At 55.4% G+C, this 114,394-nt stretch carries 110 protein-coding genes and 1 pseudogene (1 of these 111 cut by a window edge); 56 read left to right on the top strand and 55 right to left on the bottom strand.

Features of this window, described 5'->3' with window-relative positions:
- From alsC to JOE09_RS08320, 7 genes are all read left to right on the top strand, one after another.
- Positions 1-640: the 3' portion of a D-allose ABC transporter permease gene (alsC, locus tag JOE09_RS08350; protein WP_205065438.1), read on the top strand. It extends 341 nt beyond the left edge of the window; the window shows 640 of its 981 coding nt (coding positions 342-981); its start codon lies beyond the left edge, outside the window; its stop codon occupies positions 638-640.
- Positions 641-650: 10 nt separating this feature from the next.
- Positions 651-1,346: a D-allulose 6-phosphate 3-epimerase gene (gene alsE / locus JOE09_RS08345; protein WP_205065437.1), complete on the top strand. Its 696-nt coding sequence runs from the start codon at positions 651-653 to the stop codon at positions 1,344-1,346.
- Positions 1,330-2,265 carry an allose kinase gene (gene alsK / locus JOE09_RS08340; RefSeq protein WP_205065436.1) on the top strand — a complete coding sequence of 312 codons (936 nt, stop codon included), beginning with the start codon at positions 1,330-1,332 and terminating at the stop codon, positions 2,263-2,265. Before alsE ends, alsK begins: the two co-directional genes overlap by 17 nt.
- Positions 2,266-2,423: 158 nt before the next feature.
- A complete protein-coding gene (locus JOE09_RS08335) occupies positions 2,424-3,257 on the top strand; it encodes an MBL fold metallo-hydrolase (protein WP_205065435.1) in 834 nt (277 codons plus the stop codon).
- Complete coding sequence (locus JOE09_RS08330; RefSeq protein ID WP_205065434.1) at positions 3,258-4,493, top strand: MFS transporter; 1,236 nt, start codon at positions 3,258-3,260, stop codon at positions 4,491-4,493.
- Positions 4,494-5,434: 941 nt separating this feature from the next.
- Positions 5,435-6,832 carry a sugar porter family MFS transporter gene (locus JOE09_RS08325; protein WP_205065433.1) on the top strand — a complete coding sequence of 466 codons (1,398 nt, stop codon included), beginning with the start codon at positions 5,435-5,437 and terminating at the stop codon, positions 6,830-6,832.
- A gap of 39 nt (positions 6,833-6,871) precedes the next feature.
- Complete coding sequence (locus tag JOE09_RS08320) at positions 6,872-7,303, top strand: PTS mannitol transporter subunit IIA (RefSeq protein ID WP_205065432.1); 432 nt, start codon at positions 6,872-6,874, stop codon at positions 7,301-7,303.
- 46 nt (positions 7,304-7,349) lie between these two features.
- On the opposite strand, the gene JOE09_RS08315 is transcribed toward JOE09_RS08320, so the two are convergent.
- Positions 7,350-7,508 (bottom strand): hypothetical protein, encoded by a 159-nt coding sequence (locus tag JOE09_RS08315; RefSeq protein ID WP_172606527.1) that lies wholly within the window; start codon positions 7,506-7,508, stop codon positions 7,350-7,352.
- A gap of 531 nt (positions 7,509-8,039) precedes the next feature.
- Between JOE09_RS08315 and JOE09_RS08310 the strand changes: the two genes are divergently transcribed.
- A complete protein-coding gene (locus tag JOE09_RS08310; protein ID WP_239552991.1) occupies positions 8,040-9,359 on the top strand; it encodes a serine hydrolase domain-containing protein in 1,320 nt (439 codons plus the stop codon).
- A gap of 85 nt (positions 9,360-9,444) precedes the next feature.
- Here JOE09_RS08310 and JOE09_RS08305 read toward each other — a convergent pair.
- Positions 9,445-11,157: pseudogene (locus JOE09_RS08305) on the bottom strand (flagellar biosynthesis protein FlhA); the annotation flags it as partial.
- Between the two features lie 127 nt (positions 11,158-11,284).
- Between JOE09_RS08305 and JOE09_RS08300 the strand changes: the two are divergent.
- Entirely contained in the window at positions 11,285-11,914 is a 630-nt protein-coding gene (locus JOE09_RS08300; RefSeq protein ID WP_239552989.1) for an OmpA family protein, read from the top strand.
- Between the two features lie 64 nt (positions 11,915-11,978).
- Here the strand turns inward: JOE09_RS08300 and JOE09_RS08295 are convergent, their stop codons facing one another.
- From JOE09_RS08295 to JOE09_RS08260, 8 genes are all read right to left on the bottom strand, one after another.
- Positions 11,979-12,995: a GGDEF domain-containing protein gene (locus JOE09_RS08295; RefSeq protein WP_205065430.1), complete on the bottom strand. Its 1,017-nt coding sequence runs from the start codon at positions 12,993-12,995 to the stop codon at positions 11,979-11,981.
- 460 nt (positions 12,996-13,455) lie between these two features.
- On the bottom strand, positions 13,456-13,557 hold the full coding sequence (locus JOE09_RS26375; RefSeq protein ID WP_205065429.1) for a YoaK family small membrane protein: 102 nt from the start codon (positions 13,555-13,557) through the stop codon (positions 13,456-13,458).
- A gap of 117 nt (positions 13,558-13,674) precedes the next feature.
- Entirely contained in the window at positions 13,675-14,559 is an 885-nt protein-coding gene (locus JOE09_RS08285; protein ID WP_205065428.1) for an alpha/beta hydrolase, read from the bottom strand.
- Positions 14,556-14,999 carry a hotdog family protein gene (locus JOE09_RS08280; RefSeq protein ID WP_205065427.1) on the bottom strand — a complete coding sequence of 148 codons (444 nt, stop codon included), beginning with the start codon at positions 14,997-14,999 and terminating at the stop codon, positions 14,556-14,558. Before JOE09_RS08280 ends, JOE09_RS08285 begins: the two co-directional genes overlap by 4 nt.
- Positions 15,000-15,017: 18 nt before the next feature.
- Positions 15,018-15,278 (bottom strand): acyl carrier protein, encoded by a 261-nt coding sequence (locus JOE09_RS08275; RefSeq protein WP_205065426.1) that lies wholly within the window; start codon positions 15,276-15,278, stop codon positions 15,018-15,020.
- Positions 15,275-16,504: a beta-ketoacyl-[acyl-carrier-protein] synthase family protein gene (locus tag JOE09_RS08270; protein ID WP_205065425.1), complete on the bottom strand. Its 1,230-nt coding sequence runs from the start codon at positions 16,502-16,504 to the stop codon at positions 15,275-15,277. Before JOE09_RS08270 ends, JOE09_RS08275 begins: the two co-directional genes overlap by 4 nt.
- Positions 16,495-18,000 (bottom strand): phytoene desaturase family protein, encoded by a 1,506-nt coding sequence (locus JOE09_RS08265; RefSeq protein WP_205065424.1) that lies wholly within the window; start codon positions 17,998-18,000, stop codon positions 16,495-16,497. The genes JOE09_RS08270 and JOE09_RS08265 overlap by 10 nt, the downstream gene beginning before the upstream one ends.
- Position 18,001: 1 nt before the next feature.
- Positions 18,002-19,219 carry a beta-ketoacyl-[acyl-carrier-protein] synthase family protein gene (locus JOE09_RS08260; protein WP_205065423.1) on the bottom strand — a complete coding sequence of 406 codons (1,218 nt, stop codon included), beginning with the start codon at positions 19,217-19,219 and terminating at the stop codon, positions 18,002-18,004.
- 401 nt (positions 19,220-19,620) lie between these two features.
- On the opposite strand from JOE09_RS08260, the gene fabG reads away from it, so the two are divergent.
- Positions 19,621-20,379 carry a 3-oxoacyl-ACP reductase FabG gene (fabG, locus tag JOE09_RS08255; RefSeq protein WP_205065422.1) on the top strand — a complete coding sequence of 253 codons (759 nt, stop codon included), beginning with the start codon at positions 19,621-19,623 and terminating at the stop codon, positions 20,377-20,379.
- Here fabG and JOE09_RS08250 read toward each other — a convergent pair.
- From JOE09_RS08250 to JOE09_RS08240, 3 genes are all read right to left on the bottom strand, one after another.
- On the bottom strand, positions 20,365-20,871 hold the full coding sequence (locus JOE09_RS08250; protein WP_205065421.1) for an acyl-CoA thioesterase: 507 nt from the start codon (positions 20,869-20,871) through the stop codon (positions 20,365-20,367). The genes fabG and JOE09_RS08250 overlap by 15 nt on opposite strands.
- Complete coding sequence (locus JOE09_RS08245; protein WP_205065420.1) at positions 20,862-21,293, bottom strand: ApeI family dehydratase; 432 nt, start codon at positions 21,291-21,293, stop codon at positions 20,862-20,864. The genes JOE09_RS08250 and JOE09_RS08245 overlap by 10 nt, the downstream gene beginning before the upstream one ends.
- Before the next feature lie 302 nt (positions 21,294-21,595).
- Complete coding sequence (locus JOE09_RS08240) at positions 21,596-23,620, bottom strand: TonB-dependent siderophore receptor (protein WP_205065419.1); 2,025 nt, start codon at positions 23,618-23,620, stop codon at positions 21,596-21,598.
- Positions 23,621-23,745: 125 nt separating this feature from the next.
- On the opposite strand from JOE09_RS08240, the gene JOE09_RS26370 reads away from it, so the two are divergent.
- From JOE09_RS26370 to JOE09_RS08175, 13 genes are all read left to right on the top strand, one after another.
- The gene (locus JOE09_RS26370; RefSeq protein ID WP_205065418.1) at positions 23,746-24,645 is read left to right on the top strand and encodes a helix-turn-helix domain-containing protein; all 900 of its coding nucleotides are present in this window, start codon (positions 23,746-23,748) and stop codon (positions 24,643-24,645) included.
- Between the two features lie 35 nt (positions 24,646-24,680).
- Positions 24,681-25,736, top strand: coding sequence for a hypothetical protein (locus JOE09_RS08230; protein ID WP_205065417.1), 1,056 nt, complete (start codon positions 24,681-24,683; stop codon positions 25,734-25,736).
- A 15-nt stretch (positions 25,737-25,751) separates the two neighbouring features.
- Positions 25,752-26,153, top strand: a complete 402-nt coding sequence (locus JOE09_RS08225; protein WP_205065416.1) for a hypothetical protein — start codon at positions 25,752-25,754, stop codon at positions 26,151-26,153.
- An 18-nt stretch (positions 26,154-26,171) separates the two neighbouring features.
- Positions 26,172-27,935, top strand: a complete 1,764-nt coding sequence (locus tag JOE09_RS08220) for an ABC transporter ATP-binding protein (RefSeq protein ID WP_205065415.1) — start codon at positions 26,172-26,174, stop codon at positions 27,933-27,935.
- A complete protein-coding gene (locus JOE09_RS08215; protein WP_205065414.1) occupies positions 27,922-29,625 on the top strand; it encodes an ABC transporter ATP-binding protein in 1,704 nt (567 codons plus the stop codon). Before JOE09_RS08220 ends, JOE09_RS08215 begins: the two co-directional genes overlap by 14 nt.
- Positions 29,626-29,757: 132 nt before the next feature.
- Positions 29,758-30,189 (top strand): OsmC family protein, encoded by a 432-nt coding sequence (locus tag JOE09_RS08210; RefSeq protein ID WP_105590976.1) that lies wholly within the window; start codon positions 29,758-29,760, stop codon positions 30,187-30,189.
- A 177-nt stretch (positions 30,190-30,366) separates the two neighbouring features.
- Positions 30,367-30,747: an RcnB family protein gene (locus JOE09_RS08205; protein WP_205065413.1), complete on the top strand. Its 381-nt coding sequence runs from the start codon at positions 30,367-30,369 to the stop codon at positions 30,745-30,747.
- A gap of 238 nt (positions 30,748-30,985) precedes the next feature.
- Entirely contained in the window at positions 30,986-31,627 is a 642-nt protein-coding gene (locus tag JOE09_RS08200) for a hypothetical protein (protein WP_239552988.1), read from the top strand.
- A gap of 145 nt (positions 31,628-31,772) precedes the next feature.
- The gene (locus JOE09_RS08195; protein WP_205065412.1) at positions 31,773-32,681 is read left to right on the top strand and encodes a homocysteine S-methyltransferase family protein; all 909 of its coding nucleotides are present in this window, start codon (positions 31,773-31,775) and stop codon (positions 32,679-32,681) included.
- Positions 32,682-32,739: 58 nt separating this feature from the next.
- Positions 32,740-34,284, top strand: a complete 1,545-nt coding sequence (locus JOE09_RS08190) for an ABC transporter substrate-binding protein (RefSeq protein WP_205065411.1) — start codon at positions 32,740-32,742, stop codon at positions 34,282-34,284.
- A gap of 37 nt (positions 34,285-34,321) precedes the next feature.
- Complete coding sequence (locus JOE09_RS08185) at positions 34,322-35,311, top strand: ABC transporter permease (RefSeq protein WP_205065410.1); 990 nt, start codon at positions 34,322-34,324, stop codon at positions 35,309-35,311.
- A gap of 74 nt (positions 35,312-35,385) precedes the next feature.
- Entirely contained in the window at positions 35,386-36,195 is an 810-nt protein-coding gene (locus JOE09_RS08180) for an ABC transporter permease (RefSeq protein ID WP_205065409.1), read from the top strand.
- A gap of 3 nt (positions 36,196-36,198) precedes the next feature.
- Positions 36,199-37,782 carry an ABC transporter ATP-binding protein gene (locus JOE09_RS08175; RefSeq protein ID WP_205065408.1) on the top strand — a complete coding sequence of 528 codons (1,584 nt, stop codon included), beginning with the start codon at positions 36,199-36,201 and terminating at the stop codon, positions 37,780-37,782.
- 133 nt (positions 37,783-37,915) lie between these two features.
- Here the strand turns inward: JOE09_RS08175 and JOE09_RS08170 are convergent, their stop codons facing one another.
- From JOE09_RS08170 to JOE09_RS08155, 4 genes are all read right to left on the bottom strand, one after another.
- The gene (locus JOE09_RS08170) at positions 37,916-38,365 is read right to left on the bottom strand and encodes an RcnB family protein (protein ID WP_205065407.1); all 450 of its coding nucleotides are present in this window, start codon (positions 38,363-38,365) and stop codon (positions 37,916-37,918) included.
- A gap of 163 nt (positions 38,366-38,528) precedes the next feature.
- The gene (locus JOE09_RS08165) at positions 38,529-39,305 is read right to left on the bottom strand and encodes an SDR family NAD(P)-dependent oxidoreductase (protein ID WP_205065406.1); all 777 of its coding nucleotides are present in this window, start codon (positions 39,303-39,305) and stop codon (positions 38,529-38,531) included.
- Between the two features lie 63 nt (positions 39,306-39,368).
- Positions 39,369-40,508: an iron-containing alcohol dehydrogenase gene (locus JOE09_RS08160; protein WP_205065405.1), complete on the bottom strand. Its 1,140-nt coding sequence runs from the start codon at positions 40,506-40,508 to the stop codon at positions 39,369-39,371.
- Positions 40,509-40,530: 22 nt separating this feature from the next.
- Positions 40,531-40,926 carry a hypothetical protein gene (locus tag JOE09_RS08155; RefSeq protein WP_234480048.1) on the bottom strand — a complete coding sequence of 132 codons (396 nt, stop codon included), beginning with the start codon at positions 40,924-40,926 and terminating at the stop codon, positions 40,531-40,533.
- A 535-nt stretch (positions 40,927-41,461) separates the two neighbouring features.
- On the opposite strand from JOE09_RS08155, the gene pqqU reads away from it, so the two are divergent.
- Both pqqU and JOE09_RS08145 read left to right on the top strand, forming a co-directional pair.
- Positions 41,462-43,570 (top strand): TonB-dependent receptor PqqU, encoded by a 2,109-nt coding sequence (gene pqqU, locus JOE09_RS08150; protein ID WP_205065632.1) that lies wholly within the window; start codon positions 41,462-41,464, stop codon positions 43,568-43,570.
- Positions 43,571-43,738: 168 nt separating this feature from the next.
- Positions 43,739-46,123, top strand: a complete 2,385-nt coding sequence (locus JOE09_RS08145) for a glucose/quinate/shikimate family membrane-bound PQQ-dependent dehydrogenase (protein ID WP_205065404.1) — start codon at positions 43,739-43,741, stop codon at positions 46,121-46,123.
- 1,326 nt (positions 46,124-47,449) lie between these two features.
- Here the strand turns inward: JOE09_RS08145 and JOE09_RS08140 are convergent.
- From JOE09_RS08140 to JOE09_RS08130, 4 genes are all read right to left on the bottom strand, one after another.
- Positions 47,450-47,920 carry a DUF447 domain-containing protein gene (locus JOE09_RS08140; protein WP_205065403.1) on the bottom strand — a complete coding sequence of 157 codons (471 nt, stop codon included), beginning with the start codon at positions 47,918-47,920 and terminating at the stop codon, positions 47,450-47,452.
- Positions 47,913-48,044, bottom strand: coding sequence for a hypothetical protein (locus tag JOE09_RS26285; RefSeq protein ID WP_275584419.1), 132 nt, complete (start codon positions 48,042-48,044; stop codon positions 47,913-47,915). Before JOE09_RS26285 ends, JOE09_RS08140 begins: the two co-directional genes overlap by 8 nt.
- A gap of 39 nt (positions 48,045-48,083) precedes the next feature.
- Complete coding sequence (locus tag JOE09_RS08135) at positions 48,084-49,070, bottom strand: LacI family DNA-binding transcriptional regulator (RefSeq protein ID WP_205065631.1); 987 nt, start codon at positions 49,068-49,070, stop codon at positions 48,084-48,086.
- A 109-nt stretch (positions 49,071-49,179) separates the two neighbouring features.
- Positions 49,180-49,710, bottom strand: coding sequence for a D-lyxose/D-mannose family sugar isomerase (locus JOE09_RS08130; protein WP_205065402.1), 531 nt, complete (start codon positions 49,708-49,710; stop codon positions 49,180-49,182).
- Between the two features lie 221 nt (positions 49,711-49,931).
- Here JOE09_RS08130 and JOE09_RS08125 point away from each other — a divergent pair, with 221 nt between their 5' ends.
- From JOE09_RS08125 to fetB, 14 genes are all read left to right on the top strand, one after another.
- The gene (locus tag JOE09_RS08125; protein WP_105590991.1) at positions 49,932-50,966 is read left to right on the top strand and encodes an NAD(P)-dependent alcohol dehydrogenase; all 1,035 of its coding nucleotides are present in this window, start codon (positions 49,932-49,934) and stop codon (positions 50,964-50,966) included.
- A gap of 3 nt (positions 50,967-50,969) precedes the next feature.
- Complete coding sequence (xylB, locus tag JOE09_RS08120; protein WP_205065401.1) at positions 50,970-52,484, top strand: xylulokinase; 1,515 nt, start codon at positions 50,970-50,972, stop codon at positions 52,482-52,484.
- Positions 52,481-53,986: a sugar ABC transporter ATP-binding protein gene (locus JOE09_RS08115; RefSeq protein ID WP_205065400.1), complete on the top strand. Its 1,506-nt coding sequence runs from the start codon at positions 52,481-52,483 to the stop codon at positions 53,984-53,986. Before xylB ends, JOE09_RS08115 begins: the two co-directional genes overlap by 4 nt.
- An 83-nt stretch (positions 53,987-54,069) precedes the next feature.
- Positions 54,070-55,107 (top strand): ABC transporter permease, encoded by a 1,038-nt coding sequence (locus tag JOE09_RS08110; RefSeq protein ID WP_105590994.1) that lies wholly within the window; start codon positions 54,070-54,072, stop codon positions 55,105-55,107.
- A 78-nt stretch (positions 55,108-55,185) separates the two neighbouring features.
- Positions 55,186-56,175, top strand: coding sequence for a substrate-binding domain-containing protein (locus tag JOE09_RS08105; protein ID WP_370569866.1), 990 nt, complete (start codon positions 55,186-55,188; stop codon positions 56,173-56,175).
- 444 nt (positions 56,176-56,619) lie between these two features.
- Positions 56,620-57,759 (top strand): UDP-4-amino-4-deoxy-L-arabinose aminotransferase, encoded by a 1,140-nt coding sequence (gene arnB, locus JOE09_RS08100; protein WP_205065399.1) that lies wholly within the window; start codon positions 56,620-56,622, stop codon positions 57,757-57,759.
- A gap of 1 nt (position 57,760) precedes the next feature.
- Positions 57,761-58,735, top strand: a complete 975-nt coding sequence (arnC, locus tag JOE09_RS08095) for an undecaprenyl-phosphate 4-deoxy-4-formamido-L-arabinose transferase (protein ID WP_200559865.1) — start codon at positions 57,761-57,763, stop codon at positions 58,733-58,735.
- Positions 58,735-60,717, top strand: coding sequence for a bifunctional UDP-4-amino-4-deoxy-L-arabinose formyltransferase/UDP-glucuronic acid oxidase ArnA (gene arnA / locus JOE09_RS08090; RefSeq protein ID WP_205065630.1), 1,983 nt, complete (start codon positions 58,735-58,737; stop codon positions 60,715-60,717). Before arnC ends, arnA begins: the two co-directional genes overlap by 1 nt.
- Positions 60,714-61,610 (top strand): 4-deoxy-4-formamido-L-arabinose-phosphoundecaprenol deformylase, encoded by an 897-nt coding sequence (gene arnD, locus JOE09_RS08085; RefSeq protein WP_205065398.1) that lies wholly within the window; start codon positions 60,714-60,716, stop codon positions 61,608-61,610. Before arnA ends, arnD begins: the two co-directional genes overlap by 4 nt.
- Before the next feature lie 6 nt (positions 61,611-61,616).
- The gene (arnT, locus tag JOE09_RS08080; protein WP_205065397.1) at positions 61,617-63,278 is read left to right on the top strand and encodes a lipid IV(A) 4-amino-4-deoxy-L-arabinosyltransferase; all 1,662 of its coding nucleotides are present in this window, start codon (positions 61,617-61,619) and stop codon (positions 63,276-63,278) included.
- Positions 63,275-63,610 carry a 4-amino-4-deoxy-L-arabinose-phosphoundecaprenol flippase subunit ArnE gene (gene arnE, locus JOE09_RS08075; protein WP_205065396.1) on the top strand — a complete coding sequence of 112 codons (336 nt, stop codon included), beginning with the start codon at positions 63,275-63,277 and terminating at the stop codon, positions 63,608-63,610. Before arnT ends, arnE begins: the two co-directional genes overlap by 4 nt.
- Positions 63,610-63,993 (top strand): 4-amino-4-deoxy-L-arabinose-phosphoundecaprenol flippase subunit ArnF, encoded by a 384-nt coding sequence (arnF, locus tag JOE09_RS08070; protein ID WP_205065395.1) that lies wholly within the window; start codon positions 63,610-63,612, stop codon positions 63,991-63,993. Before arnE ends, arnF begins: the two co-directional genes overlap by 1 nt.
- A 59-nt stretch (positions 63,994-64,052) precedes the next feature.
- Positions 64,053-64,718, top strand: a complete 666-nt coding sequence (fetA, locus tag JOE09_RS08065; RefSeq protein WP_205065394.1) for an iron efflux ABC transporter ATP-binding subunit FetA — start codon at positions 64,053-64,055, stop codon at positions 64,716-64,718.
- On the top strand, positions 64,705-65,466 hold the full coding sequence (gene fetB, locus JOE09_RS08060) for an iron efflux ABC transporter permease subunit FetB (RefSeq protein ID WP_105591003.1): 762 nt from the start codon (positions 64,705-64,707) through the stop codon (positions 65,464-65,466). Before fetA ends, fetB begins: the two co-directional genes overlap by 14 nt.
- 187 nt (positions 65,467-65,653) lie before the next feature.
- On the opposite strand, the gene JOE09_RS08055 is transcribed toward fetB, so the two are convergent.
- Together JOE09_RS08055 and JOE09_RS08050 are read right to left on the bottom strand one after the other, a co-directional pair.
- A complete protein-coding gene (locus JOE09_RS08055) occupies positions 65,654-66,967 on the bottom strand; it encodes a carbohydrate porin (RefSeq protein WP_420830624.1) in 1,314 nt (437 codons plus the stop codon).
- A gap of 329 nt (positions 66,968-67,296) precedes the next feature.
- Entirely contained in the window at positions 67,297-67,683 is a 387-nt protein-coding gene (locus JOE09_RS08050; protein WP_205065393.1) for a carbohydrate porin, read from the bottom strand.
- 229 nt (positions 67,684-67,912) lie between these two features.
- On the opposite strand from JOE09_RS08050, the gene JOE09_RS08045 reads away from it, so the two are divergent.
- Positions 67,913-68,170, top strand: a complete 258-nt coding sequence (locus JOE09_RS08045) for a hypothetical protein (RefSeq protein ID WP_105591005.1) — start codon at positions 67,913-67,915, stop codon at positions 68,168-68,170.
- A gap of 60 nt (positions 68,171-68,230) precedes the next feature.
- Here JOE09_RS08045 and JOE09_RS08040 read toward each other — a convergent pair whose 3' ends face one another.
- The 3 genes from JOE09_RS08040 to JOE09_RS08030 form a co-directional block, all read right to left on the bottom strand.
- Complete coding sequence (locus JOE09_RS08040) at positions 68,231-68,485, bottom strand: CsbD family protein (protein WP_105591006.1); 255 nt, start codon at positions 68,483-68,485, stop codon at positions 68,231-68,233.
- 154 nt (positions 68,486-68,639) lie between these two features.
- Positions 68,640-69,647, bottom strand: a complete 1,008-nt coding sequence (cydB, locus tag JOE09_RS08035; protein ID WP_105591007.1) for a cytochrome d ubiquinol oxidase subunit II — start codon at positions 69,645-69,647, stop codon at positions 68,640-68,642.
- 1 nt (position 69,648) lies between these two features.
- Positions 69,649-71,073 carry a cytochrome ubiquinol oxidase subunit I gene (locus tag JOE09_RS08030; protein ID WP_105591008.1) on the bottom strand — a complete coding sequence of 475 codons (1,425 nt, stop codon included), beginning with the start codon at positions 71,071-71,073 and terminating at the stop codon, positions 69,649-69,651.
- Positions 71,074-71,831: 758 nt separating this feature from the next.
- On the opposite strand from JOE09_RS08030, the gene JOE09_RS08025 reads away from it, so the two are divergent.
- Entirely contained in the window at positions 71,832-72,458 is a 627-nt protein-coding gene (locus JOE09_RS08025; protein ID WP_205065392.1) for a LysE family translocator, read from the top strand.
- Positions 72,459-72,503: 45 nt separating this feature from the next.
- On the opposite strand, the gene JOE09_RS08020 is transcribed toward JOE09_RS08025, so the two are convergent.
- From JOE09_RS08020 to ygbI, 3 genes are all read right to left on the bottom strand, one after another.
- Complete coding sequence (locus JOE09_RS08020; RefSeq protein ID WP_205065391.1) at positions 72,504-73,574, bottom strand: malate/lactate/ureidoglycolate dehydrogenase; 1,071 nt, start codon at positions 73,572-73,574, stop codon at positions 72,504-72,506.
- Positions 73,575-73,907: 333 nt separating this feature from the next.
- Positions 73,908-74,153: a hypothetical protein gene (locus tag JOE09_RS08015; RefSeq protein WP_200547343.1), complete on the bottom strand. Its 246-nt coding sequence runs from the start codon at positions 74,151-74,153 to the stop codon at positions 73,908-73,910.
- A 294-nt stretch (positions 74,154-74,447) separates the two neighbouring features.
- Positions 74,448-75,209 (bottom strand): DNA-binding transcriptional repressor YgbI, encoded by a 762-nt coding sequence (gene ygbI, locus JOE09_RS08010; protein ID WP_200559856.1) that lies wholly within the window; start codon positions 75,207-75,209, stop codon positions 74,448-74,450.
- Positions 75,210-75,528: 319 nt separating this feature from the next.
- On the opposite strand from ygbI, the gene ltnD reads away from it, so the two are divergent.
- From ltnD to JOE09_RS07970, 9 genes are all read left to right on the top strand, one after another.
- On the top strand, positions 75,529-76,443 hold the full coding sequence (ltnD, locus tag JOE09_RS08005; RefSeq protein WP_205065390.1) for an L-threonate dehydrogenase: 915 nt from the start codon (positions 75,529-75,531) through the stop codon (positions 76,441-76,443).
- Positions 76,443-77,705 (top strand): 3-oxo-tetronate kinase, encoded by a 1,263-nt coding sequence (gene otnK / locus JOE09_RS08000; protein ID WP_205065389.1) that lies wholly within the window; start codon positions 76,443-76,445, stop codon positions 77,703-77,705. The genes ltnD and otnK overlap by 1 nt, the downstream gene beginning before the upstream one ends.
- Complete coding sequence (gene otnC, locus JOE09_RS07995) at positions 77,702-78,325, top strand: 3-oxo-tetronate 4-phosphate decarboxylase (RefSeq protein ID WP_205065388.1); 624 nt, start codon at positions 77,702-77,704, stop codon at positions 78,323-78,325. Before otnK ends, otnC begins: the two co-directional genes overlap by 4 nt.
- A gap of 4 nt (positions 78,326-78,329) precedes the next feature.
- Positions 78,330-79,106, top strand: a complete 777-nt coding sequence (locus JOE09_RS07990) for an HPr family phosphocarrier protein (protein WP_200547347.1) — start codon at positions 78,330-78,332, stop codon at positions 79,104-79,106.
- A gap of 141 nt (positions 79,107-79,247) precedes the next feature.
- Positions 79,248-80,603, top strand: a complete 1,356-nt coding sequence (locus JOE09_RS07985; RefSeq protein WP_205065387.1) for a GntP family transporter — start codon at positions 79,248-79,250, stop codon at positions 80,601-80,603.
- Positions 80,604-80,698: 95 nt separating this feature from the next.
- Positions 80,699-80,782 (top strand): small membrane protein YohP, encoded by an 84-nt coding sequence (locus JOE09_RS26505; RefSeq protein WP_085982349.1) that lies wholly within the window; start codon positions 80,699-80,701, stop codon positions 80,780-80,782.
- A 250-nt stretch (positions 80,783-81,032) separates the two neighbouring features.
- On the top strand, positions 81,033-82,415 hold the full coding sequence (locus tag JOE09_RS07980) for an aspartate aminotransferase family protein (RefSeq protein WP_205065386.1): 1,383 nt from the start codon (positions 81,033-81,035) through the stop codon (positions 82,413-82,415).
- Positions 82,405-83,496: a GNAT family N-acetyltransferase gene (locus tag JOE09_RS07975; protein WP_205065385.1), complete on the top strand. Its 1,092-nt coding sequence runs from the start codon at positions 82,405-82,407 to the stop codon at positions 83,494-83,496. Before JOE09_RS07980 ends, JOE09_RS07975 begins: the two co-directional genes overlap by 11 nt.
- Positions 83,472-84,368, top strand: a complete 897-nt coding sequence (locus JOE09_RS07970) for an arginase family protein (RefSeq protein ID WP_205065384.1) — start codon at positions 83,472-83,474, stop codon at positions 84,366-84,368. Before JOE09_RS07975 ends, JOE09_RS07970 begins: the two co-directional genes overlap by 25 nt.
- Here JOE09_RS07970 and JOE09_RS07965 read toward each other — a convergent pair.
- From JOE09_RS07965 to JOE09_RS07945, 5 genes are read right to left on the bottom strand one after another with little or no spacing between them, the layout of a single operon-like run.
- Positions 84,357-85,580 carry a DegT/DnrJ/EryC1/StrS family aminotransferase gene (locus JOE09_RS07965; protein WP_205065383.1) on the bottom strand — a complete coding sequence of 408 codons (1,224 nt, stop codon included), beginning with the start codon at positions 85,578-85,580 and terminating at the stop codon, positions 84,357-84,359. The two genes, JOE09_RS07970 and JOE09_RS07965, sit on opposite strands and share 12 nt — an antisense overlap.
- Positions 85,577-85,978: a DMT family transporter gene (locus tag JOE09_RS07960; RefSeq protein ID WP_205065382.1), complete on the bottom strand. Its 402-nt coding sequence runs from the start codon at positions 85,976-85,978 to the stop codon at positions 85,577-85,579. The genes JOE09_RS07965 and JOE09_RS07960 overlap by 4 nt, the downstream gene beginning before the upstream one ends.
- Positions 85,978-86,334 carry an EamA family transporter gene (locus JOE09_RS07955; protein WP_205065381.1) on the bottom strand — a complete coding sequence of 119 codons (357 nt, stop codon included), beginning with the start codon at positions 86,332-86,334 and terminating at the stop codon, positions 85,978-85,980. Before JOE09_RS07955 ends, JOE09_RS07960 begins: the two co-directional genes overlap by 1 nt.
- A complete protein-coding gene (locus JOE09_RS07950) occupies positions 86,331-87,176 on the bottom strand; it encodes an alpha/beta hydrolase (protein WP_205065380.1) in 846 nt (281 codons plus the stop codon). Before JOE09_RS07950 ends, JOE09_RS07955 begins: the two co-directional genes overlap by 4 nt.
- A complete protein-coding gene (locus tag JOE09_RS07945; RefSeq protein ID WP_205065379.1) occupies positions 87,173-87,892 on the bottom strand; it encodes an MtnX-like HAD-IB family phosphatase in 720 nt (239 codons plus the stop codon). Before JOE09_RS07945 ends, JOE09_RS07950 begins: the two co-directional genes overlap by 4 nt.
- 1,049 nt (positions 87,893-88,941) lie before the next feature.
- On the opposite strand from JOE09_RS07945, the gene pagP reads away from it, so the two are divergent.
- The 5 genes from pagP (at position 88,942) to tatE (ending at position 91,891) form a co-directional block, all read left to right on the top strand.
- The gene (pagP, locus tag JOE09_RS07940) at positions 88,942-89,511 is read left to right on the top strand and encodes a lipid IV(A) palmitoyltransferase PagP (protein WP_205065378.1); all 570 of its coding nucleotides are present in this window, start codon (positions 88,942-88,944) and stop codon (positions 89,509-89,511) included.
- A 150-nt stretch (positions 89,512-89,661) separates the two neighbouring features.
- Positions 89,662-89,871, top strand: coding sequence for a transcription antiterminator/RNA stability regulator CspE (gene cspE / locus JOE09_RS07935; RefSeq protein WP_004156612.1), 210 nt, complete (start codon positions 89,662-89,664; stop codon positions 89,869-89,871).
- 480 nt (positions 89,872-90,351) lie between these two features.
- Positions 90,352-90,777: a GNAT family N-acetyltransferase gene (locus tag JOE09_RS07930; protein WP_200547358.1), complete on the top strand. Its 426-nt coding sequence runs from the start codon at positions 90,352-90,354 to the stop codon at positions 90,775-90,777.
- A gap of 3 nt (positions 90,778-90,780) precedes the next feature.
- A complete protein-coding gene (locus JOE09_RS07925; protein ID WP_205065377.1) occupies positions 90,781-91,581 on the top strand; it encodes a deaminated glutathione amidase in 801 nt (266 codons plus the stop codon).
- 106 nt (positions 91,582-91,687) lie between these two features.
- A complete protein-coding gene (tatE, locus tag JOE09_RS07920) occupies positions 91,688-91,891 on the top strand; it encodes a twin-arginine translocase subunit TatE (RefSeq protein ID WP_200547360.1) in 204 nt (67 codons plus the stop codon).
- A gap of 65 nt (positions 91,892-91,956) precedes the next feature.
- Here the strand turns inward: tatE and lipA are convergent, their stop codons facing one another.
- The 13 genes from lipA to leuS all read right to left on the bottom strand — a co-directional run bounded on the left by lipA (position 91,957) and on the right by leuS (position 105,571).
- Positions 91,957-92,922, bottom strand: coding sequence for a lipoyl synthase (gene lipA / locus JOE09_RS07915; RefSeq protein ID WP_205065376.1), 966 nt, complete (start codon positions 92,920-92,922; stop codon positions 91,957-91,959).
- Between the two features lie 224 nt (positions 92,923-93,146).
- A complete protein-coding gene (gene lipB / locus JOE09_RS07910; RefSeq protein ID WP_205065375.1) occupies positions 93,147-93,815 on the bottom strand; it encodes a lipoyl(octanoyl) transferase LipB in 669 nt (222 codons plus the stop codon).
- Between the two features lie 84 nt (positions 93,816-93,899).
- Positions 93,900-94,163 carry a DUF493 family protein YbeD gene (ybeD, locus tag JOE09_RS07905; RefSeq protein WP_105591029.1) on the bottom strand — a complete coding sequence of 88 codons (264 nt, stop codon included), beginning with the start codon at positions 94,161-94,163 and terminating at the stop codon, positions 93,900-93,902.
- Positions 94,164-94,320: 157 nt separating this feature from the next.
- Positions 94,321-95,532: a D-alanyl-D-alanine carboxypeptidase DacA gene (dacA, locus tag JOE09_RS07900; RefSeq protein ID WP_205065374.1), complete on the bottom strand. Its 1,212-nt coding sequence runs from the start codon at positions 95,530-95,532 to the stop codon at positions 94,321-94,323.
- Between the two features lie 99 nt (positions 95,533-95,631).
- Entirely contained in the window at positions 95,632-96,768 is a 1,137-nt protein-coding gene (gene rlpA / locus JOE09_RS07895; protein ID WP_205065373.1) for an endolytic peptidoglycan transglycosylase RlpA, read from the bottom strand.
- An 11-nt stretch (positions 96,769-96,779) separates the two neighbouring features.
- Positions 96,780-97,892 carry a peptidoglycan glycosyltransferase MrdB gene (gene mrdB, locus JOE09_RS07890; RefSeq protein ID WP_200547365.1) on the bottom strand — a complete coding sequence of 371 codons (1,113 nt, stop codon included), beginning with the start codon at positions 97,890-97,892 and terminating at the stop codon, positions 96,780-96,782.
- A gap of 5 nt (positions 97,893-97,897) precedes the next feature.
- Complete coding sequence (mrdA, locus tag JOE09_RS07885) at positions 97,898-99,802, bottom strand: peptidoglycan DD-transpeptidase MrdA (RefSeq protein ID WP_105591033.1); 1,905 nt, start codon at positions 99,800-99,802, stop codon at positions 97,898-97,900.
- Positions 99,803-99,835: 33 nt separating this feature from the next.
- Positions 99,836-100,306 (bottom strand): 23S rRNA (pseudouridine(1915)-N(3))-methyltransferase RlmH, encoded by a 471-nt coding sequence (rlmH, locus tag JOE09_RS07880; RefSeq protein WP_105591034.1) that lies wholly within the window; start codon positions 100,304-100,306, stop codon positions 99,836-99,838.
- Positions 100,307-100,309: 3 nt separating this feature from the next.
- Positions 100,310-100,627, bottom strand: coding sequence for a ribosome silencing factor (rsfS, locus tag JOE09_RS07875; protein ID WP_105591035.1), 318 nt, complete (start codon positions 100,625-100,627; stop codon positions 100,310-100,312).
- Between the two features lie 49 nt (positions 100,628-100,676).
- Positions 100,677-101,357: a nicotinate-nucleotide adenylyltransferase gene (nadD, locus tag JOE09_RS07870; RefSeq protein ID WP_205065372.1), complete on the bottom strand. Its 681-nt coding sequence runs from the start codon at positions 101,355-101,357 to the stop codon at positions 100,677-100,679.
- Entirely contained in the window at positions 101,350-102,381 is a 1,032-nt protein-coding gene (gene holA / locus JOE09_RS07865; RefSeq protein WP_200547367.1) for a DNA polymerase III subunit delta, read from the bottom strand. Before holA ends, nadD begins: the two co-directional genes overlap by 8 nt.
- Positions 102,378-102,974 (bottom strand): LPS assembly lipoprotein LptE, encoded by a 597-nt coding sequence (lptE, locus tag JOE09_RS07860; RefSeq protein WP_205065371.1) that lies wholly within the window; start codon positions 102,972-102,974, stop codon positions 102,378-102,380. Before lptE ends, holA begins: the two co-directional genes overlap by 4 nt.
- Before the next feature lie 14 nt (positions 102,975-102,988).
- The gene (leuS, locus tag JOE09_RS07855) at positions 102,989-105,571 is read right to left on the bottom strand and encodes a leucine--tRNA ligase (protein ID WP_205065370.1); all 2,583 of its coding nucleotides are present in this window, start codon (positions 105,569-105,571) and stop codon (positions 102,989-102,991) included.
- Between the two features lie 228 nt (positions 105,572-105,799).
- On the opposite strand from leuS, the gene JOE09_RS07850 reads away from it, so the two are divergent.
- Positions 105,800-106,282, top strand: coding sequence for a zinc ribbon-containing protein (locus JOE09_RS07850; RefSeq protein WP_105591040.1), 483 nt, complete (start codon positions 105,800-105,802; stop codon positions 106,280-106,282).
- A 91-nt stretch (positions 106,283-106,373) separates the two neighbouring features.
- Here JOE09_RS07850 and JOE09_RS07845 read toward each other — a convergent pair whose 3' ends face one another.
- The 8 genes from JOE09_RS07845 to JOE09_RS07810 all read right to left on the bottom strand — a co-directional run bounded on the left by JOE09_RS07845 (position 106,374) and on the right by JOE09_RS07810 (position 114,259).
- The gene (locus JOE09_RS07845) at positions 106,374-107,099 is read right to left on the bottom strand and encodes an amino acid ABC transporter ATP-binding protein (protein ID WP_105591041.1); all 726 of its coding nucleotides are present in this window, start codon (positions 107,097-107,099) and stop codon (positions 106,374-106,376) included.
- On the bottom strand, positions 107,100-107,777 hold the full coding sequence (gene gltK, locus JOE09_RS07840; RefSeq protein ID WP_200547370.1) for a glutamate/aspartate ABC transporter permease GltK: 678 nt from the start codon (positions 107,775-107,777) through the stop codon (positions 107,100-107,102).
- Positions 107,777-108,517 carry an amino acid ABC transporter permease gene (locus JOE09_RS07835; RefSeq protein WP_123336620.1) on the bottom strand — a complete coding sequence of 247 codons (741 nt, stop codon included), beginning with the start codon at positions 108,515-108,517 and terminating at the stop codon, positions 107,777-107,779. Before JOE09_RS07835 ends, gltK begins: the two co-directional genes overlap by 1 nt.
- Before the next feature lie 193 nt (positions 108,518-108,710).
- Complete coding sequence (locus JOE09_RS07830) at positions 108,711-109,631, bottom strand: amino acid ABC transporter substrate-binding protein (RefSeq protein ID WP_205065369.1); 921 nt, start codon at positions 109,629-109,631, stop codon at positions 108,711-108,713.
- A gap of 588 nt (positions 109,632-110,219) precedes the next feature.
- Positions 110,220-111,761, bottom strand: coding sequence for an apolipoprotein N-acyltransferase (gene lnt / locus JOE09_RS07825; RefSeq protein WP_205065368.1), 1,542 nt, complete (start codon positions 111,759-111,761; stop codon positions 110,220-110,222).
- 7 nt (positions 111,762-111,768) lie between these two features.
- Positions 111,769-112,647 (bottom strand): CNNM family magnesium/cobalt transport protein CorC, encoded by an 879-nt coding sequence (gene corC, locus JOE09_RS07820; protein ID WP_105591046.1) that lies wholly within the window; start codon positions 112,645-112,647, stop codon positions 111,769-111,771.
- 83 nt (positions 112,648-112,730) lie between these two features.
- The gene (gene ybeY / locus JOE09_RS07815) at positions 112,731-113,198 is read right to left on the bottom strand and encodes an rRNA maturation RNase YbeY (protein WP_200547372.1); all 468 of its coding nucleotides are present in this window, start codon (positions 113,196-113,198) and stop codon (positions 112,731-112,733) included.
- Positions 113,195-114,259: a PhoH family protein gene (locus tag JOE09_RS07810; RefSeq protein WP_205065367.1), complete on the bottom strand. Its 1,065-nt coding sequence runs from the start codon at positions 114,257-114,259 to the stop codon at positions 113,195-113,197. The genes ybeY and JOE09_RS07810 overlap by 4 nt, the downstream gene beginning before the upstream one ends.
- Positions 114,260-114,394: the final 135 nt, after the last annotated feature.

The following is a 114,394-nucleotide window of genomic DNA, read 5'->3' as shown; positions in this document are numbered from 1 at the left end:
GGTCGGCGGCGCACTGGGGGCGATCAACGGCTGCCTGGTTAACTGGACGGGGCTGCACCCGTTTATCATCACCCTGGGCACTAACGCTATTTTCCGCGGCATTACGCTGGTGATTTCCGACGCCAACTCGGTTTACGGCTTCTCCTTCGACTTCGTTAACTTTTTTGCTGCCAGCGTGCTCGGCATTCCCGTGCCGGTGATCTTCTCATTGATTGTTGCCGTGCTGCTGTGGTTCCTGACCACGCGGATGCGGCTGGGGCGCAATATCTATGCCCTCGGCGGTAACAAGAACTCGGCGTTTTACTCCGGCATCGACGTCAAGTTTCACATGCTGGTGGTGTTTATTATCTCCGGCGTTTGTGCGGGGCTGGCGGGTGTCGTCTCAACCGCCCGTCTGGGCGCCGCCGAACCGCTGGCCGGAATGGGATTTGAAACCTACGCGATTGCCAGCGCCATTATCGGCGGTACCAGCTTCTTCGGCGGCAAGGGGCGCATTTTTTCCGTGGTTATCGGCGGCCTGATCATCGGCACCATTAACAACGGCCTCAACATCCTGCAGGTACAAACCTATTACCAACTGGTGGTGATGGGCGGGCTGATTATTGCCGCCGTTGCCCTCGACAGACTGATTAGCAAGTAAGGAACGATCGATGAAAATCTCTCCCTCCCTGATGTGTATGGACCTGCTGAAATTTAAAGAGCAGATCGAGTTTATTGACCAGCACGCCGACTATTTTCATATCGACATTATGGACGGCCATTTTGTGCCGAACCTGACGCTGTCGCCGTTCTTCGTTGCTCAGGTGAAAAAGCTGGCAACCAGGCCGCTGGACTGCCACCTGATGGTTACCCGTCCGCAGGACTACATCAGCCAGCTGGCGCAGGCGGGCGCGGACTTTATTACCCTGCATCCGGAAACGCTGAACGGGCAGGCGTTCCGTCTGATCGATGAAGTTCGCCGCCTTGGCATGAAGGTGGGGCTGATCCTCAACCCGGAAACGCCGGTTGAGGCGATGAAATACTATCTGCACAAGGCCGATAAGATCACCGTGATGACCGTCGATCCGGGCTTTGCCGGCCAGCCGTTTATCCCGGAAATGCTGGAGAAAATCACCGAGCTGAAAAATCTGCGCGAGCGGGAAGGGCTGCACTATGAAATTGAAATCGACGGCTCCTGCAACCAGAACACCTACAAGAAGCTGATGGCGGCGGGTGCCGACGTGTTTATCGTTGGCAGCTCCGGCCTGTTCAACAACGCGGAAAATATCGACGACGCCTGGCTACAGATGGCCAGCCAGATCCTGGCGGCGAAAAAAGAGGTGAAGCCCCATGCATATACGGCCTGATGTGGTCGCCGGTGTGGATATGGGGGCCACCCATATCCGCTTCTGCCTGATGGCTGCCGACGGGGCTGTGCTGCACTGTGAAAAACGGCGCACCTCGGAGGTGATTGCTCCCGGAGTGGCCGCTGGCGTGACAGAACGGCTCCAGCGCCAGCTCGCTATGCTGGAAGCGCGCTGCTGCGGCCTGGTGATGGGATTCCCGGCGCTGGTGGGCAAAGATAAGCGCACCATTATCTCCACGCCTAATCTGCCGCTGGCCGCAGACGAACTGCTTAATCTGGCCGAAAATCTGGAGGTGAAGCTGGGCTGCCCGGTAGAGTTTGCCCGCGATGTGAACCTGCAGCTCTCCTTTGACGTGGCGCAAAACGGCCTGGCGCAGCAGCAGGTGCTGGCGGCCTATCTCGGCACCGGCATGGGTTTTGCCATCTGGCTGAACGGCGCGCCCTGCATCGGCGCGCACGGCGTCGCGGGGGAGCTGGGGCATATTCCGCAGGGGGATATGGCGCTGCGCTGCGCGTGCGGTAATCCGGGCTGCCTGGAAACCGTCTGTTCCGGTATCGCCCTGAAGCACTGGTATGAACGAGAGCCGCGCGATTACGCCATCGGCGAAATTTTTACCCATGCAGCCGATGACCCCTTTGTGCAGCAGCTGATTGCCCACGCGGCGCGGGCGATAGCCACCGGTATTAACCTGTTCGATCCGGATGCGGTAATTCTCGGCGGCGGGGTGATGGATATGGCGGACTTCCCCCGCACCGCGCTGATCGCCCAAATCAAGCAGCACCTGCGCCGCCCGCTGCCGTATCAGGCGGTGCGGTTTATCTCCGCATCCTCCTCGGACTTCAACGGCGCGCAGGGGGCTGCCACCCTGGCGTGCGGGCGTTTTATTCCAAAGGTTCAGCACTTAACCGCTTTAAATTAGCTTACCTTGCACCAGGTCAATGATGCCTGAGGTAGCGGTTGTCCCGTTCGTATTTCGTTTTATATTACCGACGCGTTCCGAAGCTTACTGACGTTCATCTGCTTAAGGGAGAATTCCGGAACGACGAATCAGTTTTCACTGAATAAAAGGGATATAACATGAAGATACACTTCCTGGGATCGGCCGCGTCTGAAGGCATCCCCAATCCGTTCTGCCGCTGCAACCACTGCCAGCAGGCAAGACGCCTTAAAGGCAAAGATATCCGCACCCGTTCCTCCGCCATCATTGATGACGTCATGTTGATTGATGTGGCCCCCGAGTTCAGCCAGCAGCTGCTGCGTGACGGGCTGGATGCGAACGGTATCACCGATCTGCTGTTTACCCACACCCATCCAGACCACTTCAACGTGGGCGATCTGTTCAGCCGCATGGAGGGCTACGGATTTGAGGTAGAACACCCGCTGGCCGTCTTCGGTAACGACCGGGCAATTAACGGCTGTGCGGCGGTGCTGCCCGGCTTTACCAAACACCGTTTTGAGTTCAACTGCCTGCCGCCGTTTGTCACCGTCGAAAGCCACGGCTATCGGTTAACCCCGCTGCTGGCAAACCATGCCAAATGGGAGCTGTGCTACGTCTGGCTGATTGAGAAAGAGGGTAAAACGCTGTTCTACGGCCACGATTCCGGCTGGTTCCCGGAACAAACCTGGCAATGGCTGGCGGGTAAGTCGCTGGATCTGGTGGTGCTGGAATGCACTTACGGCTTTAACGGCAACGACCGCAGCGATAACCATATGAGTCTGGAAACGGTGTTCGCCGCGCAGCAGAAGCTCCGCGATATGCACTGCCTGCACGACGCCAGCCAGATGGTGGTTTCCCATATTTCCCACAGCGGCGGTCTGATGCATGAGGAGCTGGTCGCCGCCTGCCGCGCAAACCATATCACCGTCGCTTATGACGGACTGAGCGTCGAACTCAATCACGGAAAAGCGTAAATGGATTTAAATAAAACCCCCCGGCTGCTGATCATGATGTTTGTGCAGTACTTTATGCAGGGGGCATGGAACATGACCATGGGACTGGTGCTGAGCACTTACGGCATGGCGACGATTATCGGTTCATCGTATGCGCTGCTGGGCCTGGCGACCATCCTGTCGCCGCTGTTTATCGGTATGGTGGCAGACCGTTTTTTTGCCTCGCAGAAGGTGATGGCGATTCTGCACCTGATTAACGCCGCCGTGCTGCTGTGCGTGCCGCAGTTTATTGAGGCGCACAATACCGGTATGACCCTGCTGCTGATCTTCCTGGTAGGGCTGCTGTTTTATCCCACCACCGCGCTGGCGAACAGCATTAGCTTCAGCCATATCGACGGCGTGAAGTCCTTCCCGGTGATCCGCGTGTTCGGCACCTTCGGCTTTATGGCGGTGGGTTTTATCATCGGCCAGATGGGCTATTCCGGGGATACCATCACCTGGTACATCGCTGCGGCAACCGGGGTGCTGCTGGGGCTGTACTGCTTTACCCTGCCGGATACGCCGCCGAAGGCGAAAGGCCGCGCGCTGACCCTGCGCGATCTGCTCTGTCTGGATGCGCTGGCGCTGTTTAAAGATCGTAACTTCTCCATCCTGATGCTCAGCATCTTTGTGCTGATGGTGCCGAAAACCGCCTACTCGGCTTATATTCCGGTGTTCCTCAAGGCGCTGGGCTTTGATAACGCCGCATCCATGATGCAGGTCGGCATCGCCTGCGAAGTGATCTTTATGTTCCTGCTGTCTTACTTCCTGCTAAAGGCGGGCTTTAAGGTGACGCTGATGATGGGGGCGGTGTGCTGGATTGTGCGCTCGCTGCTGTTTTCCCACGCTGCGATCGACGCCAGCATGATGTATGTGCTGATTGGCCTGATGCTTCAGGGCTTCTGCTGGGACTTTTTCTTTACCGTCGGCGATATCTATGTGGACCGTAAAGCACCTCCCGAAATTAAAGCGCAGGCGCAGGGGCTGCGGTTTATCGTTTCCAACGGTTTTGGCCTGCTTTTCGCGTCGACCCTGTGCGGGCAGATCTTTAACAGCACGGTGACCGGGGAGGGCGCGGAAGCGCTGCCGCAGTGGGAAAGCTTCTGGATCTACCCGGCGATTGTCGCGGCGGTGGTTTCCCTGTTCTTCTTTATCTTCTTCAGGGACGATTTGTCGCAGCGGAAAACCGCAGCGCCGCTGAACGCCGCCAATCCATAATCCTGCGTATTTCACCGGCCTGTAGAGCGTTTGACTCTGCAGGTCGGCTTCGTTTCCTGTCAGTATTCCATTCCATTCCATTCCATTACGTTCCGGTCTGCCTGCTGCTTCTTTGACGATCCGCTGTGTCATTACGCTGTGCTCTGGTGCGGACTTTGCATTCTGACGTCAATTCTCTTCCCGGGCCTGATTTCACACAAATCTGCAAATTCTTGCTATGAAAAGCAGGTCTGGTTTAGTGGAATTTTTTTTCTAACGACGTGATTTTTTGAAATGAAATACTTGTTAATGATGAAAATTTATGAAGCGGTTACCCGTAACGTTTTCAATAATATCCCTATTAGTTACCCGTTTAAGTAAAAAAAACATGGTTAATCATGCAGTAATGGCGGTTTCGTGTAATGAAATGTAAAGTCGAAAAACTGAATATTAATGAAACTAAAAGGTCATTTTGTGATTTGTGTAGAATTTTGATTTCGATTTGAGTGCTATGTTATCAGCAGGTAAAAAACGGAAGAGTGATGAATCTTGCTGAGATGATGAAATAGGGGTCACCAACGCGTCTGACGCGATTGAGGCAGAAAGGAACCTGAATCGTTGTTGCGGACACTCCCTGGAGGAAGCGTACAGTCGAAGACCGAAACGGTCTGGAAGGCGGTATGAGCTGACGTGGGTGAAATATATTATCTCATCATGACCGTTAATAGATTGTGCGGAAAATTTAAGGTTTAAATTGAATAAGTAAAATGTATCAGGGGGAGTAACAATAAGTTTTATTATCGTGCCAGGTTGGTTATTTCGTATTTTTTAATTATTAAATAGAACCCTTTACCCTGCTTAAAAACGCCAGGAAAAATTTCATTTCCTCATAAATGAGGCGGTGAGGTATTACTTTATTAAATTTCCGGGGTTTGCGAGTCATTTAATGAAAGGATATGTATATGTCTTTATTGATGAATCTTAATACGCAACAACGAAAACGATTACATCAGATAACATTAGTAGCAACGTTCGGCGGCCTGCTGTTTGGCTATGATACCGGTGTTATTAATGGTGCCTTTTCTTCATTAAAAGAAAACATGGCTCTGACGCCGGACACCGAAGGTCTGGTGATGAGCGTCCTGCTGATTGGTGCTGCACTCGGCAGTATCGGCGGCGGTAAAATGGCTGACTTCTTCGGCCGCAGAAAGTACCTGATTTATCTCTCCTTTGTCTTCTTTATTGGCGCAATTTTATCTGCCGCCGCGCCAAACGTCACCAGCCTGCTTATTGCCCGATTTATCCTCGGATTCGCCGTAGGGGGAGCCTCGGTAACCGCCCCAACCTTTATCTCGGAAGTGGCCCCGACGGAAATGCGCGGCAGGCTGACCGGGCTGAATGAAGTCGCGATTGTTATTGGCCAGCTGGCCGCCTTTGCGGTGAATGCGGTCATCGGCCTTATCTGGGGGCATTTGCCGGAGGTCTGGCGCTACATGCTGCTGGTACAGGCGCTGCCGTCCATTTTCCTGCTCATCGGTATGTGGCGTGCACCGGAAAGTCCGCGCTGGTTAATCAGTAAAAACCGCCGGGAAGAAGCGCTGGCGATTTTAAAACAGATCCGTCCTGAAGCGCGCGCGGTGCAGGAATACCAGGACATCATCACCTTAATTGAGATTGAAAAAGAGAAGAAGCTGCACACGCAAAGCGCCACTTCGGTGATCTTCAGCACGCCGTGGATCATGAAACTGATTCTGGTGGGTATTACCTGGGCCGCCCTGCAGCAAACCACCGGCGTTAACGTCATTATGTATTACGGCACGGAAATCCTGAAAACCGCCGGCTTCTCCGAAAAAATGTCGCTGATCTGTAACGTGCTGAACGGCGTCTTCTCCGTTGGCGGTATGATCTTTGGCGTAATGTATCTGGTTGACCGCTTCAAACGTAAAACGCTGATCGTCTACGGTTTTGCGCTGATGGCAACGCTGCACCTGATTATTGCCGGTGCCGACTACTTCCTCGTTGGGGATATGAAAGCCACCGTTATCTGGCTGCTGGGGGCGATCTTCGTTGGCGTCATGCAGGGCACCATGGGCTTCCTGACCTGGGTGGTACTGGCTGAACTGTTCCCGCTGAAAGTTCGCGGTCTGTCGATGGGTATTTCAGTCTTCTTTATGTGGGTGATGAACGCGATCGTCAGCTACCTGTTCCCGTTACTGCAGGCAAAACTGGGTCTGGGTCCTGTCTTCCTGATCTTCGCCGTTATTAACTATCTGGCCATTCTGTTCGTCGTCAAGGCACTTCCGGAAACCTCCAACAAATCGCTGGAGCAGCTGGAAGAAGAACTGTCTGCCGGAAACTGATAGCGTGATAGTGTGGATTCAATAAAAAGGAGGCGGACTATGATTGATATTATTACCGTTGAAAACCTGCATCTTGGACGGCAGGCAAAAAATAAAGCCGAAGTGTTAGAGATGGTCGGTAAAGAGTTTAAGGCTAAAGGGTATGTAAACCAGGACTGCGTTGCTTTTCTGAATGAAAGGGAGCATCAGGTTTCGACTTTCCTCGGCAACGGCATCACCCTGCCGCATTTACCGAAGTCGGAAAATCATATCATCGTGAAAACCGGCATTGAGATTTTCCAGTTCCCGGATGGCGTGATCTGGGATCGGAATAACGTCATGTTTATTGCAATTGGCGTAATAGCAAAAGAGAAAGAGCACATCGATGTCCTGCGTGATGTGGCTTCTATCTTTAGCGACGAGATTATCTCTAATGCACTCTCATTAATTTCCAGTGAAAAAGATTTCCTGAGAATTCTTAACCGGAAATAACATCCTCACCCATAGATACGTTGCGTATCTATGGGTTTTCTTCCCATTAGCTCATACCAATGCCGATTAATGTATTCACCAGGCCTGCGGTCATCAGTACCACACCGGGCACCAGGAAGTTGAGATCTTTCTTGCTGTAAAATTGCGTCATTAAACCCAGCCCTACCGCAAACATCGGCAGGGAAATGATGGAAAATGTTGACATGCTGGCTCCTTTCTCTCTTGAGAATAATCCTATACTGACTTTTCTGATTTGCCACCCCGATTAAAAAATAATTATCATTTGTTAAGAGTGGTTTTGTTTATTATCAATAAGTTAATGTTTTTTATTTTTGTTTTTTCGGCATTAAACCTTAGCGCTACTGATTGCTACGCCACCTGATAGTGGTGCTGTCAGGCTCTTTTTTGTTACGTGGCGTTATTTTTGCATCCGAAGCGAACGCTCAGCCTGATTTTCCGATTTCCAATTCTGGTGCCGAATGATTTTTATATCCTGGCCCGGTCTTGATCGCTGTGCGCTTGCGCAACATTGCACGCGCCTGCATGTCGGAACAGGTAAATTCGGAAGTTTCTGGCAGTTTTAATCTTCGACCGTTAAGGAGTGCGACGTGGCAATAGCAAATTTTGCCTCGTGGCGTAATTTTCTCAGGTGTATACCGTTAGTGCAGCACGAATAATCTTAATTAAGGACATTGTTTGTTTGATTCACAAGCAGGACGACTAAAAGGAATTAACCATGAAAAAAAACATCGTGATGGCCATCCCACTTGCGCTGATGTCGCTGGCGCTGATGACGGGAAACGGCAGCGCTGAGGACAGCGCCTGTGAAGTTGACGGATTAACGCGGGCTCCTCAGCCCTGCGATAAACTCCTGCCTAATGTGAAGAATATGCTGACCTGGAATCAACAGCAGCGAACCGTGGGTTTTCGTAACGATTACCGCAACTACCCGGGGGATCGCTTCCGGCACGGTGATAACATTTATCCCTTGCTGCGGCAGGAAAAACAGCTGATGGATATCACTTATCAGTACCAGGGCAAGGTGCATCATTATAAGGACTACGTTAAAAATCAGGATCTACAGGCGCTGTTGATTATCAAAGACGGCAGGGTCGTGCTGGAAAAGTATTACCACGGCAATACCCCAACGACACTGTGGACCTCGCGTTCGGTCGGCAAATCCATCGTCTCAACCCTGGTGGGAATCGCCATCAAGCAGGGAAAAATTCATTCTCTCGACGATCAAATTACGCGCTATGAGCCGGACTTTAAGGGAACGGCGTGGGATGGCGTAACGCTAAAACAGCTGATCCAGCATACGTCCGGCGTCACCTGGAACGAAAACTACGCCGATCCACATTCTGATTTCTCTACGCTTACCCAGTGCGAAGCTAAATCGGGGACCTATGACTGTGTCTACAACCTGGTACACGGCCTGAAGCGCGACCCGTCGATCAAACCCGGCGAGGTGTGGTCTTATAACACCGGCGGTGCGTGGCTGCTGGGCGATGTTCTGGAGAAAGCGACGGGAAAAACCATCGCGCAAAACCTGCAGGATAGCATCTGGATGCCGTTTGGCATGGCCAGTGACGGAATCTGGCACGCCTATGAGAAGGACAAGCACGACATGGGCGGCCACGGTTTTAACGCCACGCTGGAAGACTGGGGGCGCTTCGGTCTTTATATTCTGGGAAACGGATTCCTGCCTGACGGTAGCGCCACGCTGCCCGAGCACTGGCTGGAAGAGGCCACCAACTGGACCAAAGCGAAGAACTCCGTTTCGGCGGGTTATCCCGAAGGGGTTTACGGCTATGAGTGGTGGAACCATAACGTGCCGGTCAATGCTGAAAACGTGGCGCCCAAAGGCGACGGCAACCCGAAGGAGGGCATGTGGGCGATGGGTATCTACGGCCAGCTGATAGCCATCAATAAGAATGAGAATCTGGTGATGGTGCAGTGGTCTACCTGGGAAGATGCGGAACCGGCCGCCGATCGGCAGCCTCTGGAAAACTCCGTGTTCTTTAATGCGGTGGCGGAGGCGCTGAAAAAACCGTGATGCTTTTTGCCCGTCAGCCAAATCAGCATCTTCCCGGGGCCTTTTGCCCCGGCATTTTTCCACTGGGATGCCGCGCTGCTGATTGTCAGCTCACCGTACCCACAATGCGCAGATCCACCTCATCCGGCACTTCGTTATAGGAAAGCACGTGCAGCCCGGCGGCGAACAGACGGCTGTAGCGGGCAATTAGCGGCCGCAGCTGCGGCGTGACCAGCAGTACGGAGGTCAGGTTCTGCGCCTTCAGCTGTTCCAGCACCACCGGAAGCGTAGTTTGCAGCTGGGTCAGAATATTGGGATCGACCGGGAAGCTGTCCAGGCTGACTTTTCCGGCCTGCTGTGCCTGGTTCAGCGACCCCAGCAGCAGGTTTTCCAATGTATTGTCCAGCGTGTAGGCCGACAGCGGCTTATTGTCAGGCGCTATTGCCGCCACCATCGCCCGGCGCAGGGCGAAGCGCACATCGGAGGCCAGCAGAATCGCATCTTTGGTGATCGCCGCACTTTCTACCAGCGTGGTGGCAATGGTGGCGATGTCCTTCAGCGAAACCTGATCCTGTAGCAGCAGGCGGTAAATCTTCAGCTGCTGGCTGTAGTTCAGCACGGCGTTGAGATCTTCAGCCAGTCTGGGTGCCGTACCCGACAGGCGCAGATTCAGCTGGGTGATATCGTCATAGTTAAACAGCTCCGGCAGATGCTCGCGGGTGACCCGGTTAATATGCGTGGCGATAACGCTGGCGCAGTCCACCACCTGATACCCGAGGTTCAGCGCCTGCGGTTTCATCTCCGGGGTGATCCAGGTGACGGCCAGGCCGTAGGCGGGATCGGTATCCAGCACGCCGTCGATCTCGCCGTACTGTTCCGCCGTTGGGATCGCCATCAGGCGATCCGGATGAACCTCGCCCACTGCCGTACGCACGCCGTTCACCTTAATGGCGTACTGCGCCGGTTTCAGGCGGAAGTCTTCGCGAATCGACATCTCCGGCAGCAGTACGCCGCTGGTTTCTGACACCACCTGGCGTACGCCGCGCACGCGCAGAGTCAGCGGATTACCCTTCGATTTATCCACCAGCGTCACCAGCTTGTAGCCGAGATTCAGCCCCAGCGGCTCAATCAGCGGGATGCTTTCCCAGCAGACGTTTACGCTGTCGCTGTCGTCCAGCGCGCTGGCCAGCGCAGCGATATCCTGCTCGCTCTGCGCGGGCTTTTCGATAACCTTGCTCTGTCGCCAGGCGGTAAACACCAGCAGGGCGGTAAACACCAGGAACACCAGATGCGGCATGCCCGGCACAATCGCCAGCACGAACATCACGAAGGCGGCGGTATAAATCGTTGCCGGTTTCGCCATCAGCTGGCGGTGGATATCGTCGGAAATTCCGCTACTGTCGTCATCGCTCACGCGGGTGACGATAATCGCTGCCGCCGTGGCCAGCAGCAGGGAAGGGATCTGCGCCACCAGGCCGTCACCGATGGTCAGCAGCACGTACTGATCGAACGCCTGGCCGGCATCCATATTGTGCTTGAAAATACCGATCAGAATACCGCCGACCACGTTGATGATCAGGATCATAATCCCGGCAATCGCATCGCCGCGCACAAACTTGGAGGCGCCGTCCATCGCGCCGTAGAAATCAGCTTCGTTGGCCACGTCCTTACGGCGGACGCGCGCCTGCTCCTGATTAATCAGTCCGGCGTTGAGATCGGCATCAATCGCCATCTGTTTACCGGGCAGGGCATCGAGGGTAAAGCGCGCCGACACTTCGGAAATACGCTCTGCCCCTTTGGTGACCACCACGAAGTTGATTGTGGGCGCGGTGTCAAAAGAGGAGCGGCAGGAGATTGTCGCTAACCTGAACGGGACCTCGATTTTTGACGGCACGGTATTCAGCCCGATTAGCGATCCGGCGGCAATTGCCGGTCCTGCGCCCATCATGACCAGCCTGCCTGTACAAGCCGCCGAGGAGATCGAACCCACTGAACAGCAACAGTCGCAGCCGGAGTCGCTGGAAAATGTGCTGTCGCGTTCGGATCGCGAGCTCAATGAACTGGGCGAGGCGATAGCCCGTATCACGGCGGAGTTAAACGCGCAGGGTAATCTGTCGCTGGAAAAAGTCCCGCAGGGCCTGCGCATTCTGCTGCAGGACGATGACGATCGGGTGATGTTCGAACGCGGGAGTGCGCAGATGACCCCTTTCTTTACTCGACTGCTCAGCGAGCTGGCCCCGGTCTTTAACCGTATTGATAACAAAGTGATCATTAACGGGCACACCGATGCGGCTAACTACCGCGACAACGCCGGATATAACAACTGGAATCTGTCCGGCGATCGCGCGCTGGCGGCCAGAACGGTGCTGGAGAAAGGCGGACTGGAGGCGAAGCGGGTACTGCAGGTGAACGCGATGGCGGATCGCATGCTGCTGGACCCGAAGAACCCGCTGTCGGCCCGTAACCGCCGCATCGAGATTATGGTGCTGACCCAGTCGGCATCGGACACGCTGTATCAATTTTACGGGCGTAACGGCGTCAAGGTAGTTAAACCGATTGCCGAACGCCTGCAGTGATTCTGTCAGTGCCTTGAGTCAGAAGTCCGGGCTCAGCCGGCGGCAGTTTGCCGCCGGTTTTTTTTTAATGCTGCACATGCCTGCGGCGTATTTTATCCTGGTACATGCTGCTGTCCGCATCGTGGACCGCCAGGTCCGGCGTACAGGCCAGCGGATTCGCCGCGATGACGCCCAGACTGGCCCCGCCATAATCAATCAGATTGCCGCGCAGCTCATACCTTCCTGTCAGTTTCTCCGCCAGCTGCGCTTTAAACGTCTGCACGTGATCGTCGCTGACGGTGTCGAGCTGCGGTCCCAGACTGGCAATGATAAATTCATCCCCGCCCAGACGGCCGATGATATCTTCCGGCCCGGCAAACTGGCGCAGCCGTTGCGCTATCGACTGTAGAAAACGATCGCCGCTTTCATGGCCGTAGCTGTCGTTAATGGCTTTAAAACCGTCGAGATCGACAAAGGCAACCAGCACCGATCGTTCCTCTATTGCCGCCGCGGCAAACAGTTTTGGCAGATAGTTGAACACCGAACGGCGATTGGGGAGCCCGGTCAGTTCATCGGTCATGCTGACGGCGGTCAGCGCGTCGTTCGCTTCGCGCAGCTCCTGAAGCAGCTGTTCTTTACGAATATACTGGCCGATCAGTTCGGCGAACAGATGGATGATCTGTTCCGCACGACCGGACAGCGGGTGGCTTTGCGCACTGGCGGCGCAGAGCGTGCCGTACAGCATGCCGTCGCCCAGCATAACCGGCGTGCTGAGGTAGGTGGTGATCCCGAGCGCTTTGGCGGCTTCGGAATCGGGCCAGACGCCGGGCACATCGTTGGTGAAACTGCGGCCATCTTCCATCGCGCGTTTGCACAACGTATCCTGCCACGGCACCGACAGGCCTTCTGGGATCTGCATTTTCTGCGTGTTGCGGGCGTACAGGATATGCTGAAGCCCTTCGGCGTCATCTATATGCGTCAGGTAGGTTGATTCCATATCGGTAACCAGTTCGAGCATTTCCAGCAGCTGGCGCACAAATCCTTCCAGCGTTTTTTCCGATCCCAGCGCCGTTGAAATACGTTCAATCAAGTTTTCGGACATAGATCTTTTTCCTGGTAGTGAGGTCAAGCATGCCCCTGAAAGCAGAGGCTAATTTTACTAATAGCTAACGGGCTGCCTCTCGCTATATATATGAATATGCGGAAGCGTCTCACGTTATTAAATTCACTAAATTCAGTAAGTTTTGTTATAAAGCAGCAGATAATGACAGACGTAATGATAACGACCCGTAAGCGCCTGCTATCCTGGTAGCGGGGCAATCTGCGCCTGATAAACATCAGCGTTGTGATTCGCCAGCTAAAGTGCCGGAGCCAATCGACTTTATTTGGTAAAAAAAGCGTAAACGTATTCAGAAGTGCATAATTACAGATGAAAAAAATTATGCAATTTATACACGCAATGATCAATACGTACAGGTATCAACGCAGATATATTGTGTTAATTAATGGCGTTATCAGATTTGTGCCATTCAATATTGGTCCAACCAGTTTGCCGATCCTGCTTACTGACTGCCGGGCATTGCCGCGCCGGAAGCGATAAACCATACCAAAAACGCCATTGCGGCAATAAAGATAACGGTAGGGGCTATCGCTCCTTTATTCACGGCTGCATACCTTTGAAGGGGGCTGAAAGAGTGTTGCACCGTCCGAAATAACGGCGCGCTGGCGGCGATGATAGCACAGGCGCCGCTGCTGACGATCGCTGAAAACAGCCCGACTGCTTACTTTTTCAGATTACCCCCCGGTTCCGGCTGCGATTCGATACCCGGGATTTTTTTGCGTGCGGATGCGGCAAGCTGCTGGCGTTCATGCTCATCCAGCTGCTGATAAAAGAAGCGCGCGGTGGCCTCTGCTACCTGCTGACGCTCCTGATCGATGGTCACCAGATGATAACTTTCCTCCAGCTGAATAAATTCGGTTTTACCACCGTAGTGCCGTTCAACGTAACGGGAATTGGAAATATCCGTCACGTCGTCCTCACGTGCGTGGATTAACAGAGCCGGCACTCGGGTTGTCGGCATCACTTTTTTTGCCTCCCCGGCAAGGCGCAGTACCTCGCGCAGCATCACTCCCGGTGTGTTGGTGTGGCCGGCGGCCGAACTGTCCCCGCTTTGCAGTTTCAGCACGATACGCTCGCGCAGCTGTTCGTTTTTGATGCCATACGGCGGCGCTTCCTGAAAGTGATAGTTGTTGCGGAACAGCGGGATTTTAAGCAACAGCGGCAGCATAAATGAGAATTTTGATACCGCCCAGCCGTTACATTTCAGCGTGATGGCGTAGAGCGCCAGCCCGCGCATATCAGGAAAATGATGAGCAAGAATAATCCCCATTGATGCTCCGGCTGACAGACCACCGGCGAAAACCTGATAGCCTTCTTCAGTCAGCCGCTTATATTCAGCGGCGATTTCCCGTAGCCAGTCGAGCCGGGTCGTTTTCAGCAATGCGTTCATATCCGAGCAGTGGCCCGGCAGCACGGGAATAGAAACGGTAAATCCATAACGGTGCAGACGCAACGCGATAGAGTCCATTTCTTTTGGCGTACCGGTAAGTCCGTGAATTAACAGCACGGCGATACGGCTTCCCCGGTGAAAAATAGCAGTGGTCATTGTGCAGTGATACTCCGTTCATTATCTGCCTGATAAAACACTTTCAATTCTCCACGGGCCAGTAAACGTTGCCCGCAGGCAACGTTGAATTCCAGCATGGACAGGTCAGCAAGTTCAGTGGTGATGGCAACAGAAATCAGCAGCGTTTCTCCCGTTCCTGCATCGTCAAAGAGCTGAAAATTATTGACCGAGGCCAGCAGTGCAGTGGCAGACTCCTGGCCTTTGACGGCATCGACACCCTTTAATGCACAGGCTGCCTGAGCCGCAAGTTCGATATAACCACAGCGATCGAGCGTACCGTTTTCATCTAATAACAGATGACCGGCGTGCAGTTTTACGGATGCCTGCACCCGCGGTCCCTCGATACTGAGAATACTGTCGATACAACACATTCCTTCGCGATGAGGGATCAGGCTCTGCGCCGATAAGGGGAATGTCATCCGTGCTCCTCGTAATATTCAGACGGCCTGGGCAATGGACGTTTTTAAGATGAACTCCTGAAGTTCACCGAGCGTTTTGATGCTCACCAGTTCGGTATTTTTACCAATATTGATAGCAAACGCTTTTTCGAAAGCCACGACCATGTCAACGGCATCGAGGCTGTCCAGCCCCAGATCTTCGTACAGCTTCGCTTCGGGCTGCAGATCGCTCAGCTCCAGTTCGAATTCTTCAGCCAGGATCTGATTAACTTTTTCCTTCAGTGCGTTCTTGTCCATCATATTTTCCTTAATATCAGCGTTGAAATAATGCCCCCAAGGGCAAAACTGTTTTTCAGTACGTGCTGTACCGGCGTACTGGTAATCCCGCTGACGTGGCGAATGCTGTCGCATCGCTCATCGGGATTATCAAGATTGCGTGTAGGGATCAGGACTTCCTGCTGCAGCATGCCGATGCAGGCGATAAGCTCCAGTGCGCCGCTGGCTGCCATGGTGTGCCCCAGATGTCCCTTCAGGCTGGATACCGGCACCAGCTTTCCGCACAGCCCGGCAATCGCTTCGCTCTCGGCGATATCGCCTAACCGTGTGCCGGTGGCATGGGCGTTAATGTAGCTCAGGGCATCTACCGGAAGTTGGGCATGATTCAGTGCCTGCTGCATGCAGCGGCGAAGCGGTAACGGATCGGGATTAGCAATACTCGACACATCGCTGGCGGAGGCAAACCCGGTAATTTCTGCCAGAATTGTCGCGCCTCGTGCCAGGGCCCTTGAGCGGGATTCCAGCAGCAGTATCCCGGCGCCTTCTGCACAGACCACGCCGTCACGCTGTTGATCAAACGGACGTGGCGTGGCGTGAGGATGCTCGTTGAAGCCTCTTGAAGCGGCAGCCATATGATCGAATGTTGCAATAGTCAGCGGATGGAATTCATCGGCTCCGCCGCACAGCATCGCATCCTGCAGGCCGCAGGCAATCGCCTCATAGGCCATACCGATCGACAGGGCGCTGGAGGCGCAGGCTGATGTTACTGCCATCACCCGGCCGGTAATATCCAGTGCCTGCGCCAGATTTGACGCGACGGAATGGCCCATAATGCGGAAGAAATCACGCGCTTTAACGGCGGCAAACTGACGGGCAACCAGGTAGTTTTCAAAAATAGAACGCCAGGTATCAATGCTGCCCATTGTTGAACCCACGATAACGCCAAAGCGCGGATCGGACAGCCGTTCGCGAGGAAAGGCAGCCTGTGCCAACGCTTCCTCTGCGGCCAGCAGGCTCCAGCAGGACATCGGGGACATCGTGCGACGATGACGGCGTGGAATACGGGTTGTGTCCAGACGCGGGACGCGCCCGGCAACTTGCGGCACGTCCTGCGTATCGCTGTAGTCGTGCTGCGGCAGGCGGCCGATCCCCGATTCACCACGGGTTAAGGCGGCCATCATTTTCTCTGCACCGGCACCGAAAGGAGATACGGCACCCACACCGGTGATAACGACTCTTCTTAACGGCATGTTCTGACCCCGTTCAGTAGATTCTGGTGATCCAGCAAATAGCCACAGGCGAGAAACGCTGAAATCGTCGCGCCCATCACCCCCGGGCCGGTCACCGCCTGGCCAGCCACGAACAGGCCAGCAACACGAGTCACCGGCAGCGGATTAAACTGCGTTATATCGTGTGCTACGCCGTACATTCCCGCGCCCGGTGAATAGAGATACTTTTGTAATGTCGCGGGAGTGGCACCGTCCACCAGCCTCAATCCCTCGATTTCAGGTACGGACCGGCATAATGAGGCGTAAAGCTCTTTGAGACGCTGCTTTTTCTGCGTCCGGTAGGCGGAGGGGCGTTTGCCGTTGCCGGAGCCGTAAAAAGCACGGTATTCCGCAGCGTCACAGGGGATCGCCGCAACAAAATCAACGGAATCAAATAGTCCACTTTCGCGGTTAAGCACTGACGGGCCCGGCATAATATAAAACGGCCCCGCAGTACCCCGATGATGAGGTTTAAAAGCTTCGGTAAATGACCGGGCATGCTGACAGTAAAGGAGATTCTTTTTATCCAGCAGCGGCGGCGGCTCGGTTCCACCGGAAAGATACAGCAGATGTGCCGACATGCCATCGTAGAGCTGATTCATGCGATTCACCGCCGCCGGGCGCAGCGCTTTTTCTGGCAGCATCTGCGGCAGAAAACAGGGGTGTCCGGTGTAAATAACGACAGAGCAGCCCAGACGCTCGCCGTTATCCAGTTCGACTTCGCTCAGCGTACCGTCAGATTTACAGTGGATCTGCACGGCGCTACGATTGCAATGCAGCACGACACCTTCTTCGGCAAGGCGCTGTTCGAGCGCTTTAACCAGCGACAGCCCACCCTGGGCAAAGGTACGGACGCCGCCAAAATGCGTCCCTGCCACGCGGGCGTGCTGCAGGAAAGAGACGTTCTCAGGTGAAACGCCATGGTACAGGCAGGGAATCGCCAGCAGGGACTGTAACCAGGGATCGCGGATATAACCGGCAATATAGTCCTTGAGTGGGATATGCCATCGAGGATCGGTTTCATCCCTGAAGGGGGAGCCCTGTAGCGTGTGAAATGCTGATGAATAATAGGCGGCCTTAACGTCGGCCATATAGCGATGGATTCCCTCTTTTTCTGCGGGAAAATCGGCACAGAGCCCTGCCAGCATTTTGTCGTAATCGGCGGCCAGCGAAAAGTCACCGCGATCGGAAAAACGCACGGTTTCAAAGCAGTGACGATCGAACTCGACGCTGGGCAGATCGCGTATACCCAGATAACGCAGATAGGCGGTTAATACGCCATGTGGCGACAGTTCACCGGCAAAGTGAACGCCGCTGTCGAAGTAGACACGACTTTTCAGAAAGCCGCGCAGAGTGACGCCCGGTTCTTTCGCTCGCTCGACGATTGACACGCGATAGCCATGCATGGCGAGTAACAGCGCAGACACCATTCCTGAAGCGCCCGCCCCGATAATCACGGCTGAAGGTCTGGTTGCCATATTAAAAACCTATTACCAGGCTGGAGTTGGTGCCACCAAAACCTGCCGAATTACACAGCGCTGACGTTAACGGTTGCTGGCGGATTTCGGTAATGATGTCCAGATGCGAAGTATCTTCATCGGCCCCATCAAAGTTAATGTTGGCGGCCATAAAATCGTTCCTTGCCATCAGACAGCTGTACACCACCTGGGCGGCCCCGCTCATCCACAATTCGTGGCCGGTCATGGATTTGGTTGAAGAAACCGGCACGCCGCGCTCGCCAAAAATATCAAGAATGTTTCCGGCTTCCATCGCATCCCCCAGCGGGGTCGCTGTGGCGTGCGCGCAAAGATAGGAAATATCCTGCGGCATCAGTTCGGCATTTTTCAGCGCCATACGCATTGCGCGGCCCAGCCCGGTGCGGCTCGGCGCGACGATATTTTCACCATCGGATGAGAAGCCGTAGCCGAGAATTTCTCCCCAGATCTGTGCCCTGCGTGCAACGGCAAGATCGTAGCGTTCCAGCATTAAAACGGCGGCACCGCCGCCGGGTACAAGCCCGTCGCGGCTTTTAGCAAACGGCCGACTGGCTGACTGCGGGCTATCAACGCGGGTTGAAAACGCGCCCAGTCCATCAAAGCTACAGGTGGCCTGCCAGTTGATTTCCTGCGCCCCGCCGCAAATGATGCGATCCTGGCGGCCAAGCATAATCAGGTCTGCGGCCTGGCCCACCGCGTGTCCGCTACTGGCACAGGCACCGCTGATTGACCAACTTGCTCCCTGCGTACCCAGAATGGCATTGAGATTTATGGTGGTGGTGGAGGTCATCGACTGAAATACCAGACCACTGCCCAGCCGTGACGTATCACGCACCTCTTCCAGGCGGTTGGCCTGTTCAATACCGGCCAGGACGCTGGAGTCACAGCCAAAAATCAATCCACTTCGGTCGTTACGAATGTCATCGGGTGACAGGCCGGAATCATCCAGAGCGCAAAATGCGGCTTCAGCAGCCCATTCAACGAACTGCGGCGTGGTTTTACGTTGTTTACGGTTTAGCGGAAAACGGGGAGAGAAGTTTTTTATTGCACCGGTTAACGGTGAATTAAAGCCTAAATCCTGCCGTACAGGATCGATGACGATGCCAGAACGGCCGTGATACAACGCATCAGTGACTTCACTGACTGAGGTTCCAATACTGGAAACAATACCTAATCCTGTAATAGCAACACGGTGTAACATATCCACTCCCTGTTCGAATGATGGAATATTAATACGATGCGCAAGGCATCATTCTATTCACAATAGAACCCCCGCAATCCTGCGTGGGGATATGCTTACGTCTGCAAGTAATCCGTACTGGCAATATGCTCTTAAGTGCCAGATGTAAAAAAGGCTCTATTTAGTTATCGTTTAAAGTGCTTTATCATTAATAGATATTGTTTTGGCATCTTACCGTTTGGTGCCGTTTTTCATTTTAATTATTAATGCTGCGGTTATTAAAAATAATTTTTTATGTTTCTGCGGTTTCTAATTAATGAATATTATTATTCTAATGTAATAATTTTTTAATTTTAAATAGAGTTAAAATGATTATCGAGTAGCTTATAGGCCCTGTTCTATATACGAAGGAGATAATTAACATGGATACAACGGCAACACGACAGAGGCCAGGGCGCCACGTCGCTCTGGTGACCGGGGCGAGCAGGGGAATTGGCGCTGCTGTTGCGCGCAGGCTGGCCGGAGATGGTTTTTCACTCTGGTTGAACTATCGCCGTGAGCACGCTGCTGCCGAAGCGCTGCGTGATGAAATCGTCGCTGCCGGAGGGGAGTGTCGATTACTGCCTTTTGACGTCTCTGACGCCAAACAATGCCGTGAGGTGCTGGAGCCGCTGATCGAGCAGTTCGGCGCGCCTGCGGTGCTGGTGAATAATGCCGGTTTCGCCTGCGATAAGGTCCTGGCGATGATGACGCGTGAGGAGTGGGACCGTGTGTTGCAGGTGCACCTGGGGGGCTTTTACAATGTGACCTCGACCGTGCTGCCGGCAATGCAGCGCAGGCGGGGGGGCCGCATTATCAATATCGCCTCCACCGCCGGGCAAACCGGCGTTGCGGGCCAGGTAAACTATTCTGCAGCGAAGGCCGGGTTAATTGGTGCTACACGCTCACTGGCGGTTGAGCTGGCGCGCCGCAATATTCTGGTTAACGCCGTGGCCCCGGGGTTTATCAGTACCGATATGACATCGGCGCTGCCGCTGGAAAGCATTAGCAATACGATCCCACTGCGCCGCGTTGGCGAACCCGAAGAGGTGGCGTCCGTTGTCAGCTTTTTCGCTTCTGAAGGGGCCAGCTATATTACTGGCCAGGTGATTGGCGTTAACGGTGGATTATTTACCGGCTGATAGCAAAGGAGGGATCTGACCCAGCTTCCAGCGCTGACAAAATGCGGCATAGAAGTCGGGCTGCTGGGTCAGGTACTCTCCCGTTTTTAATGTAAACATCTGCACGCTAAAGCCCGTTGCGACCGTCTCGCCCTGTGTGTTAATAATTTTATAAGACATGTTCATCCGCGCCGCTTCGCTCCAGTGCAGGCAAGCGACTATCCGGCAGCGTTCGGCAAATGCCAGCGGGCGATGATAGTTAACAAAAAGTTGTTTAATCGGTGCCGGGACCTGCTCCCGATAAAGCGTGGAATAACCGATACCCAAATGTTCCCCCAGCGCGACGCGTGCATCTTCAAAGTAGCTGGCATAGTGCCCGTGCCAGACAATTTCCAGCGAGTCCACTTCGTCAAAACGTACAACACGGTCAACGCAGTATTCAATCGGTGCAGGTGCCGCACTGCCGTCAAGGCAGTGCGATGAAGTAAAATAGGGATATCGCGTCATTGCCATGCCTCGGTATGTTCCAGTTCGAAAACGAGGCTTGTGCAATCTATCTCATTGCTGGAAATCACCGCCTGGTACTCGCCAGTATGGCGGCCTGGTTTAACGGCAACGGACACCGTTTCCCCCGGTTTTATTGGATGTAAAAATTTGCAGCGTTTTATACCGGCCAGCTGCGCACTTTTTCCTGCGGCAGCGGTGTAGCGGGCCAGCATAATTTGTACGATTCCTGGCAGTAGCGGGTTATCGGGAAAATGGCCGCGAAAGCCGGAAAATTCAGCCGTTAAAATAAAACTACAGTGCATTTTATCCGGCTCGCCTTCCCGGCAAATTAATTGCGGCGGTGAAACGACAAATCGGGATAATTCTTCGGATAATCCGGGCATCTTCTTCTCCCTTTGGGTGCAGACAGTCTTGTCAATGATACTCATCAGATAATCTGTTTTTTGTCGTGAAATGGCGTTGGATATCTATATTAGGCTATTGCCCGATGTCATGTGGTGAGATTTCATTATTTTGTAAGGGTTGGATATTTTCTTTGGAAACTAAGTGTGAATGATTTTTTAGGAAATGGTGTGATTGCTGGAGTTGTTTGATATTTGATGCGTAATTCTAATTATCAGTAAATGATAATAAATATTGGGGTTGGAGTTGGGATTGAAATTGGGGTTGGGGTTGAAATTAATGATGAGATAATACGGGGTGGACACATCACCACCCCGTGAGTTATCAATCAGAACAGATCGACCCGGACATCCAGACCCGCAGTACGTCCATTGTTTACCTGGGCATAGGCCGCACCGTTCTGCACGATGCCGTAAGTGCGGTAGCGGCGATCCATCAGGTTGTCGATATAAGCGGCAATATTCACCCGCTCGGTTGCCTGCCAGCCAAGGCGAATATCAGTGGTGGCGTAGCTGCCCTGGCGCAGGGTGTTATCACCGTCGAAATAGTGCTCGCCGACCAGATTTAGCGCCAGGCGCGGGGTCAGTGCCCCCCACGGCGTATCAACGATGCCGTTCAGGCTGGTTCCGGCGCTGAAGCGCGGCACGAACGGCACGCGGTTATCGGCATACAGTTCGCTGTCGCCGGTAAACTCGGAACGCACCCAGTTGCCGTTAACATCCCAGGACCATCCCGGTGTAAACGTCCAGCTCGCGCTCAGTTCAGCGCCCGTTGCATCGGCGGCACCGGCGTTGCTCAGGCTCTGATAGCCCACCGGGCCGGAATAGAGCTGTAGATTTTTGGTGTGAGTGTAGAACAGCGCGCCCTGAACCCGCAGCGCATCGCCTTCGTAGCGGGTGCCGATTTCATAGTTAATCGACTTCTCCGCATCGTACGGCGCGGCGCTGACCATCGGCGTCGGCTGGATGCTGAACCCGGCCGGTTTATAGCCCTGGGCCACGCGCACATAGCCACGCAGTTCCGGGGTAAACTGCCAGCCTGCCGATACCTGGCCGAGCAGATTGTCGTCGCGGGTTTTGCCTTTGTCACCCCAGCCGTAGCCCATGCTGCTGCCGTTATAATCCGTTTTGGATTTATCGTGGGAGTAGCGCAGGCCGCCGCCGAGGTCGAAGCGGTCGGTCAGGTGCCAGGTCAGATCGCTGTAGGCGGCCAGCGTTTCGTTGGCCGTCCAGCCACGGGTGCTGCTGATGGGAACGCCGCTGTAAGTGTAGGCGGAGTCCACCGTTTCCCGGCTGTTCTGGCGGTAAAGACCAAACACCATATCCACCGGCGTGTTGCCGCCGAAGGTGGCCGCACGCAGCTCCTGGGTGTCCTGATTCCAGCGTTCCGGCAGGCTGGCGTTATAGGCCGAATAGGGGAATTCACGCTGATAGTTTTGCTGCTGCCAGGCACCGATCAGACTGAACAGCCAGCCGTCGGTACGGTACTGGGTACTCAGCGACTGGCTGTGCGTGCAGCGGCGCAGATGGGGATCGCCGCTGCCGTCGCTGATTTCCAGCGTGCGGCTCCTTTCATTATCGTACGGCAGATAGGTGTCCTGGGTGGCGTGGGTGCACTCTTCGCTAACCGCCACGCTGGCTTCCCACGGCTGGTCTTCCGGTGCCAGGCGCAGACGGAAATCGCCCAGATTGGTACGCGAGCCGCCCAGATTATCGCTGCCGGTCGCCGGGTTGGTCATCGAGCCGTTATCCACCTGCCTCAGCAGAGTGGCGCTGCCGTACAGCAGGCCGGGGGCCAGCGGGCCGCTCAGATTCACTTTGGTGTGATAGCCGTCCCGGCTGGCGATCCCGCCTTCCACATAGCCGCGCGGCGTGTCATCCGGTTTTCGGGTGACGATGTTGATAATCCCGCCCTGCGCGCTTTTACCGTACAGCGTTCCCTGCGGGCCGCGCAGCATCTCCACGCTTTCCACATCGCCCAGCGCCTGCATGGCATAGGTCGACAGCTGCGGGACGCCATCCACGTAAATGCTGACCGCCGGATTATAGAAGTCCTGCGCCGACGAGATGCCGCGCAGCGACACCGACTGGAAAATCAGGCTACCGCTGTTGCCCATCGTCAGGCCCGGCAGCACTTTGGGTAGCTCGTCGGTGCGCGTCACGTTGGCCTGCGCCAGCTCTTCCGCACTGACCTTCACCGAGGAAACGTTCTTTGCGGAAGCCGAGTCCGGTGACTGTTTACTGGCGTTGACCAGCATCGTATCTGACGGTGAGTTGTTGGAACCTGCGGCCAGCGCGAGGGGGCTGAGCAGCAGGCTGCTGATGACCAAAGGAGTAAGGCGCAAGACAAGCATAGAGGCATCCCGGTGAGTAAAGAAAAAATCGAGCTTACGTGAACGCCGCCGAAAAACGGTTGCACAGTACGGACGAACATTGCACGATAAAGCTAAATAAAAATCATTATCACTCGGAGGGCCTTGTGTCTGATTCACAGCTGGCTAAACTGCCAACGTCGGGAATGCGGCGGTGGCAGCTGACGCCGAAGATCCGTTTAACCTCGGTGCAGGCCACGCTGGCCGACGATCTGGAACTGCGCGGGGAGGGCGATGCTCACCTGTCGCTGGTGATGATGTGCGAGGGGGCCGGATGGTTCCGCCTCAACCGGCAGGCGATTCAGCACTACTGCGCGGACAGCTTCTGGCTCTCCTGCGCCAGCGGCCGCTGCCAGGGCTATGATTTTTTCCCGCGGCATCACTTTTACCATTTGCTGATCGTCGACTTCTCGCCGGAGCTGCTGTCGCTGGTGGAAGAGTGCGGCCTGCGAGTACCCGGTGATGAGCCGAAGGTGTTTAGCGCAGCGCTAACCGAACCGCTGAAGGCGACGATTATGGCGATTCAGCAGGGATGGAATGAAGCTTCGCCGCTGGCTGCACTGCATCTTGAAAGCCTGGCGCTGAACGCGCTGTGGCTGGCGTTAGGGCAGCTGCAAACGCAGCAGGAAGCGCGTCCGCTACCGACGGCATCCCGGCTGCCCAGCCGCGAGCGTAAGCGGCTGATTGCCGCCCGCGATGTGATCCGCCAGCAGGCCAGCGAACCGCTGTCGATTGAAGAAATGGCGCGCACCGCCGGGCTGAGCCTGATGGCGTTTAAACGCGGCTTCCGCGCCATGTTTGGCATCACGCCATGGAACTATGTGATTGAGTGTCGGCTAAAGCTGGCGCAAAACCTGCTGGAAGAGAGCGCGCTGCCGCTGAGCGATATCGCCCTGCGCTGCGGCTTCGCCCACGCCAGCCATCTGACGCGATTTTTCCAGCGTCAGTATGGTCAGCCGCCGGGGCGCTATCGCAGCAGCTGTCAGCAGGTCCGCATGGCGGGCTGAACCGCCACGACACATTTAGCCGCACGGGAGTAGAGATGAACAGCCAGATCAATCAACCGCAGCCCGCGTGGCTGCGTGCCGGAAGCAACGCTGCCGGGCAACTGCCGGACGATCGTCGCCGTGCCGCGCTGGCGGCGTTTCTCGCCGAAAGCGAAAGCCTGGCTCCGCTGCTGATGCTGCACAGTCTGATGCGGCTGGAATTTTGTGCAGAAGATCGCTGGCAGATTGCCGATCGCCGTCAGCAGCTGCGGATTGCCCCCTGCTTCGACGAACTGCTACAGCGCTGGCATCTGCACTTACTTGATGAGGGGCTGCTGGACAGCCACGACGATGATATCTGGACGCTGGCGCCGTGTGCGCCCGCAGAGTACCAGCTGGAACAGCGTATTGATGATGCACGGCATCGCCTGCGGCAGCTAATGAACTGGCTGGACGATGCAACGCCGCTGGCGGATGCGCTCTTCAGCCGTTCAATGCAGATGGAAGACTGGCTTCGCGCACCGTCGCTGGCGAAAGATTGGCGGCCGGATCTGAATCTGCATCAGCTGCTGCATATGCCGGGAATTATCAGCGATTATTTTGCCGGCATCGCCGTCAGCGTGCTGCCCCTGCTGCTGGACGAGAGTCGTAGCGACGTTCCCAGCCTGCTGGCGCTGGGCCATACGCCCCCGCGCCTGCAGGACTGCCTTACCCGCGTTGCCGCCTCGGTGGTGCCGCTGGATAGCGAACGCTCACTGGCCGACCAGCTGCCCGGCGACAGCCTGCATGATGCGGTGGTGCTGAGCGACCTGCTCAATCAGCCTTCCCCTGATCATCTGCTGGCCGAGCTGCGGTCCTGGCTGGCGCCGGGTGCGGTGCTGATGCTGCTACAGAATACCGCAGAGCGGCCGCTGCACTGGGTGACACCTGCGGCGGTCCAGGCTCACGCACGTGTCGGACAGCTGGAAGCGCACTGCGAGCATCGCTGTCAGCAGATGCTGAGCCAGGCGGGCTTTGCGCTGCTGCAAAGCTGGCCGCAGGCGGATTCGCCGATGGCGTTCACCGGTCAGCGGCTGTTTGTCGCCCGTTACGAGCCTTCTTCTTATCGTTAGCTGCTGAGGTTTGATATGTCTGATGTGATGATTGATACCCGCGCCTGGCCGCTGGTGCACTATGTGATGCCCGAGCGCGTGGCGGATGAGGATGCACCGCAGCACATCGCGGCGCTGCAGGCGGTGCTCGATCGCCAGCAGCCGTTCGTGCTGATTTTCAGCGGCGTGGAGCTGCCGAAAGATTCCGCCCACTTCTTTCGCCTGTATAAGAAATGGGGCAGCGAAACGCGCGCTGCCCAGCAGCGCTACTGCCGGGGCGCGGTTAGGGTCGAGCCGGATGAGGCTAAGCGCCGTTCGCTGTGGCGTAAAGCGCTGCGCTATCTGACCACCCGCACCATACCCTATCCCTACGAAGTTGTTGCCAGCGGGCAGCAGGCGGAACAGCAGGCGCAACGCTGGCTGCAGGATCTTAATTAACCCCACTTCGGACAGACTATGACAGTTGAAACGGTATCACCGCTGCTGACGCTGCGGCGGCTTCTTGCTGCTGAAAAATCAACGCTGCTGCTGGCGTTGACGATCTCTGCCAGCAGCGTATTGCTGGAGCTACTGCCCTGGTATCTGCTGTGGCGGGCGGTGGGCGTGGTGGAGCAGGGTGGTTCGCTGCTGCATCTGGGAGGCTGGCTGGCGCTGGCGCTGGTGTGTAAATATCTGCTGGCTTCGCTGGCGGGCTATTTCAGCCATCTGGCCGCCTTCCGCGTGCTGCACCACACCCGCCTGCGCATTGCCCGCGCCCTGACCCGGCTGCCGCTGATGCAGCTGGCCCCCTTCAGCGCGGGCAGCCTGCGCAAAATCATCATGAACGACGTGCAGCGGCTTGAGGATTTTATTGCCCACCACACCGTCGATCTGATCTCTGCGTTATTCAGTCCGCTGATTGCTGCACTTTTTCTGTTCTGGCTGGACTGGAAAATGGCGCTGGCGGCGCTGCTGACCGTGCCGCTGGCAATTGTCGCCCAGCGTCTGTGCCTGCGCGGTATGGCCGAGCGTACCCGGGACTATCACCTGGCGACCGAGCGCCTGAATTCGGCGATCGTGGAGTACGTGCGCGGCATCCCGGTGATGAAGGCGTTTAGCCAGGATGCGCGTTCTTTCCGCCTGCTGGACGACAGCCTGCGAGACTATCACCAGCTGGTGGTACGCTTTACCCGCCGAGCGGTTCCTGCCTGGTCGCTGTTTGTGGTGCTGCTGAATGCCAGCATCTTTATTTTGCTGCCGCTGGGATTGTGGCGTGTGAGCCAGGGCACGCTGTCGGTTTCTGCGCTGCTGCTGATCCTGATGCTCGGCAGCGGGCTGCTGAAGCCGCTGCTGCGCGTGACCTTTTTTGGTTCGCTGATCCGTGAGTTGTTCGCCGGTCTGAGCCGGATGGCACCGTTTCTTGATGATGCTTCAGAGGGACATTCCGCCGCCACGGTGACTTCGCAGAGCGATATTACGCTGAGCGCCTGCGATTTGAGTTTCAGCTACGAGCAGCGCACGGTGATTGATGCGCTGAATATCACCCTTGTGCCAGGCGGCTTTTATGCGCTGGTGGGGCCATCCGGCGCAGGAAAATCGACGCTTGCAGGACTGCTTTCGGGGATGCTGCCGCCAACGAGTGGGACGATCACGCTGGGCGGCATGGCGCTGGCCGAGATGGATGATGCCACCCGCGCCTCGCTGCTGGCGGTGGTCAGCCAGCAGGTGTTTCTGTTCAAAGGTTCGCTGGCCGACAACCTGCGCCTGGCTCAGCCACAGGCCAGCGATGAACAGCTGTGGCAGGCGCTGGAAATTGCTCAGGGGCGCGCCTTTGTCGAGGCGTTACCGCAGGGGCTGGCGACAACAATCGGCGAGGGCGGGGCGCGGCTTTCCGGCGGTGAACGCCAGCGTATCGCCATCGCGCGCGCTCTGCTGGCGGAGACGCCGCTGCTGATCCTTGACGAGGCCACCGCTTTTGCCGATCTGCTCACCGAGGCCGCCTTCTATCGGGAACTCCGCCAGCAGCGCCCGAAGGTTACCGTACTGACCATCGCTCACCGGCTGTTCGCCGTTCAGCAGGCCGACTGTTTGCTGGTGATGGAAGCGGGGCGGTTAACCGGATGCGGAACGCATCAGCAACTGCTCAGTGAGCACCGGCTTTATCAACAGATGTGGCACAGCCAGTCTCAGCTGGCACAGTGGCAAATCCGCCGTGAGGAAGATACCCATGTCAATGCTTAGTCCGCTTCAGCGCAGTGCGGAAGGCCGCCGTCAGGTGCTGACCGGGATGCTGCTGAGGCTGATAGCCCAGCTGTGTACGGTTGCGCCACTGTTTATTGCCTGGCTGGCGATCGGCGACATCACGCCGGGGGCCGGAAGCTGGTCGCATTGGCCGCAGGTGCTGACGGCACTGCTGGCCTGCCTGCTGGTGCAGCTGTTGTGTTCCCACGTGGGTCAGCTCTGGTGCTTTGTTGGCAGCTACGAGGTGATGCAGCGCTACCGTGAAGCGGCGGCGGAACAGCTGCGTCGGCTGCCGCTGGGTTACTTTCAGCGCCACCGGCTCGGGGCCACCACCCAGCTACTGACCGACCATATGATGCGGGTCGAGCAGATTTTTTCTCATCTGCTGCCGGAAGTGGTGACCGGGATCGGCACCGCGCTGATTTTTGTCTTGATCCTGCTGGCGATCAACGTGCCGCTAACGCTGGCGCTGATTGCCCCGCTGCCGCTGGCAGTGCTGCTGCTGTGGGGGGGATCTCACTTTTTACTGCGCGGCACCCATCTACAGAGCGAGCGGCTGCTGCGGGTGTCCGGGCTGCTGATCGAGTTTATCGGCGGAATTAAAACGCTGCGGCTGTTCCACCGTCATCATGGCATGCTGGCGAAGCTCGACGACGCGTTCGGTGAGATCCGCCGCGCCAGCATGGGGCTGGAAGCCTGGGGAGCCGGAGCGGTGCAGCTGTTCCGCCTGTTTACCGAACTGGGACTGGTGGTGCTGTTTATCGTGGCGGGAGGACTGCTGCAACAGCAGGCGCTCGATCCGCTGACCTGGCTGCTGTTTATACTGGTGTCGATCAAGGTGCTGGAGCCGCTGCTGGATGCTGCCGCTTACTTCACGTTAATGAGCGTGATGCGGCAGTCGCAGCAGCGACTGGACGCGCTGATGGCCGAGCCGGTGCTGAATGATGAGAACAGCGTGCCGCTGCCGGAAAACAATGCGATCCATTTTACCGATGTGCATTTTAGTTACGATCGACAGCCGACAATTCAGGGCGTTTCATTTGCTGTGCCTGAAGGCAGCGTCACCGCGCTGGTTGGTCCGTCTGGCAGCGGTAAAAGCACGCTGCTGCATCTGCTGGGACGCTTCTATGAGCCGCAACGGGGGGAAATTTCGCTCGGCGGCGTGCCGCTGGCGCAGATCGGTACCCGCGCGCTGTATCAGCGTATTGGCTATGTCTTCCAGGATGTGCAGCTGTTCGACGGCTCGGTGCTGGATAACGTCCGCCTTGGCAGGCCGGATGCCAGTGAAGCCGACGCGATCGCCGCCTGCCGTGAGGCGTGCTGCGACGGATTTATCCAACAGCTGCCGCAGGGATATCACACGCGTTTGGGAGAAGGGGCCCAGCGTTTGTCGGGTGGTGAACGGCAGCGTCTTTCGATTGCCCGCATGATGCTGAAGGACCCGCCGGTGATCCTGCTGGATGAAGTGACGGCGCTGCTCGACCCGCTTTCGCAGGCGGATATTCAGCAGGCGCTGACCCGCCTGGCGCGCGGCCGCACGGTGTTGATCATCGCCCATCGCCTGCGCACCGTGGAGTACGCCAGCCAGATTCTGGTCATGGAGCATGGGCAGATTGTCGAACGCGGTAGTCATCAGCAACTGTTGGCACAGGGTGGGATCTATCGGCGGATGTGGCAGGAGCAGGAGTAAATCGGCACGGTTAGCGTGCGGGAAAAATCAGGTGGTTTTCCACACCAGAATATTCTGCAAGCGGACCGATTTTCTGCGGGTACTGAGTCAGTGACTATACTGGTAGCTGTGAAAACCAACCGGAGGATAACGATGACCATTCATAAGAAAGGACAGGCGCACTGGGAAGGCGATATCAAGCGCGGTAAAGGCACCATCTCAACGGAGAGTGGGGCGCTGGATAATCAGCCCTATGGTTTTAATACCCGTTTCGAAGGCAAACCCGGCACCAACCCCGAAGAGCTGATCGGGGCCGCGCACTCGGCATGCTTCTCAATGGCGCTGTCGCTGATGCTGGGCGAGGCCGGGTTTACGCCTGAGAGTATTGATACCGTGGCCGACGTTTCACTGGATAAAGTCGATGGCGGCTTTGGCATTACCAAAGTGGCGCTGCAAAGCAAGGTGAAGCTGCCGGGTATCGCGAAAGATGAATTTGATAAAATCATTCAGCAGGCCAAAGCGGGCTGCCCGATTTCTAAGCTGCTGAGTACCGAAATCACCCTCGATTATCAGTTGGAAAACTAGTCTGAATACGGGGCTTATCCATAATTTGCCCACAGTGTTAAGAATGCGTAAGCCCCGAGAAAAAGATCCGCTAATCCGGCGGAATTAGGAGTTCGGGAGATAGGGAAGTGTTGACGGATGCCCGATATTGCTGGGTAACGACAGTATGCAGGTCGTGAGCAAATTGAGGGCATCAAGATGAAAAAATCAACACTGGCACTGGTTCTTAGCGTATTAACCGCAAGCAGCTTCTTTTCCACCTTCTCGCACGCTGACGGCCCGGGAAATGGCCCGGATCGTCATGACAATCGCGGACCCGATCGCGATCGCCATGAGCGCTTCCGTCCTGCCGAGCGCGATCGTTTTGCCTGGAACGGCCACGACTTCCGTCGCGGACAGCCGCTGCCGCCTCACTTCCGCGGTTACGACTACCGTATTGATGACTGGCATCGCCGTGGTCTGTATGAACCGCCGCGCGGCGCGTACTGGGGCTACATTGACGGCAACTACGTGCTGATTGCCGCCGCCACCGGCGTGATCACCTCGATCATTCTGGGCAGTGCCTTAGGCCACTACTAAGCTGATTCTGACCGGCGGCCGCTGCCGCCGGTTTTTACCTCCCTGCCGCATCTAATACAACAATCCGTTACCGAGTCATCTTATTCATATTTTTCAACAAGATGGCTTGCATATCGTTACATCTCAATTTATCGAGACGGCCCGCAGAAAATCGCCCTTTGGCCTGTTGTCAGCCGGTATTTGCTTACCTTACGATCCCCACAGATGAAATTATCCCCAACGGGAAAAGGGACATGCCATGGTTGAGCGCGTAGTTAAGCTGGAAAAAAACACCGATACGCTGCAGCAGGATGTGACCGGCCTAAAGACGGACGTGGCTGTGCTGCAAATGGATATGACGAGTTTGAAGAAAGATGTTGGCGTGCTGCAGGCGGATATGACCGGATTAAAAACGGACGTGGCTTTGCTGCAAACGGATATGACGGGTTTGAAGAAAGATGTTGGCGTGCTGCAGGTGGATATGACCGGATTAAAGACGGATGTGGCTGTGCTAAAGACGGATGTCGCCGTGCTGCAGACGGACATGACGGGGTTGAAGAAAGACGTTGGCGTGCTGCAGGCGGATATGACGAGTCTGAAGAAAGATGTCGCCGTGCTGCAAACGGATGTGGCGGGTCTGAAGAAAGACGTTGGCGTGCTGCAGGCGAATGTCACCGAGCTTCGGACGGATATGGTGGAGTTAAAATCGGATGTGGCGGTGATTAAATCTAACTACACCACCAAAGCGGATCTGCTGAACCTGGAAAACAAATTTGATATTAAATTTGAAGGCTTGCGCACGGAGCTTCACCGTTCGCTGGCGCTGCAAACTAAGTGGGTTGTTGCCTCGCAGGTGGGTGTACTTGGTTTTGGGTTGGGGCTGGCGAAACTCCTGTTTTAACCAGCGTGGCGGATACGGTCTGAGATAGGCTTTCAACTCATTTTCTGCTTAACTTTGCCGTTCATTAACGTATAGACGTCTGGACATGTAGCCATCAACTTATGTAGCATGCTGTCATTCGAAATTCGTTAACGGGAACAACCGAATGTCGCAGCAGGTAAAAATTCTGGACGGGGGCATGGGGCGTGAACTGGCGCGCATCGGTGCACCTTTCCGCCAGCCGGAATGGTCTGCACTGGCGCTGTATGAAGCGCCGGAGCGCGTCCGTGAAGTCCACAACAGCTATATCGCGGCCGGGGCTGAAACGATCACCACTAACAGCTACGCGGTTGTGCCCTTCCATATTGGTGAAGAGCGCTTTGCAAATGATGGTGCTCGCCTGGCTGCACTTGCCGGCCAGCTGGCCCGTGAGGCTGCTGATTCTGCCGATATCATTACCCCGGTGCGTGTTGCCGGAAGCCTCCCCCCTGCGCTGGGTTCTTATCGTCCCGATCTGTTTAATGAGCAGCAGGCACAGGCGATCCATCGTGTACTGGTCGCCGCTCAGGCACCTTACGTTGATCTCTGGCTGGGTGAAACGATTAGCTCGATTGCGGAAGCCGAATCCATCCATGCCGTGCTTGCCGGTCAGCCCCAGCCGCTGTGGCTTTCATTTACCCTGCAGGACGAGCCAGAGCTGTACGATGCCGTCAGCACCTTGCGCTCCGGTGAGAGCGTGAGCGCGGCGGTGAGGCGGGCGATTGAGCTGGGCGTAGAAAATGTGCTGTTTAACTGCAGCCACCCTGAGGTGATGTCTTCTGCGGTGAAGCAGGCGGCAGCCGTGCGTGAGCAGCTGGGTGCGGATATCGGCATTGGCGTTTACGCTAACGCCTTTGACCACGGCAGCAACAGCGGCGGCGCTAATGAAGGGCTGAGCGCCCTGCGCAAGGATACGCACCCTGAAGGCTACCTGAACTGGGCGCAGGAGTGGGTGGCGGCTGGCGCGACGCTGGTCGGTGGCTGCTGCGGTATCGGTCCCGAGCATATCGGTCGACTGGCCGCGGCGCTGAAGTAATCTCTACGGCAACGAAAGATAAAACCAATAAAAACAAATTAAAACCAGGAAACACAACATGAATCGTCGCGACTTTATTAAAACCACCGGAGCGCTTTCGGTGGCTGCGGCCTGCACCAGCTGGCCATTTACTGCTGCAACGGCGGCTGAAGTGCCGTCCACCACGCCGAAAAAAGGCGGCCATCTGATTGTGGGTATGGATAACGCCTCCAGCACCGACCGCCTCGATCCGGCGTTCTGGTTCGAATCCTATATGTATTTCGTCGGTTCCCAGCTGTTTAACTGCCTGGCGGAAGTCGATGAAAACGGCAAGATTGTTCCCTCGCTGGCGGAGAGCTGGGAAACCAGTGACGGCAGCAAAACCTGGGTACTGAATATTCGTCAGGGCGTGCAGTTCCACGATGGCCGCACGCTGACGGCGAAAGATGTGATTTATTCGCTGAACCATCACCGCGATGAAAAATCCAGCTCGTCGGTGAAAGGCTATCTCGACCCGGTTGTGTCGCTGGAAGCCACCAGCCCAAATCAGGTGACGATCAAGCTGAAAGAGCCGAACGTGGAATTTATTGCCCTGCTCAGCGACGTTCACTTCGCCATTACCGCAGAAAACGAGAATTTTGATAAAGGCATCGGGACCGGTGCTTTTATTCTGGAAAGCTTCAAGCCGGGCGTGCGAACGCTGGTGAAGTGTAATCCGAACCACTGGAACCCGGCTCGTGGCCACGTGGATTCCGTGGAAACGCTGGCGATGAATGATTCCACCGCGCGCGTTGCGGCGCTGGCCAGCGGCTCGGCGCATATTATCAACCGCGTTAACCCACGTATTGTTGACCGCCTGAAGAATATGCCGAACATCCAGCTGCAGCGCTCGCGCGACAGCCAGATCTTCACTTTCCCGGGGCTTGCAACGGCGGCACCGTTTAATACCCTAGATGGGCGTCTGGCACTGAAATACGCCATCGACCGCGAGCAGATTATCAAAACCGTGCTGGGCGGCTACGGCACCGTGGCTAACGACAACCCGATCTTCCCGTCCAGCCAGTATTTTGCGAAAGACATTCCCCAGCGTCCTTACGATCCGGAAAAAGCCAAATTCCACTGGCAGAAAACCGGTTTCTCCGGCCCGCTGGTGCTGTCCGTCGCCGAGTCCGGCTTCCCGGGGGCGGTAGATGCCGGCCAGCTGTACCAAAACTCGGCCACCCGTGCCGGTATTCCACTGAAGGTTGAGCGCGTGCCGGATGATGCCTTCTGGGATAACGTCTGGATGAAGAAGCCGTTTGTTTCCTCAAACTGGTCGCTGCGCCCGACGGCGGATGCGCTGCTGTCGCTGGTGTTTACCAGTAACGCACCGTGGAATGAGTCGCAGTGGAAAGAGCCTAAGTTTGACCAGCTGGTTAACGCTGCCCGTGGCGAGCAGGACGAGCAGAAGCGCCGTCAGATTTACCACGACATTCAGCTGATGCTGGTGGAGCAGGGCAGCGAAATCATTCCGCTGTATGCCGACTCGCTGGACGCCAGCAGTAAAAAAATCAACGGGTTTGTCGCGATTCCGGGCTTCACCATGAGCGGCAACCGCGCTGCGGAAAAAGTGTGGTTCGCCTAACGGCTTTCCGGTTCAGCTTCAGGTTGCAGGATATCTTTTGAGTAATTTGCATGAAACAAAGGGGAAGGGGCACCTTCCCCTGTTAAAACTGATCGGGCTGCGGCTGTTGGCCGGAGTGGTGATGCTGCTGGTGGTATCGGCGCTGATCTTTATCGGCATCCAGCTGCTGCCCGGCAACGCGGCAACGGCGATCCTCGGCCAGACCGCAACACCGCAGGCGGTGGCGGCGCTGAACGAGCAGCTGGGCCTCGACCAGCCCGCGCTGGGGCGCTATCTGGGCTGGCTGGGCGGCGTGCTGCACGGTGATTTTGGCCACAGCTTTACCAGCCGGGAGGCAATTGCTCCGGTGCTGCTGGATCGGCTGGGTAATACGCTGTCGCTGGCCTTTTTCACCGCCATCGTCGCCGTACCGCTGGCGCTGGTGATCGGCTTTCTGTCCGCCCGTTACCAGGGTAGCTGGCTGGACCGGCTGCTAAGCCTGTTTACCCGCGCTGCCGTATCGCTGCCGGAGTTTTTCTCCGGCTATCTGCTGATCCTGATATTTTCCATCACGCTGTTCTGGCTGCCCAGCAACAGCAGCATTTCCGACGATATGCCGCTTGGCGACCGACTGCTGGCCATCGCTCTGCCGTGCATGACGCTGATTCTGGCGATCCTTGGCCATATGAGCAATATGACCCGGGCCGCGCTGGTGAGTGCGCAGAATGCAGCCTGGGTAGATACGGCGCTGATGAAGGGGCTGTCGCCTTCGGCGATCCTCTTCCGGCACGTGCTGCCAAACGCATGGGGGCCGATTATTAACGTGATCGTGTTAAACCTTGCCTGGCTGATGGTCGGCGTGGTGATCGTTGAAAACGTGTTTGTTTACCCTGGCCTGGGGCAGTATATGGTCGACAGCATCAGCAAGCGTGATATCCCGGTGATTCAGGACTGTGCCCTGCTACTCGCGGGGATCTATATTTTGCTGAATCTGCTGGCCGATGTCGTCGCGCTGTTGGCTAACCCGCGCCTGCGCCACAGCCGCTAAGCGGCAGGTATAATTTTTACCCTCGGTGGTGCAGCAAGGTGCACACTGCCGGGACTAACCAGGAATTGATGTGGATGTTTAGGCTGAAATTTGCGGTGCTGCCCGGTGTGATCGGGCTGGGCCTGTTTATTCTTGTGGCGATTTTCGCCCCCTGGCTGTCGCCGTATGCGCCAGACCAGGTAGTGGGCAGCGCATGGAGCGGGGTCACGGCGGAAAACTGGCTGGGGACCGATAACCTGGGGCGCGATCTGCTTTCCCGGCTGATCTGGGGCACCCGTACTTCGCTGAGCGTCAGCGCCGTAGCAACGCTGCTGGCCTTCGCCGTCGGGACGTTTCTTGGTTTCCTGGCCGGTTTCTGTCGCGGCTGGGTCGACCAGCTTATCTCCCGCCTGAACGATATTCTGATGGCGATCCCCACGCTTATTCTTGCACTGGTGGTGCTGGCGATGCTGCCGAAAACCATTCCGGTGATCGTGCTGGTGCTGGGTTTCCTTGAATCCACCCGGGTGCTGCGCGTGGCGCGTTCGCTGGCGGTGGACATTGCGGCGCAGGAGTTTATTGAAGTTGCCAGGCTGCGCGGTGAGCGCCTGAGCTGGGTATTGTGGCGTGAGATCCTGCCCAATGCGCTCACCACGCTGATCGCGGAGTTTGCCCTGCGCTTTATCTTTATCCTGCTGTTCCTTTCTGCGCTGTCGTTCCTGGGCATGGGTATTCAGCCGCCGACCGCCGACTGGGGCGGGCTGGCACGGGATAATAAAGACGGCATTCTGTTTGGCGTCTGGGCCGCGCTGATCCCCGGTGCGGCCATCGCGCTGCTGGCGATTGCGCTGAACAGCGTTGCCGACTGGCTGTTAAGCCACCACACCCGCAGCTGGCAGGAGTAAATCATGAGCCAACAACCACTGTTACGCGTTGAGCAGCTGCGGGTCACCGCCGGGAATGCCGTGCTGGTGCAGGATATCTCCTTCACCCTGAAAAAGGGCGAGGTGCTGGGGCTGATCGGAGAGTCGGGCGCGGGGAAATCCACCATCGGTCAGGCGATCCTCGGCCATTTCCGTTTTGGCATGAAGCTCGGCGGCGGCAAAATCCACTTTGCCGGGCGCGAGCTGACCGGGCTTTCCGAACGCCAGCTACGCGGCGTGCGCGGCGCGAAAATTGCCTACGTGGCGCAGTCGGCCAGCGCGGCGTTTAACCCGGCGAAAAAGATCGGCGAGCAGGTGATCGAAGCGGCTATTCGCCATCGGATACTGAATCGTCAGCAGGCGATAGTGCGGGCGATTGAGATTTTCAGTCAGCTACAGTTGCCGCAGCCGCAGGACTTTTTCCACCGCTATCCGCATCAGGTGTCGGGCGGGCAGCTGCAGCGTGCGATGATCGCAATGGCGATCTGCGCCGGTCCTGAGCTGATTATCTTTGATGAACCGACCACCGCGCTGGATGTGACCACCCAGCTGGAAGTGCTGAAGGCAATCCGCGAAGTGATCCGCCTGACCGGAGTCGCTGCGCTGTATATCAGCCACGATCTGGCGGTGGTGGCGCAGATCAGCCAACGCATTATGGTGCTGCGCCACGGACGCGAAGTGGAGTGCGGCAATACCGCCGAGCTGCTGGCCGCGCCTGAGCAGGCCTATACCCGCGACCTGCTGCACAGCCACGGCGAACCGCATCAACCGCGCAGTACCACGCTGCCGCTGCTGACCGCCGAGCAGATTTCCGTTGATTATCAGGCCAACCGCGTGCTGGACGACGTCTCGCTGACCATCGGGCGGGGCCGTACTCTGGCGCTGATTGGCGAGTCGGGTGCCGGAAAATCGACGCTGGGAAGGCTGATTTGCGGGCTGGTTGCCCCCGCTCACGGCAGCGTGCGCTTTAACGGCCAGCTGCTGCCTGCTGCACTGCGCCAGCGTTCCCGCCAGCAGCTCCAGTCGGTACAGATGATCCATCAGCATCCGGACACCGCGCTGAATCCGCGGCTTACCATCGGTGTGCAGATTGCGCGCTCGATGGTTTGTCTGACCACGCTGACGCCGCTGCAGCGGCAGGCGCGAGTCAGCGAACTGCTGGAAAAGGTTGGCCTGCCGCCGCAGCTGGCGGATCGCTATCCGCATGCGCTATCCGGTGGTCAGAAGCAGCGCGTCTGTATCGCCCGCGCGCTGGCGGTCGATCCGGCACTGATTGTCTGCGATGAGCCGACTTCCGCACTCGATCCGCTGGTCGGTCGCGAAGTGCTGGCGCTGCTGAAATCGCTACAGGAAGAAACCGGCGTGTCGATGCTGTTTATCACCCACGATCTGCACGTGGTTCAGGCGGTGGCCGATGAGGTGATGGTGCTGCGATACGGCAAAGTGGTGCGCCAGGGGCGGCTGGATCAGGTGTTTACCGCGCCGCTGGACGAGTACACCGCCCGGCTGCTGCGTGCGGTGCCTGAAATGCGCGTGGGCTGGCTGGAAGAGGCTGGTGCGGTGGCATAGCTCCGCCGGCATTAGCCGAAATGAGCGACAGCTGCCGTTCAGGCCGTGATGCCCCGGATGCGGGTGTGATTTGCCGTTGACATATTCACACCCGAATCCGGCTCCACCCCATTCCCGGCGCAGCCTCGGGTCGTTACTGGTGGGCAATCACCGAAGCAATCACGCCAGTAGCGATAGCAATCAGCACGTAGTTGCCGTTCACGTTCATCCAGCGATGGCCTGACGGTGGTGCTTTCAGGCCGTGTTTTTTCCAGTCGTTAACCTGATAGCCTGCACCGCGATACTGCTGCGGCAGCGGGCGTCCCTTACGGAAGTCAGGCTGCTGGCGCTCTGGTTTATTGCCGTGTGCCTGCTGGTGCGACGCCTGCTGCGGGCGCGCGTTGTTTTCACGCGGCGGCTGCCCGCCGTTCGCGTGCTGATTCTGCTGAGGCTGCCCGCCATTGTCCTGCTGTTGTTTCTGCTGCTGGTGCTTTATTGGCTGCTGCTGTGCGTCGCGGCCGTTGTCCGGCCCCTGGGCAAAGGCGCTCAGGCTGCTGCTGGCAATCATCATTACGGATAAAGCCATAATCAGGGTCTTTTTCATCTTGTTATTCCTTTCGGTTGAATCAGTGTTCAGACAAAAGGAATGTGGCCTTCGGGCGGGTCGCTAACAAGGGTAAAAATCTGAAGAGTGCGGGTTTAACGGTTTTTTTAATTCGTCTTTACGCAAAACTGCAACGCCACCACCGGCAGCGTTGCAAGAGGGGTTAAAACGGTGTTTCGACCACGCCGCCATCCACCCGTAATGCGGCACCGGAAGTGGCGGAGGAGAGCGGTGAGCAGACATAGGTCACCATGTTACTCACCTCTTCCACGCTGGCGGCTCGCTGGATAACTGAGGTTGGACGATTGGCCTTCACAAACTCTACGCCCAGATCTTCCAGCTTCGCGCCGTTGGCCACTTCCTGCTTAAACATTTCAGCGAAACCATCGGACAGGGTTGGCCCGGGCAGCACCGCATTGACTGTCACACCCGTGCCTGCGGCGGCTTTTGCCAGACCGCGAGACAGTGCAAGCAAAGCGGTTTTGCTAACGCCATAGTGGATCATATCTGCCGGAATATTGATGGCGGATTCAGAGGAGAGGAACACCACCCGTCCCCAGCCGGATTGGATCATTTTCGGCATGTACGCGCGGCTAAGCCGTACTGCCGACATGACGTTGATATCCCAGATGTTCTGCCATAGCGCATCGTCGGTTTCAAAGAAGTCGCCACCGGGGAAAATGCCGACATTATTGACCAGGATATCGCACTGCGGTTCGGCGTTCAGCAGCGCACTGCATCCGTCGGCGGTACCCAGATCCAGGGCATGGCCTCGTGCCCCATTGCCCAGTTCTTTGACCAGCTCATCCACCTGCTGCTGATGACGCCCGGTGATCACCACTCGTGCTCCGGCTTTTGCCAGCCCCTGAGCAATACCTTTACCGATACCTTTCGTTGAACCGGTGACGATGGCGGTTTTGCCGCTTACATCAATCTTCATCACAATCTCCTGTGCGGTTAGGTCAGGAGAATAAGTGTAGACACGATTCAGCGGCTCTGTGAATTACCCGATGCGATAGGCCTGTTCCAGCATCCCGCGCTGCTGCTCGCGGCTATAGCTGACCAGCGAATTCTTGCTATTGGAACGCAAAAGAATCCAGTCAACCTCATCCACCGAGAGGGGCTGAAGATCCTGCCAGAACGCCAGGCCGGCGTTAGCCATTAGCCACTGTTTTAGCTGCTCTGCGGGTTGTTCGCTGGTCTGCTGGAATAGCGCGAAGTTAAGCTCCTGCATCAATACCGCCTGCTGCGGATGCGGGCTTTCGTCCAGTAGCGTCAGGAACGGCAGCAGCAGACGGCCGCAGACCTCGCCGTGGTGGTAATCTTTGATGGCGCCCAGCTCCCCGGCAATACCGTGGATCACCCCCAGCCCCGCCATGCTCAGGCTCTGGCCGCCAAGCCAGGAGGCCAGCATCATCTGCTCACGCGCACTGTCTCCCAGTGGACCGCTTGCAGTTAACTGCGGCCAGCCGCGAACGAAGGCCTGCATACCGCTGATGGCGGTCTGACGGGTGAAAGCATTGCCCTTCGACGACAGATACGCCTCGAACAGGTGGGTGAAAGCATCCACCGCGCAGCAAACCAGCACGTTATCCGGTGCGCCGCGCAGCAGGTCGGGATCGAGAATGGCCACCTGCGGAACAAATTCAGGATGGCGCAGCGAGGCTTTTACTTTGATCTCTGCTTTATCCGTAATTACCGCATTTTGCGTCACTTCGCTGCCGGTTCCTGCCGTGGTCGGTACGGCGATCAGCGGCAGGGTTGCGCCACTTACCGTCGTGTCGCCGACTTTCTCCAGATAGCGCAGCGTATTTAGCGGATGCTGGCTCAGCGCCGCCACCGCTTTCGCCGCATCCAGCACGCTGCCGCCACCAATAGCGACGACGCGCTGGATTTTGCCGCGCCAGCGCGCCACCCAGCTGTCGATCTCACCGGGTGATGCTTCGTGCGGCACAATTTCAATCCCGACCAGCAGCGGTTGTACCTGATGCTCCAGGTTTTTCCAGGCATCGATACGCAAGAAAGAACTGCCGCAGAACAGCAGGGTCGGTAAAGGTGTTTCAGTCAGCAGGCGCGGTAGCTGTTGCAGGCTGCCGCTGCCGAAGAAGGTCTGACGATTGGCGATCAGTTGGCTGGTATTCATAAACGGACTGGGGCCTTTAGGGTTACAGCTGCCCGGGTGCCGGACAGTTGAAGGTGATCATCTGATTTTGCGGTGAATTGATAATACTGAATTGCCGATCGGAAATACGCTGCGCCAGCCAGCCGTCGCGGGTGACGGCAGAGGGAATATACAGCTCGCGATTAGTGGATTGCAGCGTGCCGCTGTCCAGCGTTAAATCGGGCAGGGTGACGGAAAATGAGTTGAAGCGGTCAACGACTAATCCCTGCACATTACCCAGCGGCTGGCCTTCAAGGCTCTGGCGCTGGCCGTTACATTCCACCCCTTTATAGTCAGAAGAGCAGGCGGCAAGCAGCAGAACCAGTACGGCAGGCAGCGGCCGTAAAAACGGGACAGCGAAAAGGCGCGGTGGCATTAGCCTGAGACATGAGTACGGCATTACGCATCCTGTCGGTTGGGGGTTCCTGAGTATAGCGCGAGTATAGCGCGGCAGTTGTACCGGGCGAAAGCCATTGCGCACGACGGTAAATTTACACTTTCCGCTGAATAACCCTCCACTATGTAACAATATGCGGAATCGATTCTGTGATTTTGTTAACAATAGTTCGCAAACGAATTAATGAGTGCTACAATCCTTGCGATTTTTGTGATGGATATCACATTGGTGGCGATGTAATCCCCCTCTTACTGTCACATATCCCTCCGGACGGAGGGCAGGAAAGCAGCACGGCACTGTATGCGGGCAAATTGCGCAAGGAGTTATATACTTTTTGGCGAGTCTGCCCTGTGGTGGCTGTGCATCAGCGCGTCAGGGAAGGCAGGTGCTTATTCCGGGAATACCGGGCTGATCTCATTGGCCGCATTCGATTTGCGGCGTGGGGATTCTGGTATGGGATAAAGCGTTTATTGGTGCTTGTTAACTCCGAATCTTTCCAGTGAATAAAAATAAAACCTCTGTATTGCTGCTGACGCCGATGTTGATCATCGTTCCTACAGCCGTCAGCTTTGCGCAAACCTCTGCAACCGCCGCTCAGGGACAGGATTCCACCCTGATGGTGATCAAACATCGTAATGGTCTGTCCGAACTGGACACCCCTGCCGCCGTCAGCGTGGTGGAGGGCGACGATCTGCGCCACAGCACGGCGCAGGTGAACCTGTCTGAAAGCCTGGGCAGCGTGCCGGGCCTGCAAATTCAGAACCGCCAGAACTACGCGCAGGATCTGCAATTATCAGTGCGTGGCTTCGGCAGCCGCTCCATGTACGGCGTACGCGGCGTGCGCATCTACGTTGACGGTATTCCTGCGACCATGCCGGACGGCCAGGGCCAGACCTCGAATATCGATATCAATTCCGTTGGCAAAGTGGAAGTGCTGCGCGGCCCGTACTCCGCGCTTTACGGTAACGCCTCCGGCGGCGTGGTGAATATTGACACCACCACCGGCAGTCAGCCCACCACGCTGGAAGCAGGCACTTACTTCGGCAGCTACGGCACCTGGCGCAACAGCGTTAAGGCCAGCGGTGCAACCGGCGACGGGACTCAGGCCGGTGACGTCAACTACACCATTTCCGGTTCCCGCTTTACCACCCATGGCTTCCGCGACCATAGCGGTACGCAGAAAAGCCTCGGTAACGGTAAACTCGGCGTGCGGCTGGACGATGTCAGCACTCTGACGCTGATGTTTAACAGCGTATCGGTGGATGCTAACGATCCCGGCGGCCTGAGCGAGGCCGAATACAAAGCCAATCCGAAGCAGTCGCCGCGCGGCGATCAGTACAATACGCGCAAGAGCCTTGACCAGACGCAGATTGGCCTGCGCTACCAGCGCCAGATGAGTGATAACGACGAACTGACATTGACCACGTGGCACGGCGAGCGCCACACCACGCAGTATCAGTCCATTCCTTACGCGACTCAGCAGAACGCGGCCTATCCGGGCGGCGTGATCGTGCTGGAACGTAAATACCAGGGGATTGATACCCGCTGGAAGCATGACGACCAGCTGGGATCGATGCCGGTTTCGCTGATTGCCGGGCTGGACTATGAAACCATGACCGAGCGCCGTCAGGGCTTCCAGAACTATAACCTGGTGAACAACGTGCCGCAGTTCGGTGAGAAAGGGGATCAGCGCCGCAACGAGAAGAACACCATGTGGAATCTCGACCCCTATCTGCAAACCAGCTGGCAGCTCTCTTCCGCCTGGACGCTGGATGCCGGTCTGCGTTACAGCACGGTCAGTTTTGATTCTACCGACTACTATATTACTCAGGGCAACGGTGACGACAGCGGCAGCGCGCGCTATCACAAGCTGCTGCCGATGGGTTCGATCAACTATGCGGTGACCGATGCGTGGAATCTTTATGCTTCCGCCGGTCGTGGTTTTGAAACGCCGACCATCAACGAGCTTTCCTATCGCTCAACGTCCGGTAGCGAAACCGGCCTGAATCTTGGCCTGAAACCCGCCACCAGCGATACCTTTGAGATCGGCAGCAAAACCCGCATCGGTTACGGCCTGCTGACCGCCGCCATCTTCCAGACCAACACTGACAACGAGCTGGTGGTGGATAAGAGCCAGTACGGTCGAGCGGTGTATAAAAACGCCGGGGAAACTCGTCGCCGTGGCCTGGAGCTGGGCTTCGATCAGCAGTTCGCCCAGGACTGGCGTCTGAAAATGGCGTGGACGCTGCTGGATGCCACCTACCGCAACGAAACCTGTTCGTCCAGCGGCAGCTGCACCCCGGCGGGTAATCGCTTACCGGGTATCGCCCGCAATATGGGCTACGCCTCGCTGGAATATGCACCGGAGAGCGGCTGGCACGCCGGCGCGGATATTCGCTATTTAAGCAGCATCCAGGCCGATGACGCCAACGATGCTCAGGCACCGTCCTATGCGGTAACCAGCCTGAACACCGGCTATCGCTTTAACTGGAGCCGCTGGTCGCTGGACCTGTTCGGCCGCGTGGACAACCTGTTCGATCGCCAGTACGTCGGGTCGGTGATTGTTAACGAAGGCAACGGTCGTTACTTCGAACCGGCCCCGGGACGCAACTGGGGCGGCGGTGCGACGCTGGCTTATCAGTTCTGATGATTTAACGCCGGAAGTTTGACGGCAACGTATCCAAAACGGCCCGCTAACGCCACCGGCAGCGGCGGGTCAGAACACACCGGATGGATGGTTAAACAATAACCGGGTGTTTTTAAAGATTAGGCTTACGCTTAATCGACGACTTTAAATATTGGTAAGGTTCAAATTATGCAAAGTAAAGCATCAAGGATCCTGATCCTGTTGACGACGATATTTGCCGTACTCAGCGGCCTGTATCTGTTAATTGGCGGTATCTGGTTAGCTAAACTGGGCGGTTCGCTCTACTACATTATTGCCGGTGTGATTCAGCTGATCACCGCCTTTTTGCTGTTCCGCCGCCGTGGCGCAGCGTTACTGCTGTACGCACTGTTCCTGCTCGGCACCACCATTTGGTCGCTGTGGGAAGTGGGATCGGATTTCTGGGCGCTGACTCCGCGTCTGGACGTGACCTTCTTCTTCGGCCTGTGGCTGGTGCTGCCGTTTATCTGGCGTGGCCTGAGCAGCAAAGGCGCCTTCCCGCGCACGGCGCTGGCTGGCGTGCTGGTGTTTGTGGTTATCGTGCTGGCCTACTCGGTATTTAACGATCCGCAGGAAGTGAACGGTACTCTGAGCGCTGACCAGGTTGAACAGCCTGCGCCTTCCGCTGACGGCGTTGCTGCCGGTGACTGGCCTGCCTATGGCCGTACCCAGGGCGGTACTCGTTACTCTCCGCTGAAGCAGATCACCGATAAGAACGTCGGCGAACTGCAGCAGGCGTGGGACTTCCAGACCGGCGATTTGAAAACCGCAACCGATCCGGGTGAAATCACTAACGAAGCAACGCCGATCAAAATCGGTGATGCGCTTTACCTGTGTACTGCGCACCAGAAGCTGTTTGCGCTGGATGCCGCGACCGGTAAAGAGAAGTGGCGTTTCGATCCGAAAATGAAGACCGACCCGACGTTCCAGCACGTGACCTGTCGCGGTGTGTCTTACTACCAGACCCCGGAAGCCGCCGCGCTGCCAGCGGGTGCCAAGCCTGCGCTGTGCGCACGCCGCATCCTGCTGCCGGTGAACGACGGTAACCTCTACGCGCTGGATGCCGAAACCGGTGAACTGTGTGCGGAATTTGGTGACAACGGCAAGCTGAACCTGCAGAGCAATATGCCGTTCAATAAAGTGGGTGGCTATGAGCCAACCTCACCACCGATTGTGACACCAACCACCATCGTGATGGCCGGTGCAGTGACCGATAACTACTCCACCAAAGAACCGTCCGGCGTTGTCCGTGGTTTTGACGTGAAGACCGGTAAGCTGCTGTGGGCCTTCGATACCGGTGCTAAAGATCCAAACCTGCTGCCGGAAGCGGATCAGCACTACACGCCGAACTCGCCGAACTCCTGGGCACCGGCGGCGTATGATGCCTCGCTGGACCTGGTGTATCTGCCGATTGGCGTGTCGACTCCGGATATCTGGGGCGGCAATCGTACGCCAGAGATGGAGCGTTTTGCGACCGGTCTGCTGGCGCTGAATGCGACTACCGGCAAGCTGGCCTGGTTCTACCAGACCGTGCATCACGATCTGTGGGATATGGACGTTCCGGCTCAGCCAACGCTGGCGGACATTGATGACAAGAACGGCAACAAAGTTCCGGTTATTTATGTGCCGACCAAAACCGGTGACCTGTTCGTACTGGATCGCCGTAACGGTAAGCCGGTGGTTCCTGCGCCTGAGATGAAAGTGCCGGGTGGCCCGGCGAAGGGCGATCGCCTTTCTCCAACCCAGCCTTACTCTGAGCTGAGCTTCCGTCCGAAAGAGCATCTGGCCGGTAAAGATATGTGGGGTGCCACTATCTACGATCAGCTGATCTGCCGCGTGATGTTCCATCAGCTGCGTTATGAAGGCCCGTTCACCCCGCCATCCGAGCAGGGTACGCTGGTGTTCCCGGGTAACCTGGGGATGTTCGAGTGGGGCGGTATCTCTGTGGACACTGACCGTCAGGTTGCCGTGGCTAACCCAATGGCGCTGCCGTTCGTTTCCCGTCTGGTACCGCGCGGTCCGGGTAATCCGATGGAGCCTGACGAGAACGATAAAGGCGGCACCGGCAGCGAGTCCGGTATTCAGCCACAGTACGGTGTGCCGTACGGCGTGACGCTGAATCCGTTCCTGTCTCCGCTGGGCTTCCCGTGCAAGCAGCCTTCATGGGGCTATATTTCAGCGATTGACCTGAAGACTAACGATATCGTGTGGAAGAAACGTATCGGTACGGTGCGCGACAGTTCACCAATTCCGCTGCCGTTTAAAATGGGTATGCCAATGCTGGGCGGCCCGGTTTCTACTGCCGGTAACGTGTTCTTCATTGCGGCGACTGCCGATAACTATCTGCGTGCGTTTAACGTGTCTAACGGCGAGCAGCTGTGGCAGGCGCGTCTGCCAGCGGGCGGTCAGGCTACACCGATGACGTATGAAGTGAACGGTAAGCAGTACGTGGTGATTGTGGCCGGTGGTCACGGTTCATTCGGTACGAAGATGGGCGATCATGTGATTGCTTATGCTTTGCCGGACAGTAAGTAAGCGTGTCATTCGGGGCGGGCCTGAGGGTTCGCTTCTGAGATAGCGTTGAGGGCGGCCGTTTTTACGGCCGCCTTTTTTTATGCTGTTCCTTCATTTCGTTTGTCAGCCTGCCGGAGCGGTACGGACAGGCACGTATTTGTGTTGCGTTGTTTGCAAAGACTGGAGTTAACGCTGGCTGGTTGTGCCCCCGATCGGGCGGTCCTCGCGCCGCGTTGCGGTTCCTTCACTTCGTTCGTCAGCCTGCCGGACCGGCACGTATGTGTGTTGCGTTGTTTGCAAAGACTGGAGTTAGCGCTGGCTGGTTGTGTCCCCGATCGGGCGGTCCTCGCGCCGCGTTGCGGTTCCTTCACTTCGCTCGTCAGCCTGCCGGACCGGCACAGACGCGCGTCCTGCGCGGCTGTGCCTTTCGCCCACGTCCATGTGGGCAAATCCTGGCTTCCTCTCTGCGTTCAGCGCTGCGGATTGCCCGCTCGGGGGCACAACCAGCCTGCTTGCTGACTTCTGTGTTTTCTGAAGGATGAATGCTTGTTTCCACTCTCCGTTCAGCGCTGCGGATTGCCCGCTCGGGGGCAAAACAAGCCTGCTTTCTGACTTTCGCGTTTTCTGAAGGATAAATCCGGGCTTCCAATTTCTTTTCAGCACTGAGGGTTGCACGTCATGGCAGCAACCCATCAGCGGCGTGACACTGGAATTATCTTCAGTTCAGAGAACATCTGTTATGCATGAATGTCATTAGACGGAAATGGGCTATGCAGCCCGTTGTTGCATCCAGACCAGAAGATATTTGCTAAAAGTCTGCTCTCACCTTTTGCTGCATTGACGTCGAATTATGTGTTAACACCATAGCTTGGAGAGTTTGAACAGGTTGCTATGCAGCGATAACAATGAAATGAAGGTGCACAGCCTCTGCCGGGGATGCCGGGCTATCCGCAGCGCTGAGGTGGAAGCAGATGGCCAGGAGACGCCAACATGGACGTTGGCGTCAGGCGAAGTCGGGTCAGGGATGACACGTCTTCGGCGGTCCGTCCGGCCAGAAGCTGTAACCGAAGGTATCACGCAGCGCGTGACGCGAGGACGACCGGAAGCCCCGGCAGAGGCTGGGAACCCGGCACGGATTTATCAGCGACAATATCGCCGGAAGCCCCGGCAGAGGCTGGGAACTCTACACCAGTCTATCAGCGACAATATCGCCGGAAGCCCCGGCAGAGGCTGGGAACGCTACATCAGTCTATCAACGACAATATCGCCGGAAGCCCCGGCAGAGGCTGGGAACGCTACACCAGTCTATCAGCGACAATATCACCAAACCGGTTTCATCAGCGACAATCAATCACCCGGCAGCGCCTTCAGCTGCACGATCTGCTGTCGCCAGCGCGCGACTGCCGACGCCTCATCCTTCAGGCTGAATGTTACCCCGCTGGTTACGGTTGCATAGGGCGCACGGTGAATCACCACCTGCTGTACGGCGGCATCAAACACCGCCAGCTGAAGATCGGTAATCGTTTCCTCACGCTTTTGCGCCAGCGCCTGAATCTCAATCACCGCGCCGTCATCGACCAGCGCCAGCGTCATTTTGCCGTCGCGGGCCAGATTGGCGGTGGTGGTGGAACCGGGCCAGATGGCGAAACGTAGCTGCTGCGAAGAAACAGCGATGATCTCCCCCACGCTCAGCTGCGCCGCATATGGCCAGCCGTTGCTGCCAACGCTGGAAAGACGAATAGCCTGATGCAGATGGCTGTCCGGCAGTGAGCCATCCAGCAGGGTCAGCAGCGTTTCAGGTAAAAAGGTGTCACTCATCAAAAACTCCATGTGAAAATTCAGCATCAGCATCAGCATCAGCATCAGCATCAGCATCAGCATCAGCATCAGCATCAAGACTCGTATTCTTTACATCCAGCGGCCAAAGCCAGCGATGAGCCATAACTCTAACGTTGCAGACGACAAGAACCCGATATCGTCCTTATCCGGCCAGCATCTTGCCGCGCACAATCACTTTGCCCGGTTTGATGTCGCTCTCGGTCGCGCGGCGAATTGCCAGATTAATCACCTGCCAGGCCATCTCATGCAGATCGTGGGAAATGCAGGGGAAATTAAAACCGTAGATCGCCGCATGGGAAACCTCATCAATGCTGAACAGCGACACATCTTTCATCGGCTGAAGCCGGTGGTCGATGCAGGATTTGATAATCCCCAGTGAAATTTGGTTGTTACAGCCAACAAAAAAGTCCGGCGGTGGGTTGTTTTGCAGATAATCACTGGTGATGCTGGCGGCGATATCCATATAAAAATCGGCGTACAGCACTTCGAAACTGGCGACTTTACCCGCCAGCGCGGCGCTCAGCCCGGTCACGCGTTCGCGCGCCACGTTGGAATCTTCCGGCCCGGAAACCACCACCACCCGCTGCGCTTTGCGATCCAGCAAATAGCGCCCCGCCTGCAGGCCGCAGTCCAGATTGTCGATATATACCCCGCTGCACGAACTGATATCCAGTTCGCGATCCACCAGGATCACCGGGATATTTAACGCTTCCAGCTGCGCCATATAGGCGGGTTGATAGTTGCGATCCGAAGAGATCACCGACAGCACAATTGCATCAACGTTATAGCCAATCAGCTTGTCGATGATGCGATTTTCATGCTCCTGCGATTCGCGGGAGTCGAAAATCAGCGTATCGTAGCCCGCTTTTTCCGCTTCCAGCGTCATCATCCTGGTCAGCCCGCCAAAGAACGGATTGCCCATATCCGGGTTAACGATGCCGATGGTTTTACTGTCCCGCGCACGCAGGTTACGCGCGGCGGTGTTGACCACGTACCCCATCTCTGAAGCGGTTTCCAGTACCCGCTTCAACGTTTCAGGATGCACCTTGTCCGGATGAGAGAACGCACGCGACACGGTAATTTTACTGACGTTTGATTGTGCGGCAACGCTCGACAGCGTGGCCTTCATTTTCCGGCCTGGCGGCAATTTGTGCTCCTGATTCTTCGAATATCATTTTGTACCATTACCGTATCATGACAGATCGCCAGACCTGAAGCGAGTCAATCCTTGCAGGCGTTTATCCCAGGCGGTTTACCCGGGGATCGGTAAAGACATCCAGATCGTCGCGGCTTTCCGAAGAGAATTCAGATACCACCGCGCCGTGCTCACCCGCCTGGAACCAGTGACGGGTATTAGGTGCAATAGTGTACTGCTCACCCGGTCGCAGCAAAATGTAATTTCCTGCCGTATACCACTGTTCCGCACCTTCCGGCGGCTGGCCGATGCCTGCCGAAGAAGGCAGGCTGTCGTCGTCAACAAACAGCCACACTTCACCCCAGCGGCAGCGGAAGGTTTCCTGTTTGCCCGGCGTGCCGTCAAACGGCGGATGCAGATGTTCAGGGCAGGTCTGGCGTGGGAACAGCACCAGCTCCTTGGCGCAGTAGCGCGGCGTATTAATGTAGGTCAGCAATTGCAGGCCGGATATCGGGTAGTCCGGCAGTCCGAAGGTGGCAATTTCAATCTGCTGCTGCTCGGCCTCGGTAAGCTGAATGCTGGCCTGTTGCAGATAATCGCGGGTGTGTTCAATGGCCTGTTGACGCGTACTCATGATCTTCCTCCGGAGATAAAACTGGTATCGGTAACATCGTAAAAACGATCCCTGGATCGTTTTTATTGCCTCTCATGCGCCATTATCCGCCTCGAAACGATGTTTCAGTAATGAAAAAGCCAAAAATTTAACCGGAGTCACACATTTTTAACCCCGAATCCGATATTGTCGCTGTCATATTAATGTTATCGATACCATTTAGATATCACCGGGAGCCGAATATGAAAGCGTTAGTTCTTGCAGAAGCAGGCAAAATTGCCATTGAAGATCGTCAGTTTGATGAGCAGCTGGGCGACACCGATGTTGAGATCAAGATCCATTCTGTCGGGATCTGCGGCAGTGATGTGCACTACTACCAGCACGGACGTATCGGGCCATTCGTGGTGGAAGCGCCGATGGTGCTGGGTCATGAAGCCTCCGGTGTGGTGCTGGCGGTCGGCAAAGGCGTGAAGCATTTACAGCCTGGCGATCGCGTGTGTATGGAACCGGGTATTCCGGATATGCAGTCGGCGCAGTCGCGGGCCGGGATCTATAACCTCGACCCGGCGGTACGCTTCTGGGCTACGCCGCCGATCCACGGCTGCCTGCGTGAAACGGTGATCCACCCTGCGGCATTTACCTTCAAGCTGCCGGACAACGTCAGCTTTGCCGAGGGTGCGATGGTTGAACCGCTGGCAATCGGTATGCATGCGGCCACTAAAGCGGCGATCAAGCCGGGCGATATCGCCCTGGTGATCGGAGCCGGCCCGATTGGCGTGGTGACCGCGCTGGCGGCACTGGCGGGCGGCTGTTCCGACGTGATTATCTGCGACCTGTTTGATGAAAAACTCCAGGTGGCGGCGAACTACGAAGGCCTGCACGCGGTAAATATCAAAAGCGGTCAGCTGGCGGCCACCGTGGCGCGCCTGACCAGCGGTAACGGTGTTGACGTGGTGTTTGAGTGCAGCGGCGCGAAGCCAGCGATTGCCGGGATCAGCGAACATATTGCACCGGGCGGCACCGCAGTGCTGGTTGGCATGCCTATTGACGCCGCGCCGATGGATATCGTGGCGGCCCAGGCCAAAGAAGTGACCTTCAAGACGATTTTCCGCTACGCCAATATGTATCCGCGCACCCTGCGCCTGCTCAGTTCCGGCAAGCTGCGCGTTCAGCCGCTGATTTCGCAAACCTATAAGTTTGTCGACAGCGTGGCGGCGTTTGAACGGGCGGCGGCGGGTAACCCTGACGACATCAAAATCATGCTGGAAATGGAGTAAGTCATGGCGCTGTATGCGGGCATTGACTGCGGTACCCAGGGTACCAAAGTGGTGATTGTTGATGACCAGAGCGGGACTCTCCTCGGTAGCGGTAGCGCGTCACATCAGCTGATCAGTGATTCATCCGGGCGGCGCGAGCAGCAGGCTGAATGGTGGACTGACGCACTGATCGCCGCGTTTAAGCAGGCAACGGTGGCTGCGGGCGTGGACCCGCAGCAGATTGCTGCGCTGTCGGTTTCCGGCCAGCAGCACGGCTTCGTGGCGCTGGATGATGCCGGAGAGGTGCTGCACGCGGTCAAACTGTGGTGCGACACCAGTACCGCCGATGAAAACGCCTGGCTGCTGGAACAGCTGGGTGGAGAACAGGGTTCGCTGGAGCAGCTAGGCCTGACGGTTGCCACCGGCTATACCGCCTCAAAAATCGTCTGGTTCAAACAGCAGCATCCTGAACTGTGGCAGCGGCTGGCAACGGTGCTGCTGCCGCACGATTATCTGAACTTCTGGCTGACCGATGTGCGCTGCGCAGAGTACGGCGATGCTTCCGGCAGCGGACTGTTTGATATCCGCCAGCGCTGCTGGGATCGCCGCACGGTGGAACTGATCGACGACAGCGGCCGCCTGTGGAACGCGCTGCCGCCGCTGATTTCAGCCGAACGGCCGGTGGGCACAGTGTGTGAACGGGCGATGGCTGCACTGGGCCTGCGCCCGGGTACGCTGGTGGCCAGCGGCGGCGGTGACAATATGATGGCGGCTATCGGTACGGGCAATATCCAGCCCGGGATACTGACCATGAGTCTTGGCACATCCGGTACGCTGTTTGCCTGTTCTGACAGCCCCGTGGTGGCGGATTCCGCGATGATCGCCGGATTCTGCTCCAGTACCAACGGCTGGCTGCCGCTGATTTGCACCATGAATGTGACCTCGGCGACCACCACCGTACAGCATCTGCTGAATCAGGACCTGGCATCGTTTAATCAGGCGCTGGAACAGGCGGAGCCAGGCGCGGGCGGGATGCTGCTGCTGCCGTTCTTCAACGGCGAGCGGGTTCCGGAACTGCCGGCGGCGAAGGCCAGTCTGCACAATCTGGACAGCGATAATCTGACCCCGGCGAACCTCTGCCTGGCGGTGGTGGAAGGGGCGACCTACGGCCTGCGCTTCGGGTTGGATCTGTTCCGCCAGCAGGGCGTGGCGGTCGGCGAGATCCGTCTGACCGGCGGCGGGGCTAACAGCCCGCGCTGGCGGCAGATCGTAGCCGACGTGATGGACTGCCCGGTAGTGTGCCTGCATGAAAAAGAGAGCGCGGCGCTGGGCGCGGCGATCCAGGCCATCTGGTGCCATCGGTTGCACGGCGGCAGCGAGTGCTCCCCGGCCGCGCTGCTTGCCGAACTGAGCCAGCAGTTTGTGCGGCTGGACGAAAGCAGCCGCGCGCAGCCGGATGCCGACCGCACGCGCCGCTATGCCGATCTCTATCAGCGCTACCTGCATTTACTGCACAAAGAGTACGAGGTGAGTTTATGAGTCAGTCAGCCGGAGGAGAGCAGTCCGCTTATCTGCTGGAGGTCAGCGGCGTGAAGAAGAGCTTCGGGCCGGTGGTGGCGCTGAAGAATGCCGAATTCTGCCTGCGGCGGGGATCGATCCACGCCCTGTGCGGCGGCAACGGCGCGGGGAAATCGACGTTTCTCAGCATTCTGATGGGATTTGTTCAACCCGACAGCGGCGATATCTTTATTAACGGCAAGCGCTGTGAGTTCTCTCATCCCAAAGAGGCGCTGGCGGCCGGCATTGCTATCGTCCAGCAGGAACTCAGCACCATCGCTGACCTGACCGTAGCCGAAAATATCTGGCTGGGACGCGAGCCGCGCCGTTTTGGTTTTGTGGATTTCCGCCGGATGAATCAGCAGACCGCCGATCTGCTGGCGGATCTGCACTTCACCCTGTCGCCGACCGAGAAGATGCGCAATCTCAGCGTGGCGGAGCAGCAGCTGGTGGAGATCGCCAAGGCGCTGTCGCACGCCAATGCCGACATCATCATTATGGATGAACCGACCTCGGCGATTGGCGAAGAGGACGTGCAGAAGATTTTCCAGGTGATCACCCGGCTGGCGCAGAAGGGTAAGGGGATTATCTATGTTTCGCACCGGCTGGCGGAAATTTTCCAGATCGCCGACAGCTACACCATTTTCCGCGACGGCAGTTATATCCATGAGGGTTTTCTGAGCGATATCACTCGCGAGCAGCTGATTGAACACATTATCGGCGGTGAGTTTGAAAACGAATTCGCCAAGTTCAACCGGCCCGGCGATGAAGTGATGATGCAGGTGAACAACCTGAGCTGGGGAAGAAAGGTGCGGGATATCAGCCTGACGCTGAAGCGCGGAGAAATTCTCGGTATTTACGGCCTGGTGGGTTCAGGGCGCAGTGAGTTTCTCGATCTGATATTTGGCATTCGCCACGCCGACAGCGGAACGGTGCAGCTGGGCGGGAAAACCCTGGCGCGCCATTCGCCGAAGGAGTCGATTGCCAGCGGTATTGCCTATGTGACGGAAGATCGCAAAGAGACCGGGTTAGTGCTGTGTCGGTCGGTGAATGAAAACATCAATATTGCCTCGTTCCAGGATATCAGCCGGGGAGGATTTATCAGCGATCGCCGCGAGCAGCAGCGCACGCGGGAGATGATCCAGCGTTTTAACGTCAAAACTCCGGACGGCGATCAGCTGGTGGGCAACCTGAGCGGCGGTAATCAGCAGAAAGTGGTGCTGGGGCGCTGGGCGCTGGTCGATCCGCAGGTGATGCTGCTGGATGAACCGACGCGCGGCATTGATGTTGGCGCGAAAAAAGAGATTTACCGCTTTATGTCAGAATTCGCCCTGAAGGATCGCGGAATTATTATGGTTTCCTCCGAGCTGTCGGAAATTATTGGCATGAGCGATCGCATCCTTGTTTTTAAAGATGGTGCACTGGCCGGGGAATTATCGGCTGACAATGTTACCCAGGCGGAATTAATGAAGCTGGCGGTGTAAATCCGCTTTAACTATCTGGCGGGAATCAATGGCCGTTAATTATTCGGCCTCTGAATTCTGACCGGCTTAAAAGAGAAAAAATGATGAACTCTACTCATTCACTGACACCTGGGTTGTCTTTATTCGCCCGAAATAAGCGTCACCTGCATAAATACGGCATTATTATCGCATTCTTCGTTCTGTGCCTGGTGGTAACGGCAATTGGTGAAGTTCAGGTTGCCAAAGGCGCCTGGAGCAGTAATTACTTCCTCAGTAATGAAAATATGCTGATTGTTCTGCGCCAGATTTCAATTAACGGCATTCTGGCCATCGGCATGACCTTTGTGATTATTACCGCCGGGGTGGACCTGTCGGTAGGGTCGGTGCTGGCGCTGAGCGGCATCGTGGCCGCGCGCTTTGCCACCACCAACACCGGGCTGGCGATTGGCGATACCGCCCATGCGGTGCTGATGCCGCTGATTATCGCGCTGGGCATCGGCATTGTCTGCGGTCTGCTGAACGGCACGATTCTGGCGCGCTACCGCCTGCAGCCGTTTATCGTCACCATGGGCATGCTCTCTGCGGCGCGTGGGCTGGCGCTGCTGACCACCGACGGTAACCCGGTCTCGCAGCTTAATTCAGACTTCCGCTGGTTAGGCAATGGCTACGTGTTGGGCATTCCGGTGCCGGTGATCCTGTTTGTGGTGCTGTTTGCTCTGGCCTGGGTATTGCTGAATAAAACCCTGTTTGGCCGCTACGTTTACGCGGTGGGCGGTAACCAGAAAAGCGCTCGCACTTCAGGCATCAGCGTGGTGAAAATTAAGGTGCTGGTATACACCCTGTGCGGCGCACTGGCCGGGATTGCCGGGCTGATCCTCACCGCTCGCACCGGTTCGGCACAAACCAACGCCGGGGCCGCCTACGAGCTGGATGCCATCGCCGCCGTGGTGATTGGCGGTACCAGTATGGCCGGAGGTGTGGGAACGCTGGTCGGTACGCTGTTCGGTATTTTAATTATCGGCGTAATGAATAACGGCCTGGATCTGCTCGGCGTGCAGTCTTATTACCAGCAGATTATTAAAGGCGCATTAATTGTGGTTGCCGTACTGCTCGATCCGTCGCGTAAACAACAGCGCGATTAATACTGTGTTCGCGGAATAAATAAATAGCCTGTTTAACAGGTGAGTATCCTACAAAAACCAGGAGTTAAAATGCATAAGATGACGAAAATAGCCCTGTTGACCTCCGGCCTGTTAATGGGCAGCATGGCCGCTCACGCCGCACCGGTTAAAATCGCCGTGCTGATGTACGGAATGAAAGCGGAATTTGTCCAGCTGATGGAAAAAGCCGGTAAAGAGCATCCGGCCGTAAAAAGCGGTGACGTACAGTTAACCGTTTACGATGGTCGTTACGATCCGCTGGTGCAGAACAACCAGGCGGAAACCGCCATTCAGACCCACGTCGATGCGATTATTATTAACCCGATGGACTACGAAGCGAATATCGACGTGGTGACCATGGCCAACGAAGCGAAAATTCCGGTGGTGGTGACCAATGCTCGCCTGAATACCGACAAGATGACCTCCGAAGTGGTGTCCGATGACGTACTGGGCGGCTATATGGAAGCCAAAGCAGTGCTAAAGAAAATGAACTGCAAAGGCAACGTGGTGATTATTGAAGGACCGAAGGGCGGCAGCGGTGAGATCCAGCGCGGCCAGGGCAACGATAAAGCCATCGCCGAATGCGGTGCCGGTAACGTGAAGGTGCTGGAGCGTAAAACGGCCAACTGGTCACGCGCCGAAGCACTGCCGCTGATGGAAAACTGGTTACAAAAACACCGTGGACAGATTAACGGCGTGATCGCGCAGAACGATGAAATGGCGCTGGGCGCGATTGAAGCGATCAAGGGTGCCAATCTGAATGTGAAAGACTTTGCCATTGCCGGTGTGGACGGCGTTTCCGATGCGATCCGTGCGGTGCAGGCGGGTGAGATGGTCTCGATTCTGCAGGATGCACACGCGCAGATGCAGGGGTCGATCGACGTGGCGCTGCGTGCGGTGAAGGGCGACAGCTATCAGCCGCAGTCGACCATCTGGAAACAGTACGAAGGTAAAATGGCCTGGGACGACGGCAAATCAAAACGCTACTCCGTGCCGTGGACCGAAGTGACGCCGGAAAACGCTACCCAGCTGCTGGACGCACGTAAGTAATCTGCCGCCGGGCCACCTTGAGTTAGCGGGTGGCCCTGTTTTTGCGTGTGTCTCTGTCGCAATATTCACAAATGTTTTGTGACAAAAATATGAAGTTTATTTTATAGTTCAGCTTTATCCTGGTAGATTGTTTTTTGTTCTGCCATCTTTAGATAAACGGCACGACAACCAACCTGATTTAATCTCTCGCCGACAGATGTTCTTAATCTTCCCCTAAGAAAATTCATTTATGCTCTGTGTATAGTCGCGAGGCTAAGATAACTCGCCTATTGTTAGTGAGTTACTGTCTCGGTCTGTTTTCGTGGCTAACGGCGATGTTTTTACCGTTGGCGTTTTCACGGGGCTATCCCAACTATCATCCACTTTTCCCGAGGTGCGGTTTTGCACGCCCCACGGTTAATTTCTGCCAGCTTATTGGTGATAACTGTTTAGTGAGATTAATCAATGTTGGAGTTTTTACCTTTTTCCCGCCCGGCGATGGGCAGTGAAGAACTTGACGCGCTGGCAGAGGTTTTGCGCTCCGGTTGGATCACCACCGGACCTAAAAATCAGCAGCTTGAGCAGGAATTTTGCCAGTTAACCGGTAACAGTCATGCCATTGCCGTCAGTTCAGCGACCGCCGGGATGCACGTCACGCTGATGGCGCTGGGTATTCAGGCGGGCGACGAAGTCATTACGCCGTCGATAACCTGGGTTTCCACGCTGAATATGATTGCGCTGCTGGGTGCCACACCGGTGATGATCGACGTCGACCGCGATACGCTGATGGTGACCCCTGAATTGATTGAAGCGGCGATCACCCCGCGAACCAAAGCCATTATTCCCGTGCACTATGCCGGTGTGCCGGCGGATATCGACGCGATTCACGCGCTGGGTAAACGCTACGGCATTGCCGTGATTGATGATGCCGCTCATGCTGCCGGCACCTTCTATCAGGGCCGCCACGTGGGGGCGACGGGAACGGCGATTTTCTCTTTCCACGCCATTAAAAATATGAGCTGTGCCGAAGGTGGCCTGGTGGTGACCGACGATGCGGCTCTGGCTGACCGCGTGCGCAGTCTGAAGTTTCACGGGCTGGGGGTTGATGCCTACGATCGCCAGACTCACGGCCGTGCGCCGCAGGCGGAAGTGATCGCGCCAGGGTACAAATACAATCTGGCCGATCTGAATGCCGCTATTGCCCTGGTGCAGCTGAAAAAACTGGCGCAGCATAATGCCCGCCGCGAGCAGATCGCCCGTCGCTATCTGCTTGAACTTGCCGATACGCCCTTCCTGCCGCTGAAGCAGCCCGACTGGCCGCACCAGCACGCCTGGCATCTGTTTATTCTGCGCATCGATCCGCAGACCTGCGGCCTCAGCCGCGATGAGCTGATGCAGCGTCTGAAGGAACAGGGCATCGGCAGCGGGCTGCATTTCCGTGCTGCCCACACGCAAAAATATTACCGCGAACGCTTCCCTGACTTAACGCTCCCCAATACGGAGTGGAATTCCGCGCGCATTTGTTCCATCCCGCTGTTCCCGACGATGACCGACGAAGATACCGATCGCGTTATCGCCGCACTACGCCAGATTGCAGGTAAATAAGATGACAGACCAGGATATTAAAAAGGTCTCGGTGGTAATCCCGGTTTACAACGAACAGGAAAGCCTGAACGAGTTAATCCGCCGGACGCAGGCCGCCTGCGACACGCTGACGGTGGATTACGAAATTCTGCTGGTGGATGACGGCAGCAGCGACAGCTCGGCGGAGATGCTGACCGCCGCCGCCGAACTGCCGGGAAGTAAGGTGGTGGCGGTATTGCTGAACCGTAACTACGGCCAGCACTCGGCGATTATGGCCGGATTCAGCCACGTGTCGGGCGATCTGATTATTACCCTGGACGCGGATTTACAGAATCCGCCGGAGGAAATTCCCCGGCTGGTCGCGGTGGCGATGGAAGGCTATGACGTGGTCGGCACCGTACGCCAGAACCGCCAGGACAGCTGGTTCCGCAAATTTGCTTCGCAGATGATTAACCGCCTGATCCAGCGGACCACCGGCAAGGCAATGGGGGATTACGGCTGCATGCTGCGTGCCTATCGACGCCATATCATCGATGCGATGCTGCACTGTCACGAGCGCAGTACCTTTATCCCGATTCTTGCCAACACCTTTGCCCGCCGGGCGACGGAAATTCCGGTAATGCACGCCGAACGGGAATTTGGTGATTCCAAGTACAGCTTTATGCGGCTGATTAACCTGATGTACGACCTGATTACCTGCCTGACCACCACGCCACTGCGTCTGCTGAGCGTGTTCGGCAGCATCATCGCGCTGTCGGGATTTGCCATTGCGGTACTGCTGGTGGTGATGCGGCTGTTCCTCGGCCCGGAGTGGTCGGCGGAAGGGGTGTTTATGCTGTTTGCCGTGCTGTTTATTTTTGTCGGCGCGCAGTTTGTAGGTATGGGCCTGCTTGGTGAGTATATCGGACGCATTTACAACGATGTCCGCGCTCGCCCTCGCTATTTTATTCAGCGCGTTGTCAGTAACAACGCCGACTCCACACAGGATAAGCAATGATGAAAGCCGTGGTTTTTGCCTACCATGATATTGGCTGCGCGGGTATTCGTGCGCTGCATACCGCAGGGTTCGAGATCGAAGCCATTTTTACCCATGCGGATAATGCCGCTGAAAATCAGTTTTACGCCTCGGTAGCCCGCACGGCGGCAGAGCTGGGCGTGCCGGTCTATGCCCCAGAGGATGTGAACCACCCGCTGTGGGTTGAGCGCATTAAAGCGATGGCGCCGCAGGTGATTTTCTCCTTCCACTATCGCCAGATGCTGAGTGACGCGATCCTCAACAGCGCCAGCGAAGGGGCATTCAATCTGCACGCTTCGTTACTGCCTCGCTATCGTGGCCGCGCGCCGCTGAACTGGGTGCTGGTCAACGGCGAAGAAGAAACCGGCGTGACCCTGCACCGCATGGTGAAGCGGGCCGATGCCGGGGCGATTGTCGCCCAGCAGCGGGTGGCTATCGATCCGCAGGATAATGCGCTGACCCTGCACCGCAAGCAGTGCCTCAGCAGTGCCGAGCTGCTGGCTGCCAGCCTGCCCGGTATTTTACGCGGTGATTTTACCGAGCGGGAACAGGATGAGAGTCAGGCGAGCTACGTTGGACGTCGCACCCCGGAAGACGGGCGTATCGACTGGTCTCTGCCCGCCCATCGTATTCACAATCTGGTGCGTGCGGTGACCGATCCGTGGCCGGGGGCGTTTAGCTTTGTGGGCTCCGGCAAATTTATCGTCTGGCAGTCGGCGGTCAGGCACGATTTCCCGTCGGCGAAGCCGGGCACCGTGCTATCGGTGAACCCGCTGGTGGTAGCCACCGGCGAGGGCGCGCTGGAGATCGTTACCGGCCAGGGCGACAGCGGTGTCTACATGCAGGGCCGGCAGCTGGCGCAAACGCTGGGGCTGGTCAGCGGGGCGATCCTGCACAATCAGCCGGTATCGGCGATTAAACGCCTGACCCGCGTGCTGATCCTCGGTGTAAACGGCTTTATCGGCAATCATTTGACCGAGCGCCTGCTGCAGGATGATAACTTTGAAATTTACGGCCTGGATATTGGTTCAGACGCCATCAGCCGCTTTGTGGGCCACCCGCGTTTCCACTTTGTCGAGGGGGATATCAGCATCCACTCGGAGTGGATTGAGTACCATATTAAGAAATGTGATGTGGTGCTGCCGCTGGTCGCCATTGCCACGCCGATTGAATATACCCGTAATCCTCTGCGTGTCTTCGAGCTGGATTTTGAAGAGAACCTGAAGATTATTCGTGACTGCGTGAAGTACCAGAAGCGCATTATCTTCCCGTCTACCTCCGAAGTGTACGGTATGTGTACCGATGACACCTTCGACGAAGACAACTCGAATCTGGTGGTCGGGCCGATTAACAAACAGCGCTGGATTTACTCCGTCTCTAAGCAGCTGCTCGATCGGGTTATCTGGGCCTACGGCGAGAAAGAGGGGCTGCGCTTCACCCTGTTCCGGCCGTTTAACTGGATGGGGCCGCGGCTGGATAACCTCAACGCCGCCCGTATTGGCAGCTCGCGGGCGATTACCCAGCTGATCCTCAATCTGGTTGAAGGTTCACCGATTAAACTGATCGACGGTGGGCGGCAGAAGCGCTGCTTTACCGATATTCGTGACGGTATTGAAGCGCTGTTTTTGATTATTGAAAACAAGCAGCAGAACTGTGACGGGCAGATTATTAATATCGGTAACCCGGAAAATGAAGCCAGCATCAAGCAGCTGGCGGAGCAGCTGTTGGAGAGCTTTGATCGCCATCCGCTGCGCGATCGCTTCCCGCCGTTCGCCGGATTCCGCGAGGTGGAAAGCAGCAGCTATTACGGTAAGGGCTATCAGGACGTTGAGCACCGCAAGCCGTCGATTCGCAATGCGAAACGGCTGCTCGGCTGGCAGCCTGAAGTGCAGATGAACCGCACCATCGACGCTACGCTGGATTTCTTCCTCAATTCGGTGGATGGCGGAGAGTCAGCTGAATGATTAATGTTGGTCTGCGTATTGATGTGGATACCTGGCGCGGGACCCGTGATGGGGTGCCGCGTCTGCTGGAAATTTTGCAACAGCAGCAGACTCAGGCGAGCTTTTTCTTCAGCGTTGGCCCGGACAATATGGGCCGCCACCTGTGGCGGCTGCTGAAGCCGCGTTTTCTTTGGAAGATGCTGCGCTCCAACGCGGCATCGCTTTACGGCTGGGATATTTTGCTGGCGGGAACCGCGTGGCCGGGGCGTAATATTGGCCGGGGTCATGCGGATCTGATCCGCGCAGCGGCGGAGCAGCATGAAATCGGGCTGCATGCCTGGGACCATTTCGCCTGGCAAACCTGGGCAGGCGTCTGGCCGAAGGAGAAGCTGCATGCGGAGATTGAACGCGGCGCCAGCGCGCTGGCGGACATCCTCGGCAGGTCGGTTAACTGTTCTGCCGTGGCGGGCTGGCGTGCTGACGGGCGGGTCGTGGCGGCTAAGCAGCATTTCGGCTTTGCCTGGAATAGCGACTGCCGGGGTACGCATCCGTTCCGGCCACGTCTGCCGGACGGCAAGCCGGGCACGGTGCAGATTCCGGTAACGTTACCCACCTGGGATGAAGTGGCAGGGACTTCGGTGAGCCGCCAGGCGTTCAATGATTTTATTCTCGACCGCATCATTGAGCAGAAGGATGGCGTGCCGGTGTATACCATCCATGCTGAAGTCGAAGGCATCGCGCTGAGCGGGATGTTTGACGATCTCCTGGTTCAGGCGCGGGAGCGGGGTATTCGCTTCTGCCCGCTGGGTGAGCTGCTGCCCGATGATGTTACACAGCTGCCGATGGGCAGCATTGTCCGGGGTAGCTTCCCCGGCCGCGAAGGCTGGTTGGGATGCCAGCAATTTATTGAGTGAGACCGGATGAAGAGCTGGCGCATTACCCTCTCCCTGATCCTGATGTATGCCCTGTACTATCTGATCCCGCTTGAATACCGCGCCCTGTGGCAGCCGGATGAGGTTCGCTATGCGGAAATCAGTCGCGAAATGTTGGCCAGCGGCAACTGGGTTTCCCCACATTTTCTCGGCCTGCGCTATTTTGAGAAGCCGGTAGCGGGATACTGGATTAATAACCTCAGCCAGCTGCTGTTTGGCGGCAACAACTTCTCTGTGCGATTCGGTTCGGTTTTCTCGATTACCCTGAGCGCCATGCTGGTCTGGTGGCTGGCAATGCAGATTGTCCGGCAGCAGCGTACCGCGTGGCTGGCGGCGATCGTTTTCCTCACCAGTCTGCTGGTTTACGGTATTGGCACCTATGCGGTGCTCGACCCGATGATTACTCTGTGGCTGGTTGCGGCGATGTGCTGTTACTGGCTGGTGGTACAGGCGGAGACTCAGCGGCAGAGGGTGCTGGCGTGGCTGCTGCTGGGGCTGGCCTGTGGCATGGGATTTATGACCAAGGGCTTTCTGGCACTGGCGGTGCCGGTGGTAGCAATTGTGCCGTGGGCCATCTGGCAGCGTCGCTTCCGCGAAGTCCTGATCTTCGGACCGCTGGCGGTGGTGGCGGCGGTGTTAATCTCTCTTCCCTGGGGAATTGCCATTGCCCGCCAGCAGCCGGATTTCTGGTCTTACTTCTTCTGGGTGGAGCATATTCAGCGTTTTGCCGAGAAAGATGCGCAGCACAGTGCGCCGTTCTGGTACTACCTGCCGGTATTGATTGCGGGTTCACTGCCCTGGTTAGGGCTGCTGCCGGGGGCGTTGCTGCGTGCGGGGCGGGAGCGAAATACCAGCAGCGGCGGCCTGTATCTGCTGAGCTGGGTAGTGATGCCGCTGCTGTTTTTCAGCATTGCCAAAGGGAAGCTGCCAACCTATATCCTGCCGTGCTTTGCACCGTTGGCAATTCTTTTAGCTGACTATGCCGTGCAGTCGGCGAAGGCAGGAGGCCGGGCATTACGGGCTAATGCGCTGATAAACCTGGCGTTCGGCGCACTGGCCGCGCTGGCGGTGTGGCTGGTGCTTTCGCCGTGGGGCCTTTCTCACCGTCCGGTGTTCCAGCCGTCCGAGGGCTTTAAGGTGGCGCTGGGCGGTATGGCGTTTTTATTCTGGGCGCTGATGGGGGCCGTCACCTTTATCGGCCGCGGCAGAAACTGGCCGCTCGCCGCGCTGTGCCCGCTCGGCATTGCGCTGGCGTTGGCATTGGTTATCCCGGATAAGGTGGTCAGCTCTAAACAGCCGCAGGAATTTATTCAGGCAACGCAAAAGCAGCTGGAGGACAGCCGTTTTATTTTGTCTAACAACAGCGGTATGGCTTCGGCGGTGGCGTGGCAGCTGAAGCGCAGCGACGTGGACATGTACGAACAGTCGGGTGAACTGACCTGGGGGTTAAGCTATCCCGACAGCCGTGACCGGCTGGTGGCGAGTGACCGGTTTGCCGACTGGCTGGCCGCCCACCGCAGGCTCGGCAATGTGTCGCTGGTGCTGAAACTGACCGACAGCGCTCGCGACGTTGACCCCGGACTGCCCGCGCCGGACGAGGTGTATCGTCAGCAGCGCATGGTCCTTTACTACTATCATCAGCAGCCATGAATATTCTGCTAATTGTGTTGGTCAGTCTGCTGAGCTGTGCCGGGCAGCTGTGCCAGAAGCAGGCAACGGCAGTTGACGGGAATCCCCGGCCACGGCGGCATCTTCTGCTGTGGCTTGCCCTGAGCGTGCTGCTGCTGGGGCTGGCGATGCTGGTCTGGCTGAGGGTTCTACAGGAAGTTGCGGTTGGTGTGGCCTATCCCATGCTCAGCCTGAATTTTGTCCTGGTCGCGCTGGCTGCCCGCTGGCTGTGGCATGAGCACCTCTCGCTGCGCCACTGCTGCGGCATTCTGCTGATCGTGGGCGGCGTGGCGGTGATGGGCGGGTATACCTGATGGGCTGGCTATGTGCTTTGGGCAGCGTGCTGCTGGTCAGCGCGGCGCAGCTGTTGATGAAATGGGCGATGATTCAGCTGCCGGCTATTGCCCGGCAGCTGGACTTCGCTGCCGCTATTCTCGCTTTTTCACCGCCCGCGCTGGCGCTACTGGCCGGTTTGTTCGCCTACGCGTTTTCCATGCTGTGCTGGCTGCTGGCGCTGAAGCGTCTGCCGCTCAGCCGCGCTTATCCGCTGCTCAGCCTCAGCTATCTGCTGGTCTGGGGGGGCGCGCTGCTTATCCCTTCGCTCAATGAATGGTTTGTCTGGGGCAAGCTGGTGGGCGGGGCGCTGATCCTCGCGGGCCTGCTGCTGATATTCTGGCCGGACAAAAAAGACCGTTAACCGGCTAAAGGCGTTATGATTGCCGGGTTTTGGGATTTCTAAATTAGCAGGTTATTTAAATGATGGATAAAAATCGCCTTCTGGAGGTTCGGGAGGTCAGCTTTGCGCTGCAGGATAAGGTCCTGCTGGCGCCGCTGTCCTTTTCGCTGGGCAAAGGGGAGTTTCTCTGGCTGACCGGTCCGTCCGGGGCAGGGAAGAGCACATTACTGAAAATTATTGCCTCGCTGCTGGAGCCGTCATCGGGTGAGGTGATCTTCAACGGTCAGCCGCTGGCGACGTTAAAACCGGAGCACTATCGGCAGCAGGTTTCCTACGTTTTCCAGACCCCGGTGCTGTTTGGCAGCACGGTGTATGACAATCTGGCGCTGCCGTATCAGATCCGCCAGCGCCCGCCGCAGCGGCAGGCGATGATCGATGGCCTGCAGCGGCTGCATCTGCCGGCTGCCGCGCTGGACCGCACCATCGACCAGCTTTCCGGGGGGGAAAAACAGCGCGTGGCCCTTCTGCGTAATCTACAGTTTCCGCCTGATATTCTGCTGCTGGATGAAGTAACCAGCGCGCTGGATGAGGAAAATAAGCAGGCGGTACATCAACTCATTGATGAACAGGTCGGGCAGGGCACCGCTGCGATCTGGATCAGCCACGATCGTCATGAAACCGATAACGCGCAGCGCATTCTGACGCTGTCGGCACCACAAAACCGGGGGCAGCATGAACCAGCATAATATTACCAATGAGTCGCTTGGCCTGGCGCTGGTACTGGTGCTGATTGCTCTGCTGGTCAGCAGTAAAGAGAAACTGGGTCTGGAAAAAGACATCGTCTGGAGCGTGGCGCGGGCGATTGTGCAGCTGGTAATCGTCGGCTATGTGCTGAAGTACATTTTCGAACTGGATAACGGCTGGCTGACGGTGCTGATGGTGCTGTTTATTTGCGTGAATGCCGCGCTGAATGCCAAAAAGCGCAGCCGGGCGATCGATAACGGCTTCCTGATTTCGTTTGTGGCGATAACGCTGGGCACCACGCTGACCTTAACTATTCTGGTGCTGAGTCGGGCGATTGAGTTTATGCCGATGCAGGTCATTCCGATCTCCGGCATGATCGCGGGTAATGCGATGGTGGCGGTGGGGCTGTGCTTTAGCAATCTTAACCAGCGCTTTGCCGATAACCGGCAAAAGGTGGAAGAAATGCTGAGCCTGGGGGCCAGTGCGCGGATGGCATCCGGCAGCATTGTGCGCGACAGCATTCGCGCGGCGATGATCCCCACCGTGGACGCGGCTAAAACCGTAGGTCTGGTCAGCCTGCCGGGAATGATGTCCGGGCTGATTTTCGCCGGTATCGATCCGGTGAAGGCGATTAAGTATCAGATTATGGTGACGTTTATGCTGCTGGGGACGGCCAGTCTGTCGACTATCGTGGCCGGTTATCTTGCCTGCCGGCGCTTTTACACCGCACGAGTTCAGCTTAAGCCGTGAAGTCATCTCGTGGTGCGGTAGCGTATTTCGAACGTTTCAGGCAGCCGTGTTGCCCGTCAGTCATTGGTCAGGCTGGCAGCTAACGGGCCGCTCTGCTTTGATCTGAAATGATGCGGTGTAGATGCCAATGCTCAGGCCCCAAAGGGGCCTGAGAACACCGCTCTCGCACAGTTTTAATACACGAACGTTAGAAATTAACGTTAGCGCTAAGACCGCCGATAAAGGCGTTTTTGACTTCGCTGACAGCGCCCGGAGAGGCGACGTACTGCAGGTTTGGCCGCAGGCTGAACCAGTCAGTCAGGCGCGCGTTATAGTAGATCTCGTAGTTATATTCCGAACCGTGCTGGATGGGCAGATAGGTCGGGCTGTGATAATTACTCTCCCCGTTTTCTTCATTAATACGATGCTGCATGCGCCCGTAGTTGCTGTTGACGTGAATGCGTGCCGCACCCATGCCAATTTCATCCTGTGAGCGGGCGGCGAACGGTCCTTTCCAGACAAAGGTCATCGCCTGATAGTTATCGGTTTTCGAGGTGCGTCGATCGTTCATCACGCCCTGTACCGTCATACTCAGGCCACGCTGATTATCACCGTCCATCGCCGTCAACTGCTGTTGCAGCAGCAGATAGCCACCGTAGGCGTGGGCATCGTCGTTATAGCTGCCATTGCGATAGCTGGAGTACTTATCGCCGTTGACCGATGAGTAATACACGCCCATACGATAGTTGCCCGGCAGTTTTTCAGGCCCGAACACCGGCTTCCAGCCCAGTTCTACCGGGACCATATTGCCGAGCGTCGGGCTGGTATCCAGGCGGAAGCCGTTCCCGGTATCGTAGTTGCTGGCGGTCTGATTATAGAAGCCGACCTGCAGGAAAACTTCCGGCGTAAAGTTAAGCTTCACGCGGCCGCCCCACTGGGAAACCGGCCAGTTAAACCAGCGGTCGCCGCGCCAGTTTCCCGGCTGCCCGCTGCCGAACGCCAGGTTCTCAAAATTGCTCTGGAAGGAATCAAAATCTTCGCCGACGGTAACACGACCGGCTTTCACTTCGATAAGACGATCGAAGAAGCCTTTATTCATCCAGAACTGAGTCAGGCGCCAGGTCTGACCGCGACCATAAACTTCTTCTACCGATGACAGGCCGCCGGTGCGGGGATCGTTAATATGTTCGGTGAGGTCGTGGCCGTTACGGCTGGTGACGGTGAACTGGAACTGGGTATCGTCCCAGTTGAGCAGTTTCTCTAAATCGAGAGTCGTACCAAACGCCCACTGATCGGTATAGCGGGCGGTGGTTGATGTTTTATAGCCGCCGGCCAGATTGCTGGCGGATTCCATGGTGTAGTTCACCTGGAAATCCACGCCGTCGTCTTTTAACTGCGAACGCAGGCCGCCCCAGTCACCGAACATATAGGATGAATCAACGCTCAACGGTGCCATGTCGGCCCGGGAAACCGTAGAAAACATCACCAGGGCACCGCTGCACACTAGTGCGAGTTTTTTCATTCTCCGACCTGTATCTGCTTTTCTTTGCATAATAATGACCTTTTTTATTATCACCCGACGGTCTTGCTTCACCGAATTCCATTAACGGTTATCCGCCGGGCGCTTAGAGATAAAATGCTGTTGTCATGCCTGCCGTAGTCAATGTTTTACGACTGCCGTATGACAACATGTAAACAAGTGGCAGGGATTATATTTTTGTGCGGAGAATGCTTAGCGAAGTGAATTTATTGTATGGAAATAATTAGCATGGTTACTATTTATTTCTGTGGCAGGTAATATAGAGCGGGAGTCCCGCCAGTTAAGCAGTGTAATAAACCGGCGGGTAAAACTTAAAACTTAATTTCAGCGCCCAGACCGCCAACGAACAGCCGTGAGTTGTCTTCTACAGCTCCGGGTTTGGTTGTTTGTTGCAAGTTAGGATGAAGAATAACGTGGGGCGTTAAATGATAGTTATAATAAAGATCGTAGTTAAACCCTTCGCCGTGCATTAGCGGCTCCGGCCTGCGATCCTTGTAATCCGGCATGGGGGACAAGTTGTTGGCGAGAGGTTTAGCAGTATTAGTATTTGGATAAACAGATGATGTCTGCTGTTCGGGTATATTATTCAACGTTAGCGGTTTTGCGCAAAGCGTGCTGCTGAAGAACAGCATCGCCAGTGCGGCAGTGCTGGAAAACATGGCATGGTGCCAACTTTTTGAGGATGATAGCCTTTCCATATGTGACCCCCTTTATCGATACCATCAGTGGTGAAATCCTTTTTGTTCTCGTTGTCATTACACCATGCCACCCGGTGACGGTTTCTCTCAAAAATGCGTTTTAAGGACATTTTTATGATATTGAGGGCAGACAGCATCAACTGATTTTCACCTGGTAGAGGGTTAAGGTAAGATGTCCTCAATGCAACTGAAGGGAGTTTTTGATAAGTATTGATCAGGGAGGGAGTCTATGAGAAGACTACTGTTTGCTATATGGTGTGTGTTTTCTTTTGTCTTATCTTATTTGATATTCTTTTTATTGATTACATTTATTCAAATCAATATTATCCCGCGTGAAATGCTGGAAAATTTTCTCGAACTTTTATCAATGACCGGTGATGTAGCCTTTACCCGCTGGCTCTATTTCTCAGGAAGTGGGTTATCGTTACTTTTAGCTATTATGACCTGTCATGAAGTGTGGGCGATGCAGCATCACGCTGAAGCCTGAAAATAAACGCCCGTTCGCGGGCGTTTTTTCGTTAATAGTTTCGCGATTTTATCGCGTTAACTATCTGCGGCCGAAAATTTTAGCCGCCAGGAAACCGACCCCGGCTGCAATCGCCAGTGAAACCAGCGGAGAGTCTTTGGTCTTGGTTTTCACACAGTCCAGCGCATCATCTATGGCGTAGGATGCCTTTGCCGCCTGCTGGCGGACTTTCCCCTTAAATTCATGCTCAGGAGAGTCGACGGCTTTGCCAAACTCTTCCTGGCCTTTGCCGAGAGCTTCTTCCGCTTTATCGTTCGCTTTATCAAACAGACTCATACTGCCTCCTTTGATGGCATGATTTCCTCATGTGGGATAATAAGCGTAGACCACTGAGGGCAGATGATTGTCGGAATTTGTATGAAAATATGAATTTACGTTTAACCGGATGTAAAAAAAGGTGGATCGCTTGATCCACCCTGAATGTTAAATATCAGTGATAACCTTCGTCCGGCTTAATTTTCCCGCGGAAGACGTAGTAGCTCCAGAAGGTGTAAACCAGAATCACCGGAATGATCAGCAGACCGCCAACCAGCATAAAGCCCTGGCTCTGCGGTGGTGAAGCCGCATCCCAAATGGTGATCGACGGTGGGATGATGTTTGGCCAGATGCTGATGCCGAGGCCGGTAAAGCCAAGGAACACCAGCGCGAGGGTGAGCAGGAACGGCGTGTAGTGCGCATGGCGCTTCAGCGCGCTGAGCAGGCCCCACGCAGCGGCCAGCACCAGCACCGGAACCGGGAGGAACCAGAACAGGTTAGGCAGGCTGAACCAGCGGTGCATAATGTTCTCGTGCAGCAGCGGTGTCCAGACGCTGACGATGGCAATCACCACCAGCAGCGCCAGCAGTAGCGGCTTGGTCAGCGCGGTCATTTTGCGATGCAGTTCATTTTCGGTTTTCATAATCAGCCAGGTGCTGCCCAGCAGGGCATAGGCCAGAACCAGACCTACCCCGCAAAACAGGCTAAACGGCGTCAGCCATGCCAGCGCCGGGCCACTGTAGGTACGGTTGGTGACTTCGAAACCGTTGATCACCGCGCCCAGCACGACACCCTGACTGAAGGTGGCAACAAACGAGCCGCCGATAAAGGCTTTGTCCCAGAACGGACGGTGCTCTTCGGTTGCCTTAAAGCGGAACTCAAAAGCCACGCCGCGGAAAATCAGGCCGATCAGCATAATCGTTAACGGTGCGGCAAGCGCAGTGGTGATCACCGCATAGGCCAACGGGAAGGCACCAAACAGCGCGGCGCCGCCGAGGATAAGCCAGGTTTCGTTGCCGTCCCACACCGGGGCGACGGTATTCACCATCATATCGCGCTCTACCGGGTCCTTATTGAACGGGAACAGGATGCCGATACCGAGATCGAAGCCATCCATAATGATGTACATCAGGGTGGCGAAGACAATGATGGTAAACCAGATAATGGAGAGATCGATTCCCATCTTATTTTCCCTCTTCCGATGAATTGAGTTTTTCCTGCACCGCCGATAGTGGGCGAGAAGGCGTGTGCGACGTCCCCGGCCCACCTTCTGGCGTATGGTCACCTTCACCTGCCTGTGGACCTTTTTTGATCAGGTTAGCCAGGTAGGTGTAGCCGATGCCGAACACGGAGATATAAACCAGGATAAAAGCGATCAGCGAGATCGCCATCTGCAGCGTACTGTGCAGCGAAACGGCATCGCGGGTGCGGAGCAGGCCATAAATGACCCACGGCTGGCGGCCCATTTCCGTGGTGATCCAGCCTGCGACCAGCGCAATCAGCCCGGATGGCCCCATCAGCAGCACAAACCACAGGAACGGACGTGAGGTGTAAAGACGCTGTCCGCGGCGCATCCACAGGCTGACAACCCCCATCAGAATCATCAGCATGCCCAGGCCAACCATGACACGGAATGACCAGAATACCACCAGCGAGTTAGGGCGATCTTCTTTCGGGAAACTCTTCAGTGCCGGAACCTGTTTATCGAGGCTGTGAGTCAGAATCAGGCTGCCGAGGTATGGAATCTCCAGCGCATAGCGCGTTCTTTCTTCTTTCATGTCCGGGATGCCGAACAGGATCAGCGGTGTGGCTTCACCCGGCGGGTTTTCCCAGTGTCCTTCAATCGCGGCAATCTTGGCTGGCTGATGCTCCAGCGTATTCAGGCCGTGCGCATCACCGATCATCGCCTGAATCGGCGACACGATCAGCGCCATCCACAGCGCCATTGACAGCATTTTGCGAATGGCGGGCGTATCGTTTTTACGCAACAGGTGCCAGGCTGCCGAAGCGCCGACGAAGAACGCGGTCACCAGGAAAGCCGCCACGGACATATGTAGCAGTCGATAAGGGAATGACGGGTTGAAGATGATCGCCATCCAGTCGGCAGGGACCACGATACCGTTTTCCACCGCGTAGCCCTGTGGCGTTTGCATCCAGCTATTGGAGGCGAGTATCCAGAAGGTGGAAATAATCGTTCCCAGCGCCACCATGCAGGTTGCAAAGAAGTGCAGTCCACGGCTGACGCGGTTCCAGCCAAACAGCATCACGCCGAGGAAGCCGGCCTCAAGGAAGAATGCGGTCAGGACTTCATAGGTCAGCAGCGGGCCGGTAATACTGCCGGCAAACTGCGAGAATCCAGCCCAGTTGGTACCGAACTGATAGGCCATCACCAGGCCAGATACCACGCCCATTCCGAAGTTGACGGCAAAGATTTTTGACCAGAAATGATAGAGGTCGCGATAAACCTCGTTTTTGCTTTTCAGCCACAGACCTTCCAGTACCGCAAGGAAACTGGCCAGCCCGATGGTGATAGCGGGGAAAAGGATGTGAAAGGCTACGGTAAAGCCAAACTGTATCCTTGCCAGGTGATACGCATCTAATCCGAACATTGCTTACCTCGATCTAACATAATACTGCCTTTTATTTTTTTACCCACAATTAACAAATAGACTACATTATGGAAAAGTGAAGGTGGATAATTGCGGGTTTCTCATCTACTACGGTTTGATCCTAAGACCAAATCAGGTGAAGGAGTAGTAACAGTAATATTGATCGCGGCTATAACAGCAATCATTATTACGTTGAAGTGTTTCGCGGTGAGGTTAAATCGCTGGCGGAAAATGTTAAAGCAGGCTGGTTAAATGATGATTAGATGTGAATGAAATGTATAATTATGATGAGTAAGGGTTTTTTATCTCTGTCGGTCCGGGATAAATACGAGGGAAATTTCTCCTTGAGAAGAAATGTCGACGTTCATTTTATCGTTTTTTTATAGCTGAGAGGGATATAAATATAATTTTTATGAACAGTATGGATATAATAACCACAGAAAATATAAAGGTTTGGTGAAGTATGTGAACCGTGTGTTATTTTTTTAGAGTGTAATTGAAATTGTTAATTTATCTGCATTTTTAGAACCTTACCTCATCCTGCTATTTTCAACACCTCCCCGGAAAATGTTAATAATGTAATACATAAAAACACGCATATTGAAATGTTTGGTTACATTTTTATGCGGTTTATCTGTTCGATGATTGTCGGAAATCAAGATTTCACTGTGCGGAATATGCGCATTAGCCGCAGTGCAGACCGGCGTGCTATAACAGCGATACAGGGCCACCGTCGGCCATTTTACAGGGGAGGGAAGATGGATATTCTGCTGGCGCTGTTGCCGGTTTATGCGGCCTACTTACTGGGAACGGCCAGCCCGGGCCCCAGCAATATGGCCATTATGGGGGTGGCGATGAGCCAGGGGCGACTCCCTGCTCTGATGCTGGCTGCCGGTGTGATCAGTGGTTCGCTGTGCTGGGCGCTGCTGGTCGCAACCGGACTGTCGACGCTGCTGCTGGCGTGGGCGCAGGCGGTGACGGTGATTAAGATCGTCGGCGGCATCTACCTGCTTTGGCTGGCGTTTAAGGCGGCCCGCAGCGCAGCACACAGCAAGCCAAACCAGCCGAACGCAGCCGTAACGATGCCAGTCTCTTACCGCGCGCTGTATCGGCGTGGTTTACTGCTGCACCTCAGCAATCCGAAGGCGATACTGGTGTGGACAGCCATTATGTCTCTGGGAATTCATGCTGATGCCTCACCGCTGCTGCTGCCGCTGATTGTCTGTGGCTGCGCGCTGCTGGGCATCTTAGTGTTTGGCAGCTACGCGCTGCTGTTTTCTACTCAGATGATGAGCCGGGGCTACCAGAAATGCCGTCGGGGAATTGAAGGCGTGTTTGCGCTGTTCTTCACGGCAGCGGGAATTAAGCTGCTGTTCTCACGCTGAGCGTCCAGCGGCGGCTGCATAAGCTCCGCCGCTTTTGCCGATGGATCAGGGCTGGTAACCTGCCAGCTCGGTTTCCGGCATTCCGGCTTCACGTGCTGACTGACACAGCTGCTGCCAGCTGTTGGCATCAATCGGAATACCGTGCTGCTGACGTTCGGCGCGCTGTTCTTCTTCCCATTCACCGGGCACTTTAATCGGCTGTTCACCTGCCTGCGGGGAGGCTTTCGTCCAGTCAATAAACCGTTGCGCTTCCTGCTGCATTTCCGGTGCATCGAACGCGGCAGGGTCCAATACGATACTGGTCATACAGTTGAAAATCGCTGCCGATGAGGTTTGCAGCGAATCCTGGTGGGTGGTTTTTCCGCCGGAAAGTGCGCCACCGAGAATTTCACACATCACCGCCAGCGCATACCCTTTATGCAGGCCGAATGCCAGCAGAGAGCCGTAAGGCGTTTCATGCATCACAGCGGGATCGCAGGTAGGCTGGCCGTGGTTGTCAATCAGGTTCCCCTCGGCAACCGTTGCGCGCTTATTCCACGCCACGCGGGTTTTACCGTAGGCAATGCCGCTGGTGGCGAAGTCCAACAGCAGCGGCGGCTGGCCGGGGCGCGGAAAAACGGCGCAGAACGGGTTAGTGCCAAACCGGCGGTCGCTACCGTTGAAAGGAGCGACGAGCGGATCGCCAACGACGTTGACAAAGTGGAACGAGATAAACCCGGCGCTGGCGCACATCTCGGCCCAGTGGCCAATACGGCCGATATGGTGAGAATTACGCAGAGCGATGGCGCACATGCCCAGCTCTCGGGTACGACCTATGGCCAATTCCATCGCTTCAGCGGCCATCACCTGGCCAAATCCCTGTTGGCCATCAACCGTTAACACGGCCCCGGTATCCTTGACGATCCGCAGTTCACGGTTTTGTTGCAGATTTCCTAACGCGCGGGAGGTCATATAGGTGGGGATCATGCCCACGCCGTGGGAATCATGGCCGGCAAGATTGGCGGCAACGAGATGATCGGCAATTTTTCTTGCTTCAGACTTGCTGCTGCCAGCATGCTGCCACAGGCTGTTAACCATCTGGTGCAGTTTAGCGGGGTGAATACGAATTTCGTCCATCGATACGCTCCATGTTTAGCCGTCAGGTGACGGATGTTTTATTTGTCAGCTGCGATGAGTATCGCAGTATACAATTGACCATATCCTATCCGTCTTGTGACTGGGGAGCGTAGAGTTTTTATAAAAAAAAGCCCACGAAACGTGGGCAAATAAAGCTATTTCTCGACTTTACCATTGGGTGGTACAGGGGCATGGTCGCACAAATTCTGTATAAAATATAATTGGTTATATAGATCGATTAATTGATATCGATCTTATAAATCGATTACGGAAACAGCTGAACAAATTCCGTTACGAAAGCCGTTTCACTGACGTCTGAAGTTTACACTTTAGTTAGTGAGGTTGATAAAAACCGGCCTTGATCATTTCGTCACGGAGCGCCTGCGTTATTTGCCGGTTACCTCCGGTGACGGGATAAATCACATTATTTACAACATCATCCAGGTAGTGCTCTTTAAACTCCTGGCAGGTGAGTTGCGTGCCGCCTTCATCATTGATAGCAATCGAACCTTTGATGTGGTTTCCCGCATCTTTGGCTGTCAGGCTGTAACGGCCCATGCTGGTATTAATTGTGCTCATAGGGATCTCCTTGTATACCCTGCCTCTTTCAAGCACCCGGTTTGATGGTTGCCGGACAATCCGTTCCCTCTACTGAGCTTGAACAGAGTGGGTATAACGGTCAGGGTGAAGTTGGTAACAAGTGAGTCCTTAAGATGACTTCATAAGTTTAGCGATAAAGCGCCGCGTCCGGAGAGGATGTTCCGAGCAAAATGACAGTTTGTGATGGCAATCGCTAATAAATGAATGGTTATGTAAAGGTAAATCGCATCGGGTGTAGTGAACGTCATGGCCACTACACCGTGATGCAGGGGCTTAACCCGCAATAGTGATATCTATATTCATTGCTGCCAGCTCACGGCTGGCGGACGCCGAAAGATGTGGATCGGTGATTATGCCATCAAACTGTTCGAGCGGTAGTGCCAGAAAAGTGGCAATTTTATTGTATTTTGAACTGTCGGCCAGCAGTACCCGTTTACGACTTACTTCGCTGGCAGCACGCTTAACGGCAATTTTTTCCTCATCCGGCGTGAAGGTTCCGCGCGTGCCCCAGCAGGATGCCGAGATAAAAGCGATGTCAATGGACAGTCCGCGCAGGGCCTGAGCGGCAGCTTCTCCAACGCTGGAGCGGTTGTCGCGACACAGGGTGCCGCCGGTGTGGATCATCCTGCACTGGCTGCCATCAATCAGAAAATTGGCAATGGCGAAATCGTTGGTGACGATCAGCAAATCATCACGAACGCTGAGTTCTCGGGCAAGCGCCAGCGTGGTGGTGCCTGCGTCCAGATAGAGGCAGCTGTTACGGGGAATATGCTGAGCTGCCGCAGCACCGATAGCCTGTTTTTCCTGGCTGAACATACTGGTTTTATCCAGATGCGAAGGCTCACTGGATAATCGCTCCGTAGAACGCACGCCACCGGACACCAACATTACCGCTCCCTGTTCTTCCAGCTTTTGCAGATCGCGGCGAATCGTCATATGGGAGACCGCCAGTCGTTCGGTCAGTTCGGCAATACTGACTACACCACGTTCCTGCACCAGCGATAAAATTTGTTGATGGCGTTCAACGGGAATCATGAACTCTCCTTGCGAATAAGCGGCGTAGCCTGAGAACGGTGTTGAAAAATGTCATCGGCTCAGCGATACAACACCACAATTTTTACCAATTTATCACGTCGATGATTTTTCGTCACAGCTTTTCAGCTAATGAAATCAGCTATCTTACTGAATAATGATGTTTTTATTCTCATTTGTATTCTTTTTTTTCTGTTAATCTATGTGAATTGCGCTCTCTTGATTGTTAATTATTGTGATGTGCATCACCAAGTTTACGGTTTAAAACGCCTATACTTCACACAAGAAAACAAATTATCACCAAAATTAACACGGAGAGCGTATGTCAAACGCAGCATCAATGTCGGTTTGTGTCGTTGGCCTCGGTTCTATGGGCATGGGCGCGGCGCAATCCTGTATTAAGGCAGGCCTGCGGACCTGGGGCGTGGATCTTAATCCACAGGCATTACAAACCCTGCGCGATAGCGGCGCACAGGCGGCAGAGAGCCGTGCTGATGATTTCGCCGACCAGTTGGATGCGGTGCTGCTGCTGGTGGTCAATGCCGCTCAGGTTAAGGCCATTCTGTTTGGTGAAAATGGCCTGGCTTCACGCCTGAAGCCGGGGACCGTCGTGATGGTTTCCTCGACGATTTCTTCCGCCGATGCGCAGAGCATTGAACAGCAGCTGGCACAGCACCAGCTGATCATGCTGGATGCACCGGTTTCCGGTGGCGCGGTGAAAGCAGCGGCGGGCGAAATGACGGTGATGGCTTCCGGCAGCGATGCTGCCTTCGAGCGCCTGCAGCCGGTGCTGGACGCGGTGGCGGGCAAGGTGTATCGCATTGGCAGTGAAATCGGTCTTGGCTCGACGGTGAAGATTATTCATCAGCTGCTGGCCGGGGTGCATATTGCGGCCGGAGCAGAAGCGATGGCGCTGGCGGCACGTGCGGGTATCCCGCTGGATACCATGTACGACGTGGTGACGAACGCGGCGGGAAATTCATGGATGTTTGAAAACCGCATGCGCCACGTTGTTGACGGTGATTACTCGCCGAAATCCGCAGTGGATATTTTCGTGAAGGATCTCGGTCTGGTCGCTGATACGGCGAAAGCACTGCACTTTCCGCTGCCGCTGGCCTCAACGGCGTTCAACATGTTCACCTCCGCCAGCAACGCAGGCTACGGCCGCGAGGACGACAGCGCGGTGATCAAGATCTTTAGCGGCATTACGCTGCCGGAAAAAAAGGAGCAGAAATAATGCGCCTGGGTGTGATTGCTGATGATTTTACCGGTGCTACCGATATTGCCAGTTTTCTGGTGCAGAACGGTATGTCAACGGTGCAGGTTAACGGTGTGCCGCAGGACGAGCGCCAGCTGGATGCCGAAGCGATTGTGGTTAGCCTGAAGTCGCGTTCCTGCGCGGCGGAAAAAGCCGTCGAGGATTCCCTTGCAGCATTGGTCTGGCTGCAACAGCAGGGCTGTGAACGGTTCTATTTTAAATACTGCTCGACCTTTGACAGCACCGCAAAAGGTAACATCGGCCCGGTCACCGATGCGTTGCTGGCCGCGCTGGGTGAAACGCAGACGGTGATTTCGCCGTCGCTGCCGGTGAATGGCCGTACCGTCTATCAAGGGCATTTGTTCGTGATGAACCAGCTGTTGTCCGATTCAGGTATGCGCCACCATCCGGTTACGCCAATGACCGACAGCAATCTGCTGCGGCTGATGGAAGCACAGGCAGCGGGTAAAGCCGGGCTGATCGCCAGCCAGACGCTGGATCTCGGTGCTGAAGCGGTACGGGCAGAGCTGGCCAAACTGGCGGCAGCGGGCGTGCGTTATGTGGTACTGGATGCGCTTAACGAGCAGCATCTGCTGACTCAGGGGGAAGCGCTGCGTGAGATGAAGCTGGTGACCGGCGGTTCCGGGCTGGCAATCGGCCTGGCGCGGCAGTGGGCAACCAGCGGCTGGGATCGCGAACAGGCGCAGGCAGCGGGTAAACCGCAGGGTGGACGGGCGGTGGTGATTTCAGGTTCCTGTTCGACGATGACCAACCGTCAGGTTTCCCGCTACCGTCAACAGGCTTCCTCGCAGGCGGTTGATGTGGAACGCGCGCTGCAACAGCGCGAGGCCTATGCACACGAGCTGTGCGACTGGGTGGCGCAACATGCTGATGAGCCGCTGGCGCCGATGCTGTTTGCCACTTCTGAACCGGAAACGCTGCAGCGGATTCAGCAGCAGTACGGTGCGCAGCAGAGCAGCGAGGCCGTTGAGCAGCTGTTTGCCAGCGTGGTACGTGAACTGCAACAGCGCGGCTGGCAGCGCTTTATCGTTGCCGGAGGCGAAACCTCGGGCGTGGTGGCGCAGACGCTGAACATTGATGCTTTCCACATCGGTCCGGTGATTTCCCCCGGGGTGCCGTGGGTCAGATCGGTCACGCAGCCGGTGTCCCTTGCGCTGAAATCCGGTAATTTCGGTGATGAAAACTTTTTTGCCCGGGCGCAAACGGAGTTCGTAGTATGACTGAACAGCAGGCACGAGAAGAAATGGTCCGGCTGGGAGCCTCATTTTTCCAGCGCGGATATGCCACCGGTTCGGCAGGGAATTTATCGATGCGCCTGGAGGACGGCACGCTGCTGGCGACGCCGACAGGCTCCTGCCTTGGCGAGCTGGTGGCCGAAAGGCTGTCGAAGGTCACTCCGGATGGAGAGTGGATCGGTGGCGATAAACCTTCGAAAGAGATCAGCTTCCACCGTGCGATCTATCAGAACAACCCGGAGTGTGGTGCCATCGTGCATCTGCACTGCCTGTATCTGACCGCACTTTCCTGCCTGGAAGGGCTGGACAGCAAAAACTGCATTCGTCCTTTCACGCCGTATGTTGTGATGCGCGTTGGCGATGTGCCGGTTGTTCCTTATTATCGTCCGGGCGATCCTCGTCTCGGTGAGGATCTGGCGAAGCTGGCGCCGAACTACCGGGCATTCCTGCTGGCGAATCACGGACCGGTGGTGGTGGGGAAAACGCTGCGTGAGGCGGCGGATAATACCGAAGAACTGGAAGAGACTGCCCGACTGATATTTACCCTGGGCGATCGCCCTATTCGTTATCTGACCGATGACGAAGTGGCTGAATTACGGAGCTGAAGACATGCCTAAGTTTGCTGCTAATCTGTCTACCCTGTTTAACGAACTGCCTTTCCTTGAGCGCTTTGATGCGGCGGCAAAGGCTGGCTTTAAAGGCGTTGAATTTTTATTCCCTTACGATTACGACGCGGCGGTACTCAAAGAGGCGCTGACGCGTAATAACCTGGAGCTGGTATTGTTCAATACCGCACCGGGAAATGCGGCGGCGGGAGAGTGGGGCGTTTGCGCTATCCCGGGGCGCGAAGACGATGCCCGTCGCGATATCGATCGCGCGCTGGAGTATGCGCTGGCGCTGAACTGCCGCCAGGTCCACGTGATGGCTTCGGTAGTGCCGCCGGGTGCCGACCGCGAAGCCTGGTGCCAAACCTTCATCGACAACGTACGTTATGCGGCTGACCGCTTTGCGCCACACGGTATTCGCGTGCTGCTTGAGGCGCTGAACCCGAAAACCAAGCTGAACTATCTCTACTCCAGCCAGTATCAGACGCTGGACATCGTTAAGCGCGTCGACAGGCCCAATGTTTTCACCCAGCTCGATCTGTTCCACGCACAGTTGGTGGATGGCAACCTGAGCCATCTGATCGCCGATTACGTCGGTCAGTACCAACATATTCAGATTGCCTCTGCGCCCGATCGCCATGAGCCGGACGAAGGCGAGCTGAACTATCCGTGGCTGTTCGATCTGATTGACCGCAGCGGTTATCAGGGCTGGATCGGCTGCGAATATTTCCCACGTACTACCACTCTGGAAGGTCTGGGCTGGTTCGACGCCTGGAAATAATCTGACGTTATGACTCACCACGCTGCGCAAATTCTGCGCAGTGTCGGGTTTCTGTTGCCTGAATCTGGCTAAATGCCAGGGAAAATGCTGCTGCTAACAGTGCTCTAAAGTACTGAAATAAAATAATTATTGAGGCTTTTTATGTCTACCGCCCTGTTATTAACCATTGCCGTTGCCAGCGTGCTGATTTTGCTGCTGCTGGTCATCAAAGCTAAAGTACATCCCTTTGTCGCCTTGCTGGTGGTTAGCCTGCTGGTCGCCATCGCCACCGGTATTCCCGCCGATAATATTATGAAGGTCATTTCCGCCGGAATGGGCGGCCTGCTGGGATCGATAACCATTATTATTGTGCTGGGTGCAATGCTGGGGGCGATTATTGAATGCTCCGGTGGCGCAGAATCCCTGGCCCAGCGCTTTACCCAGGCGCTGGGAATTAAGCGTACCGTTGCGGCGCTGACCATGGCGGCCTTTATTCTCGGCATTCCGGTGTTCTTTGAAGTTGGCTTTATTATCGTTATTCCGCTTATCTATGGTTTTACTAAGGTGGCCCGCGTTTCACCGTTGAAATATGGTCTGCCAATGGCCGGTGTCATGCTGACAGTGCACGTGGCGCTGCCAACCCATCCCGGTGCGGCGGCAGCGGCGGGGCTGTTAGGCAGCGATATGGGCTGGCTGATGCTGCTGGGTATAGCCGTTTCCATCCCCGTTGGCGTAGTGGGTTATTTCGTGGCGAAAGCAATGAACCGCCGCCAGTATCTGCTGTCGGTCAGCGTGCTGGAGCAGTTACAGCTGGCAAAGCCGGAAGGCAGCCAGAGCGCGAAAGCTGAGCAGGCCCCCGGCGCCTGGCTGATTTCCTCACTGATCGTCGTACCTATCGTGCTGATTGTGGTGGGCACCCTGGCACACAGCGTCCTGCCTGAAGGCAATGTCATTCGTCAGGTGTTAACGCTGGTGGGAACACCGGCTATTGCGCTGCTGATCGCGCTGGCGCTCTCCGCCTGGCTACTGGGGCTGCGCCGCGGCTGGAGCCGTGACAAGCTGAGCGATCTGCTGGATCGCGCGATTCCCAGTTCGGCAGGTGTCATTCTGGTTGCCGGTGCCGGGGGCGCATTTGGTAAGGTGCTGGTTGAATCCGGCGTAGGTAAAGCGCTGGCACTGTCGCTGGAGACGATTAATCTGCCGCTGATCCCGGCTGCGTTTCTGCTCTCGCTGGCGCTACGAGCCTCGCAGGGGTCGGCCACCGTGGCGATTCTGACCACCAGCGGGTTATTAACTCAGGCGGTGACGGGGCTGAGCGATATGCAACTGGTGCTGGTGACGCTGTCGGCCTGTTTTGGCGGCCTGGGGCTTTCCCACGTCAATGACGCCGGTTTCTGGGTAGTGACCCGCTATTTAGGCCTGTCGGTTGCCGACGGCTTGAAAACCTGGACGGTGTTAACGACCGCAATGGGCCTGACCGGTTTTGTACTGGTGTGGCTGCTGTCGGCGGTGCTGTAACCCACAAATCTGCGAAGCGGTAATCTTCTTCTATACTTAAGCCACAGGGACTTACTGACGAGTCCTGTGGCTTTTTCCTTTGAAGGAGATGAAGAATGAAAATTATTCTCTGGGTCATCGCAATTATTTTTATCGTCGGCCTGTTAACGATTACCGGTGTCTTTAAACTTATTTTCTGATTTTTTATTCCGGTCATTTGTATTTTTCAGATGACCGGATTATTAATGGCATTCTTGAGTAATCATGCTTTTTAAAATTCTAAAATGTAATTGTTTGCTATTTTTGTTTTTTGGTTCGAGAAAACATTTCAAAATAAATATGGCTATTTTAATTATCAACTAAACGTCAACATACCCTCTGCATGCGCTGAAATATTTTTTTTGCAGGATATACTCGCAGAACTTATATGGAGTAAAGTGCCAAGGAGATATGATGACGTCTAATGAAAAGCAGCTGTTGCAGGATGAAGCGAAGTATTGTTCGTATGGCGATACGGTTCATTACGTTAACCCCCCGAAAATATTTGACCGCTGTCAGGGAAGCTTTCTGTTTGACGCGGAAGATACTCCCTATCTCGATCTGCAAATGTGGTATTCAGCGGTTAATTTTGGCTACGCTAATACCCGGCTCGATAATGCGTTAAAAAGCCAGATCGATCGGCTGCCACAGTTGGCCAGCCAGTATCTGCATCCCACCAAAATCGAGCTGTCAAAAATTATTGCTCAGGATATGGAACGTAAGTTCGGCCTGCCGGGAAGAGTACACTTTAACGTGGGCGGTTCGCAGTCCGTTGATGATTCCCTGAAGCTGGTACGAAATTTCTGCAACGGTAAAAGCCGGATGTTTGCCTTTGAAGGTGGCTATCACGGTCGTACTCTGGGTGCATCATCCATTACCTCCAGCTATCGCTATCGCCGTCGCTTTGGTCACTTTGGCGAACGCGCTCAGTTTATTCCATTCCCGTATCCGTTCCGCCGTCAAAAAGGCATGACGCCTGAAGAATATGCGGAAAAACTGGTGGCCGATTTTGCCCGCCTGTTTGAAAACGAGTACCACGGCCTCTGGGACCCTAAAGCGCAGCAGGCAGAATTCGCCGCTTTTTATATCGAACCCGTGCAGGGCACCGGCGGCTACGTCATTCCACCGCGTAACTTCTATCCTGCGCTGAAAAAGGTGCTCGATCAGCACGGCATTCTGCTGGTGGTGGATGAAATCCAGATGGGCTTCTATCGTACCGGCAAGCTGTGGTCGATTGAACACTTTGGCATTACTCCGGATGTGCTGGTGTTTGGTAAAGCGCTGACTAACGGGCTTAATCCACTGGCGGGCATCTGGGCGCGTGAAGAGATGATTAATCCGACCACCTTCCCGGTAGGTTCCACCCACTCGACGTTTGCCTCGAACCCGTTGGGCACCGCCGTTGGCCTGGAAGTGATGCATATGCTGGCAGAGAAAGATTATGAACGTCAGGTTATGGAGAGCGGAGCCTATTTCCTTGAAGGACTGAAATCGCTACAGAGCCAGCATAAAGAGATTGGTGACGTTGACGGTCTTGGTCTGGCACTGCGTGCGGAACTCTGCGGACCTGATGGATTCACGCCTGATAAAGCACTGCTCGATAAAATGGTGGATATTGGCCTTTCCGGTACGCTGGAGTATCAGGGGCAGAAAACCGGACTGGTTCTGGATGTGGGGGGATACTATAAAAACGTGATCACCTTTGCGCCATCCCTGGAGATCAGTCGCGCTGAAATCGATCAGGCTATCGTGCTGCTGGATCAACTGCTGGTTCGGGCAAAACGTGAGCGGTAATCCTCTGCATATGATGAAAGACGGATACGTCAATCAGTTGGAACCGGCGGGGCTTATTTCGGCGTTTGCACTCCATCCGCCTGAAGGATTTAACGTGCGGATTGCCGAAAACGGCCTGCCGATATTTACCACCCGGTTCGATCTGTTAACGACCGTTGAGCCCGCGCTGCGCCAGCGGTTAGCCCGCTGGCCCGGTTTCCCGGGCTGGCGGAAGTGGCTCACGCTGGATACCTGTTTTATTGGGGCAACGACCAGCGAATATGCCTGCCTGCCACGTCAGCAGGATCCGGCTGCGTTGCTGCGATGGATTGAAAACCACTGCGGTAATAAGCATTCTCTGACCATTATTAAAGATCTTCCCATTGCCTCGCCGCTGCTGTCTGCTGCGGATAACGACTACAGTCGCCGCCTGATAGCGGCGGCGGAAGCGCAAGGTTACATTTGTGTGGAAGGGCAGGCGCTGGCGGTTGTTCCAATTAATTTTACCAGTACCGATGAGTTTCTGGCGCGTATGTCCCGTAGTCGGCGTCGTAATCTTCGCCGCAAGCTTCGCAGCCGTGATGAGCTTCGCATTGAGGTGATTCACTGTGGTGAAGAACGCCTGGAAGATCCCCACTGGCGTGCTCAGCTCTATCAGTTTTATCTTTCGGTGTGGCAACAGAGTGAGGTGCATTTTGATTTGCTTAGCGCCGAGTTCTTTGACCATTTGCTGCTGGACCGGCACAGTGCAGGAAAACTGTTCTGCTATTGGTACGAAGATCGGCTGGTTGGTTTCAACCTTTGCTATCAGTTTCAGGGCCGGCTGGTGGATAAGTATATTGGCTTCGACTATTCGCTGGCGCTGAAATTTAACCTCTATTTTGTCAGCTGGTTTGTCAATCTGGAGTACGCCATCGAGCAGGGATTGCAGGAATACGTTGCGGGCTGGACCGATCCGGAAGTCAAAGCCAGCCTCGGTGCCAGCTTTACCTTTACCCGGCATCTGGTGCGTGTGCGAAATCCGCTCCTGCGGGCAGCGGTGCGCTATTTCCGCCATTATCTGGAGGGGGATAAAAAGTGGTCCGATCCTCCCCCTGGCTGACGGCAGAAGATCGGCCACTGGTGCTGGATTTCGATGGTTCGGTGGCCGGACTGGATCGGGCAACAGTGCTGCCGCTGTCGGACTGGCAGCAGCGGGTCCGCTTTGGGGCCAGCTGGGGCGACTGGCGAAAGCTAATGGCCGCCAGCCGGGACCTGTTGCCCGATCGCTATGGCTGCGTTTTCACCGGAAGTGGGGACTACCACCATCTCAGCTATTTGCTGTTACAGCGTCTGCCAGCGGACCGCCCGGTGCAGCTGATTATCTGCGATAATCATCCGGATAATATGCTCTATCCTTTCGGCATCCACTGTGGCTCCTGGGTATATCATGCCAGCCGTTTGCCGCAGATTAGTCAAATACACGTGCTGGGTATCTGTTCATCCGATATTGGTCTGAGTCACGCCTGGGAAAATCATCTGCGCCCTCTGTTATCTAAGAAGCTGCACTACTGGAGCATCGGCGTGGATACCCGGTGGCTTAACTGGCTGGGTGCAGGGAAGTGTAACCACCGTTTTGATAATCCGGATAATTTGCTGTCGGCATTTTTACGTCAGCTAAGCGGCGATCCGGTTTATCTGTCCCTGGATAAAGATGTTCTGAGCAAGCAGGTAGTACAAACCAACTGGGATCAGGGATGTTTTGAGCTAAAACATCTGGAATTACTGATTCAGGCCTGTGCCAATCGGCTGGTGGGAATGGACATCACCGGAGAAGTCTCATCATGTGAGTATCACAGCCGCCTCAAACGCTGGTTAAGCGCCGGTGATGGCCAGCAGTTGATATCGGCCAGTGAAGCTGCTGAATGGCAGCGTTCGCAAAACCGTCTTAATCAACAGCTGCTGACTTTTGTACAGCGAGCTTCAGGCGGTTAATGCCGCGCGCAGCACGGAAACAATCAGTGCAAAATCATCGTCTTCAACCCAGTGGCTGTTGCTGATGCTCAGTGAGCGAGCAGCAAAGTCTTCCGCATTGGGTATGGGGGAGGGCAGACATAATGGCGTAACGGCGGGATAGCCGAGTAATGTATGAATAAACAGCCGGGTCACGCCTAATCCGGCTGTCCAAAGGTGCTGCATCGCACGATCGCGAGAGGCTCGGTCAGGCATCAGCAGAAGAAAAAATGGCCACACTCCCTGTTGGTGCGGTCCATCCTGCAGGACCGTTACGCCAGCAAGCTGCCTGAGCTCGGCGAGTCTGCTCTTCGCCCGCAGACTGTTTTGCTGTTGCCAGGCTGAAAATCGAGTCAAAGCCGAGGCGGCGACTCGCTGACGATAGTGGCCCAGAGTGTGCAAAGGGATATCGTCTACGGTGAAGTCATCGCCAACGGCGGTAACCGTATCGCCACGGTTTAACGCACTGCGGAGCTGCCGGCCATACACCCAGTCCAGCCTGTCAGGATGATACATCAGCCGATAGCCCCAGAGTTCGATGATACGGCGCAGTTCCCAGCCCGCGCGCCAGGGTAAATCGCGGGCGATCTGCCGTTCCATCTCTTTTTGCAGGTCAGTAGAGCGGCTGAACAGCACTCCCCCCTCTGCCGTCGTTAACCCTTTTCCCATCGCCAGACTGAAAAAGCCAATGTCTCCCGCCAGGCCGACGCTTTCACCGGCATTTTTTGCGCCCATTGATTGTGCTGCATCTTCAATGACCGCCGTGCCGTGGGCAGCCGCGATTTGAATCACGGCAGCCGTATCGGCCACCCGGCCAGCATAGTGAGTGACTACGATAGCCAGCGTTTGCGAATCACACAGCTGCGCCAACCGCTCCCTGTCGAAATTAATGCCACCGTACTCCATATCACAGGGGACGATTTTGAGCGGGGGGCAATAATATGCAGCGAGCGCTACCAGCGGGCAGGTCCAGGCGGGGACAATAATACGATGTCGATTGGGCTGGCGCCGCTGTAAGGTGCGCAGGGCAATAATCAGTGCAGCAGTACCTGAGCAGGTTAACAGCGGAGGAGGAATACCCAGTTCCTGCGCCAGTCGATCTGAAAAATCAGCGCGAGGTGGGCGTAAGTCGCGCCAGAACAGCGGTAATCCGGCGGTTGGCGGCAGCTGGCGTCGAAAAAAAGAACGGCTCATTGTGCCTGCTGTTCCGCTTCAGCCTTAACATGGGCAATTTCACCTTTTGCCAGGAAGAGTATTCCGGCGAGGATCAGCAATCCACCGACTATTTTTATAAGTGTCAGGCTGTCATCGAATAGCCATACCGATAACAAAGTGACGCTGATAATTTCAAGGTGGGATGCGGCAAAGGCTGGCCCAATGGGTGCGTATTTCAGCAGCGTCATCCAGGTGAAAAAGGCACCGGCATAGCCTACAAATGCGCCATAAATCCACGGATGGCTGAATACACGAGAAAGCCATGCGGAATCCATAGTGAGTGGAAATGCATGGATAGCCGCTGCCTTAAAACTGATCTGCGCCAGCGTGTCGAAAATCATCAGTGCGAGGAAACCAACAATGTAGAAACGTTTCATCAATTAATCCCTATTATCGCTACGCCCAGAGAAATCAACAAAATACCGATTACCCGCCAGCGGGTCAGCGATTCTTTAAACCAGATCCGCCCGGCGAGCATAATGGTGACAATGCTGGTTGAGCCAAGAAGCATGCCGACAGAGAGAGGAACAAGCGTGAGGAAGGCCAGCCACAGTAAAAACTCCAGGATATAACATGCCATACCCAGCCAAAGCCACGGCCGTCGCAGCATATATCGCCACTGTTGCAGTCCTTCATAGTGTACGCTGCCGCTGGCTGCCGCTTTAAATGAGAGCTGGCCCAGGCTGTCGACAAGTATATTCAGTAACCACAATATCAGGGTGAGGTGGCTCATAGTGCATCACTCAGCGTAAGCGCCGTGTTAACGCTATAGCGGCGAATGAATGCAATCGAACGTTGAAATAACTCCTGCCGATCGTTATCGATAGTAATCATATGATAGCTATTGGGGAGCAGTACCATTTCCACCGGACCACTGACGGTATCACGCACCAGTTCTGCATTACGGCGATGAGAAATATCATCGTTGCTGGCATGTAACAGTAGGCAGGGGGTGTGAATATGGCGTAATTTGCGGCGGACGTTTCGCGATAGCAGCAAAAATTCGTTGAGTGAAGGCCATGGGTTACCCGGCAGACCTGCTTCAGCGCTGTTACCACCTTGCATTTTGTCGGCGATTTTTTTTCTCAGCACTTCGTTTTGAATACCGTAAGGCGGTTCTTCATTAAACATTTTGTGGCGACCCACATTTAGCATTCCAGCCAGCGGAAGTAGCCAGGGCGCGGCAAAGCGTGAGAGTGGCGGAATGCTCCACCCGTCGTAGCGAAACGTCACGCTATAGGCCAGTACGCCTGCGACTTCGTTGGGGTGAGACGCGGTATATTTTAATGCCAGTACCGCTCCCATCGAGAGGCCACAAACGAAAAGCGTATCAACCTGTTTGCGCAGCATGTCTGCGCCGTCGATCACGCTTTGATACCAGTCCTGCCAACGGGTAGCTATCAGGTCTTCAACGCTGCCACAGTGCCCGGCAAGCTGCAGGGCATAGACGGTATATCCCGCGCGATGAAATTCACGAGCAACGCCACGCATTTCAACAGGGGTTCCCGTGAGCCCATGGATCAGTAGCACGCCGATCCGCCCGGCAGGCAGCAAATAGTCGTGCTTTGCGATCATGAGATCTCCTGAGATGGGATCAGCAGTGATTCTTTTACAAGCAGTCGTTCAAGGCAGGCACGTGCTTCTCGAAAACTGTTAAACGGTGTATGTGGAATTCCCGCCTTCTGGCAATGAGTCAGCAAACTTTTTTTGGCCAGTACATGATCGGCTATGGAGGCCACGCAAAAATCGGATCGCCCGTCGCCTATGGCGATAAATTCGTCGTAATTTAACATTTGCGCCACCCGGCATTTGCAGGTGCCACTTGCATATTGGCAGTCAGGGGAAAAATGCGGAAAGCTGATGCGCCAGCCCCGGTCACTTACCTGTTCAAGATGGTTAGCAATCACCGGCAGACCAGCAATATTGTTGTTGCGTAAGATATGTTCGATCGCATAATCAAGACCATCACTGACGACATAAAGCGGTATCGCCTCAGCTTTCGCCCATCGGGCAAACCGGCAAAACTCAGGATCGATTTTGATTTGATCCAGGCAGGCATCTATCTGCTGGCGAGAAGCATCAAGTAATGATATTTGCCCACTCAGACACTCTCTGGAGCCTATTTCGGCATTTATCCAGCGTTTCTCCAATAATTGCCAGTCAGGATGACCCAGTTTTTCCATTAATGTATCAGTGACATCAGCACAACTAATTGTGCCATCAAAATCACAAACAATAATCCAGTGTGAATCCGTGCGCGTGATAATGCCGGATAATCCCTGCTTTTTCATATATAGCGTCCGACGGTTGATTTGATAAATACGGTGTTGAACAGATATGGAGAATGATCAATTAATTAACGGAGGCAGTCTATAATAAGCAGGGTAAATAAGACATAAACGGGCTTGGCACATAAACCATTCAGCATGCAATCACCCTTTAAAAGGCACGAATTGTATTTTAATTCACAAAGGAATTATAAGTTCTGAATGATATTTTCAAGCTGTGACAAAATGCAAATTATCCCGTTAATTCTATTGGCATCGCGTTCTCAGGCGCGTTTGAGCCTCACGAGGTCGGGCACCAGTGGGGAGGATTACTGTTTGTTTAAAGCTTGATTAAGAACTTTTTCGGCAAGCGCTGTGGATAAGGCTCTGGAAAGGATGGATAAACCGGCGCCAGTATCCTGACTGTTTAGCTGTTTACGACAGCAGGCGCAAATCGCACCGTGATGCCCACCGCTGCTGTTGCCTACGGTAAAGAGGAATTTTGTACTGCCACATTGTCCACACCTTAACATTTTAATCACTACAGCCTCCCTGTCTTCTGATGGATAAGAATTATCTTATCAAATTTCAGATGGATATCCATAAATAAGATTAATTAGTTTTTTATGTGGCCTCTTTTAATTAAGTAATTGATTTTAAAGTGCTTATTTTGATATCGGTATGTTTATTGATCTTTTTTCTTCGATCGATTCGTAAATTAATCATGATTTATATGATTTAGCGTAAATTTTGTTCACTTTGGCAGTAAATATGGTTGAACGAGATTAACAAGGGTTCATAAAGCGCTGCTTTCCGTCAGGGTCGACTCGAAACTGTTGGTTTTTTGAACCGGAATAAGAAAGGTAGCTATGCTTTTTTTCATTTATATCAACATGTTCTAATTTTAGTGAAGTATTCTGCCTGCATAATATAGAGAAAAAACAGGAGTTAATGGTGTGTTTAAGTGGAAACGCTATAATTAACATTATTAGTCTAATGTTGACCGGGCCAAAATTTTGGGCCCTTACAGGAAGTTGATTCTTAATCATTCCCGGGGAGAAGTGAGAATTATTATGGCAAGCCTGAAGAAATATCTCTTTTTACTGCTGCTGAGTGGCTTTCTTTCAGCGGGCGCACAGGCCTCTAAGTTGAACGATGCGGTAGCGGAAGGATGGCAATCTTTAACTGATAACCTCAGTCAGACATGGAACGATCCCCAGACCGTGGACCTCTACATTCCCGCTATCACCTGGCATAACCGCTGGACCTATGACAAAGATAAAACCGATCGTTATAACGAGCGCCCATGGGGTGCGGGCTTTGGGGTTAGCCACTATAACGAAAAGGGTAACTGGAATGGTCTCTACGTGATGGCATTCAAAGATTCCTATAACAAGTGGGAACCTATAGGGGGTTACGGGTGGGAAAAAACATGGCGACCGCTGGCCGATGATAACTTCCATCTGGGCGCAGGGTTCACCGCAGGGGTGACGATGCGCGATAACTGGAATTATATTCCTATCCCAGTGGTATTACCTCTTGCATCAGTAGGTTATGGCCCGGCGTCATTTCAGATGACCTATATTCCGGGTACCTACAATAACGGTAATGTTTATTTTGCCTGGCTACGTTGGCAGTTTTAACGGAAGAAAAGTGCGAAAAAAATGAGTGATGTTAAAAAAAGGCGATATTTATCACTTTTTCATCATTGTCTACTGGACAAAAGCCCTCGCAATTGCTGTACTAGATACCGACACAGTTTAGTGTCCATTTTTCATGTAAAGGTAATATAGATGTCTAAGATCAAAGGTAGCGTTAAGTGGTTTAATGAGTCCAAGGGATTCGGTTTCATTACTCCTGAAGATGGTAGCAAAGACGTGTTCGTACACTTCTCTGCCATCCAGAGCAATGGTTTCAAAACTCTGGCTGAAGGTCAGCGCGTAGAGTTCGAAATCACCAACGGTGCCAAAGGCCCATCTGCTGCTAACGTTGCCGCTATTTAAGTTATCAGACAGAATTTTTAAAACCCGCCTCGTGAGGCGGGTTTTTTTTCGCCTGAAGATCGTGGTTTGAAATAAAACCGACGTTCTGAGCGTGATAACGGTGGCCCGGCGCAGGGATGATAAGCCGGGCCGCTGTGCGCTAACGTGAGAAAAATAGCAGCAGCCAGGCCACTGCTGCTGAACAGGTCAGTAGCATAGCAAGGCTTTCAATCGGGGTGCGGGGAAGCCAGTTCATCTTGAGTGCCTCTTACAGTGGGATGAGCTGAGTCTGCCGAAAGATTATTAAGGAAACATTAATCGGTCGCCCTGGCTGCTGACAAATCCCATCCGTTTCACTTAGGATTACACTTATCAGCATTTGTAACATTAGGCTGTGATCTGGCCCCTTGCGGGGATGGCCGGGCTGAGGCTATAAACAATGACAGGTTTTTTCTGTTAGCGTTTATCGTATTAACAGCTGGCTTAGTCTGGAGAGTGTGGATGAATATTCGTCTTGCCGAATCAAGAGATGCTTTTGCCCTGAGTGCGCTGCTGGCGGAGCTGGGCTATGAGGGTACTGCTCCGTTTATTGAGCGGCGGCTGGCACAGCTGATCGCGGATGACACCGAGCGTTTGCTAATGGCTGAGCAGGGTAATACGGTGCTGGGATTCCTGTCGCTGCATTTTATTCCTCAGCTGGCGCTGGCGGGGGATTTTGCCCGTATCAGCTATTTCTGCATCGCCGAAGGCGAACGAAGCAAAGGTGCCGGGCAGCAGCTGCTGGCGTATGCAGAACAGCTGGCCCGCGATCGCGGCTGTGACCGAATGGAGGTTCACTGCCATGAGCGACGCGAAAAAGCCAACGCCTTCTATCTGCGCGAAGGGTTCACAGAGTCACCGCGCTACCACGTTAAGGAGCTGGGCTGAACGATGAAAGTTGCCGCCGGGCAGTTTGCCGTACGCCGCGAATGGCAGGAAAACGCGGAGATTTGTATCGGGCTGATGCATGATGCCGTGGGTGAAGGGGCGAGTCTGTTGGTACTGCCAGAGGCCGTACTGGCTCGGGACAACGACAATCCTGACTGGGGTGTGCGCTCGGCACAGCCGCTGGACGGACCGTTTGTTAACCAGCTACTCTCAGCCAGCCAGCAAAATACGCTCACGACGATACTCACGCTGCACGTGCCTGATGGTGAAGGTCGGGTGTTCAATACGCTTATCGCTATTCGGCGCGGCGAGATTATCGCCCGCTATAACAAGCTGCATCTGTACGATGCTTTTGCCATGCAGGAGTCCCGCAACGTGAGTGCGGGTGATGAGCTGCCGCCGCTGATTGATGTCGATGGTATCAGGGTCGGGCTGATGACCTGTTACGATTTGCGTTTCCCTGAGATGGCACGGCGGCTGGTTCTGGACGGTGCTTCGCTGCTGGTACTGCCCGCAGCGTGGGTAAGAGGCCCGCATAAAGAGATGCACTGGGACGTTCTGGTCACTGCCAGGGCGCTGGAAAATACCTGCTACGTGCTTGCAGTTGGGGAGTGCGGCCCACGCAATATTGGCAACAGTCTGCTGGTCGATCCACTCGGTATTGCGACCGTCAGGGCGGCTGAGGTTCCCGCTCTGCTAACGGCAGAAGTAGACCCGCAGCGGATTGTGGCCGTGCGACAGGCGCTGCCGGTGTTGGCTAATCGACGTTTTTCCCCACCGGAACTGGCCGTTAAAAATCGCTGACGGATCGTATCCTGTTACAGATTGCTGCTGCACCCGCGCCGTTTCCCCGCGTTAAAATCAGTTGATACGGGGACTTTCCCCACTGCTTAACGCGAAGAAGGTAGATATGGAAGGTTTAAGTATCGGCAAACTGCTGATTGTTGGCGCGCTTATCGTCCTGCTTTTCGGTACCAATAAATTGCGCACGCTGGGCGGCGATTTAGGTGCTGCCATTAAGGGGTTTAAAAAAGCGATGAGCGACGATGACACTGCTGCGAAGCAATCTGTGTCTGAAGATAAACCGGCCGAACAGCAAACTCGTAAAGAGTGAGCAGGATTCCGGCGAAAAAAAACGGATGACTGGGTCATCCGTTTTTTTATGCCTGCAGCGCGGAATTACTTCACTTCCAGCCCTTTAGCCTGCATATCTGCATGATAAGAAGAACGTACAAACGGACCACAGGCTGCATGGGTGAAGCCCATATCCATGGCTGCGGCCTTCATTTCATCAAACTCAGCCGGGCTGACGTAGCGCTGTACCGGCAGGTGGTGACGGCTTGGCTGCAGATACTGGCCCAGCGTTAACATAGTGACGCCGTGGCGACGCAGATCGCGCATCACTTCAACGATTTCTTCGTTAGTTTCGCCCAGTCCGACCATCAGGCCTGATTTGGTCGGGATATTCGGATGCGCTTCTTTAAAGCGCTCCAGCAGCTTCAGTGACCACTCATAGTTCGCGCCCGGGCGCACCTGGCGGTAAACGCGCGGCACATTCTCGAGGTTGTGGTTGAAGACGTCAGGCGGGGACGCGTTAAGGATTTCCAGCGCGCGGTCCATACGACCACGGAAGTCCGGTACCAGCGTTTCAATTTTAATGTTCGGGCTCTTCTCACGAATGGCAGTGATGCAGTCAGCGAAGTGCTGAGCACCACCGTCACGCAGGTCATCACGGTCAACGGAGGTAATCACCACATAACGCAACGCCATATCCGCGATGGTTTGCGCCAGTTTACCCGGCTCGTTGCTGTCGGGAATCACAGGACGGCCGTGTGCAACGTCGCAGAACGGGCAGCGGCGGGTACAGATGGCACCAAGGATCATAAAGGTCGCGGTACCGTGGTTAAAACATTCAGCAAGGTTTGGGCAGGAAGCCTCTTCGCAGACGGAATGCAGACCATTTTTACGCATTGCGGCTTTAATGCCCTGAATGCGGCTGGAATCTGCTGGGAGTTTGATTTTCATCCACTCTGGCTTACGCAGTATTTCAGTACGCTCGGTCATCACGGTTTTTACCGGGATCAACGCCATTTTGTCTGCATCGCGGTATTTAACACCGCGTTCCATCAGAATCGGTTTACTCATAGTCTTGCTAGTTCCAGGTTGGATTGCGGCGAAATTACCCGCTAAACACTAAATGAGTTTGTGGTACACCCTTTTAACTATCGGACATCAGCCTGTCTGACCGTCTGCTCCAACGTAAAATTGTATGGGTGAATTCAACTTTTTTTGAAAAAGCATAAAAATTATATCATCTCTCGTTTACAGAAACAGCCTGCCAGTGCGAGAAAGCGTTACAGAATTGTAAATCAGAGCGCACATTTTAGCGGTAAATCGCACTCTTTGCTCCACTGCACGTTGGTAATTGCCAGCTGGCGTGCAAAATTGTCGATCAGCAACGGCTGAACGGATGCCAGCGTGACCTCAGGACGCAGCGCGTGAATGTGCGTCATCTCCAGGCCGGCATAGCCGCAGGGATTGATGCGCAGAAACGGCGCGAGGTCCATATCGATATTCAATGCCAGGCCGTGAAACGAACAGCCGTTACGAATACGCAGACCCAGTGAGCAAATTTTTTTGTTGTCGACGTAAACACCGGGAGCATCGGGCCGCGCGCTGGCGGTAATACCGAGTTGGGCGAGGGTGGTGATAATCGTCTCTTCCAGCGCGGTGACCAACTGGCGAACGCCCACTTTGCGGCGCTTAAGATTAATCATCACATACATCACCTGCTGACCTGGACCGTGATAGGTTACCTGGCCGCCACGATCGCTTTGCATCACCGGAATATCCCCCGGCATCAACAGATGTTCAGTTTTCCCGGCCTGGCCCTGGGTAAAAACCGCCGGGTGTTCCACCAGCCAGACTTCATCAGGTGTGGCTTCGCTACGCTGGTCGGTAAACTGATGCATGGCTTGAGAGACAGGTGCCCAGGGCTGGAGGCCCAGCTGGCGAATAATCAGAGTATCAGGAGACAAAACGCACGATCCGGTTAGAAAAGCAGAAGTGCAGTATAGCGCTGGTGCAGGGCAAGAACCAGTATGCCCGCACCAGATATGGGGTTACAGCACCATCCGAACAATTTCGATTTTGCCCAACTCTTCGTACAGCGTTTCAACCTGCTCGATGTGCGTGGCGGTAATGGTAATAGAAACGGAATGGAAGTTTCCTTTGCTGCTCGGCTTAACGTCCGGAGAGTAGTCGCCCGGCGCGTGACGTTGCACGACTTCAACCACTTGATCGACCAGCTCTGGCTGTGCCAGCCCCATTACTTTGTAGGTAAAAGAGGTAGGGAATTCGAGCAGATCTTTAAGATTGGTTTTCATATGGACTCCGGTAACACATACAAGGAACCCCGTCGCTGCGGGAGTTCACAGATACTAACAATATGGGGATTTTACGGGATAATTTCAAGGGACAGGCGCGTGGCCAAAATGTTATCCCACAGGGACCGACCGGCGATCGGTCCCTTCGTGTGCGGAATTAACCGAACCAGTGGTGGAACATCAGTTTGATGTAGTCCACGATGCGACCGAAGAAACCGCCTTCCGGCACTTCGTTCAGGACCACCAGCGGGTGCTGTTCAATGGTTTTGCCATCCAGCTGGAAGTTGATGCTGCCCACGACCTGATTTTTCTGCAATGGCGCATGCAGTTCGGTATTGCTCAGGGTGTAGCTGGCTTTCAGATCCTTCATCCGCCCGCGTGGGATCGTCAGATAGACATCATTTTCCACGCCCAGCTGTACGCGATCGCTGTTACCAAACCAGACCGGCTCTGAAGCAAACTCTTTGCCAGCTTTCAACGGTGCCACGGTTTCAAAGAAGCGGAAGCCCCAGGTCAGCAGCTTTTTACTTTCGGTTTCACGACCTTTATAGGTACGTCCACCCATTACCGCAGAGATCAGACGCATCTGACCTTCGGTCGCGGAAGCCACCAGGTTATAGCCCGCCGCGTCGGTATGACCGGTTTTGATTCCGTCAACGTTCAGGCTGGTATCCCACAGCAGACCGTTACGGTTCATCTGGCGGATGTTGTTAAAGGTGAACTCTTTCTCGTGGTAAACCGCATACTCATCCGGCACATCGCGGATCAGCGCGCGGCCGATCAGCGCCATATCGCGTGGAGAGCTGTACTGACCTTCCGCATCCAGACCGTGCACCGTCTGGAAGTGGGTATTTTGCAGGCCGAGTGCCTTGACGTAGTTATTCATCAGACCAACGAACGCATCCTGGCTACCGGCAACATAGTCGGCCATTGCCACGCAGGCGTCGTTACCTGATTGCAGCACGATACCACGGGTCAGCTGGGAAACCGGCACGCGGTCACCGGGCTTGAGGAACATCAAAGAAGAGCCTTTGAACACCGGATTGCCGGTTGCCCAGGCATCTTTACCGACGGTAACGATATCGTCCTGATGAATTTTACCTGCTTTGACCGCCTGGCCAATAACGTAACTGGTCATCATCTTGGTCAGGCTGGCCGGATCGCGGCGCGTATCGGCGTTTTTCTCAGCCAGAACTTTACCGGAGTTATAGTCGATCAGGACATAAGCTTCAGCATCAATTTCCGGCACGCCCGGGATCATGGTTTTAATGTTTACGTCATCGGCATAGGCGACAACGTTGAGGCTGAGGGCGATCAGCGATCCTACCGTCAGGCGTTTGATCAGTCGAGAAGAGGTGAGATTGCGCATGTTAAGAACGACAACATCCTGGATAAGTTAAAAAAAGTGACTCACTATAGCAAAATCCTCTGGCAGCGACCCGCGCTAAATCAGGCGGGTCGGGCAGAATCACATTGCATTTGGTGCGACGGTAATAAACGACTGCTGGTTGGCTTCATTTGCCAGCCGCTGCTGCAATGCAGCAGCCTGCTGGCGGGAACTGAAACGGCCCAGCTGAACGCGATAAACATTGCCACGGCTGTCGACCGAGCCGCGGACGCCAAACTGTTTGCCCAGGCTGTTAGCCAGCTGCTGGGCGCGGGTGCCGTCGCTCAGCGCGCCCACTTGCACCACATAATTTCCGCTGCCGGATGCTGGCTGCGATTGTGGCTGCGAGGCTGCCGCTGCGGCAACAATGGCCGGTGGCGCTGAAGACGTTGATGAGGCGACAGGCGCGCTGACCGGCTCGCTGCCTTCCAGCACGCCGTTGCGCAATGGCTGAGCGGCACCGAGGAAGCCACCGCTGCGTACCGGCGCACCAATATTGTCATCGCTGCTCAACGTGCTGTTATCCACCGCGCGAACGTTCTGCTGCTCAGCCTGCTCCGCCGGGGCGGCATAGGTCTGCGGTTGTGACATTGCGGCACCACCGCCCATCGTCAGTCCTGCACCAATTTCGGGGCGAGCGGGGAGGGCGTAGCTTTGTTTTGCTACCGTAGTACCGATTGTACCAGGGCCAGAGAGCGTTCCGTCAGGAGCAACGGCAATATAGTCGAGGCGTACCCGAGTATTGTTGGAGGTATTCAGCCGATCGGCTGCTGCCCGCGACAGGTCGATAATCCGGTCTGGCGTATAGGGGCCACGATCGTTAACGCGCACCACAATCATTCGGCCATTTGCCAGGTTAGTTACGCGAACGTAGCTCGGCAGCGGCAGCGTGGGATGCGCAGCGGTCAACGCGTTGGGATCGAAGACTTCACCGATGGCCGTGCGATTTCCACCGACTTCTTCACCGTATGAGGTGGCCAGGCCGACCTGGCTAAAGTTGGAAGGGTCCTTGATGACTTTGTAGGTCTTGCCATTCACCGAGTAATCCTGGCTGGTGCCTGGATTGATCGGCTCATAGCGTGGTTCTGCTCCGCCAATTTCCACCACCGGGCCGTTGTAAGTCTGCTGCTGCGGGGCCGGGGCCTGCTGCTCTGTATCTGTGGTGCAGGCTGCCAGCATGGCTGATGCCAGGGCAATCCAAAGCCAATCCTTACGCATGTCTATGCCTCTTAAACGCTCTTCGACAACAGTTTTCGATGGGTGTGAATCGACATAATGATCCCAAACCCGGCCATCAATACTATCAGGGCTGAACCACCGTAGCTTACCAGCGGTAACGGCACCCCTACCACCGGTAAAATACCGCTGACCATGCCAATATTAACAAAAACATAGACAAAGAAGATCAGCATTAGTCCGCCCGCCATTACGCGGCCAAACGTAGTCTGTGCACGAGCCGCCATCATTAGCCCGCGCATGATCAGCAGCACGTAGAGTATAAGCAGGATTAGCACGCCGACCAGTCCCAGTTCTTCCGCCAGTACGGCAAAAATAAAGTCGGTGTGGCGTTCCGGCAGAAACTCCAGCTGTGACTGTGTACCGTGCAGCCAGCCTTTACCGCGCAGGCCACCGGAGCCGATGGCTATTTTGGACTGAATAATATGGTAGCCGGCGCCAAGTGGATCGCTTTCCGGGTCAAGCAGCATCATTACGCGATCGCGCTGATAATCATGCATCAGGAAGAACCAGAGTACCGGAATAAAAGCCGCCACCAGAATTACGGCAACGGCAATCAGGCGCCAGCTCATCCCGGACAGGAACAGCACAAACAGTCCTGAAGCGGCGATCAGAATGGATGTACCGAGGTCTGGCTGGGCGGCAACCAGCAGTGTGGGCATAAAGATCAGCACCAGCGCGATGGCGGTATTCTTCAGCGTAGGTGGGCAGACGTCACGGTTAATAAACCTTGCCACCATCAGCGGCACGGCAATTTTCGCAATTTCAGAAGGCTGAAAACGCACAATTCCCAAATCCAGCCAGCGCTGCGCACCCTTACTGATATGACCGAAAGCATCCACGGCAATCAGCAATATGACACAGACGATGTAAAGATAGGGGGCCCAGCCTTCGTAGACGCGTGGCGGGATCTGCGCCATCACCAGCATCACCAGGATGCCCATGGCGATTTGGCCGATCTTACGCTCCATCATGCCCGGGTCCTGGCCGCTGGCGCTCCACATCACCAGCGCACTGTAAATCAGCAAGGCGACAATGATCAGGCAAAATGTCGGATCAATATGGATTCGGGTCCAGATTGACTGTTTCTGACGGCTATCGTTCATACCGGTTATTCACCTTCATAGCCCGGCGGCGTAGGCGCAGCGTCAGGCAGGTTGGTATTGTTATCGCCCAAAATAATATGATCGAGGATCTGGCGCATGATCGTACCGACGGCCGGGCCTGCGCCACCGTTCTCCAGGATCATCGCAACCGCAACGCGGGGATGATCGTACGGCGCAAAGGCGGTCATCAGCTTGTGGTCGCGCAGACGTTCGGTCAGCTTATGGGCGTTATACGTTTCATTGGCCTTCAGGCCGAAGACCTGAGCAGTACCCGATTTAGCGGCGATTTTATACGGCGCATCTTCAAAGCTTTTACGCGCGGTTCCGTTTGGCCGGTTTGCCACGCCGTACATGCCGTCTTTGGCAATTTCCCAGTAACCGGTATGAATATCGGCGATCGGTGCCGCCGCAGGTTGACGCCACGGGATTTTGGTTTCGCCCTGCATGGTGTCCATCATCAGATGCGGCGTTTTAATCACACCGTCATTAATCAGGATCATCAGTGCTTTATTCATCTGAACCGGCGTTGCAGTCCAGTATCCCTGGCCGATCCCCACCGGAATAGTGTCACCCTGGTACCACGGCTTTTTAAAGCGCTTCATTTTCCAGTCGCGCGTTGGCATATTGCCCGGTGTCTCTTCCACCAGGTCAATGCCGCTCAGGTGACCGTAGCCGAATTTGCTCATCCATTCGCTCAGCCGATCGATACCCATATCGTAGGCCACCTGGTAGAAGAAGGTATCCGCCGACTCTTCCAGAGACTTGGTGACGTTCAGGCGGCCATGGCCCCAGCGCTTCCAGTCACGGAAGCGTTTTTCAGAACCCGGCAGCTGCCACCAGCCAGGATCAAACAGGCTGGTGTTGCGAGTAATGACGCCTGCCGTCAGCGCAGAAACGGCAATATACGGCTTCACTGTGGAAGCCGGGGGATAGGCCCCCTGGGTAGCACGGTTGATCAGTGGGCGGTTTTCATCATGCAGCAGGCTGTTGTAGTCCTTGCTGGAGATACCGTCAACAAACAGGTTCGGGTCATAGCTTGGCATGGAAACCATCGCCAGCAGCTCACCGTTACGTGGATCGGACACCACCACCGCCGCACGGCTTCCCGCCAGCAGCGTTTCTATGTACTGCTGCAGCTTAAGATCGATAGTCAGATGGATGTCACGACCTGCCTGCGGAGACTGCTCATGAAGCTGGCGGATAACCCGGCCACGGTTGTTAACTTCTACCTCTTCGTAGCCGGTTTTCCCATGCAGGACGTCTTCGTAGTAGCGTTCGATCCCCAGCTTGCCGATATCGTGGGTGGCGGCGTAGTTTGGCCATTTGCCTTCTTTATCCAGTCGCTCAACGTCGCGGTCGTTGATCTTGGAGACGTAGCCGAGCACGTGGGTCAGTGCCGATCCGTACGGATAGTAGCGGCGCTGATAGCCTTTGACTTCTACGCCAGGGAAGCGGTACTGGTTAACGGCAAATCGCGCAACCTGAACATCGTTCAGACCTGTTTTCAGTGCGATAGAGGTGAAGCGGCGCGAGCGTTTACGTTCTTTCTGGAAGGCTTCGATATCTTCGTCGGTCAGATCGACGATCGGCTTCAGCTCCTGCAGCGTTTGCGGCAGGTTATCGACCTTTTCCGGCACCAGTTCAATTTGATAGATGGTGCGGTTTAGCGCCAGCGGAATACCGTTTCGGTCATAAATTATGCCGCGACTCGGTGCGACCGGTACCAGCTTGATACGGTTTTCGTTAGAGCGGGTGCTGTAATCTTCAAAGCGGACGATTTGCAGGTGGTACAGGTTGACCACCAGCACACCGGAGAGCACAAGAATGCCCAAAAATGCGATAAGCGCCCGACGAACAAACAGCGTCTGTTCGGCGGTATAGTCACGAAAGGAGTTACGTTGTAATTTCATCCGCTGCTTTGTCTGTCCGGTTAACCCAGTTCGTTATTCACGATGATAGGGGTGATTCGCAGTAATGCTCCATGCACGATACAAACTCTCTGCAACCAAAACGCGTACCAGCGGATGGGGCAGGGTCAGCGCCGAGAGTGACCAGCTTTGTTCCGCCGCAGCCTTGCAGGCGGGTGACAGGCCTTCCGGACCACCGATCAGCAGGCTGACATCACGCCCGTCCTGCTTCCAGCGTTCCAGCTGACTGGCGAGCTGTGGGGTTTCCCACGGCTGGCCGGGTATATCCAGCGTCACGATGCGGTTGCCTTTTCCGGTAGCGGCCAGCATCATCTCGCCTTCTTTTTCCAGAATGCGTTTGATATCGGCATTCTTACCGCGTTTCCCGGCAGGGACCTCGACCAGTTCGAACGGCATATCTTTCGGAAAGCGCCGCAGATATTCCATAAATCCCGTCTGTACCCAGTCGGGCATTTTTGTGCCGACGGCAACCAGCTGCAGCTTCACGGCTTAACTCCAGAGCTTTTCCAGTTCGTAGAGCTTGCGGCTCTCTTCCTGCATAACATGAACAATGATTTCACCCAGATCGACAACGACCCAGTCAGCGGCGGCGCGGCCATCTACGCTAAACGGGCGCAGACCTGCCAGACGAGCTTCCTGCACAACGTGTTCCGCAATTGAAACCACGTGACGGGTCGAAGTACCGGTGCAGATAACCATGCAGTCGGTGATGCTGGATTTGCCCTGGACGTCGATAGCAACAATGTCCTGGCCTTTCAGATCGTCGATTTTATCAATGACGAAGTCTTGGAGTGCTTTACCTTGCAAAAGGTTCCCCCTTGGGATTGAGTTCGTGTTGGGCTGATGCCCCAAAAAATTAGCGGCGCAGTATAGCATGCGGATTTGGGTTCCGATATAAACCCTCGCGCGCGATAAATTCACTGACCGACGGTGGTAGCAGGTCGGCATCAGGGTGGCCCTGATGAAGGCGATCGCGGATCTCGGTTGCAGAGATTGAAACCAGTGGCGTTTCAGCAAGAAAAACTTTACCGGCAGGCTGCTGGTGCAGTTCTTCAGGCCGTTGGGCCAGATGCTTCTCAAGCCACTGCTGCTGTTCCGGCGTGGTCATTTCCCTGCTGTACCCCGGACGCTGGCACACCAGCAGGTGACACAGCGACAGAAGATCCTGCCAGCGATGCCACTTGTGCAGGGTGAGCAGCGAATCCTGACCGATAATAAATGCCAGTGGCTGCTTCACTCCGCGTTCCTGGCGAAGCTCGTCCAGCGTATCAACCGTGAACGAGGGCGTATTGCGCTGCATTTCCCGCAGATCGAGATCGAACAACGGATTGTCCGCAATCGCCAGCCTGACCATTTCGATCCGCTGTGTCGGAGAGGCTTCCGGCTGTGGGCGATGGGGTGGCACGTTGTTCGGCAGCAGCGTCACGGTATGCAAACCGGCCAGCGCCGCCAGGGCTTCAACGGGTTTCAGATGTCCGTAGTGAATCGGGTCAAACGTGCCGCCATAAAGGGCATGAAGCTCTGTTTTATCAGACATCGCAGAAGCTCGCCGGGAAGGCCGGATGGCAAAGGAGCAGTGCCAGCATTTCCAGTTCTGACCATACGGACTGGCCGTAATCCTGTTTGAGCGTCAGTTCAATACGCGCCAGCAGATGAATGCCCTGGGTCAGGGTTGCTGATGACAGCCGTTGTAGCGCCTCGCTGAACAGCGTTCTGCGGTTTTGCCACACGCGATGCTGATCGAACAGCGTGCGCATCGGTGTGTGGGCCATCTGGCGCTTAAGCGTGGCCAGCAGCAGCAGATCGCGCTGCAGGGTGCGCAGCAGGATCACCGGTTCGCTATCTTCATTGCGCATCTGGCGCAAAATATGAAGTGCGCGCTTACTTTTTCCGGCCAGCAGAGCGTCAACCCAGTGGTAAGGGGTGAAATGTGCCGAGTCGCTGACCGCCTGCTCAACCCGAGGCAGCGTCAGTTTCCCGTCCGGCCAGAGCAACGACAGCCGTTCAAGCGCCTGCGAGAGCGCCAGCAGATTTCCTTCATAGCAGTAACACAGCAGCTGGCTGGCGGCATCGTCTAACGTCAGCTGCATTTTTTTCGCCCGTGCACTGACCCAGCGAGGCAGCTGTGCCTGCTCCGGTGTCTGGCAGGGGATAGTGGCACCCTGGCTGCTCAACGCCTTATACCAGGCACTGTTTTCCTGCGCTTTGGTCAGTTTAGCCGCGCGAAGGATCAGCAGGATATCGCTGTGCAGCAAACCAGAGAGGGTGAGTAGCTGCTCGTTCATCGCTGCGTTAGGGCCATTTTCCGGCAGGATCAGTAACAGCGTCTGACGGGAAGAAAACAGGCTGAGTTCCTGACAGAGTGCGAAAATTGACTGCCAGTCGGTGCTGGCATCCAGTGTGGCACTATGATGTTCGGTAAAGCCCTGCAGCTGGGCGGCATCACGGATAGCATCCTGTGATTCCTGCAGCAGCAGCGGCTCATTACCGCTTAATAAGTAGCAGGCGCGCAGCCCCTCACGGAGCTGCGCGCCTAGCTGTTCAGGGTAAATCCTGATCATCGGGTGTAGGAATCGTCCGACACTGTATTGTCAGAGTGCAGGTGATCGACTGAAGATGGCGTACGATCCAGCGTATTGATCGATGAATCGTTCTCTGCCGCATGCACCGTCAGCAGTTTACGAACCAGCTGCTGTGATGCCTGAGTACGCATTTCACTAATGATAATCTGCTGTTCAGAATCTTTTGCCAGTGCGGCCAGCGGGTTATCAAAGAATGAACGATAAACAGTGGTGCTGATCGGGTAGATGCCTTTATTCGGCACCAGTACCTGAGCGCTGACGACCATCATCATTGAGTATTCAGCCGTTTTACCATCCTGGAAGATCGACGCGGTATCGCGATTGATACGCTCGCCCTGAAGACGTAACGATGGCACATCGGTATTTTTATCCGTGCTATCCAGAATCTTCACATCATTCAGGCGCAGCTGTTCACGCACCGAACGAGCCAGCGGACCATAAGGATCGGACGAATCCAACACCAGCGTTTTCATCTCGGCAGGTACAGAGGTCGTACCGCGAAGATGGTAGCCACAACCGGCGGTGATCAACACCGCCAGGCCAACAAGCAGAGAGACTATCGGATGTCGCACAATTCCTCCTGACATCAACCCACAACCAGGTTAAGCAGTTTACCCGGCACGTAAATAACTTTACGAATGGTAACGCCGTCGAGATATTTCGCCACCAGATGCTCCTGTGCCGCGCGAGCCTGCACCTGCTCCTGAGTCGCGTCTGCTGCAACGGTAACTTTACCGCGAACTTTACCATTAACCTGAACAACCACCAGCAGCGAGTCTTCAACCATCGCTGATTCATCAGCCTGCGGCCATGGTGCATTATCCACTTCGCCTTCACCGCCCAGCGCCTGCCACAGCACGAAGCTGGCGTGCGGGGTAAACGGATACAGCATACGGACAACGGCCTGCAGTGCTTCCTGCATCAGCGCGCGGTCCTGAGCGGTTTCCTGCGGCGCACGGAGCAGTTTGTTCATCAGTTCCATAATCGCAGCGATAGCGGTGTTGAAGGTCTGACGACGGCCAATATCATCGCTGACTTTGCTGATGGTTTTGTGCAGATCGCGGCGCAGCGATTTCTGCTCGTCGTTCAGTGAAGCGATATCCAGCGCTTCGGTTGCGCCTTTTTCACTGTGCTCAAAGGCCAGTTTCCACACGCGCTTGAGGAAGCGGTTCGCCCCTTCAACGCCGGATTCCTGCCATTCCAGAGTCATATCTGCCGGAGAAGCAAACATCATGAACAGACGAACGGTGTCCGCACCGTAGCGCTCAACCATCACCTGCGGGTCGATGCCGTTGTTTTTCGACTTCGACATTTTGCTCATGCCCGCGTAAATCAGCTCATGACCAGCGGCATCGGATGCTTTGGTGATACGGCCTTTCTCGTCACGCTCAACGTCCACATCAACCGGAGAGACCCAGTTACGTTCGCCGTTGTTACCGGTGTAGTAGAACGCATCGGCCAGTACCATCCCCTGGCACAGCAGGCGTTTAGCCGGTTCGTCGGACGTCACCAGGCCTGCATCGCGCAGCAGTTTGTGGAAGAAGCGGAAATAGAGCAGGTGCATGATTGCGTGCTCAATCCCACCGACATACTGATCGACCGGCAGCCAGTAGTTAGCCGCAGCCGGGTCCAGCATGCCTTTATCATAGTCCGGGCAGGTGTAGCGCGCGTAGTACCAGGATGACTCCATAAAGGTGTCAAACGTATCGGTTTCACGCAGCGCAGGCTGGCCGTTAACCGTGGTTTTAGCCCACTCAGGATCGGCTTTAATCGGGCTGGTAATGCCATCCATCACCACGTCTTCCGGCAGGATAACCGGCAGCTGATCTTCCGGGGTTGGCATCACGGTGCCGTCTTCCAGCGTCACCATTGGAATTGGTGCACCCCAGTAACGCTGACGGGAAACGCCCCAGTCGCGCAGACGGTAGTTGACTTTACGCTCGCCGACGCCTTTCTCAGCCAGCTTATTGGCAATCGCGTTAAAACCGTCTTCAAACGACAGGCCGTCAAACTCACCGGAGTTGAACAGCGTACCTTTTTCGGTCATTGCCGAAGCGCTCAGGTCCGGCGCCGTGCCGTCTGCGGCCAGAATAACCGGCTTAACGGTCAGACCGTATTTGGTAGCAAATTCCCAGTCGCGCTGGTCGTGGCCAGGCACGGCCATCACTGCACCTGTGCCGTACTCCATCAGTACAAAGTTAGCGACCCATACAGGAACCTGCTCGCCGGTCAGCGGGTGTACCGCAAAGCGGCCGGTGGCCATGCCTTTTTTCTCCATGGTGGCCATATCCGCTTCGGCAACCTTGGTATTCCGGCATTCAGCAATGAAGTCAGCCAGCGCCGGGTTCGATGCGGCTGCGGCAGCAGCCAGCGGATGACCTGCGGCCACGGCCAGGTAGGTCACACCCATGAAGGTATCCGGGCGGGTGGTATAAACGCTGAGTTTTTCTTCGCTATCCGCAACGTTGAACTCGATTTCCACCCCTTCAGAGCGGCCAATCCAGTTACGCTGCATGGTTTTAACCTGCTCAGGCCAGCTTTCCAGCGTGTCGAGGTCGTTCAGCAGTTCGTCAGCGTAGGCGGTGATTTTCACAAACCACTGCGGGATCTCTTTACGCTCAACTTTGGTGTCACAGCGCCAGCAGCAGCCGTCGATCACCTGCTCGTTCGCCAGCACGGTCAGATCGTTCGGGCACCAGTTCACCGCGGAAGTCTTTTTATAGACCAGGCCTTTTTCGTACAGTTTGGTGAAGAACCACTGTTCCCAGCGATAGTACTCAGGCTGACAGGTCGCCAGTTCGCGGCTCCAGTCGTAGCCAAAGCCGAGCAGCTTCAGCTGATTCTTCATGTAATCGATATTGGAGTAGGTCCACGGAGCCGGAGCGGTATTGTTTTTTACCGCTGCGCCTTCCGCAGGCAGACCGAATGCATCCCAGCCGATAGGCTGCAGCACGTTTTTACCCAGCATGCGCTGGTAGCGAGAAATCACATCCCCGATGGTGTAGTTTCGCACGTGGCCCATATGTAGGCGGCCAGAAGGATAGGGTAGCATTGAGAGGCAGTAATACTTCTCTTTACCTTCCTCTTCGGTCACTTTGAACGTTTGCTTCTCATCCCAGTGTTTCTGGACGTGGGATTCTATCTCTTCCGGGCGGTATTGCTCTTGCATGGCTGCCAGTGGTCCTTTTTGAATAGCGCTAAGCTTATTTCTGATTTCATTTAAGATCCGCATAGCATAGCTGATCCCCCCCCAACGCAACAACAGTAAGCGAGCGGCGAGGCGGCATTTCTCTTTAAGCTGGAAGCGCTGCGGCAAATTTGTGCAATGAAAAGCCGTATTTTTTGTACAGGAACTAGAATGATAGGGAAATGCTTTCGTTATCAATAAGGAGAGTCCATGAACAAGGTTGCTCAGTACTATCGCGAGTTTATTTCATCCTTAACGAAGCGCCTGGAGCAGGGCGAGCGCGACATTGATGCGCTGGTAGAAAGCGCACGGCAGCGGATGAATAACCGTGGCGAACTGACCCGCAGCGAAATTGATGACGTTACGCGAGCGGTTCGCCGCGATCTGGAAGAGTTCGCGCGCAGCTATGCTGAAAACGAACAGGAACTCGGCGACAGCGTGTTTATGCGCGTCATTCGCCAGAGCCTGTGGAAAGAACTGGCCGATATTACCGATAAAAGCCAGCTTGAGTGGCGTGAAGTGTTTCAGGATCTGAATCATCACGGTGTGTATCAAAGCGGTGAAGTGGTGGGGTTGGGAAATCTGGTATGTGAGAAATGCCAGTATACTCGCGCCATCTATACGCCGGAGGTATTAACCCGCTGCTCAGAGTGTGGGCACGATCAGTTTCAGCGTCAGCCGTTTGAACCGTAGGCTGCGAGGCTGAAAAGGGTGAAATCGGTATCCGGATAAAGTGAAAGTATCATTCTCCGGATACCGTTTTTTCAGCTATGAAAAGCCCGCCTTAATGCAGGATTTTCGCCAGGAACTCTTTTGCGCGCTCCGACTGCGGGTTGTTGAAGAAGTCATCCTTCGGTGAATCTTCCACAATTTTACCTTCGTCCATAAAGATCACCCGGTTAGCCACTTTACGGGCAAAGCCCATTTCGTGCGTCACCACCATCATGGTCATTCCTTCATTCGCCAGCTCAACCATCACATCCAGCACTTCGTTGATCATTTCCGGGTCCAGCGCTGAGGTGGGTTCATCAAACAGCATGGCGATCGGGTCCATGCACAGCGCGCGCGCAATGGCCACGCGCTGCTGCTGGCCGCCGGAAAGCTGCCCCGGGAACTTGTTTGCGTGTGCTCCCAGCCCGACGCGTTCCAACAGCTTAAGCCCTTTCTGACGCGCCTCATCTTTATTGCGCTTAAGAACTTTCACCTGGGCCAGAGTCAGGTTTTCAACGATGGAAAGGTGGGGAAACAGTTCAAAGTGTTGGAACACCATGCCAACACGTGAGCGTAATTGCGCAAGATTGGTGCGCTTATCGTTTACCGCCGTACCGTTGACTTCAATCACCCCCTGCTGGATGGGTTCCAGACCGTTGACGGTTTTTATCAGCGTGGATTTACCGGAACCGGAAGGGCCACAGACCACGACCACTTCACCTTTCGTCACTTCCGTTGAGCAGTCGGTCAGCACCTGAAATTGACCATACCACTTAGAAACATTTTTCAGGGTAATCATTTAAACAGTCCTTTTTTTCTTTAAATAGCTGACCAACAGCGAAGCACTGAGGCTGATAACAAAATAAACCGCGCCGGCAAACAGCACCATCTCAATTTCCGTACCGTTGTTGATTCCGATGGTATCGGCTGTACGGAAGAAATCGGCGAGGCTCAGAACGTAAACCAGTGAGGTGTCCTGGAACAAAACGATACCCTGGGTGAGCAGCAGCGGCACCATCGCGCGAAACGCCTGCGGCAGTATGATCAGCTGCATTGACTGCCACTTGGTCATCCCCAACGCCAGCGCGGCGTTGCCCTGACCTCGAGCAATACTCAGTATCCCGGCGCGGATAATTTCGGAGTAGTATGCGGCTTCAAACAGCGAGAAAGCCACCATGGCTGAAATCAGGCGGATATCCGTTTTGGGCGACAGCCCCAGTACTTGCTGAAGGAAGCTCGGCACCACCAGATAGAACCACAGCAGTACCATCACCAGTGGCACTGAGCGGAAAAGGTTGACGTACAGGCGGGCAAACCAGCTGACAACGGTAATCGACGACAGCCGCATAACCGCCAGCAGGGTGCCCCAGATGATGCCGAAGATTACCGCCGTAATCGTGATTTTCAGGGTAACAACCATACCGTTCCACAGGAACGGCAGGTTGGGCACGATGGTGCTCCAGTCAAATTCGTACATTATTTTCCTCCCGTATTGCCGGGCAGGCGCACTTTACGTTCAACCAGGCTCATCAGCAGCATAATCACCGCATTGATGGCGATATAGGCCAGCGTAATAGCCGTAAAGGATTCATAGGCGTGCGCGGAGTAATCCAGCAGTTTGCCCGCCTGCGCCGCCATATCCACCAGACCAATGGTTGAAGCGATCGCCGAGTTTTTCACCAGGTTCAGCATTTCAGAGGTCATTGGCGGCACGATAACGCGATAGGCATTAGGCAGCAGGACGTAACGGTAGGTTTGTGGCAGCGTCAGCCCCATCGCCAGACCGGCGTTTTTCTGCCCGGACGGCAGAGACTGAATGGCGGCACGGACCTGCTCGCACACGCGCGCGGCGGTAAACAGCCCCAGGCAGAGTACCGAACAGGTGAAGAACTGAATATTCGGGTCCAGCTCTGATTTAAACCACATGCCGATGCTTTCGGGCAGCAGCTCCGGGATAACCAGATACCAGATAAAGAACTGGACGATCAGCGGTACGTTGCGGAAAAGCTCAACGTAGCAGGTGCCCAGCGTAGACAGCCATCGGTTAGGAACGGTGCGCAAAATGCCAAACAGCGATCCAACCAGCAGAGCGATAATCCAGGCGCAGACTGAGACGGCAACGGTGACCTGGAAACCAGACCATAGCCAGCCAAGGTAGGTGGTATTACCGAACGGGGCCTGTTGCAGGAAGATACCCCAGTTCCAATCAATTGACATAAACGACTCCGGTAAAAAAAGGGTAGCGGCTGCTACCCTGAAGATTGATGAGAGGCCCTGATGTACGCTACGGGGAACGACCGCTTAATACCTTAGCCAGGCTGCGTGACTGAGTGCCACATCAGCCTGGCCGTGTCTGTCCGGGCCTGTGTTCAACAATCGTAGGGCAGCAGACTGCCCTTTATTTTCGTTATTAATTCATTGCCTTGTCGTTAGGAGACTTGAACAGCGCTTTCATATCGTCAGACAGATCGAAGTCCATGGTCATGTTTTTTGGTGGGATTGGCTGTTTAAACCATTTATCAAACCATTTTGCCGCTTCGCCGGACGTCTGTGCCTGCGCGATGGTGTCATCCATCAGCTTCTTAAATTCGCCATCGCCCTTACGCAGCATACAGCCGTAGGCTTCGTGTGACTGCGGCGTGCCGAGGATTTCCCAGTTAGACGGTTTCTTCGCTTTTGCGCGTTCACCGGCCAGCAGTGCGTCATCCATCATAAAGGCCACCGCGCGGCCGCTTTCCAGGGTACGGAAGGAGTCGCCGTGGTCTTTCGCGCTGATAATGCGCATTTCCATTTTCTGCTCATCATTCAGCTTGTTCAGCAGAATTTCAGACGTTGTACCGGAAGTCACTACAACGCTTTTCCCTTTCAGGTCAGCGAAGTCTTTAATCGGGCCACCTTTTTTCACCAGCAGGCGGGTGCCCACAACGAAGATGCTGTCAGAGAACGCGGCCTGTTTCTGGCGTTCCAGGTTGTTGGTGGTGGAACCGCACTCGAAATCGTAGGTGCCGTTTTGCAGCAGCGGGATGCGGTTCTGTGACGTGATTGGCAGCAGTTTAACCTGCAGGTCAGGCTTGTTGAGTTTCTTTTTGATAGCTTCAACGATGGCGTCGGAATAGGCCTGAGAATAACCCACCACTTTTTGCTGATTGTCGTAGTAGGAGAACGGGACGGATGATTCACGGTGGCCCACAACGATGACGCCGTTTTTAGCAATTTTTTCCAGGGTCTGTGTTTGCGCATCGGCGGCCTGTGGTGCAGCGTCTTCTGCATGTGCAATACCGGAGGCAAAACCTGCCAGTGCAAGGCAAAGCCCCAGTTTCCGTAATTTCATGTTCCAACTCCTTTGCAGTTGTGGCGTTAATTTAACTACGCCGACGTGATGTTGTGTGTATTTCCAGCTGTTTATCTGTTTTATGTACAGCGGTTAACGTGGTCTTTCTCAAATAACATAGCCGAATGTTAACGGCAGGATACGAAAAAGTTTCCTTTTTGCGAGTCATGCCGCACCAATCTGGCGCCTGACGGTTCAGCTTGCCTCATGGTGGTGCGCTAAATGCCCTGTTTTGGTGCGCTCGGCGTTTCATCGTGACTTTATTTAGGGCGACACACGTTTTCACGGAAATATTTTGCAATCATCGTGCCAACGGCGGTTTTTTAACAAAAGTGCAGCATAAACGGCGAGCAGGATGATGCATGCGATCGAGAGGGCTACGGCCAGCCAGAAAGTGGAAGGCAGATCGTTGGTGAAGAGGATAGATGCGTTAGAAGAACAAAATGTGAAAGTCGCAGAGGTGGAAAGTAGAAGTGGTTAAGGCAAAAAAGATCTGGCGAGGGAAAATGTCGCGAAGGTAGCAGTGGGAGAGTAATGTGAGTAAGGCAGAAAATATGGAGCCAGCGTTAAAGACTGGCTCCGTAAGATTTAACGCTGAGACCCGCGCGAGCGCCAGCAGCACAGCCCACCCACCGCTGCGAAGAGCAGCGTGATAAACCACACGCCCCAGTTACCGATACGCGCGTAGGGCGTCAGGCCTGTAGTCGGCGTGACTTTTGCGGAGAGTACCTCGGCAGTGAACTGAGGGATAATCTGGCTGATATCCCCTTTGGCGTCCACGATAGCCGTTACGCCATTATTGGTGCTGCGCAGCAGAGGACGACCCAGCTCCAGCGCGCGCATCTGCGCCATTTGCAGGTGTTGCCAGGGACCTATTGAATGACCAAACCAGGCATCGTTAGAGATAGTCAGCAGGAAGTTAGTATCCGGCTGGAAGTTATCCCGCACCTGCTGACCCAGTACGATTTCGTAGCAAATCGCGGCGGTCAGATTAAAGCCTGCCACTTTGAGCTGCGGCTGAATGTAGCTGCCACGGCTGAAAGAGGACATCGGCAGATCGAAGAACGGCGCGAGCGGACGCAGCAGCGATTCCAGCGGAACGAATTCACCGAAAGGCACCAGATGATTTTTCTGGTAGCGGTTGCCGCTGAAGTAGTTGTAAGGCTCTGGACCACCCAGCACGATAATCGAGTTGTAATCGTGGTAACGATTATTCTCCAGCCGCGAGTCAACAATCCCGGTAATCAGGCTGCTGCCGCCGTTGCGAAGCTGCTCATCAACTTCTTTCAGGAACGGCTGCTGGCGCGTTTCCAGATCGGGAATGGCTGACTCCGGCCAGATAATTATCGGTGCTTTACCAACGTATGGACGGCTGAGCGCGGTATAGGTTTTTAACGTATTAACCAGCTGGTTAGGGTCCCATTTCATCGATTGTGCGATGTTGCCCTGCACCAGCGCCACGTCAACGGTGCGTTCCGGCAGCGGCTGGAACCAGTTGATCAGGCGCATTGGCCACGGCAGTAAAAGCAGGGCAAGAGCGATGATACCCGCACTCAGGCGCCGCTGATTGGCGGAGAAGACCAGCAGGCCCGCTATTACCATCAGCAGGAAAGTGATGCCCTCCACACCGAGCAGCGGTGCCAGTCCTTTTAAAGGGCCGTTAATCTGGCTGTAGCCGAACTGCAGCCACGGGAAACCGGTTAAGATCCAGCCGCGTAAAAACTCCGTTACCTGCCAGAGCACCGGTGCTGCCAGCACCAGGCGTAGCAGCGTGGTTTTTGGGAACAGGCGGTTTAGCAGGGTGGTAAACAGCATCGGATACAGCGACAAGTAGGCCGCCAGCAGAACCACAAGGAAGATATTCACCGGCCCTGGCATACCGCCAAAGGTGGCGATACTGACATAGACCCAGTTAATACCGCTGCCGAACAGGCCGAAGCCCCATGCGAAGCCAATTGCGCAGGCCTGCCGCGTTGTGCGGTTTAGCGTCAGCGCCTGGAGCCCGATTAAAGAAACAAGGGCGGCAGGCCAGAAATCATAGGGCGAGAAAGAAAGGGTGCCAGCGGCACCCGTTAACAGCGCGAGCAGCAGGCGAACCCGCTGGCGCTGACAAATTGAGGCAATTGCCATAAGGTAATTACTCTTCCAGAGTGGGCTGTGGCGAGTTTTCCGGAACCCTGACATGGACCTGGATGATACGGCGGCTGTCGGCCATGGCGACTTTAAACTGGTAGCCGTCGATTTCGATGCTCTCTCCGCGTGCCGGGAGGTGGCCGAAGCCCTGCATCACCAGTCCACCAATGGTATCCACCTCTTCATCGCTGAAGTGGGTGCCGAATACCTCATTAAAGTCTTCAATCGGGGCTAGCGCACGCACGGTATAGGTATGACGGCTCAGCTGACGGATATCACGATCTTCCTCATCGTCATATTCATCTTCAATTTCACCGACGATCAATTCAAGAATATCTTCGATGGTCACCAGACCGGAAACGCCACCAAACTCATCGATGACGATCGCCATGTGGTAGCGCTGCGAGCGGAACTCTTTTAGCATGCGGTCAACACGCTTGCTCTCCGGTACCACAACGGCCTGGCGCAGAACTTTTTCTATACTGAACGGCTCGGAACTGCTGCTCATAAACGGCAGCAGGTCTTTCGCCATCAGGATGCCTTCAACATGGTCCTTGTCTTCACTGATCACCGGGAAGCGCGAGTGGGCAGAGTCAATGATCACCGCCAGGCACTCTTCCAGCGTTTGATTACGCTTGAGCGTGATCATCTGCGAGCGGGGGATCATAATATCGCGTACACGCTGTTCGGCGATATCCATCACCCCTTCCAGCATATCCCGGGTATCCGGATCGATCAGCTCGTTCTGCTCGGAATCACGGATTAGCTCAAGCAGGTCATCACGGTTTTTAGGCTCACCGTGGAAAAGCTGGTTGAGGATCAGGCTAAAAAATCCCTTTTTACTACTGGGACTGTCGTTATTCTGTGAATGGTCATCGCTCATGGCGTTTTTGAGTTAGTCTCTCTGTTAAGGGATCGGCTGCCCCCGCAGGGGCAAGGCGTACAGCAAGCTGGATACGCCAGTACTTATTCTTTCTCCGAAATGTACGGATCGGGATAGCCAAGAGCAAGCATTATCTCGGTCTCCAGCGATTCCATCTCTTCGGCTTCGTCATCTTCGATGTGATCATAACCTAATAAATGCAGGCTACCGTGGATCACCATGTGCGCCCAGTGCGCCTCCAGCGCTTTTTCCTGCTCCAGCGCTTCCTGTTCTACAACCTGACGGCAGATAATCAGATCGCCCAGCAGGGGCAGCTCTATCCCCGGCGGTGCTTCAAACGGGAAAGAGAGCACGTTGGTAGGCTTGTCCTTGCCGCGATAGGTATGGTTTAACTCATGGCTTTCGGCTTCATCCACCACGCGAATGGTGACTTCACTTTCCGGCTGAAACTGCGGCAGCACCGCTTCCAGCCAGCGGCGGAAATCGGCTTCCGGTGGAAGTCCCTGTTCACTTTCACAGGCTAACTGCAGGTCAAGAATGACTGTACTCATTTGGGCTCCTGTGAAGCAGCCTGCTGCAGGGCAAGCGCTTCACGTTTACGTTCTTCTGCCAGGGCATCGCGCCGTTTTTGATCGGCACTTTCCCAGGCTTCATAGGCAATGACAATTCGGGCAACGACCGGGTGGCGCACTACGTCTTCACTGTGGAAGAAGTTGAAGCTCAGTTCCGGTACGTCAGATAACACTTCGATCGCGTGGCGCAGGCCGGATTTCAGGTTACGCGGCAGATCGATCTGGGTGACGTCACCGGTAATCACCGCTCTTGAGTTGAAGCCAATACGTGTCAGGAACATCTTCATCTGTTCGATGGTGGTGTTCTGGCTTTCGTCCAGAATGATAAACGCGTCATTCAGGGTACGCCCGCGCATATAGGCCAGCGGGGCCACTTCGATTACGTTGCGCTCAATCAGTTTCTCTACGCGCTCAAAGCCCAGCATCTCAAACAGGGCGTCATACAGTGGACGCAGATAAGGATCGACCTTCTGGCTGAGATCGCCGGGCAGGAAGCCCAGCTTCTCGCCAGCTTCCACTGCCGGGCGGGTCAGCATAATGCGGCGGATTTCCTGGCGCTCCAGAGCGTCTACCGCAGCGGCCACCGCCAGGTAGGTTTTACCTGTACCTGCAGGTCCGATACCAAAAGTCACATCGTGGTCGAGAATATTGGCAATGTACTGCGCCTGATTGGGCGTACGTGGCTTAATGACGCCGCGCTTGGTCTTAATGTGAATCGCTTTACCAAAGTCAGGCACGCTCTCAGCGGTTTGCTCCAGTACCCGGCTCTCTTTAATTGCCAGGTGAATCTGTTCCGGATCGATATCCGGGATATGGCCACGCACGGGGGCGGTATCCACGTAAAGATCGCGCAGGATGTCCACGGCGGCATTAACGCAGAGCGCACGGCCTACCAGTTTAAACGCATTATCCCGGCGGTTTATTTCAATCCCAAGACGGCGCTCCAGCTGCTTAATGTTGTCGTCGAACGGACCACAGAGGCTCAACAGCCGGGTGTTATCGGCCGGTTCTAAAGTCATTTCACGTGTTTCAATATTCAAACTAATCCTTTGGGTCACTCAGGGCCAGGTTGAGAAAATGGGCTTCACCGACTTAAGCGCCAGTGCCATAAGGGAATTATTTATGGCGAGGCGCAAAGGTGCAAGCGTCTCAAGCGATATTTGGGCTGAGATTTC

The organism is Pantoea coffeiphila, assembly GCF_016909495.1.
GTDB lineage: Bacteria > Pseudomonadota > Gammaproteobacteria > Enterobacterales > Enterobacteriaceae > Erwinia > Erwinia coffeiphila.
Note: the sequence above shows the minus strand (reverse complement) of the source record. Positions and strands in the feature narration are given on the sequence as shown.

Excerpts from the sequence above, each read along its gene's own strand:
- alsE (WP_205065437.1), top strand. The coding sequence starts at position 651 with ATGAAAATCTCTCCCTCCCTGATGTGTATGGACCTGCTGAAATTTAAA.
- alsK (WP_205065436.1), top strand. The coding sequence starts at position 1,330 with ATGCATATACGGCCTGATGTGGTCGCCGGTGTGGATATGGGGGCCACC.
- JOE09_RS08335 (WP_205065435.1), top strand. The coding sequence starts at position 2,424 with ATGAAGATACACTTCCTGGGATCGGCCGCGTCTGAAGGCATCCCCAAT.
- JOE09_RS08330 (WP_205065434.1), top strand. The coding sequence starts at position 3,258 with ATGGATTTAAATAAAACCCCCCGGCTGCTGATCATGATGTTTGTGCAG.
- JOE09_RS08325 (WP_205065433.1), top strand. The coding sequence starts at position 5,435 with ATGTCTTTATTGATGAATCTTAATACGCAACAACGAAAACGATTACAT.
- JOE09_RS08320 (WP_205065432.1), top strand. The coding sequence starts at position 6,872 with ATGATTGATATTATTACCGTTGAAAACCTGCATCTTGGACGGCAGGCA.
- JOE09_RS08315 (WP_172606527.1), bottom strand. The coding sequence starts at position 7,508 with ATGTCAACATTTTCCATCATTTCCCTGCCGATGTTTGCGGTAGGGCTG.
- JOE09_RS08310 (WP_239552991.1), top strand. The coding sequence starts at position 8,040 with ATGAAAAAAAACATCGTGATGGCCATCCCACTTGCGCTGATGTCGCTG.
- JOE09_RS08300 (WP_239552989.1), top strand. The coding sequence starts at position 11,285 with ATGACCAGCCTGCCTGTACAAGCCGCCGAGGAGATCGAACCCACTGAA.
- JOE09_RS08295 (WP_205065430.1), bottom strand. The coding sequence starts at position 12,995 with ATGTCCGAAAACTTGATTGAACGTATTTCAACGGCGCTGGGATCGGAA.
- JOE09_RS08285 (WP_205065428.1), bottom strand. The coding sequence starts at position 14,559 with ATGACCACTGCTATTTTTCACCGGGGAAGCCGTATCGCCGTGCTGTTA.
- JOE09_RS08280 (WP_205065427.1), bottom strand. The coding sequence starts at position 14,999 with ATGACATTCCCCTTATCGGCGCAGAGCCTGATCCCTCATCGCGAAGGA.
- JOE09_RS08275 (WP_205065426.1), bottom strand. The coding sequence starts at position 15,278 with ATGATGGACAAGAACGCACTGAAGGAAAAAGTTAATCAGATCCTGGCT.
- JOE09_RS08270 (WP_205065425.1), bottom strand. The coding sequence starts at position 16,504 with ATGCCGTTAAGAAGAGTCGTTATCACCGGTGTGGGTGCCGTATCTCCT.
- JOE09_RS08265 (WP_205065424.1), bottom strand. The coding sequence starts at position 18,000 with ATGGCAACCAGACCTTCAGCCGTGATTATCGGGGCGGGCGCTTCAGGA.
- JOE09_RS08260 (WP_205065423.1), bottom strand. The coding sequence starts at position 19,219 with ATGTTACACCGTGTTGCTATTACAGGATTAGGTATTGTTTCCAGTATT.
- fabG (WP_205065422.1), top strand. The coding sequence starts at position 19,621 with ATGGATACAACGGCAACACGACAGAGGCCAGGGCGCCACGTCGCTCTG.
- JOE09_RS08250 (WP_205065421.1), bottom strand. The coding sequence starts at position 20,871 with ATGGCAATGACGCGATATCCCTATTTTACTTCATCGCACTGCCTTGAC.
- JOE09_RS08245 (WP_205065420.1), bottom strand. The coding sequence starts at position 21,293 with ATGAGTATCATTGACAAGACTGTCTGCACCCAAAGGGAGAAGAAGATG.
- JOE09_RS08240 (WP_205065419.1), bottom strand. The coding sequence starts at position 23,620 with ATGCTTGTCTTGCGCCTTACTCCTTTGGTCATCAGCAGCCTGCTGCTC.
- JOE09_RS08230 (WP_205065417.1), top strand. The coding sequence starts at position 24,681 with ATGAACAGCCAGATCAATCAACCGCAGCCCGCGTGGCTGCGTGCCGGA.
- JOE09_RS08225 (WP_205065416.1), top strand. The coding sequence starts at position 25,752 with ATGTCTGATGTGATGATTGATACCCGCGCCTGGCCGCTGGTGCACTAT.
- JOE09_RS08220 (WP_205065415.1), top strand. The coding sequence starts at position 26,172 with ATGACAGTTGAAACGGTATCACCGCTGCTGACGCTGCGGCGGCTTCTT.
- JOE09_RS08215 (WP_205065414.1), top strand. The coding sequence starts at position 27,922 with ATGTCAATGCTTAGTCCGCTTCAGCGCAGTGCGGAAGGCCGCCGTCAG.
- JOE09_RS08210 (WP_105590976.1), top strand. The coding sequence starts at position 29,758 with ATGACCATTCATAAGAAAGGACAGGCGCACTGGGAAGGCGATATCAAG.
- JOE09_RS08205 (WP_205065413.1), top strand. The coding sequence starts at position 30,367 with ATGAAAAAATCAACACTGGCACTGGTTCTTAGCGTATTAACCGCAAGC.
- JOE09_RS08200 (WP_239552988.1), top strand. The coding sequence starts at position 30,986 with ATGGTTGAGCGCGTAGTTAAGCTGGAAAAAAACACCGATACGCTGCAG.
- JOE09_RS08195 (WP_205065412.1), top strand. The coding sequence starts at position 31,773 with ATGTCGCAGCAGGTAAAAATTCTGGACGGGGGCATGGGGCGTGAACTG.
- JOE09_RS08190 (WP_205065411.1), top strand. The coding sequence starts at position 32,740 with ATGAATCGTCGCGACTTTATTAAAACCACCGGAGCGCTTTCGGTGGCT.
- JOE09_RS08180 (WP_205065409.1), top strand. The coding sequence starts at position 35,386 with ATGTTTAGGCTGAAATTTGCGGTGCTGCCCGGTGTGATCGGGCTGGGC.
- JOE09_RS08175 (WP_205065408.1), top strand. The coding sequence starts at position 36,199 with ATGAGCCAACAACCACTGTTACGCGTTGAGCAGCTGCGGGTCACCGCC.
- JOE09_RS08170 (WP_205065407.1), bottom strand. The coding sequence starts at position 38,365 with ATGAAAAAGACCCTGATTATGGCTTTATCCGTAATGATGATTGCCAGC.
- JOE09_RS08165 (WP_205065406.1), bottom strand. The coding sequence starts at position 39,305 with ATGAAGATTGATGTAAGCGGCAAAACCGCCATCGTCACCGGTTCAACG.
- JOE09_RS08160 (WP_205065405.1), bottom strand. The coding sequence starts at position 40,508 with ATGAATACCAGCCAACTGATCGCCAATCGTCAGACCTTCTTCGGCAGC.
- JOE09_RS08155 (WP_234480048.1), bottom strand. The coding sequence starts at position 40,926 with ATGCCGTACTCATGTCTCAGGCTAATGCCACCGCGCCTTTTCGCTGTC.
- pqqU (WP_205065632.1), top strand. The coding sequence starts at position 41,462 with ATGTTGATCATCGTTCCTACAGCCGTCAGCTTTGCGCAAACCTCTGCA.
- JOE09_RS08145 (WP_205065404.1), top strand. The coding sequence starts at position 43,739 with ATGCAAAGTAAAGCATCAAGGATCCTGATCCTGTTGACGACGATATTT.
- JOE09_RS08140 (WP_205065403.1), bottom strand. The coding sequence starts at position 47,920 with ATGAGTGACACCTTTTTACCTGAAACGCTGCTGACCCTGCTGGATGGC.
- JOE09_RS26285 (WP_275584419.1), bottom strand. The coding sequence starts at position 48,044 with ATGGCTCATCGCTGGCTTTGGCCGCTGGATGTAAAGAATACGAGTCTT.
- JOE09_RS08135 (WP_205065631.1), bottom strand. The coding sequence starts at position 49,070 with ATGAAGGCCACGCTGTCGAGCGTTGCCGCACAATCAAACGTCAGTAAA.
- JOE09_RS08130 (WP_205065402.1), bottom strand. The coding sequence starts at position 49,710 with ATGAGTACGCGTCAACAGGCCATTGAACACACCCGCGATTATCTGCAA.
- JOE09_RS08125 (WP_105590991.1), top strand. The coding sequence starts at position 49,932 with ATGAAAGCGTTAGTTCTTGCAGAAGCAGGCAAAATTGCCATTGAAGAT.
- xylB (WP_205065401.1), top strand. The coding sequence starts at position 50,970 with ATGGCGCTGTATGCGGGCATTGACTGCGGTACCCAGGGTACCAAAGTG.
- JOE09_RS08115 (WP_205065400.1), top strand. The coding sequence starts at position 52,481 with ATGAGTCAGTCAGCCGGAGGAGAGCAGTCCGCTTATCTGCTGGAGGTC.
- JOE09_RS08110 (WP_105590994.1), top strand. The coding sequence starts at position 54,070 with ATGAACTCTACTCATTCACTGACACCTGGGTTGTCTTTATTCGCCCGA.
- JOE09_RS08105 (WP_370569866.1), top strand. The coding sequence starts at position 55,186 with ATGACGAAAATAGCCCTGTTGACCTCCGGCCTGTTAATGGGCAGCATG.
- arnB (WP_205065399.1), top strand. The coding sequence starts at position 56,620 with ATGTTGGAGTTTTTACCTTTTTCCCGCCCGGCGATGGGCAGTGAAGAA.
- arnC (WP_200559865.1), top strand. The coding sequence starts at position 57,761 with ATGACAGACCAGGATATTAAAAAGGTCTCGGTGGTAATCCCGGTTTAC.
- arnA (WP_205065630.1), top strand. The coding sequence starts at position 58,735 with ATGAAAGCCGTGGTTTTTGCCTACCATGATATTGGCTGCGCGGGTATT.
- arnD (WP_205065398.1), top strand. The coding sequence starts at position 60,714 with ATGATTAATGTTGGTCTGCGTATTGATGTGGATACCTGGCGCGGGACC.
- arnT (WP_205065397.1), top strand. The coding sequence starts at position 61,617 with ATGAAGAGCTGGCGCATTACCCTCTCCCTGATCCTGATGTATGCCCTG.
- arnE (WP_205065396.1), top strand. The coding sequence starts at position 63,275 with ATGAATATTCTGCTAATTGTGTTGGTCAGTCTGCTGAGCTGTGCCGGG.
- arnF (WP_205065395.1), top strand. The coding sequence starts at position 63,610 with ATGGGCTGGCTATGTGCTTTGGGCAGCGTGCTGCTGGTCAGCGCGGCG.
- fetA (WP_205065394.1), top strand. The coding sequence starts at position 64,053 with ATGATGGATAAAAATCGCCTTCTGGAGGTTCGGGAGGTCAGCTTTGCG.
- fetB (WP_105591003.1), top strand. The coding sequence starts at position 64,705 with ATGAACCAGCATAATATTACCAATGAGTCGCTTGGCCTGGCGCTGGTA.
- JOE09_RS08055 (WP_420830624.1), bottom strand. The coding sequence starts at position 66,967 with ATGAAAAAACTCGCACTAGTGTGCAGCGGTGCCCTGGTGATGTTTTCT.
- JOE09_RS08050 (WP_205065393.1), bottom strand. The coding sequence starts at position 67,683 with ATGGAAAGGCTATCATCCTCAAAAAGTTGGCACCATGCCATGTTTTCC.
- JOE09_RS08045 (WP_105591005.1), top strand. The coding sequence starts at position 67,913 with ATGAGAAGACTACTGTTTGCTATATGGTGTGTGTTTTCTTTTGTCTTA.
- JOE09_RS08040 (WP_105591006.1), bottom strand. The coding sequence starts at position 68,485 with ATGAGTCTGTTTGATAAAGCGAACGATAAAGCGGAAGAAGCTCTCGGC.
- cydB (WP_105591007.1), bottom strand. The coding sequence starts at position 69,647 with ATGGGAATCGATCTCTCCATTATCTGGTTTACCATCATTGTCTTCGCC.
- JOE09_RS08030 (WP_105591008.1), bottom strand. The coding sequence starts at position 71,073 with ATGTTCGGATTAGATGCGTATCACCTGGCAAGGATACAGTTTGGCTTT.
- JOE09_RS08025 (WP_205065392.1), top strand. The coding sequence starts at position 71,832 with ATGGATATTCTGCTGGCGCTGTTGCCGGTTTATGCGGCCTACTTACTG.
- JOE09_RS08020 (WP_205065391.1), bottom strand. The coding sequence starts at position 73,574 with ATGGACGAAATTCGTATTCACCCCGCTAAACTGCACCAGATGGTTAAC.
- JOE09_RS08015 (WP_200547343.1), bottom strand. The coding sequence starts at position 74,153 with ATGAGCACAATTAATACCAGCATGGGCCGTTACAGCCTGACAGCCAAA.
- ygbI (WP_200559856.1), bottom strand. The coding sequence starts at position 75,209 with ATGATTCCCGTTGAACGCCATCAACAAATTTTATCGCTGGTGCAGGAA.
- ltnD (WP_205065390.1), top strand. The coding sequence starts at position 75,529 with ATGTCAAACGCAGCATCAATGTCGGTTTGTGTCGTTGGCCTCGGTTCT.
- otnK (WP_205065389.1), top strand. The coding sequence starts at position 76,443 with ATGCGCCTGGGTGTGATTGCTGATGATTTTACCGGTGCTACCGATATT.
- otnC (WP_205065388.1), top strand. The coding sequence starts at position 77,702 with ATGACTGAACAGCAGGCACGAGAAGAAATGGTCCGGCTGGGAGCCTCA.
- JOE09_RS07990 (WP_200547347.1), top strand. The coding sequence starts at position 78,330 with ATGCCTAAGTTTGCTGCTAATCTGTCTACCCTGTTTAACGAACTGCCT.
- JOE09_RS07985 (WP_205065387.1), top strand. The coding sequence starts at position 79,248 with ATGTCTACCGCCCTGTTATTAACCATTGCCGTTGCCAGCGTGCTGATT.
- JOE09_RS26505 (WP_085982349.1), top strand. The coding sequence starts at position 80,699 with ATGAAAATTATTCTCTGGGTCATCGCAATTATTTTTATCGTCGGCCTG.
- JOE09_RS07980 (WP_205065386.1), top strand. The coding sequence starts at position 81,033 with ATGATGACGTCTAATGAAAAGCAGCTGTTGCAGGATGAAGCGAAGTAT.
- JOE09_RS07965 (WP_205065383.1), bottom strand. The coding sequence starts at position 85,580 with ATGAGCCGTTCTTTTTTTCGACGCCAGCTGCCGCCAACCGCCGGATTA.
- JOE09_RS07960 (WP_205065382.1), bottom strand. The coding sequence starts at position 85,978 with ATGAAACGTTTCTACATTGTTGGTTTCCTCGCACTGATGATTTTCGAC.
- JOE09_RS07955 (WP_205065381.1), bottom strand. The coding sequence starts at position 86,334 with ATGAGCCACCTCACCCTGATATTGTGGTTACTGAATATACTTGTCGAC.
- JOE09_RS07950 (WP_205065380.1), bottom strand. The coding sequence starts at position 87,176 with ATGATCGCAAAGCACGACTATTTGCTGCCTGCCGGGCGGATCGGCGTG.
- JOE09_RS07945 (WP_205065379.1), bottom strand. The coding sequence starts at position 87,892 with ATGAAAAAGCAGGGATTATCCGGCATTATCACGCGCACGGATTCACAC.
- pagP (WP_205065378.1), top strand. The coding sequence starts at position 88,942 with ATGGCAAGCCTGAAGAAATATCTCTTTTTACTGCTGCTGAGTGGCTTT.
- cspE (WP_004156612.1), top strand. The coding sequence starts at position 89,662 with ATGTCTAAGATCAAAGGTAGCGTTAAGTGGTTTAATGAGTCCAAGGGA.
- JOE09_RS07930 (WP_200547358.1), top strand. The coding sequence starts at position 90,352 with ATGAATATTCGTCTTGCCGAATCAAGAGATGCTTTTGCCCTGAGTGCG.
- JOE09_RS07925 (WP_205065377.1), top strand. The coding sequence starts at position 90,781 with ATGAAAGTTGCCGCCGGGCAGTTTGCCGTACGCCGCGAATGGCAGGAA.
- tatE (WP_200547360.1), top strand. The coding sequence starts at position 91,688 with ATGGAAGGTTTAAGTATCGGCAAACTGCTGATTGTTGGCGCGCTTATC.
- lipA (WP_205065376.1), bottom strand. The coding sequence starts at position 92,922 with ATGAGTAAACCGATTCTGATGGAACGCGGTGTTAAATACCGCGATGCA.
- ybeD (WP_105591029.1), bottom strand. The coding sequence starts at position 94,163 with ATGAAAACCAATCTTAAAGATCTGCTCGAATTCCCTACCTCTTTTACC.
- dacA (WP_205065374.1), bottom strand. The coding sequence starts at position 95,532 with ATGCGCAATCTCACCTCTTCTCGACTGATCAAACGCCTGACGGTAGGA.
- rlpA (WP_205065373.1), bottom strand. The coding sequence starts at position 96,768 with ATGCGTAAGGATTGGCTTTGGATTGCCCTGGCATCAGCCATGCTGGCA.
- mrdB (WP_200547365.1), bottom strand. The coding sequence starts at position 97,892 with ATGAACGATAGCCGTCAGAAACAGTCAATCTGGACCCGAATCCATATT.
- mrdA (WP_105591033.1), bottom strand. The coding sequence starts at position 99,802 with ATGAAATTACAACGTAACTCCTTTCGTGACTATACCGCCGAACAGACG.
- nadD (WP_205065372.1), bottom strand. The coding sequence starts at position 101,357 with ATGTCTGATAAAACAGAGCTTCATGCCCTTTATGGCGGCACGTTTGAC.
- holA (WP_200547367.1), bottom strand. The coding sequence starts at position 102,381 with ATGATCAGGATTTACCCTGAACAGCTAGGCGCGCAGCTCCGTGAGGGG.
- leuS (WP_205065370.1), bottom strand. The coding sequence starts at position 105,571 with ATGCAAGAGCAATACCGCCCGGAAGAGATAGAATCCCACGTCCAGAAA.
- JOE09_RS07850 (WP_105591040.1), top strand. The coding sequence starts at position 105,800 with ATGAACAAGGTTGCTCAGTACTATCGCGAGTTTATTTCATCCTTAACG.
- JOE09_RS07845 (WP_105591041.1), bottom strand. The coding sequence starts at position 107,099 with ATGATTACCCTGAAAAATGTTTCTAAGTGGTATGGTCAATTTCAGGTG.
- gltK (WP_200547370.1), bottom strand. The coding sequence starts at position 107,777 with ATGTACGAATTTGACTGGAGCACCATCGTGCCCAACCTGCCGTTCCTG.
- JOE09_RS07835 (WP_123336620.1), bottom strand. The coding sequence starts at position 108,517 with ATGTCAATTGATTGGAACTGGGGTATCTTCCTGCAACAGGCCCCGTTC.
- JOE09_RS07830 (WP_205065369.1), bottom strand. The coding sequence starts at position 109,631 with ATGAAATTACGGAAACTGGGGCTTTGCCTTGCACTGGCAGGTTTTGCC.
- lnt (WP_205065368.1), bottom strand. The coding sequence starts at position 111,761 with ATGGCAATTGCCTCAATTTGTCAGCGCCAGCGGGTTCGCCTGCTGCTC.
- corC (WP_105591046.1), bottom strand. The coding sequence starts at position 112,647 with ATGAGCGATGACCATTCACAGAATAACGACAGTCCCAGTAGTAAAAAG.
- ybeY (WP_200547372.1), bottom strand. The coding sequence starts at position 113,198 with ATGAGTACAGTCATTCTTGACCTGCAGTTAGCCTGTGAAAGTGAACAG.